At 67.8% G+C, this 111,032-nt stretch carries 108 protein-coding genes (2 of these 108 running past the window's edge); 53 read left to right on the plus strand and 55 right to left on the minus strand.

Annotated elements, in window-relative coordinates:
- Positions 1-190, minus strand: the 5' end (the start) of a protein-coding gene (locus tag IB258_RS22415) for a LysE family translocator (protein WP_054458153.1). The gene continues 434 nt to the left of window position 1, outside the view; only the first 190 of its 624 coding nucleotides appear in the window; the start codon lies at positions 188-190; its stop codon lies beyond the left edge, outside the window.
- A gap of 172 nt (positions 191-362) precedes the next feature.
- On the opposite strand from IB258_RS22415, the gene gorA reads away from it, so the two are divergent.
- Entirely contained in the window at positions 363-1,721 is a 1,359-nt protein-coding gene (gene gorA / locus IB258_RS22420) for a glutathione-disulfide reductase (RefSeq protein WP_054458152.1), read from the plus strand.
- 4 nt (positions 1,722-1,725) lie between these two features.
- Here gorA and IB258_RS22425 read toward each other — a convergent pair whose 3' ends face one another.
- The gene (locus IB258_RS22425) at positions 1,726-2,541 is read right to left on the minus strand and encodes a DUF72 domain-containing protein (protein WP_192353226.1); all 816 of its coding nucleotides are present in this window, start codon (positions 2,539-2,541) and stop codon (positions 1,726-1,728) included.
- 151 nt (positions 2,542-2,692) lie between these two features.
- Here IB258_RS22425 and IB258_RS22430 point away from each other — a divergent pair, with 151 nt between their 5' ends.
- Positions 2,693-3,325, plus strand: coding sequence for a LysE family translocator (locus tag IB258_RS22430; RefSeq protein WP_054458288.1), 633 nt, complete (start codon positions 2,693-2,695; stop codon positions 3,323-3,325).
- On the plus strand, positions 3,325-3,621 hold the full coding sequence (locus tag IB258_RS22435; protein WP_125473095.1) for a hypothetical protein: 297 nt from the start codon (positions 3,325-3,327) through the stop codon (positions 3,619-3,621). Before IB258_RS22430 ends, IB258_RS22435 begins: the two co-directional genes overlap by 1 nt.
- Here IB258_RS22435 and IB258_RS22440 read toward each other — a convergent pair.
- Complete coding sequence (locus IB258_RS22440) at positions 3,592-4,554, minus strand: LysR family transcriptional regulator (RefSeq protein ID WP_225589217.1); 963 nt, start codon at positions 4,552-4,554, stop codon at positions 3,592-3,594. The two genes, IB258_RS22435 and IB258_RS22440, sit on opposite strands and share 30 nt — an antisense overlap.
- Before the next feature lie 97 nt (positions 4,555-4,651).
- Here IB258_RS22440 and IB258_RS22445 point away from each other — a divergent pair, with 97 nt between their 5' ends.
- Genes IB258_RS22445 through IB258_RS22465 form a run of 5 tightly spaced genes read left to right on the plus strand, consistent with a single transcriptional unit; the run spans position 4,652 to position 9,488 of the window.
- Positions 4,652-5,629, plus strand: coding sequence for a tripartite tricarboxylate transporter substrate binding protein (locus IB258_RS22445; RefSeq protein WP_175162694.1), 978 nt, complete (start codon positions 4,652-4,654; stop codon positions 5,627-5,629).
- 14 nt (positions 5,630-5,643) lie between these two features.
- Positions 5,644-6,900 carry a CaiB/BaiF CoA-transferase family protein gene (locus IB258_RS22450; protein WP_175162692.1) on the plus strand — a complete coding sequence of 419 codons (1,257 nt, stop codon included), beginning with the start codon at positions 5,644-5,646 and terminating at the stop codon, positions 6,898-6,900.
- 23 nt (positions 6,901-6,923) lie between these two features.
- Positions 6,924-7,826: an SDR family NAD(P)-dependent oxidoreductase gene (locus tag IB258_RS22455; RefSeq protein WP_192353227.1), complete on the plus strand. Its 903-nt coding sequence runs from the start codon at positions 6,924-6,926 to the stop codon at positions 7,824-7,826.
- Positions 7,805-8,989: a beta-ketothiolase BktB gene (bktB, locus tag IB258_RS22460; protein ID WP_175162688.1), complete on the plus strand. Its 1,185-nt coding sequence runs from the start codon at positions 7,805-7,807 to the stop codon at positions 8,987-8,989. The genes IB258_RS22455 and bktB overlap by 22 nt, the downstream gene beginning before the upstream one ends.
- Positions 8,990-8,996: 7 nt before the next feature.
- Positions 8,997-9,488 carry a MaoC family dehydratase gene (locus tag IB258_RS22465; RefSeq protein WP_125473090.1) on the plus strand — a complete coding sequence of 164 codons (492 nt, stop codon included), beginning with the start codon at positions 8,997-8,999 and terminating at the stop codon, positions 9,486-9,488.
- On the opposite strand, the gene IB258_RS22470 is transcribed toward IB258_RS22465, so the two are convergent.
- Positions 9,463-10,941, minus strand: coding sequence for a PLP-dependent aminotransferase family protein (locus IB258_RS22470; RefSeq protein WP_192353228.1), 1,479 nt, complete (start codon positions 10,939-10,941; stop codon positions 9,463-9,465). The genes IB258_RS22465 and IB258_RS22470 overlap by 26 nt on opposite strands.
- Positions 10,942-11,063: 122 nt before the next feature.
- Between IB258_RS22470 and IB258_RS22475 the strand changes: the two genes are divergently transcribed.
- Together IB258_RS22475 and IB258_RS22480 are read left to right on the plus strand one after the other, a co-directional pair.
- Positions 11,064-11,792, plus strand: coding sequence for a GNAT family N-acetyltransferase (locus IB258_RS22475; RefSeq protein ID WP_192353229.1), 729 nt, complete (start codon positions 11,064-11,066; stop codon positions 11,790-11,792).
- On the plus strand, positions 11,783-12,682 hold the full coding sequence (locus IB258_RS22480) for a DMT family transporter (protein ID WP_054458147.1): 900 nt from the start codon (positions 11,783-11,785) through the stop codon (positions 12,680-12,682). The genes IB258_RS22475 and IB258_RS22480 overlap by 10 nt, the downstream gene beginning before the upstream one ends.
- Positions 12,683-12,693: 11 nt before the next feature.
- On the opposite strand, the gene IB258_RS22485 is transcribed toward IB258_RS22480, so the two are convergent.
- From IB258_RS22485 to IB258_RS22500, 4 genes are all read right to left on the minus strand, one after another.
- Positions 12,694-13,632 carry a DMT family transporter gene (locus tag IB258_RS22485; protein ID WP_192353230.1) on the minus strand — a complete coding sequence of 313 codons (939 nt, stop codon included), beginning with the start codon at positions 13,630-13,632 and terminating at the stop codon, positions 12,694-12,696.
- On the minus strand, positions 13,629-13,964 hold the full coding sequence (locus tag IB258_RS22490; protein ID WP_119452051.1) for a co-chaperone YbbN: 336 nt from the start codon (positions 13,962-13,964) through the stop codon (positions 13,629-13,631). Before IB258_RS22490 ends, IB258_RS22485 begins: the two co-directional genes overlap by 4 nt.
- A gap of 110 nt (positions 13,965-14,074) precedes the next feature.
- Positions 14,075-15,340, minus strand: a complete 1,266-nt coding sequence (locus tag IB258_RS22495; RefSeq protein ID WP_192353231.1) for a Zn-dependent hydrolase — start codon at positions 15,338-15,340, stop codon at positions 14,075-14,077.
- Between the two features lie 26 nt (positions 15,341-15,366).
- Entirely contained in the window at positions 15,367-16,824 is a 1,458-nt protein-coding gene (locus IB258_RS22500) for an MFS transporter (protein ID WP_225589219.1), read from the minus strand.
- A 161-nt stretch (positions 16,825-16,985) separates the two neighbouring features.
- On the opposite strand from IB258_RS22500, the gene IB258_RS22505 reads away from it, so the two are divergent.
- Complete coding sequence (locus IB258_RS22505) at positions 16,986-17,864, plus strand: LysR family transcriptional regulator (RefSeq protein ID WP_119449099.1); 879 nt, start codon at positions 16,986-16,988, stop codon at positions 17,862-17,864.
- On the opposite strand, the gene IB258_RS22510 is transcribed toward IB258_RS22505, so the two are convergent.
- Positions 17,861-18,655: an enoyl-CoA hydratase/isomerase family protein gene (locus IB258_RS22510; RefSeq protein WP_175182359.1), complete on the minus strand. Its 795-nt coding sequence runs from the start codon at positions 18,653-18,655 to the stop codon at positions 17,861-17,863. The genes IB258_RS22505 and IB258_RS22510 overlap by 4 nt on opposite strands.
- Positions 18,656-18,792: 137 nt before the next feature.
- Between IB258_RS22510 and IB258_RS22515 the strand changes: the two genes are divergently transcribed.
- On the plus strand, positions 18,793-19,704 hold the full coding sequence (locus tag IB258_RS22515) for an SDR family oxidoreductase (protein ID WP_054459133.1): 912 nt from the start codon (positions 18,793-18,795) through the stop codon (positions 19,702-19,704).
- On the opposite strand, the gene IB258_RS22520 is transcribed toward IB258_RS22515, so the two are convergent.
- Positions 19,668-20,393, minus strand: coding sequence for a TetR/AcrR family transcriptional regulator (locus tag IB258_RS22520; protein ID WP_125473651.1), 726 nt, complete (start codon positions 20,391-20,393; stop codon positions 19,668-19,670). The two genes, IB258_RS22515 and IB258_RS22520, sit on opposite strands and share 37 nt — an antisense overlap.
- A gap of 123 nt (positions 20,394-20,516) precedes the next feature.
- On the opposite strand from IB258_RS22520, the gene IB258_RS22525 reads away from it, so the two are divergent.
- The 3 genes from IB258_RS22525 to IB258_RS22535 all read left to right on the plus strand — a co-directional run bounded on the left by IB258_RS22525 (position 20,517) and on the right by IB258_RS22535 (position 24,932).
- Complete coding sequence (locus IB258_RS22525) at positions 20,517-22,139, plus strand: acyl-CoA synthetase (protein ID WP_192353232.1); 1,623 nt, start codon at positions 20,517-20,519, stop codon at positions 22,137-22,139.
- Positions 22,140-22,284: 145 nt separating this feature from the next.
- The gene (locus IB258_RS22530) at positions 22,285-24,141 is read left to right on the plus strand and encodes a phosphoenolpyruvate carboxykinase (GTP) (RefSeq protein WP_192353233.1); all 1,857 of its coding nucleotides are present in this window, start codon (positions 22,285-22,287) and stop codon (positions 24,139-24,141) included.
- Positions 24,142-24,302: 161 nt separating this feature from the next.
- Positions 24,303-24,932: a bifunctional 2-polyprenyl-6-hydroxyphenol methylase/3-demethylubiquinol 3-O-methyltransferase UbiG gene (locus IB258_RS22535; RefSeq protein WP_054459139.1), complete on the plus strand. Its 630-nt coding sequence runs from the start codon at positions 24,303-24,305 to the stop codon at positions 24,930-24,932.
- 1 nt (position 24,933) lies between these two features.
- Here the strand turns inward: IB258_RS22535 and IB258_RS22540 are convergent, their stop codons facing one another.
- The 7 genes from IB258_RS22540 to IB258_RS22570 all read right to left on the minus strand — a co-directional run bounded on the left by IB258_RS22540 (position 24,934) and on the right by IB258_RS22570 (position 31,820).
- Complete coding sequence (locus IB258_RS22540; RefSeq protein ID WP_192353234.1) at positions 24,934-25,431, minus strand: ureidoglycolate lyase; 498 nt, start codon at positions 25,429-25,431, stop codon at positions 24,934-24,936.
- A complete protein-coding gene (locus IB258_RS22545) occupies positions 25,431-26,165 on the minus strand; it encodes an ABC transporter ATP-binding protein (RefSeq protein ID WP_013393054.1) in 735 nt (244 codons plus the stop codon). Before IB258_RS22545 ends, IB258_RS22540 begins: the two co-directional genes overlap by 1 nt.
- Positions 26,158-26,895: an ABC transporter ATP-binding protein gene (locus IB258_RS22550; RefSeq protein WP_054459145.1), complete on the minus strand. Its 738-nt coding sequence runs from the start codon at positions 26,893-26,895 to the stop codon at positions 26,158-26,160. Before IB258_RS22550 ends, IB258_RS22545 begins: the two co-directional genes overlap by 8 nt.
- Entirely contained in the window at positions 26,895-27,875 is a 981-nt protein-coding gene (locus IB258_RS22555) for a branched-chain amino acid ABC transporter permease (RefSeq protein ID WP_054459151.1), read from the minus strand. The genes IB258_RS22550 and IB258_RS22555 overlap by 1 nt, the downstream gene beginning before the upstream one ends.
- Before the next feature lie 2 nt (positions 27,876-27,877).
- Positions 27,878-28,768 (minus strand): branched-chain amino acid ABC transporter permease, encoded by an 891-nt coding sequence (locus IB258_RS22560; RefSeq protein WP_054459153.1) that lies wholly within the window; start codon positions 28,766-28,768, stop codon positions 27,878-27,880.
- A 109-nt stretch (positions 28,769-28,877) separates the two neighbouring features.
- On the minus strand, positions 28,878-30,086 hold the full coding sequence (locus tag IB258_RS22565; protein ID WP_054459154.1) for an ABC transporter substrate-binding protein: 1,209 nt from the start codon (positions 30,084-30,086) through the stop codon (positions 28,878-28,880).
- Between the two features lie 162 nt (positions 30,087-30,248).
- Positions 30,249-31,820 carry an amidase gene (locus tag IB258_RS22570; RefSeq protein ID WP_119451833.1) on the minus strand — a complete coding sequence of 524 codons (1,572 nt, stop codon included), beginning with the start codon at positions 31,818-31,820 and terminating at the stop codon, positions 30,249-30,251.
- Between the two features lie 173 nt (positions 31,821-31,993).
- On the opposite strand from IB258_RS22570, the gene IB258_RS22575 reads away from it, so the two are divergent.
- The gene (locus tag IB258_RS22575) at positions 31,994-32,683 is read left to right on the plus strand and encodes a FadR/GntR family transcriptional regulator (RefSeq protein ID WP_054459156.1); all 690 of its coding nucleotides are present in this window, start codon (positions 31,994-31,996) and stop codon (positions 32,681-32,683) included.
- A gap of 6 nt (positions 32,684-32,689) precedes the next feature.
- Here the strand turns inward: IB258_RS22575 and IB258_RS22580 are convergent, their stop codons facing one another.
- The 3 genes from IB258_RS22580 to IB258_RS22590 are packed head-to-tail and all read right to left on the minus strand — an operon-like array spanning position 32,690 to position 35,224.
- Entirely contained in the window at positions 32,690-33,271 is a 582-nt protein-coding gene (locus IB258_RS22580; RefSeq protein ID WP_192353235.1) for an amino acid synthesis family protein, read from the minus strand.
- 36 nt (positions 33,272-33,307) lie between these two features.
- The gene (locus IB258_RS22585; RefSeq protein ID WP_192353236.1) at positions 33,308-34,273 is read right to left on the minus strand and encodes a tripartite tricarboxylate transporter substrate binding protein; all 966 of its coding nucleotides are present in this window, start codon (positions 34,271-34,273) and stop codon (positions 33,308-33,310) included.
- A 42-nt stretch (positions 34,274-34,315) separates the two neighbouring features.
- Positions 34,316-35,224, minus strand: coding sequence for an NAD(P)-dependent oxidoreductase (locus IB258_RS22590; RefSeq protein WP_192353237.1), 909 nt, complete (start codon positions 35,222-35,224; stop codon positions 34,316-34,318).
- Between the two features lie 125 nt (positions 35,225-35,349).
- Between IB258_RS22590 and IB258_RS22595 the strand changes: the two genes are divergently transcribed.
- The 8 genes from IB258_RS22595 (at position 35,350) to IB258_RS22630 (ending at position 42,855) form a co-directional block, all read left to right on the plus strand.
- Positions 35,350-36,270: a LysR family transcriptional regulator gene (locus IB258_RS22595; RefSeq protein WP_192353238.1), complete on the plus strand. Its 921-nt coding sequence runs from the start codon at positions 35,350-35,352 to the stop codon at positions 36,268-36,270.
- Positions 36,271-36,449: 179 nt separating this feature from the next.
- Complete coding sequence (locus IB258_RS22600) at positions 36,450-37,238, plus strand: SDR family oxidoreductase (protein ID WP_175214417.1); 789 nt, start codon at positions 36,450-36,452, stop codon at positions 37,236-37,238.
- 20 nt (positions 37,239-37,258) lie between these two features.
- The gene (locus tag IB258_RS22605) at positions 37,259-38,500 is read left to right on the plus strand and encodes a styrene monooxygenase/indole monooxygenase family protein (RefSeq protein WP_054459171.1); all 1,242 of its coding nucleotides are present in this window, start codon (positions 37,259-37,261) and stop codon (positions 38,498-38,500) included.
- Positions 38,497-39,024 (plus strand): flavin reductase family protein, encoded by a 528-nt coding sequence (locus IB258_RS22610; RefSeq protein WP_054459173.1) that lies wholly within the window; start codon positions 38,497-38,499, stop codon positions 39,022-39,024. The genes IB258_RS22605 and IB258_RS22610 overlap by 4 nt, the downstream gene beginning before the upstream one ends.
- A gap of 66 nt (positions 39,025-39,090) precedes the next feature.
- Complete coding sequence (locus IB258_RS22615; protein WP_192353239.1) at positions 39,091-40,701, plus strand: NAD(P)/FAD-dependent oxidoreductase; 1,611 nt, start codon at positions 39,091-39,093, stop codon at positions 40,699-40,701.
- Complete coding sequence (locus tag IB258_RS22620) at positions 40,698-41,594, plus strand: transporter (protein ID WP_054459177.1); 897 nt, start codon at positions 40,698-40,700, stop codon at positions 41,592-41,594. The genes IB258_RS22615 and IB258_RS22620 overlap by 4 nt, the downstream gene beginning before the upstream one ends.
- A gap of 92 nt (positions 41,595-41,686) precedes the next feature.
- Entirely contained in the window at positions 41,687-42,004 is a 318-nt protein-coding gene (locus IB258_RS22625) for a hypothetical protein (protein WP_054459217.1), read from the plus strand.
- A 335-nt stretch (positions 42,005-42,339) separates the two neighbouring features.
- Positions 42,340-42,855 carry a hypothetical protein gene (locus IB258_RS22630; protein WP_192353240.1) on the plus strand — a complete coding sequence of 172 codons (516 nt, stop codon included), beginning with the start codon at positions 42,340-42,342 and terminating at the stop codon, positions 42,853-42,855.
- A gap of 12 nt (positions 42,856-42,867) precedes the next feature.
- Here the strand turns inward: IB258_RS22630 and IB258_RS22635 are convergent, their stop codons facing one another.
- Positions 42,868-43,896, minus strand: coding sequence for an AraC family transcriptional regulator (locus tag IB258_RS22635; RefSeq protein WP_175182193.1), 1,029 nt, complete (start codon positions 43,894-43,896; stop codon positions 42,868-42,870).
- 216 nt (positions 43,897-44,112) lie between these two features.
- Here IB258_RS22635 and IB258_RS22640 point away from each other — a divergent pair, with 216 nt between their 5' ends.
- Positions 44,113-44,580, plus strand: a complete 468-nt coding sequence (locus tag IB258_RS22640) for a MarR family winged helix-turn-helix transcriptional regulator (protein WP_192353241.1) — start codon at positions 44,113-44,115, stop codon at positions 44,578-44,580.
- On the plus strand, positions 44,570-45,028 hold the full coding sequence (locus IB258_RS22645; RefSeq protein ID WP_166738438.1) for a hypothetical protein: 459 nt from the start codon (positions 44,570-44,572) through the stop codon (positions 45,026-45,028). The genes IB258_RS22640 and IB258_RS22645 overlap by 11 nt, the downstream gene beginning before the upstream one ends.
- 47 nt (positions 45,029-45,075) lie before the next feature.
- On the opposite strand, the gene IB258_RS22650 is transcribed toward IB258_RS22645, so the two are convergent.
- Entirely contained in the window at positions 45,076-45,939 is an 864-nt protein-coding gene (locus tag IB258_RS22650; RefSeq protein WP_119451825.1) for a pirin family protein, read from the minus strand.
- A 168-nt stretch (positions 45,940-46,107) separates the two neighbouring features.
- Here IB258_RS22650 and IB258_RS22655 point away from each other — a divergent pair, with 168 nt between their 5' ends.
- The 4 genes from IB258_RS22655 (at position 46,108) to IB258_RS22670 (ending at position 51,852) form a co-directional block, all read left to right on the plus strand.
- Positions 46,108-46,638 carry a DNA-deoxyinosine glycosylase gene (locus IB258_RS22655; RefSeq protein WP_156337486.1) on the plus strand — a complete coding sequence of 177 codons (531 nt, stop codon included), beginning with the start codon at positions 46,108-46,110 and terminating at the stop codon, positions 46,636-46,638.
- Positions 46,639-46,765: 127 nt separating this feature from the next.
- Positions 46,766-47,536, plus strand: a complete 771-nt coding sequence (dsrO, locus tag IB258_RS22660) for a sulfate reduction electron transfer complex DsrMKJOP subunit DsrO (protein ID WP_054459191.1) — start codon at positions 46,766-46,768, stop codon at positions 47,534-47,536.
- Positions 47,537-47,555: 19 nt separating this feature from the next.
- Entirely contained in the window at positions 47,556-48,590 is a 1,035-nt protein-coding gene (gene nrfD, locus IB258_RS22665; protein WP_192353242.1) for an NrfD/PsrC family molybdoenzyme membrane anchor subunit, read from the plus strand.
- Between the two features lie 61 nt (positions 48,591-48,651).
- Positions 48,652-51,852, plus strand: coding sequence for a tetrathionate reductase subunit A (locus IB258_RS22670; protein ID WP_192353243.1), 3,201 nt, complete (start codon positions 48,652-48,654; stop codon positions 51,850-51,852).
- 27 nt (positions 51,853-51,879) lie between these two features.
- Here the strand turns inward: IB258_RS22670 and ccmI are convergent, their stop codons facing one another.
- The 15 genes from ccmI to IB258_RS22745 form a co-directional block, all read right to left on the minus strand.
- The gene (gene ccmI, locus IB258_RS22675) at positions 51,880-53,196 is read right to left on the minus strand and encodes a c-type cytochrome biogenesis protein CcmI (protein ID WP_054459195.1); all 1,317 of its coding nucleotides are present in this window, start codon (positions 53,194-53,196) and stop codon (positions 51,880-51,882) included.
- On the minus strand, positions 53,193-53,687 hold the full coding sequence (locus IB258_RS22680; protein WP_175182198.1) for a cytochrome c-type biogenesis protein: 495 nt from the start codon (positions 53,685-53,687) through the stop codon (positions 53,193-53,195). Before IB258_RS22680 ends, ccmI begins: the two co-directional genes overlap by 4 nt.
- Positions 53,684-54,205 carry a DsbE family thiol:disulfide interchange protein gene (locus IB258_RS22685; protein WP_054459197.1) on the minus strand — a complete coding sequence of 174 codons (522 nt, stop codon included), beginning with the start codon at positions 54,203-54,205 and terminating at the stop codon, positions 53,684-53,686. The genes IB258_RS22680 and IB258_RS22685 overlap by 4 nt, the downstream gene beginning before the upstream one ends.
- Positions 54,205-56,211 carry a heme lyase CcmF/NrfE family subunit gene (locus IB258_RS22690; protein WP_192353244.1) on the minus strand — a complete coding sequence of 669 codons (2,007 nt, stop codon included), beginning with the start codon at positions 56,209-56,211 and terminating at the stop codon, positions 54,205-54,207. Before IB258_RS22690 ends, IB258_RS22685 begins: the two co-directional genes overlap by 1 nt.
- Positions 56,208-56,663, minus strand: coding sequence for a cytochrome c maturation protein CcmE (gene ccmE, locus IB258_RS22695; protein WP_054459201.1), 456 nt, complete (start codon positions 56,661-56,663; stop codon positions 56,208-56,210). The genes IB258_RS22690 and ccmE overlap by 4 nt, the downstream gene beginning before the upstream one ends.
- The gene (gene ccmD / locus IB258_RS22700; protein WP_054459202.1) at positions 56,660-56,827 is read right to left on the minus strand and encodes a heme exporter protein CcmD; all 168 of its coding nucleotides are present in this window, start codon (positions 56,825-56,827) and stop codon (positions 56,660-56,662) included. The genes ccmE and ccmD overlap by 4 nt, the downstream gene beginning before the upstream one ends.
- Positions 56,824-57,612, minus strand: a complete 789-nt coding sequence (ccmC, locus tag IB258_RS22705) for a heme ABC transporter permease CcmC (RefSeq protein WP_192353245.1) — start codon at positions 57,610-57,612, stop codon at positions 56,824-56,826. The genes ccmD and ccmC overlap by 4 nt, the downstream gene beginning before the upstream one ends.
- Before the next feature lie 7 nt (positions 57,613-57,619).
- Complete coding sequence (ccmB, locus tag IB258_RS22710) at positions 57,620-58,285, minus strand: heme exporter protein CcmB (protein ID WP_013393089.1); 666 nt, start codon at positions 58,283-58,285, stop codon at positions 57,620-57,622.
- Complete coding sequence (gene ccmA, locus IB258_RS22715; protein WP_192353246.1) at positions 58,251-58,925, minus strand: heme ABC exporter ATP-binding protein CcmA; 675 nt, start codon at positions 58,923-58,925, stop codon at positions 58,251-58,253. Before ccmA ends, ccmB begins: the two co-directional genes overlap by 35 nt.
- Complete coding sequence (locus IB258_RS22720; protein ID WP_054459208.1) at positions 58,912-59,550, minus strand: cytochrome c3 family protein; 639 nt, start codon at positions 59,548-59,550, stop codon at positions 58,912-58,914. Before IB258_RS22720 ends, ccmA begins: the two co-directional genes overlap by 14 nt.
- A gap of 16 nt (positions 59,551-59,566) precedes the next feature.
- Positions 59,567-60,043 carry a nitrate reductase cytochrome c-type subunit gene (locus tag IB258_RS22725; RefSeq protein WP_054459211.1) on the minus strand — a complete coding sequence of 159 codons (477 nt, stop codon included), beginning with the start codon at positions 60,041-60,043 and terminating at the stop codon, positions 59,567-59,569.
- Between the two features lie 20 nt (positions 60,044-60,063).
- Complete coding sequence (napA, locus tag IB258_RS22730) at positions 60,064-62,559, minus strand: periplasmic nitrate reductase subunit alpha (RefSeq protein ID WP_192353247.1); 2,496 nt, start codon at positions 62,557-62,559, stop codon at positions 60,064-60,066.
- The gene (locus IB258_RS22735) at positions 62,543-62,860 is read right to left on the minus strand and encodes a chaperone NapD (protein WP_054459214.1); all 318 of its coding nucleotides are present in this window, start codon (positions 62,858-62,860) and stop codon (positions 62,543-62,545) included. The genes napA and IB258_RS22735 overlap by 17 nt, the downstream gene beginning before the upstream one ends.
- 23 nt (positions 62,861-62,883) lie before the next feature.
- Positions 62,884-63,042 (minus strand): periplasmic nitrate reductase, NapE protein, encoded by a 159-nt coding sequence (gene napE / locus IB258_RS22740; protein WP_013393095.1) that lies wholly within the window; start codon positions 63,040-63,042, stop codon positions 62,884-62,886.
- 127 nt (positions 63,043-63,169) lie between these two features.
- Positions 63,170-64,078, minus strand: a complete 909-nt coding sequence (locus IB258_RS22745) for a LysR family transcriptional regulator (protein WP_192353265.1) — start codon at positions 64,076-64,078, stop codon at positions 63,170-63,172.
- Between the two features lie 450 nt (positions 64,079-64,528).
- Between IB258_RS22745 and IB258_RS22750 the strand changes: the two genes are divergently transcribed.
- On the plus strand, positions 64,529-69,004 hold the full coding sequence (locus IB258_RS22750) for a YadA-like family protein (protein WP_192353248.1): 4,476 nt from the start codon (positions 64,529-64,531) through the stop codon (positions 69,002-69,004).
- A 71-nt stretch (positions 69,005-69,075) separates the two neighbouring features.
- Entirely contained in the window at positions 69,076-69,600 is a 525-nt protein-coding gene (locus IB258_RS22755; protein ID WP_192353249.1) for a preprotein translocase subunit SecD, read from the plus strand.
- Positions 69,601-69,616: 16 nt separating this feature from the next.
- Here the strand turns inward: IB258_RS22755 and IB258_RS22760 are convergent, their stop codons facing one another.
- Together IB258_RS22760 and IB258_RS22765 are read right to left on the minus strand one after the other, a co-directional pair.
- Positions 69,617-70,471, minus strand: coding sequence for a 3-keto-5-aminohexanoate cleavage protein (locus tag IB258_RS22760; protein ID WP_175163835.1), 855 nt, complete (start codon positions 70,469-70,471; stop codon positions 69,617-69,619).
- The gene (locus tag IB258_RS22765) at positions 70,468-71,430 is read right to left on the minus strand and encodes a 3-hydroxyacyl-CoA dehydrogenase family protein (protein ID WP_192353250.1); all 963 of its coding nucleotides are present in this window, start codon (positions 71,428-71,430) and stop codon (positions 70,468-70,470) included. Before IB258_RS22765 ends, IB258_RS22760 begins: the two co-directional genes overlap by 4 nt.
- Before the next feature lie 122 nt (positions 71,431-71,552).
- On the opposite strand from IB258_RS22765, the gene IB258_RS22770 reads away from it, so the two are divergent.
- Positions 71,553-72,494 carry a LysR family transcriptional regulator gene (locus IB258_RS22770; protein ID WP_054459021.1) on the plus strand — a complete coding sequence of 314 codons (942 nt, stop codon included), beginning with the start codon at positions 71,553-71,555 and terminating at the stop codon, positions 72,492-72,494.
- A gap of 87 nt (positions 72,495-72,581) precedes the next feature.
- Positions 72,582-73,049 (plus strand): MarR family winged helix-turn-helix transcriptional regulator, encoded by a 468-nt coding sequence (locus IB258_RS22775; protein ID WP_370127811.1) that lies wholly within the window; start codon positions 72,582-72,584, stop codon positions 73,047-73,049.
- A 21-nt stretch (positions 73,050-73,070) separates the two neighbouring features.
- On the opposite strand, the gene IB258_RS22780 is transcribed toward IB258_RS22775, so the two are convergent.
- Entirely contained in the window at positions 73,071-74,060 is a 990-nt protein-coding gene (locus IB258_RS22780; RefSeq protein ID WP_119451814.1) for an XdhC family protein, read from the minus strand.
- A 61-nt stretch (positions 74,061-74,121) separates the two neighbouring features.
- On the opposite strand from IB258_RS22780, the gene IB258_RS22785 reads away from it, so the two are divergent.
- From IB258_RS22785 to IB258_RS22805, 5 genes are all read left to right on the plus strand, one after another.
- A complete protein-coding gene (locus IB258_RS22785) occupies positions 74,122-74,748 on the plus strand; it encodes an NTP transferase domain-containing protein (RefSeq protein WP_054459028.1) in 627 nt (208 codons plus the stop codon).
- Positions 74,749-74,996: 248 nt separating this feature from the next.
- Positions 74,997-75,959: an amidohydrolase family protein gene (locus IB258_RS22790; RefSeq protein WP_059378445.1), complete on the plus strand. Its 963-nt coding sequence runs from the start codon at positions 74,997-74,999 to the stop codon at positions 75,957-75,959.
- A 20-nt stretch (positions 75,960-75,979) separates the two neighbouring features.
- On the plus strand, positions 75,980-76,804 hold the full coding sequence (locus tag IB258_RS22795) for an alpha/beta fold hydrolase (RefSeq protein WP_192353251.1): 825 nt from the start codon (positions 75,980-75,982) through the stop codon (positions 76,802-76,804).
- Positions 76,805-76,834: 30 nt separating this feature from the next.
- Positions 76,835-77,884, plus strand: coding sequence for a 2,5-dihydroxypyridine 5,6-dioxygenase (locus IB258_RS22800; protein WP_054459034.1), 1,050 nt, complete (start codon positions 76,835-76,837; stop codon positions 77,882-77,884).
- 30 nt (positions 77,885-77,914) lie between these two features.
- Complete coding sequence (locus tag IB258_RS22805) at positions 77,915-78,535, plus strand: N-carbamoylsarcosine amidohydrolase (RefSeq protein WP_119451813.1); 621 nt, start codon at positions 77,915-77,917, stop codon at positions 78,533-78,535.
- 78 nt (positions 78,536-78,613) lie between these two features.
- On the opposite strand, the gene IB258_RS22810 is transcribed toward IB258_RS22805, so the two are convergent.
- From IB258_RS22810 to IB258_RS22825, 4 genes are read right to left on the minus strand one after another with little or no spacing between them, the layout of a single operon-like run.
- Positions 78,614-79,132 (minus strand): aromatic-ring-hydroxylating dioxygenase subunit beta, encoded by a 519-nt coding sequence (locus IB258_RS22810; protein WP_054459037.1) that lies wholly within the window; start codon positions 79,130-79,132, stop codon positions 78,614-78,616.
- A gap of 17 nt (positions 79,133-79,149) precedes the next feature.
- Positions 79,150-80,439, minus strand: coding sequence for an aromatic ring-hydroxylating dioxygenase subunit alpha (locus tag IB258_RS22815; protein WP_119451812.1), 1,290 nt, complete (start codon positions 80,437-80,439; stop codon positions 79,150-79,152).
- 38 nt (positions 80,440-80,477) lie between these two features.
- A complete protein-coding gene (locus IB258_RS22820; RefSeq protein ID WP_054459043.1) occupies positions 80,478-81,776 on the minus strand; it encodes an NAD(P)/FAD-dependent oxidoreductase in 1,299 nt (432 codons plus the stop codon).
- A 2-nt stretch (positions 81,777-81,778) separates the two neighbouring features.
- A complete protein-coding gene (locus IB258_RS22825) occupies positions 81,779-82,093 on the minus strand; it encodes a non-heme iron oxygenase ferredoxin subunit (RefSeq protein WP_054459045.1) in 315 nt (104 codons plus the stop codon).
- A gap of 403 nt (positions 82,094-82,496) precedes the next feature.
- Between IB258_RS22825 and IB258_RS22830 the strand changes: the two genes are divergently transcribed.
- From IB258_RS22830 to IB258_RS22870, 9 genes are all read left to right on the plus strand, one after another.
- Complete coding sequence (locus IB258_RS22830) at positions 82,497-83,600, plus strand: TRAP transporter substrate-binding protein (RefSeq protein ID WP_054459047.1); 1,104 nt, start codon at positions 82,497-82,499, stop codon at positions 83,598-83,600.
- A 185-nt stretch (positions 83,601-83,785) separates the two neighbouring features.
- Positions 83,786-86,188, plus strand: a complete 2,403-nt coding sequence (locus IB258_RS22835; RefSeq protein ID WP_175163642.1) for a xanthine dehydrogenase family protein molybdopterin-binding subunit — start codon at positions 83,786-83,788, stop codon at positions 86,186-86,188.
- Positions 86,185-87,012, plus strand: a complete 828-nt coding sequence (locus IB258_RS22840) for a xanthine dehydrogenase family protein subunit M (RefSeq protein WP_119451809.1) — start codon at positions 86,185-86,187, stop codon at positions 87,010-87,012. The genes IB258_RS22835 and IB258_RS22840 overlap by 4 nt, the downstream gene beginning before the upstream one ends.
- 5 nt (positions 87,013-87,017) lie before the next feature.
- Positions 87,018-88,238 (plus strand): 2Fe-2S iron-sulfur cluster-binding protein, encoded by a 1,221-nt coding sequence (locus IB258_RS22845; protein WP_119451808.1) that lies wholly within the window; start codon positions 87,018-87,020, stop codon positions 88,236-88,238.
- Positions 88,239-88,302: 64 nt separating this feature from the next.
- Entirely contained in the window at positions 88,303-89,328 is a 1,026-nt protein-coding gene (locus IB258_RS22850; RefSeq protein WP_192327210.1) for an ABC transporter substrate-binding protein, read from the plus strand.
- A complete protein-coding gene (locus tag IB258_RS22855) occupies positions 89,325-90,134 on the plus strand; it encodes an ABC transporter ATP-binding protein (protein WP_054459062.1) in 810 nt (269 codons plus the stop codon). The genes IB258_RS22850 and IB258_RS22855 overlap by 4 nt, the downstream gene beginning before the upstream one ends.
- Positions 90,131-90,907, plus strand: a complete 777-nt coding sequence (locus IB258_RS22860; protein ID WP_054459065.1) for an ABC transporter permease — start codon at positions 90,131-90,133, stop codon at positions 90,905-90,907. Before IB258_RS22855 ends, IB258_RS22860 begins: the two co-directional genes overlap by 4 nt.
- Before the next feature lie 74 nt (positions 90,908-90,981).
- Complete coding sequence (locus tag IB258_RS22865; RefSeq protein ID WP_054459069.1) at positions 90,982-91,608, plus strand: TRAP transporter small permease subunit; 627 nt, start codon at positions 90,982-90,984, stop codon at positions 91,606-91,608.
- Positions 91,609-91,610: 2 nt separating this feature from the next.
- Positions 91,611-93,269 carry a TRAP transporter large permease subunit gene (locus IB258_RS22870; protein ID WP_054459071.1) on the plus strand — a complete coding sequence of 553 codons (1,659 nt, stop codon included), beginning with the start codon at positions 91,611-91,613 and terminating at the stop codon, positions 93,267-93,269.
- Positions 93,270-93,304: 35 nt separating this feature from the next.
- Here the strand turns inward: IB258_RS22870 and IB258_RS22875 are convergent, their stop codons facing one another.
- The 4 genes from IB258_RS22875 to IB258_RS22890 form a co-directional block, all read right to left on the minus strand.
- A complete protein-coding gene (locus tag IB258_RS22875) occupies positions 93,305-94,102 on the minus strand; it encodes a class I SAM-dependent methyltransferase (RefSeq protein ID WP_192353252.1) in 798 nt (265 codons plus the stop codon).
- 301 nt (positions 94,103-94,403) lie between these two features.
- The gene (locus tag IB258_RS22880) at positions 94,404-95,228 is read right to left on the minus strand and encodes a class I SAM-dependent methyltransferase (RefSeq protein WP_119451805.1); all 825 of its coding nucleotides are present in this window, start codon (positions 95,226-95,228) and stop codon (positions 94,404-94,406) included.
- 122 nt (positions 95,229-95,350) lie between these two features.
- Positions 95,351-96,034, minus strand: coding sequence for a GntR family transcriptional regulator (locus IB258_RS22885; protein WP_125471616.1), 684 nt, complete (start codon positions 96,032-96,034; stop codon positions 95,351-95,353).
- 11 nt (positions 96,035-96,045) lie between these two features.
- A complete protein-coding gene (locus IB258_RS22890; protein ID WP_192353253.1) occupies positions 96,046-97,821 on the minus strand; it encodes an IlvD/Edd family dehydratase in 1,776 nt (591 codons plus the stop codon).
- A 220-nt stretch (positions 97,822-98,041) separates the two neighbouring features.
- On the opposite strand from IB258_RS22890, the gene IB258_RS22895 reads away from it, so the two are divergent.
- Positions 98,042-99,037 carry a tripartite tricarboxylate transporter substrate binding protein gene (locus IB258_RS22895; protein ID WP_054459082.1) on the plus strand — a complete coding sequence of 332 codons (996 nt, stop codon included), beginning with the start codon at positions 98,042-98,044 and terminating at the stop codon, positions 99,035-99,037.
- Between the two features lie 287 nt (positions 99,038-99,324).
- On the plus strand, positions 99,325-101,322 hold the full coding sequence (gene pdeR, locus IB258_RS22900) for a cyclic di-GMP phosphodiesterase (protein ID WP_192353254.1): 1,998 nt from the start codon (positions 99,325-99,327) through the stop codon (positions 101,320-101,322).
- Positions 101,323-101,346: 24 nt separating this feature from the next.
- Here the strand turns inward: pdeR and IB258_RS22905 are convergent, their stop codons facing one another.
- Both IB258_RS22905 and IB258_RS22910 read right to left on the minus strand, forming a co-directional pair.
- Positions 101,347-102,231 carry a crotonase/enoyl-CoA hydratase family protein gene (locus IB258_RS22905; RefSeq protein WP_054459094.1) on the minus strand — a complete coding sequence of 295 codons (885 nt, stop codon included), beginning with the start codon at positions 102,229-102,231 and terminating at the stop codon, positions 101,347-101,349.
- Between the two features lie 346 nt (positions 102,232-102,577).
- Positions 102,578-103,321, minus strand: a complete 744-nt coding sequence (locus IB258_RS22910; RefSeq protein ID WP_119451801.1) for an SDR family oxidoreductase — start codon at positions 103,319-103,321, stop codon at positions 102,578-102,580.
- Between the two features lie 114 nt (positions 103,322-103,435).
- Between IB258_RS22910 and IB258_RS22915 the strand changes: the two genes are divergently transcribed.
- Positions 103,436-104,347 (plus strand): LysR family transcriptional regulator, encoded by a 912-nt coding sequence (locus tag IB258_RS22915; protein ID WP_054459096.1) that lies wholly within the window; start codon positions 103,436-103,438, stop codon positions 104,345-104,347.
- On the opposite strand, the gene IB258_RS22920 is transcribed toward IB258_RS22915, so the two are convergent.
- From IB258_RS22920 to IB258_RS22935, 4 genes are all read right to left on the minus strand, one after another.
- Positions 104,326-105,720, minus strand: a complete 1,395-nt coding sequence (locus tag IB258_RS22920; protein WP_119451800.1) for a GntP family permease — start codon at positions 105,718-105,720, stop codon at positions 104,326-104,328. The genes IB258_RS22915 and IB258_RS22920 overlap by 22 nt on opposite strands.
- 86 nt (positions 105,721-105,806) lie before the next feature.
- Positions 105,807-106,616 (minus strand): aminoglycoside phosphotransferase family protein, encoded by an 810-nt coding sequence (locus IB258_RS22925; protein ID WP_175163624.1) that lies wholly within the window; start codon positions 106,614-106,616, stop codon positions 105,807-105,809.
- A gap of 28 nt (positions 106,617-106,644) precedes the next feature.
- Positions 106,645-107,910: an MFS transporter gene (locus tag IB258_RS22930; protein ID WP_175214438.1), complete on the minus strand. Its 1,266-nt coding sequence runs from the start codon at positions 107,908-107,910 to the stop codon at positions 106,645-106,647.
- 8 nt (positions 107,911-107,918) lie between these two features.
- Positions 107,919-109,343, minus strand: a complete 1,425-nt coding sequence (locus IB258_RS22935) for an amidase (protein ID WP_192353255.1) — start codon at positions 109,341-109,343, stop codon at positions 107,919-107,921.
- Between the two features lie 124 nt (positions 109,344-109,467).
- Here IB258_RS22935 and gcvA point away from each other — a divergent pair, with 124 nt between their 5' ends.
- Complete coding sequence (gene gcvA / locus IB258_RS22940) at positions 109,468-110,364, plus strand: transcriptional regulator GcvA (protein WP_192353256.1); 897 nt, start codon at positions 109,468-109,470, stop codon at positions 110,362-110,364.
- A gap of 4 nt (positions 110,365-110,368) precedes the next feature.
- Here the strand turns inward: gcvA and IB258_RS22945 are convergent, their stop codons facing one another.
- Entirely contained in the window at positions 110,369-110,812 is a 444-nt protein-coding gene (locus tag IB258_RS22945) for an NUDIX hydrolase (RefSeq protein ID WP_175182218.1), read from the minus strand.
- A gap of 149 nt (positions 110,813-110,961) precedes the next feature.
- On the opposite strand from IB258_RS22945, the gene IB258_RS22950 reads away from it, so the two are divergent.
- Positions 110,962-111,032, plus strand: the beginning of a protein-coding gene (locus IB258_RS22950; RefSeq protein ID WP_175163616.1) for a LysR family transcriptional regulator. Its footprint extends 805 nt past the window's final position; the window shows 71 of its 876 coding nt (coding positions 1-71); it begins with the start codon at positions 110,962-110,964; the stop codon falls past the right edge of the window.

The following is a 111,032-nucleotide window of genomic DNA, read 5'->3' on the forward strand; positions in this document are numbered from 1 at the left end:
GGGCGCCCAGGCCCAGCAGCGACAGCAGCAGGGCGGTGGAGTCGCCCAGCGCCACCGCCAGCACCAGCGGCAGGCGTGCGCGCCGGCCTTGCGCAATGGAGTAGCTGATGACGGTGAGTATCGTGGGGCCGGGCAGCATCACGAGGAGGGCGGACGCGCCCAGGAAGGCCAGCCAGGTTTCAAGCGACATGGGATCTGCTCCAGGGGTGGGGCTGCGCGCGGCGGCCAGCCTGCGGGCCACTGTATAGCAATCGCGGCCGCCTGCAAACCGGACGTGGCCGGGCGCGGGCGCCGGGTGGTGTTAAATACGGTTTTCCCCGGACAGTGAGCGCGGGCCTGCAAGGGCGCGCGAAGGAAACATCATGGCATTCGATTTTGATCTGTTTGTGATCGGCGCGGGCTCCGGCGGCGTGCGCGCGGCGCGTTTCGCGGCGGGCTTCGGCGCGCGCGTGGCGGTGGCGGAAAGCCGCTACCTGGGCGGCACCTGCGTGAACGTGGGCTGCGTGCCCAAGAAGCTGCTGGTCTATGGCGCGCACTACAGCGAGGACTTCGAGCAGGCCCGCGGCTTCGGCTGGAACGCCGGCGAGCCCAGCTTCGACTGGCCCACGCTGATCGCGAACAAGAACCGGGAAATCGAACGTCTTAACGGCATTTATCGCAATTTGCTGGTCAATAGCGGCGTCACCCTGCTGGAAGGCCACGCCCGCATCCTCGATCCGCACACGGTCGAGATCAACGGCAAATCCTACCGCGCCGCCAATATCCTGGTGGCGACCGGCGGCTGGCCCCAGGTGCCGGACATTCCGGGCAAGGAACACGCCACCACGTCGAACGAAGCCTTCTTCCTGAAGGAACTGCCGCGCCGCGTGCTGGTGGTGGGCGGCGGCTATATCGCCGTGGAATTCGCCTCCATTTTCAACGGCATGGGCGCGCAGACCACGCAGGTCTACCGTGGTCCGTTGTTCCTGCGCGGCTTTGACCAGGGCGTGCGCGAGCATCTGCGCGACGAACTGGTGAAAAAGGGCATCGACCTGCGCTTCAATTCGGAAGTGACGCGCATCGACAAGCAGGCCGACGGCACGCTGGCCGCCACGCTGAAGGACGGCTCCGTGGTCGAGGCCGATTGCGTGTTCTACGCCACTGGCCGCCGGCCCATGCTGGACAACCTGGGCCTGGAGAACACGGCGGTCAAGCTGGGCAAGGGCGGTTTCATCGAGGTGGACGACGAATACCGCACGGCCGAGCCCTCCATCCTGGCCATCGGCGACGTGATCGGCCGTGTGCCGCTGACGCCCGTGGCGCTGGCCGAAGGCATGGCGGTGGCGCGGCGCCTGTTCCGTCCCGAGGAATACCGCAAGGTCGACTACCAGCTGATTCCGACCGCCGTGTTCAGCCTGCCGAACATCGGCACGGTGGGCATGACGACGGAAGAGGCGCGCGCCGCCGGCCACGAGGTCAAGCTGTTCGAAAGCCGCTTCCGGCCCATGAAGCTGACGCTGACCGAGTCGCAGGAAAAGACGCTGATGAAGCTGATCGTGGACGCCAAGACCGACCGCGTGCTGGGCGTGCACATGGTCGGCCCGGACGCGGGCGAGATCGTGCAGGGCATCGCGATCGCGCTGAAGGCCGGCGCGACCAAGCAGGTGTTCGACGAGACCATCGGCATCCATCCCACGGCTGCCGAAGAGTTCGTGACCCTGCGCACGCCGGTCGCCCAATAAGGCGCTACAGCCGTTCGATCATGGCGCGCGCCGCCATCGGCGCGCGTTCCTTCGCGCCATTGATGAAGAACGCAAAGACGTCTCCCGGCCGCGCCTTTTTTTCCGGGGCGCCGGTGAGCGGCAGGTCGGCCGGGTGGCCGCCGCGGGCCCAGCTGCGCAGGCGGTCCGCCCAGGCGTCCAGCGCCTTGGGCGGGTAGCCCGCCTTGTAGGCCGTGCTGGCGCGCATCAGCCGCGCATAGACGAAAGCGGCGGTACGGTCGGCGATGGACGGGTAGTCCTCGCTGTCCGTGTAGACGGTGGCCGCGCCGTGGCGCCGCGCCAGCTCCAGGTATTCCTCGCAGGCGAAGCTGTCATGGCGCACGTCCAGTACGTGGCGCAGCGGCAAGCCGTCCACCTTGTCCGGCAGCAGCGCGAGGAAGGCGCCGAAATCGTCCGCATCGAATACCTTGGTCGGCGCGAACTGCCAGACGATGGGCCCCAGCTTGGGGCCCAGTTCGGCGATGCCGCTGTGCACGAAGCGGTGGATCGAATCCTTGGCGCCCGCCAGTTCGCGGCGGTCGGTCGCGTAGCGCGAGGCCTTCAGCGAAAACACGAAGCCTGCGGGCGTCTCATCGCGCCATTTGGCGAAGGTGGCCGGCTTCTGGGTACTGTAGTAGGTGCCGTTGATCTCGATGGCGGTGAGCTGGCTGCTGGCGTATTCCAGTTCGCGCGCATGCGGCAGGTTTTCGGGGTAGAAGACGCCGCGCCAGGGGGCGTAGGTCCAGCCGCCGATACCGATGCGGATGGCGCCGTCTTTCGGATGAGAATGCGCTTGCGGCATGGCCGGCCCTCCAGGCGTGGGAACCGGACAACTGTATCGCCGGCGCCACTGGTCCGCAAACCCCCGCCGGAAGTTCGCTGTTCCGATACAGTTTTGCGCTAAGGTGTGGATTCACGTTTCCACTTTCCGCGCTGCCCCGCGCCGGCCCATCATGCCCGACCTTACCCATCTGATGACGTTCGCCCTGGTTGCCCTGGGCATGGTGCTCACACCCGGGCCCAACATGATCTACCTGGTATCCCGTTCCATCTCGCAGGGCGCGCAGGCGGGCCTGATTTCGCTGGGGGGCGTGGCGGTCGGCTTCGTCTTCTACGTGCTCTGCGCGGCGTTCGGCATCACGGCGCTGCTGATGGCGGTGCCCTACGCCTACGACGCGCTGCGCATCGGCGGCGCGCTGTACCTGCTGTACATGGCCTGGCAGGCGCTGCGCCCGGGCGGGCGTTCGCCGTTCGAGGTGCGCGAACTGCCCAAGAGCAGCCCGCGCACGCTGTTCACGATGGGGCTGGTGACCAATCTGCTCAATCCCAAGATCGCGATCATGTACGTGTCGCTGCTGCCGCAGTTCATCCAGCCCGAGCGCGGCAGCGTGTTCACGCAGTCGCTGGCGCTGGGCATGACGCAGGTTGTGATCAGCCTGACGGTCAATGCGCTGATCGCCATCATGGCCGGTTCCATCGCCGGGTTCCTGGCGGGCCGCCCCTTGTGGATGGTGGTGCAGCGCTGGTTGATGGGCACGGTGCTGGCCGGGCTGGCGGTACGCATGCTGATGGATAACCGCCGCTGATGCAGGCCGAAGACGGTTTCTTTGCGTCCTTGGGCGGCATGCTGGGCGAGGCGCTGCGCAGCGTCGTCGCGGGCTTGAAGTGGCTGCTGGGCGGCCTGGGCCATGCCTTCGGCGATTTCTACTCGGGACTGGCCGGCGCAATGGGCATGAGCCCGTCGATCTTCAATTTCATCCTGCTGGTGCTGGGGCTGATGTGCCTGTGGGCCGCGGTCAAGGCGCTGCTGCGCCGTTCGATCATCGGATTCCTGTTCTGGGTGATCGTCGCGCTACTGCTGCTGGGCGGACTGGGCGCCTAGCGCTTCTCCAAGCGCTTCCCGCAAGAGGTCGACGCGGGGATTGGATGGTCCCTTCCGGGTTATCAAGGCCACCACGCTGGAAGGCGGTTCCGGGTGCGCGCGTATCTGCTTGACCGCGCCCGCGGGGGCCACAGTGTCGCGGATGAGGGCCATGTCCGGCACGATGCCGATGCCCAGGCCGCTGGCGACGAACTGCACGCCGGTGGTGGGGCTGGTGGATTCCACCACGGGCAGGGGCGCGGGCAGGCCGGCATGGGTGAAGCAGTCTTCAATCAGCTTGCGGCCCATGGATCCTTCGGCCGGCATTACCCAACGTTCCCGTGCCAGGCTGGCCCAGTCCACGCGCCGCGCACGGACCAGCGGATGGCTGGCGGCCGCAATCACCGCGAACTGCACTTCAAACAATTTGACGTACTGAAACGCGGCCGCCCCGGATTCCAGCATCTGCAGCGGGAAAGTGGAAATCAGCGCGTCGATTTCGCCCAGCTCCAGCGCGTGGAGCAGGGCGGGCACGCGTTCTTCGAGCAATTGCACGCGCATCGGCCTGGCATGGTTCACCAGTTTCTCGACCACGCCGCGCAAGTAGGTCTGCGCCAGGAAGGGCGGCGCGCCGATGCGGATCTTCGCCGCGTAGCGATCGGCGGTCTGGGCGTCGGCGCGCAGATGTCCAAGCTCTTCAAGCAACAGCGCGGCGCCGCGCAGCACCACCTCTCCTTGCGGTGTCGGTTTCAGGCCGCGCGCGGTGCGCAGGAACAAGGCAAAGCCAAACGCGCTTTCGACTTCCGTCAGCGCCTTGCTCAGCGCGGGTTGCGTCAAGTTGAGCGCCTGGCTCGCGGCGCGCAGGCTGCCCGTGCTCTGCACCACTTGCAGCATGCGCAGATGGCGAAAGCGCAGCTTGGATACCAGATGGTCGGGTTCGATGGCGCCGGTCATGGGTTGAGATAGAACTGAAAGTTATCGCTATATCAAAATATATCAATTTTTTGATTAGCTGCGATCGCCTATCCTGCCCGCATAACAAGGAGACAACATGCAACGTCGTACTTTTTGCCTGGGCGCCCTTGGCGCGGGCATGATGTTCCGTTCCATGGCGAACGCCGCAGAGAGCTATCCGTCGCGGGCCGTGCGCGTCGTCGTGCCCTATGCCGCTGGCGGGGGACCCGACATCATGGTGCGGCAATTCGGCCCGGTGCTCGGCGCCAGGATGGGTCAGACCATCGTGGTGGAGAACAAGGTGGGCGCGGGCGGCGTGCTGGCCGCCCAATACGTGGCCCAGGCTGCGCCCGACGGCTATACCGTGCTGCTGGGTTCCAACTCGCACCTGATCCAGAAAGCCCTGCAGCCGAGCCTGATGTTCGATCCCGAGCAGGACTTTCTGCCGGTCACGGTGATCGGCGCCTCGCCCAGCGTCCTGGTCGTGTCCGCCAAGTCACCCTACCGCACGGCGCAAGACCTGATCGCCGCCCTGAAGGCGCAACCGGGCAAGATGAACTACGCCTCGGGCGGCATCGGATCGGCCGCGCATCTGGGCGGCGCGACCTTCGTCACGCTGCTGGGGGCCGAAGCCACGCACGTTCCGTTCAAGGGGTCGGTGGAGATCCCAACCTCGCTGCTGCGCGGGGACACGGATTTCGCCTTCGCCATTGCCGGGACCGCCGTGCCGCAGGTGCAGGGCGGCCGGCTGCGCGCGCTGGCCGTGACCAGCCGCGAACCCATGGCTGAGCTTGCCGGCGTGCCCACGCTGCGGGAGATCCTGGGCAGCGATCTGGCGGTCCAGGAATTCTGGTTCGCCTTCTGGCTGCCGCGCAAATCGAGCGCCGAGGTGGCCGACAAGCTCTATGGCGCAACCACGGCGTCGCTCAAGGACCCGGGCGTCAAGAGCAACTTCGAGGCGGCAGGCGTCAGCGTGATCCAAAGCGACAGCCCGGAAGCCGCCGCGTCGTTCGTGCGCAGCGAGGCCCGCAAATGGGCTGAAATCATCAAACTGACCGGCATCACCGCCGGCTGACCCGCAGGAAATCCATGGCCAAGCCTCTTGAAGGCGTACGCGTGCTCGACTTGTCGCACGTGATCGCCGGTCCTCTCGCTTCGTTTTATCTGGCGCAACTGGGCGCTGAAGTCATCAAGGTCGAACCGCCCCTGGCGGGCGAAGTCCTGCGCTCGATGAAGAACGGCGTCGACACCGACACGCCCACCGGATTCGCGGCCATCAACGCCGGCAAGCAATCGCTGGCGCTGGACATCCGGACCCGCCAGGGCGCGGACCTGCTGCGCTCGCTGGCCGCCTCGGCCGATGTGTTCATCGAAAACTTCAGGCCGGGCGTGGTGGCGCGCTACGGGCTGGACTACGCCTCGATCAAGGCGGTCAAGCCCGACATCGTGTATTGCTCCATCTCGGGCTTTGGCCAGCAAGGGGCCTGGTCGCAGCGCGGCGCCTACGACCATGTGGTCCAGGCGATGACCGGCATGATGATGATGTCGGGCGAGGGCGACGACGCGCCGCCGCTGAAAGTGGGCTTTCCGGTGATCGACGTGGCCGTGGGCATGCTGGGCGCGCTGTCCATCGTGTCGGCGCTGCATCGCAGACTGCGCGAAGGCGCCGGGCAATACATCGACGCGTCCATGGTCCAGGCCTCGCTGGCGCTGATGTACACCAATACCTGCGCCTACCTGAGCGACGGCACGCCGACGCGCCGGGTCGGCAACCGGGGCTACACCGGCAGTCCCGCGGCCGATACCTACCGCTGTGCGGACGGCTGGCTGGCGGTGGCCGCGAACACGCCGGAACAATTCCGCAAGTTGACCGCCGCCATCGGAGTGGAGGCGCTGTGCAGCGACGCCAGGGCGCTGGATCTGGATGCCTTCAACCTGCCCAACGGATTCGTGGTGCCGAACGACCGCGAGTACGTGGTGCAACGGCTGAGAGCCGCGTTTTCGACCCGCAGCGCCGCGCAGCTCGAGGACCTGCTCAGCCAGGCCGGCGTGCCCGCGGCCAAAGTGAGAAAGCTCGAGGAGTTCCTCGACGAGGCGGACGCTACCGGTTGCGTGAGCCTGCCTGATCATCGTTTTCACCAGGGTGGACGCGAGCTGCGCACGCATGGGCTAGGCTTTGCCTTCGAGCAGGACGGCGGCCCGACTCAGGCAGGCGCTCCCGCGCTGGGCGAGGGCACGCGCGAGGTGCTCAGGCGCGTGGGCCTGGACGACGCCGCGATAGCCGAGCTCGAGCGCGCCGGCGTCCTGCGGACCCAGGCCGACACCGCGCTTCCCCTGATCCCCTGAACAACCATTCATCCGGAGACTCTATGACTCAACTTTTGCAAGGCCGCGTCGCCATCGTGACCGGAGCCGGGCGTGGATTGGGCCGCTCGCATGCGCTGGAGCTTGCGCAGCACGGCGCCAAGGTGCTGGTGAACGACCTGGGCGCCGACCGGCCGGACTCGCCGGCCCAGGCCGTGGTGGACGCGATCCGCGCGGCTGGCGGGGACGCCATGGCGCATGGCGCCGACGTGACCCAGCCGCAGCAGGCCGAGGCGATGGTGCAGGCGGCCATCGCAAATTGGGGGTGCGTCGACATCCTGGTCAACAACGCGGGCATCCTGCGCGACAAGACCTTCGCCAAGATGAGCCTGGAGGACTTCCGCCTCGTGATCGAGGTCCATCTGATGGGCGCGGTGCATTGCACCCAGGCGGTGTGGAACGCCATGCGCGAACAGAACTATGGCCGCATCGTCATGACCACCTCGTCCTCGGGACTCTATGGCAACTTCGGCCAGGCCAATTACGGCGCGGCGAAGATGGCGCTGGTCGGCCTGATGCAGACCCTTGCCCTCGAAGGCGAGCGCTACGGCGTGCGCGTGAATTGCCTGGCGCCGACGGCCGCCACGGCCATGACCGAAGGCCTGCTCGATGAGCAGGCGCTGGCCTTGTTGACGCCGGACTCGGTCAGTCCCGCCCTGGTTGCCCTGGTGGCCGAAAACGCGCCCACCCGGACCATTCTGATGGCGGGCGCGGGCAGTTTCGAGCAGGCCAATATCACCATGACCCGCGGTATCCATCTGAGTGGAGAGGAGTTGTCCGCGCAGGCCCTGATCGGCCGCCTGGACGAAGTGTCCGACCGCGCGCAGGAAACGGTTCCCGCCACCGGTTTCGACCAGTTGCGCCACGAGATCGCCAAGGCCCTGGCATGCGAAACCGAGAAGTTGTAGTCCTGTCTGGCGTGCGCACGCCCATCGGCAGTTTCGGCAAGAGCCTGAAGGACGTCCCGCCCACGGCGCTGGCCGCCGAGGTGTTGAAAGCCGCCGTGGCGCGCGCGGGCCTGGCGCCTGCGCAGATCGAGCACGTCTGCTTCGGCCAGGTCATCACGACCGAAGCGCGTGACCTGTACTTGTCGCGGGTGGCGGCGATCGAGGCCGGTTGCGCCGACGGCACGCCGGCATTCAACGTCAACCGCTTGTGCGGCTCGGGATTGCAGGCGGTCGTTTCGGCGGCGCAGTCCATCCTGCTGGGCGACTGCAAGGTCGCGGTGGCGGGCGGCGCCGAGAGCATGTCGCGCGCGCCGTACGCCACATCGGCGCTGCGCTTCGGCGCGCGCATGGGCGATGCGCCGATGACCGATATGCTGCTGGGCGCCTTGCATGATCCGTTCCACCGCATCCACATGGGCGTCACGGCGGAAAACGTCGCCAGGCGCTACGGCATTACGCGGGACGCGCAGGATGCGCTGGCGCTGGAGAGCCACCGCCGCGCCGCGCGCGCCGTGGCCGAAGGCCGCTTCGACGCGCAGCTCGTGGCCATCACGACGCCCGGCCGCAAGCCCATTGTGTTCGCGCAGGACGAGCACGTCCGCGCCGACATCGCGCCGTCGGACCTGGCCGCCCTGAGGCCCGTATTTTCTTCCGACGATGGCACGGTCACGGCGGGCAACTCCTCCGGCATCAATGACGGTGCGGCCGCGCTGGTACTGATGGAGCGTGCCGAGGCGCTGGCCCTGGGCGCGCGCCCCATGGCCCGCCTGCTTGCTTACGCCCATGCCGGCGTGGACCCGCGCTACATGGGCATGGGCCCGGTTCCCGCCGTGCGCGCCGCCCTGGCCAAGGCAGGCCTGTCCGCCGCCGATATGGATGTGATCGAGTCCAACGAGGCCTTTGCGGCGCAGGCCTGCGCGGTGGCGAGCGAACTGGATCTGGATCCGGCCAAGGTCAATCCCAATGGTTCGGGCATTGCGCTGGGGCATCCGGTGGGAGCCACGGGCGCGATCATCGCTGTCAAGGCCTTGCACGAACTCGAGCGCATCGGCGGACGGTACGCGCTGGTCACCATGTGCATAGGCGGCGGGCAGGGCATCGCCGCAATCTTTGAACGCATCTGAAGCCGCCATGACACGCAATCCTGTTGCATCTCCTCTGCCGTTCGACTCGATCCAGTCCTTGCTGAACGCCGTGGGGCAACCTCCCATTGTTTCCGACGCGCTGCTGATCGATCAGGACATGATCGACCGGTTCGCGCAGGTCACGCTCGATACGCAGTGGATCCATGTGGACCGGCTGCGCGCGCAAGCGGAATCCCCCTATGGCGACACCATCGCGCATGGCTTTCTGGCGCTGTCGCTGCTGACGCACTGGCAGAACAGCTGCATCGCCTTTCCGGGCGCAGCGATGTTGCTGAATTACGGATTCGACAGGGTCCGCTTCACCGCGCCCGTGGTTTCCGGCACGCGCGTGGCCGCCAGCTTTTCCTTGGCCGAGGTCGTGGAGACCGGCACGGGCATGGCCCGCTGCGCCTGGAAGGTCGCGATCCAGGCGGAGGGGACGCTCAGGCCGTCGGTGCATGCCGACTGGCTGATCATGGTGCGGTACGGGAGCCCGTGAGTCCTAACGTCACGTCGCGGAGCCTGCGCACCAGGCCCGCGAACCGCTCGGCTCCGGTATTGCCATATCCGATCACCAGGCCATTGTCCTCCGCCCGCGGCGCCACCGCGAACGAGGACAACGCGCCCGGATTCATCCCGATCTTGCGCGCCTGTTCCACGATCTCCCGGTCGGGATATGCAGCAGGCAGCCGCACCGTCAGATGCAGCCCGGAATGTCCGCCCAGGACTTCGTGTTCGATCCCCAGATGCGCCGCCAGCGCCTCGCGCAATGCTCCCTGGCGTTCTCGGTACAGGCGCCGCATGCGGCCCAGGTGGCGCGAGAACTGGCCGTTTTCCATGAAGGCCGCCATGGTCAGCTGTTCCAGCCGGTGGCCGCCGCGCAGCATCTCGATGATGGATGGCATCGCCTGCGCGGCGATGGCTTCGGGCAGCACCACGAAACCCAGGCGCAGCGCCGGGAACATGGTCTTGCTGAAGGTGCCCACGTAAAGCACCGGCGCGTCCTCGACCAGGCCCTGCATCGCGGCGATGGGTTCGCCCTGGTGGCGGAATTCGCTGTCGTAGTCGTCCTCGATGATCCAGGCGCCGGCCTGGCGGGCGCGTTCGATCAAGCCCAGGCGGCGCGGCAGGGACAGCACCGCGCCGGTCGGGTACTGGTGCGACGGCGTTGTCTGGATGAGGCGGGGCGGGCGTTCCTGCCAGGCGCTTTCGGGAATCACGATGCCGTCCGCGTCCACGCGCATGGCAACCACGTCCAGGTCGCCGCCATGGAAGGCGGACTTGGCGCCGCGGTAGCCGGGGTCTTCCAGCCAGGCGGTGTCGCCAGGGTTGGTCAACAGCTGCACGCAGAGCGCCAGCGCGCCCTGGGCGCCTTCGGTGATGACGATGCGCGAGGCGTCGCAGCGCACGCCGCGCGACACGCGCAGGTATTGGGCGATGGCTTCGCGTAGCGCCGGCTCGCCCACGGGATGGCCGTAGCCCAGGGCCGTGGCCGGGGCGGCTTGCAGCGCGCGGTCCTGCGCGCGGCGCCATGCGTTGATGGGAAACTGCGTCAGCGCAGGCGTGCCGGGCGTCATGGGCAGCGAACCGTCGTGGGCGTAGCGCGTGGAGACGATGCGCGTCAGCCGCTTGGCGGTGAGCGAGGGCTGGTCCGTGGGCGGCGTCGCGCGCTTGGCGGTGATGGCCGCGGCGGCCGACAGGGGAGCGACCCGCGTGCCCTGGCGGTCGGCGATCACGTAGCCTTCGGCCGTGAGCTGCTCGTAGGCGATCAGCACGGTGTTGCGCGAGATGGCGAGTTCCTCGGACAAGGCGCGCGACGAAGGCAGCTTGCCGCCCGCCGGCAGCTGTCCGGCCAGGATGGCTTGCTTGAGGCGCTGGATCAGCTGGCGCTGGCGCGGCAGGGCGCCGGGGCCGCGCGTCAGCGGGCTGGAAAGCAGGGCGGGGGTGTTCATCTTGGCCCTATTAAAATTCGGGATCGTGGTGCTTTTTATGATGCCACGATTCCGATATCGTGAGGGCATGCGTACTGCGTCCGTCCCTTCGGGCGGCGCGCCAACCTGAAGAGGCCCGTAGCATGCAACCCCGCGTCAACGCCTACCGGCAACCCATCGGCCCGGACATGACGGGCTGGACCACGCGTCCGCGTCCGCCCCTGACACCCATCGTCGGCCGCTATTGCCGGCTGGAGCCGCTGTCGGCCGAGCGTCACGCCGAGGATCTGTTCCACGCGTTCAGCGAGGCGCCGGACGACAGCGACTGGACCTACATGTCGGTGGGACCCTTCGCGGACCTGGCGGCCTACCGCCAGTTCGCCGAGAAGGCGCAGGCCGGCAATGACCCCTTGCATCACGCCATCATCGACCTGGAAACGGGGCGCGCCATCGGCACGCTGGCGCTGATGCGCATCGACCCGGCCAACGGCGCGATCGAGGTCGGCTTCGTGTCGTTCTCGCGCCAGCTCAAGCGCACCCGCATCGCCACCGAGGCCCAGTTCCTGCTGATGAGCCGCGCCTTCGACGAACTGGGCTACCGCCGCTATGAATGGAAGTGCGATAGCCTGAACGCGCCGTCGCGCGCGGCGGCTCTGCGGCTGGGTTTCCAGTTCGAGGGCATCTTCCGCCAGGCCACGGTGTACAAGGGCCGCAGCCGCGACACGGCCTGGTTCGCCATGGTCGACGGCGACTGGCCCGCGCTGCGTGCCGCCTATGAGCGCTGGTTGAGCCCCGACAATTTCGATGCCCAGGGCAAGCAGCGGCAGGGCCTGTCCGAACTGACGGCACAGGCGCGCGCCGCGTGCGCCTGATCCCGGTTGCGCTGGCCCTGTTCTGGGGCCTGAACTGGCCGGCGGTGAAGATCATCCTGTCGATCTTCCCGCCGTTCACGCTGCGCCTGCTCGGCCTGGGCAGCGGCGCGGTGCTGCTGTTGCTACTGGCGCGAGCCAAGCGGGTGCCCCTGCTGCCGCCGCGCGAGTCGTGGCGCGGCATCATCGTGGGCGGCCTGCTTGCCGTCGCGGCCTTCAACCTGCTGGTGGCCTGGGCGCAGCTCAGCACCAGCACCTCGCGCGCGGCGGTGCTGACCTTCACCATGCCCATGATGTCGGCCGTGCTGGCCTGGGCTGTGCTGGGCGAACGCCTGGACCGGCGCCGGGCGCTGGCGCTGCTGCTGGGCGCGGCCGGGGTTTCCATCCTGGCCTGGCCGGTGCTGCGCGCAGTCTTCGGCGAACACGATGCGGCCGCGGCCAAGGGTCTGGTGTTTCCGCTGGTGGCGGCTTTCGGCTGGGCCGCCGGCACGGTCTACCTGAAGGGCTGGCCAGTGGCCGGCGATCGCATCGTCGTCACGGCCTGGCAGTTGGCGGTGGGCGCGGCTTGCGCCTTGGGCGGCATGCTGATCGCGGGCGAATCGTTCCCCACGCAGGGCTGGAACGGCCGTGTGGTGGCGGCGCTGTCGTTCCACATCATCCTGGGCACCGCCGTCGCGTACTGGCTCTGGTTCGTGCTGAGCGAGCGCGTCAGCGCCACGGTGGCCGCGCTGACCACATTGATGGTGCCGGTGGTGGGAGTGCTGGGCGCGATGGCGCTGGTGGGCGACCGGCCCGCCGCCTTGGACTGGTGGGGATTCGCCCTGGTGCTGGGAGGCGCCGCGCTGATCGTGCTGAACCTGGGCGCGGCGCCCGCGCCGCGATCCAGGCCATAGGCGCGGGTGGATCAGCGCGCGCGCCGCAGCTTCTCGCGCAGCAGTTCGGCGCCGCTCACCAGGGTGATGCCGGTCAGCACCAGCAGCGCGCCCAGCACGAAACCGGCGTCCAGCGGTTCGTCCAGGATGAGCACGCCGAAGCTCACGCCGAACAGCGGCGTCATGAACGACAGGACGGACAAGCGCGAAGCCAGGTAGCGGCGCAGCAGCCAGAACCAGGCCAGATAGCTGGACAGGGCCACCACCACGGACTGGAAGGCGACGCTGAGCACTGCCGCCTGCGTATAGCGAAAGCCGGCGTTGCCGGTGGCCGCGGCGTAGGCCAGCAGGGTAATGGCCGCGACCGCCATCTGATAGAACAGCGTCTTGGCAGGCGCGGCTTCGGACAGCGAGGTCTTGCGGATCGCCACGGTGGTGGCGCCCCAGAACAGGCCGGTCAGGAGGCCCATCGCATCGCCCAGCAGCATGTTGGGCGCGCCGGCCGATCCCGCCGGCTGGCCCTTGCCGAGGAAGGCCACGGCGATGCCGCAGAACGCCACGGCCACGCCCACCCACTGCAGCGGCTTCAGGCGTTCTTCGGGCAGCAGCCAGTGCAGTCCCAGCGCGGTGAAGATGGGCGCGGTGTACAGGAACACCGACATGTGCGAGGCCGTGGTGTAGACCAGGCCCTGCGCCACGAACAGAAATTCCCCGGCGAACAGCAGGCCCACGATGAGACCGGGCAGCGCCGTGCCGTCCATGACGGCACGCAGGCCTTCGCGCCGCCACACGGCCACGGCCAGCACCAGCGCCGCGAACGCCGAGCGCAGTCCGATCTGCATGATGGGCGAAACATCCGCGGCCACCAGCTTGATGGCGATCTGCTGGAAGCCCCAGCAGACGCATAAGAGCAGCATGGCGCCGGTCGCCAGCCCGTCCAGCGGCTGGCGCAAGGGCTTGGCGGCGCTCACGGCAGTTCGGCGGGGTAGCTGTCCAGGGCCAGGCCGATCTGCTGGCGCAGATCCCATTCCGCCAGCGTCGATTGCACCGGGCCGAAGAAGGCGCCGTCGCGCGTCACGAACATGGCGGGCAGGTGGAAGACTTCGTAGCGCTCGACCAGGCCGCGGTTGTCGCCGGCGTCGACCCAGCACACGCGTTCCACGGGCAGCTCCAGCTGCGGCAGTTGTTCACGGGCGACGCGGCAGGTGCCACAGGTGCGGCTGTGGAAGACCAGCAGGGACAGCCCGGGCGCGTCCAGCAGGTAGCGGTCGGCGGTGCTGTCGTTGAGTTCTATCTGTTCCATGGGGCGGGCAAGGCGGGAGAGGGCGCCGGTCGCGGCGCGAGGCGCCCATTATGGCAGCGCCCCGCCCGCGGGCGGGAGATACCCGCGGGCCTGGCAGGGCCGTCCCGGCCTCAGGCGGCGCGCAGCTTGCGGTCCAGTTCCAGCACCGACTGGTACAGCACGCGGGTGCCATCCAGCAGCTGCGTGGGTTCGATCCACTCTTCCGGGCAATGGCTGCGGCCATTCAGGCAGGGGATGAAGATCATGCCGATGGGGCCGGTGGGCACCATGTAGACCGCGTCGTGGCCCGCGCCGCTGGGCAGGCGCATGGAGGCGTAGCCCAGCTGATCGGCGGCGGCCTGCACCGCGTCCATCACCAGCGGCGTGCAGTCCGTGGGCCGCGCGCGGCTCAGCTGCGTGAAGCTTGCGGACAGGCGCAACGCGGTCAGGTCGGTGGCCACGCCGGCCATCAGCGTTTCCGGGAAGGCGTCCAGCACGGCATCGCTGTCGCTGCGCATTTCCAGCGTCAGCTCGACCCGGCCTGGCACCGCGTTGGCGGCGTTCGGCGTCATGGACAACCGGCCCACGGTGGCGACCACGTAATGCGGATTGCCGCTGGCGGCGCTGGCCTGGCGGTGGGCGGCATCGATGATGCGGGCCGCGCCCACCAGGGCGTCGCGGCGGATGTCCATGGGCGTGGTGCCGGCATGATCCGGCTGGCCTTCCACCGTGATCAGCACGCGGCGGATGCCGACGATGTTGGTGACCACGCCGATAGGCAGGCCGCGGCTTTCCAGCACCGGGCCTTGTTCGATATGCAGTTCGACGAACGCCGCGGTGCCGTCAGGGCCGCGCAGCGGCGCGCCCAGCGCCGAGGGGTCGCCGCCGATGCGGGCGATGCCGGCCGCGAGCGTCTCGCCTTCGGGATTGCGGGCCGCCAGCATGTCGGGCGTCAGCTGGCCACAGAGCGCGCGGCTGCCGACGCAGGAAATGCCATAGTCGCTGGGTTCCTCGGACAGGAAGTCGATGACCTCGAAGGGATGTTCCAGCTGCACGCCTTGCTCGCGCAGGGTGTGGGCCACTTCGATGCCGGCCAGCACGCCGATGATGCCGTCGAAACGGCCCCCGGCCATCACGGTGTCGCAATGCGAGCCGGTGGCGATGGGCTTGCGCGCGGGATCGCGCCCGGCCAGCGTGCCTATCAGGTTGCCGCCGGCATCCAGGCGGGTCGCCAGGCCCGCGGCCTCGAACTCGCTGCGCAGCCAGGCGCGGGCCTCGTCGAACAGCGGCGAGAATGCGCGGCGCGTCCAGGGGACGTCGGGCAGGGTGAAACGGGAAAGGGTTTCGACGCGGGCCCAGAGGCGCTCGGCGTTCAGGGGAGGAAAAGCGTGTGGCATGAGACTTCCTGAAAATACGCCAGGAATTATGGCATGCGTGCCTGCAAGGTCTGGCTGCGTGGCGCATCCAGGAACAGCGCCACCACCGCAGCGCAGGCCAGGGTGATAGCGATCAGCGCGTGCAGCAGTTGGCGGAAGGCGTCGTCATAAGCCTGGCGCAACAGGGCCGGGGCCGCGCCGGGCTGATGGACCAGGGCTTGCGCCATGTCGCCGGCTGCGAGGTATTGCGCGGCGGCGCCTGGATCCGCGCCGAGCCGGTGGGCGATCAAGAAGGTCAGCAAGGCGTTGACGCTGGCCAGCGCGATGCCTTCACCGGCTACGCGGGTGGTGCTGAAGATGCCGGCGGCCATGCCGGCCCGCTCGGGCGGCGCGACGCTCATGGACAGGCCGTCCATCAGGCCCCAGGGCAGGCCGGTGCCTGCGCCGATCAGCAGCATGGGCCAGAGCGCGGCCTGGGGCGCGTGTTCCACCCCGATGCGGCTGAGCCAGTACAGGCCCAGGGCTGCGGCCAGCAGGCCCAGCGCGCAACTGCGGCCCGCGCTCATCCAGCGCATGGTCCAGACGGCGACCGCCGGCATGAAGAGCAGCGGCGCGGACAGGGCCGCCATCGCCAATCCTGCGCTGGCTTCGCTGCGCCCCTCGATGCCGATGAAGCGGATCGGCAGCAACACCAGCAGCACCACATAGCAATAGCAGGTGGCTACGGGCAGCATCTGCACGCCGACAAAGCGCGGATAGCGCAGCAGCGTCAGGTCCAGCATCGGGCGGCGCACGCGGCGCTCGATCGCGACGAAGGCCAGCAGGCACAGCGCCGCAGCGGCCAGCAGCCTCCAGGCAAGCGCGGACGCGCCGCGCGCGGCAGGCATTTCCAGGATGCCCCAGGTCAATAGCGCCAGCGCGCCGGTGAAGGTCAGGCTGCCCGCCCAGTCCAGCGGACCCGCTTGCGGATCCCGCGACTCCTGCATCCGGGGCAGGGCGACGGCCAGCGCCATCGCGCCGACCGCGGCGCTCGACAGAAAGACCGAGCGCCAGCCCAGGCTGTCGATCAGCAGGCCGGCCAGCATCGGCCCCAGCGCCAGGCCCGCGCCGAAACTGGCGCCGAGCAGGCCGAAGGCGCGGGTGCGCGCCGGACCAGGGCAGGCGTGCGCCAGGGACGCCGAGCCGCCGGCGAGGGCTGCGGCGGCGCCCGCGCCTTGCAGCGCGCGCAGGCCGTCCAGCCAGGCCACCGTGGGTGCGAACGCCAGCGCAACCGATACCAGCGCGAACAAGGCCACGCCAGCCACGAACAAACGCTTGCGGCCATAGGCGTCGGCCAGCGTGCCTGCCGCCATCAGCAGGCTGCCGAAGCTCAGCATGAAGGCGTTGGTGATCCAGCCGAGCGCCTGGGCGTGGCCGCCCAGATCGCGGCCGATGGCGGGGGTGGCGATGGCGCCGCCGGAAAAGCTCAAGGGCAGGATCAGGGCGGCCGTGCAGACGGCAAGCATGGTCCAGCCAGGGGAAACGGGAACTGAGGTAGAGGAAGGCATCGACGAATCAGGTTGGAATAGCCGGGATAGGCGTCGATAAAGGATAAAATCGCGTCAATAAAACAAAAATGCCGCGTATTTCCTATCTAAGCGGATAAATATTCCTTAATGGAGCGGAAATGGACAGCCTGAGCGGAATACATGCCTTCGTCCACGCCGCGCAGCGCGGCAGCTACGTCGCGGCCGCCGAGCATCTGGGCCTGTCGGCCTCGGCGGTGGGCAAGAGCGTGGCGCGGCTGGAGGACAGGCTGGGCGTGCGCCTGCTCAACCGCAGTACGCGGCGCATCAGCCTGACCGAAGCGGGCGCGCTCTATCTGGAGCGCTGCTTGCGCATCGTGCACGAGCTGGATGAGGCCGAAGCCGAGGTGACGCAGGGGCGCGAAGCGCCGCGCGGGCGCTTGCGGGTCAGCGTGCCGGCCATCGGCTACCGCTTGTTGCTGCCGCTGCTGCCTGAATTCACCCGCCTTTATCCGGAGATCGAACTCGACCTGGACTTCAACGACCGCATCGTCGACGTGATCGGCGAGGGGCTGGACGCAGTGATACGCAGCGGGGACTTCGCTGACTCGCGCCTCAGGGCGCGGCCGCTGGGGCCGTATCGATTCGTGGTGGCGGGCGCGCCCGCCTATCTGGCCGCGCATGGCGCGCCGCGCACGCCGGACGACCTGGATGGCCACGCCAGGCTGGCCTATCGCTATCCGGGCTCGGGCCAGGCGCAGCACTGGCAGTTCCGCGACGGGCCACTCGCGCCGCAGCCCGCGGCGTTGACCTTCAATAGTGTCGAGGCGCTGATCGGCGCGGCACAGGCCGGGCTGGGTCTGGCCTACCTGCCGGACTTCGCGCTGCGGGCGGCTTTGGACGAAGGCAGGCTCATCACTGTGTTGGACGAGCACCTCGACGCTGGCGGCCGCTTTTCCGTGTTGTGGCCCGACAGCAGGCACCCGCTGCCCAAGCTGCGCGCCTTCGTCGATTTCCTGGCCGAGCGGCTGGGCGCCTAGCGCCTGAGGCGCCAGGAAGGTTCGCGCTTTTCCAGGAACGCGCCGACGCCTTCGCGCGCTTCGTCCGTGCTGCGCACGGCCGCGATGCGTTCCACCGTGTCGGCGATGAGGGCCGCGTCGATCTCCCGGCCGGCGAAATCGCGCACCAGCCGCTTGCTGGCCTGCACCGCGCCGGGGCCGTTGTCGCACAGGGCAAGGCACAGCGCCTCGGCGCGTTGCGCCAGGTCGGCCAGGGGGGCGACGTCGTGCACCAGGCCCAGCCGGAACGCGGTCGCGGCGTCGAAGCGCTCGGCGGTCAGGAAGTAGCGGTTGGCCGCGCGCTCGCCCATGGCGCGCAGCACATAGGGGCTGATGGTGGCGGGCAGCAGCCCCAGCCGTGTTTCCGAAAGGCAGAAGTGCGCGCTGTCCGCGGCGATGGCGATGTCGCAGGCCGACACCAAGCCCATGCCGCCGGCATAAGCGTCGCCGTTGACGCAGGCCACCACCGGCTTGGGGCAGGACCAGATCGCGTGCAGCATGCGGGCCAGCTTGGCCGCGTCGGCGCGGTTTTCGGCGTCGGTCAGCGTGGCCATCTTGCGCATCCAGTTCAGGTCGCCGCCGGCGCAGAAGGCCTTGCCCGCGCCCGTCAGCAGCAGCACGCGCACGGCGGGGTCGTTCACCGCGGCCTGCACTGCGCCGGTCAGGGCGGCGATCAGCGTGTCGTCGAACGCGTTGCGCATGTCGGGGCGGTTCAGCGTCAGGCGGGCGATGGGTCCGTCGTGGGCGATGTCCAGCGGGGCGGGCGTGGTCATTCCGGGTCTCCAGTTTTCTTGATTCAGGCTCAACAAAGCGGCGGGACTAGCGGTCGATTCTAGGTTGAAATTTCTGTTCCGGCCATCGAATCGGAACAAATATTGAGTTATCCTCAAAAAAAATAATGGAGCGAGACATGAGCCAGAAAGCAGGCGGCGTGGCCGCCGGCCAACGCTACGCGTCGGTATTCCGGCCGGGGCTGTATCAGGGCAAGACCATCGTCGTGACCGGGGGCGGCAGCGGGCTGGGCCGCTGCACCGCGCACGAGCTGGCGTCGCTGGGCGCGGGCCTGGCGCTGGTAGGGCGCAAGCTCGACAAGCTGCAGGCGGCGCAGGACGAAATCTGCCGGATCTACCCCGAGGCCAGCGGCCGCATCAGTCTGCACGCCTGCGACATCCGCGACGAGGCCGGCGTGCGCGGCGCGGTTGCCGATGCGCTGGCGCGGCATGGCGCCATCGACGGCCTGTTCAATTGCGCGGGCGGCCAGTTCCCGGCGCCGCTGGACCGCATCAGCTACAACGGCTGGAACGCGGTGGTGCAGAACAATCTGCACGGCACCTTCCTGATGTCGCGCGAGGTCTACACCCAGCACATGCGCCAGCACGGCGGGGCCATCGTCAACATGCTGGCCGACATCTGGGGCGGCATGCCGGGCATGGGGCATTCGGGCGCGGCGCGCGCGGGCGTCTGGAACCTGACCGAAACCGCGGCCTGCGAATGGGCCCATGCAGGCGTGCGCGTCAACGCGGTGGCGCCGGGCTGGATCGCTTCCAGCGGCATGGACAGCTACGACGAGGACTACCGCGCCGTGCTGCGCGAATTGCGCACCAAGGTGCCGCTGCAGCGCTTCGGCACCGAGGCCGAGCTGGCGGCGGCGGTCGTGTTCCTGCTGTCGCCGGCCGCGGCCTTCATCAACGGCAGCGTCATCCGGGTGGATGGCGGCGTGCCCAATGCCCGCCATTCCTGGACCCTGGCGCCCGCCGAGCGGGGCGAAGCCTACAACGGTTTTCCTCAGTACGAGCCGCCGTCCTTGTTTTCCGACGATTGAAGCCGATGCAGGGCGTCCCGCACTTCGCCGCGGAATTGCGCCAGCGCCAGGGCGTCCTGCGCGGGCGGCTGCAGCGCCTGCCACAGGAAGCCGACCAACTGGTCGGCGGTGGCGGCCACGTTCACCCGTGCGCCGCGCAGGATGGCGTCCCACAGCACATGCTCCATCGGCCCGTAGACGGCCGAGCGCAAGAGCCGCAGCGGCATGTCGCGGCGGATGTCGCCGTCGGCCTGGCCCTGGGCCAGGATGCCCATCAGCGGCGCGGTGTAGCGGCGCTGCAGGCCCGCGTAGACATCGCCGAAATCGTCGTTGCGCGCGCGCCCTTCGGACAGGATGAAGGCGCACAGCCCGGTGCCTTCGGCCAGCAGGTGGCGCAGGTGCGCATGCACCAGGAAATGCAGCCGGGCCCGCGCGCCGTGCACGTGGGGCAGGCTGTCCTCGACCTTGGCGATGATCTCGTCGTACCAGTCGCTGATCACCCGCACGCACAGTTCGCGCTTGCCGCCGAAATAAGTGAACACCGTGGCTTCGGACACGCCCAGGCGCTGCGCGATCTCGGTGGTGGTGGCCGCCTGGAAGCCGGCTTCGGAGAAGACCTGGCGGGCGACGCGCAGGATGTCGCGGATGCGCTGTTCGGATTTGGCGCTGGCCGGCGGTCGGCGCATCGGGACGGTGGCGGCTTTTTCCATGCGGGGGGAGTGGGCTGCGGGGGGACGGGGGCTTATTATTGAGCCAGGGTCAAGTTTGAGGCAAGACGTTACATCGCTGGCGCCGGGCGCCGGCGCGTTCGACAACAACATCAGAGACAAACCATGCTGTCCAGAGCCGATTCCTACGCGCAGCTCGCGTCCCAATTCCAATGGCAGGTGCCTGCGGCCTACAACATCGGCGTCGACGCCTGCGACAAATGGGCCGACGGCAGCGGCCGGCTGGCGCTGATCTACGAGCAGAGCGACGGCGCGCAATCGCGCTGCACCTTTGATCAGATCAAGACGCTGTCCAACCGCCTGGCGCACAGCCTGGAGCGCCACGGCGTCAAGCGCGGCGACCGCGTTGCCGTCTACCTGCCGCAGGCGCCCGAAACGGCGGTGACCCATATCGCGGTCTACAAGATGGGCGCGGTGGCTGTGCCCTTGTTCACGCTGTTCGGCGTGGACGCGATCCAGTACCGCCTGGCCAACAGCGGCGCGGCCGCGCTGGTGACCGACGCCGACGGCTGCCGCAAGCTGCGCGAGATCCGCGCCGGCCTGCCCGACCTGAAGGTGGTCTATTGCATCGACCAGGACTGCCCGGACGACGCCGTGCCTTTTCACGCTGCGCTGGCCGCGGAATCCGAGGACTACACGCCGGTGGCGACGGCGGCCGACGACCCGGCCGTCATCATCTATACGTCGGGCACCACCGGCAAGCCCAAGGGCGCGCTGCACGCGCACCGGGTGCTGCTGGGCCATCTGCCGGGCGTGGAGATGTCGCACGAATTCTTCCCTGAGAATGCCGCGCTGATGTGGACGCCGGCCGACTGGGCCTGGATCGGCGGCCTGCTGGACGTGCTGCTGCCGTCCTGGCACCACGGCGTGCCGGTGCTGGCGCGCCGCTTCGAGAAGTTCGACGGCGCCAGCGCCTTCGAGCTGATGGCGCGCCATGGCGTGACCCACACCTTCCTGCCACCCACCGCGCTGAAGATGATGCGCGGCGCCGAGCTGCCGGCCGGCGCCGGCGCGCTGGCGCTGCGCTCGGTCGCCAGCGGCGGCGAGTCGCTGGGGGCGGAACTCATAGACTGGGGCCGGCGCGTGCTGGGCGTGACCATCAACGAGTTCTACGGCCAGACCGAATGCAACATGCTGGTGTCGTCCTGCTCGTCCCTGTTCGACCCCTGCATCGGCGCCATCGGCCGCGCTGCGCCGGGCCACCGCGTCGCTATTGTGGATGAGCGGGGCGTCGAAGTGGCCGATGGACAGGAGGGCAACATCGGCGTATTGCGCCCGGATCCCGTCATGTTCCTGGGCTACTGGAACAACCCCGAGGCCACCGCCGAAAAGTTCGCGGGCGACTACCTGCTGACCGGCGACCAGGGCGTGCGCGACGCGCAGGGCTTCATCCGCTTCGTCGGCCGTAACGACGACGTCATCACCAGCGCCGGCTACCGCATCGGCCCCGGCCCCATCGAGGACTGCCTGATCGGCCACCCCGCCGTGCGCATGGCAGCGGTGGTGGGCGTGCCGGACGCCCAGCGCACCGAGATCGTGATGGCCTATGTGGTGCTGAACGAAGGTTATGCAGGGGATGACGCGTTGGTGAAGGAACTGCAGGCCCACGTGCGCAAGCGCCTGGCGGCCCACGAGTATCCGCGCGCGATCCGTTTTGTAACCAGTTTGCCGACCACCGCCACCGGCAAGATCATCCGCCGCGAGCTGCGCGACGGCAGCTACGCCTGACCGGTCTCAACCGGTGACAATGTCGTCCAAGAGGATGGGTTGACGGGCAGCCAGCCGCTGCAAGTATGATGGCGCAAATTGATACGGCCCCATGCCAATTGGGGCCGTATCACCATTAGCCTTACTAGTATGGAGATAAACCCCGATGAATAAGCCTTTGGATGGGGGATTGGCAGCCTTGAACGTGCCTGCCTATGTGAAGCACCGCGGCCTGATCGACTGGGTCGCCAGCTTTGTGGCGCTGGCCAAGCCGGACCAGGTCGTGTGGTGTGACGGTTCCCAGGAAGAATATGACCGGCTGTGCGAACAGATGGTCCAGGCGGGCACCATGCGCAGGCTGAACCCCGCCAAGCGGCCTAATTCCTTCCTGGCGTGCTCGGATCCTTCCGACGTCGCCCGCGTGGAGGACCGCACCTTCATTTGTTCCGACCGCGCCGAGGATGCCGGCCCAACCAACAACTGGGCCGAACCCGCCGCCATGCGCGAGACGCTCAACGGCCTGTTCGACGGCGCCATGCGCGGCCGCACGCTGTATGTCGTGCCGTTCTCGATGGGCCCGCTGGGTTCGGACATCGCGCACATCGGCGTGGAACTGTCCGACAGCCCCTACGTAGCCGTGAACATGCGCATCATGACGCGCATGGGAAAGCAGGTCTATGACGTGCTGGGCGCCGACGGCGACTTCGTGCCCTGTGTGCATTCGGTGGGCAAGCCGCTGGCCGCAAGCGAGGCCGACGTGGCCTGGCCGTGCAACCCGACCAAGTACATCGTCCACTTCCCCAAGACCCGCGAAATCTGGAGCTTCGGCTCGGGCTACGGCGGCAACGCGCTGCTGGGCAAGAAGTGCTTCGCGCTGCGCATCGCGTCCACCATGGGCCGCGACCAGGGCTGGCTGGCCGAACACATGCTGATCCTTGGCGTGACCTCGCCCAAGGGCCGCAAGTACCACGTGGCGGCCGCCTTCCCGTCGGCCTGCGGCAAGACCAACTTCGCCATGCTGATCCCGCCCCAGGGCATGGACGGCTGGAAGGTCACCACCATCGGCGACGACATCGCCTGGATCAAACCCGGCAAGGACGGTCGCCTGCACGCCATCAACCCGGAAGCCGGCTACTTCGGCGTGGCCCCGGGCACCAGCGAGCAGACCAACTTCAACGCCATGGCCACGCTCAAGGCCAACGTCATCTTCACCAACGTGGCGCTCACCGATGACGGCGACGTCTGGTGGGAAGGCATGACGGACGAGCCGCCGGCGCACCTGATCGACTGGCAGGGCCAGGACTGGACGCCCGCCATTGCGCGCGAAACCGGCCGCAAGGCGGCGCACCCGAACGCGCGCTTCACCGCGCCGGCTGCGCAATGCCCGTCCATCGACCCCGAATGGGAGAACCCCGAAGGCGTGGTCATCGACGCCTTCATCTTCGGTGGCCGCCGCTCCACCACCGTGCCGCTGGTCACCGAAGCCCGCAACTGGGTCGAAGGCGTCTACATGGCCGCCACCATGGGCTCGGAAACCACCGCCGCCGCTGCCGGCCAGCAGGGCGTGGTGCGCCGCGATCCCTTCGCCATGCTGCCGTTCTGCGGCTACAACATGAGCGACTACTTCAGCCACTGGCTGAAGCTGGGCAAACAGCTGGAAGCCGCCGGCGCCACCTTGCCGCGCATCTACTGCGTCAACTGGTTCCGCAAGGGTCCGGACGGCAAGTTCGTCTGGCCGGGGTTCGGCGACAACATGCGCGTGCTGCGCTGGATGCTGGGCCGCATCGACGGCCAGTCCAAGGGCGTGGACCAGGTGTTCGGCATTTCGCCGAGCTACCAGGACATCGACTGGACGGGCCTGGAGTTCAGCCCGGACAAGTTCGAGCAGGTCATGTCGGTGGACGCCGCCGCCTGGCGCGACGAACTGGCATTGCACCAGGAGCTCTTCGCCCAGCTCAAGCAGGGCCTGCCCGAAGACCTGCCGGCCACCAAGGCCAGCATCGAAGGCCGCCTGGCGGCCTGAGGCAGGGCGTCGTGAGGGTGTCTGGCGCTGGCGCTCGTCAGGCGTCTGACACCCCATGGGAAGCTTGCGCAGGTTGAGACGGATCCGCCCGGTTGCCAGACGGCCGGACGGAGCCGGCTTCCGGCACGGCCGCGTGCTGTTTTTTGCGGCACAATCACCCCATGAAACTCGACGCTGAAGACCTCGCCAAGATCAGTTCGCTGACCGTCGCGCACTACCAAGAGAACGCGGACTCGTTCGAGGCCGGCACGCGCGACCACGACGTCAGCCAGAACATCGCGGCGCTCCTGCGTCACATCGAAGGCGAACCTCCTTACGACATCCTGGATTTCGGCTGCGGGCCGGGCCGCGACCTGAAAACGTTCGCGGCCCTGGGCCATCGCGCGGTCGGCCTGGACGGCACGCCGCGCTTCGTCGAGATGGCGCGGCAGGCTACTGGCTGCGAGGTCTGGCAGCAGGACTTTCTGCGCCTTGCCCTGCCGCCGGCGCGCTTCGACGGCATCTTTGCCAACGCCGCCTTGTTCCACGTGCCTGGCCAGGAGCTGCCGCAAGTGCTGCGCGCCTTGCATGGCGCGCTCAAGCCGCGCGGCGTGCTGTTCAGCTCCAACCCGCGCGGCGGCAACCAGGAAGGCTGGAACCGCGGGCGCTATGGCGCCTACCATGACCTGGAAGGCTGGAGCGCGCTGCTGACGGCGGCCGGCTTCGAGGAACTTGAACACTACTACCGGCCGCAGGGGCTGCCGCGCGAGCAGCAGCCCTGGCTGGCCAGCGTCTGGCGGCGCACGGCGTAGTTCAGGCGGCCTGGATGGTCCAGGGCGCGTCCGGCAGATCGATCACTTCGCAATCCTCCGTGGGGCCCGCGCGTTCCAGCACGGCGAATTCGCCGTCCGCCAGCGCCATCAAGGGGTGATGCCAGACATCCCGACGCAGCGTGATGCCCACGCCCGCGCCCGCCATGAAAGCGCGCAGCGTGGCCAGGTCCGGCGCCTCTGCGCCCAGCGCAACCAACACCACATAAGGCGTGCCCGCCAGCGGCAGGAAGGTCTGGCTGCCCAGCCTGTGGCGTTCCAGCATGCGGGCGGCAAAGGGCAGGGCGATCGCCTGCGCGCGGAATACCGACAGCGATGGCCGGCCGCCCGCGTCCAACAGATCGGGCTCGCCCATTTCCACGCGCAGCGAGGTGCCCGCATTGATCGAGCGGCCGGCGCGGCCGGCGCTGCTGACGACCTCGCCATAGGGTGCGAACGCCGCAGCGGCCAGAGGCTGCGCTATCAGGGTGTGGGCAGCCATCAGAAATTGATCCCCAGCCATTCGCGCACCTGTTCATGCAGGTCGCCGGCAAAATCCTCGGGCGAGCCGGAGGCGGTGATTTCGCCCAGGCTCAGCACGTAGATGTGGTTGGACATGGCCACCACGCGCCGCACGTTGTGGTCCACCAGCAGGATGCCCATGCCGGCGTCGGCGAAGGCGCGGATCCATTGGAAGACTTCGGCCGCCACGCGCGGCGCCAGCCCGATGCTGGGTTCGTCGATCAGGCAGACCTGCGGCTGCACCATATAGGCCTTGGCGAATTCCAGCGACTTCTGCTGGCCGCCGGACAGGTTGCCGGCCTGGTCCTTGAGCTTTTCCTTCAGCACCGGAAAGCGCTCCAGCGTTTCAGTAAAGCGCGGCTCCAGCACGTCGCCGTAGCGCTTGCGCCGGCCCTCCAGCGGCAGGCGCAGGTTCTCCTCCACCGTCAGGTAGGGGAACAGGCTGGATTCCTGCGGGATGTACCAGAGCCCGTCGTCGATCATGCGGTGCGGCGGCTGGCCCGAGATATCGCGTCCGGCGCGCGTGACGCGGCCGGACTTGGGTCGCAGGAAGCCGCAGATGGCTTTCATCAGCGTGGACTTGCCCGCGCCGTTCAGGCCGATCAGGCCGCTGATGCGGCCGGCCTGCACCGTGAGCGAGACGTTGCGCAGCACGTCGATGTCGCCCATGTAGCCCGCGGTCACGCCTTCCATGGCGAGCAGCGTGTCAGGCATGGTCCTGCTCCTCTTGTCCCGGTTCGCCCAGATAGGCTTCGATCACCGCGGGTTCGCGCAGCACCTGCTGCGTGGGGCCGTCGGCCAGCACGCGGCCGGCGTTCATGCACACCGAGCGCGCGCACAGGTCCACCACCACCGGCATGTCGTGGCTGACCAGGATGAAGGTCTGGCCGCTCTGGTTGCGGCGGCGGATGAATTCCGACATGGTTTCCTTCATGACCGGGTGCACCGCGGCGAAGGGTTCGTCCAGCAGCGCGATGCGCGGCGGCGCCATGAAGCAGGCGCCGAACTCCAGCAGCTTTTTTTGCCCGCCCGACAACTGCCCCGCGTCCAGATGCATGACGTGGGTCAGCTTGAGCTCATCCAGCAGTTCCAGCGCGCGGCGGCTGGCGGCCGCCTCGTCCAGGCCCATGGCCAGCCCGCATACGATCAGGTTGTCGTAGGCGCTTACCCGGTTGAAGACGCGGGTCATCTGGAACATGCGCAGCACGCCCAGCCGCGTCAGTCGCGTGGGGTTCAGCCCCATCACGCTGCGGCCGTCCAGCAGCACCTGGCCCGCGTCCGCCGCCAGGTGGCCGGACAGCACGTTGAGCAGGGTGGTCTTGCCGGAGCCGTTGGGGCCGATCAGCCCCAGCAGTTCGCCGTCGGCGACGTCCATGCCCGCGCCGTTCACGGCAAGCAGGCCGCCGAAACGCTTTTGTATTCCGGATATCTGCAGCAGTGGCATCAGGCCCCCCTGGCGCTGGCGCGGGCGTCGCCGGAGCGGCGCAGGATAGCGCGGCGCGCCAGGCCCCACAGCCCTTCACGGAAGAAGCGCGCGAAAATGATGACCAGCAGCGCGAACACGATCATCTGGATGTTGCCCGCGTCGCGCAGCAATTCCGACGCGACGTAGACCAGCACCGCGCCCAGGAGCGGCCCGACCAGCGTGCCCATTCCGCCGATCACCACCATGGCGATCACCATGCCGGTCTGCGTCACGATGCCGAGTTCCGGGCTGACCAGCTGCGCGAAGGTGCCGTACAGGCCGCCGGCAAAGCCGCAGATGGCGCAGCTGACCAGAAAGGCCAGCGTCTTGTAGCGCACCACGTCGATGCCGCGGCTGGCCGCGCCGATCTCGTCGTCGCGGATGGCCTGCAGGAAACGTCCCGGGCGCGCCCGCAGCAGCAGGAAGATCAGCAGCGTCACCGCCGCCAGCGCGGCCAGGAACAGGTAATAGTTGCCCACGCGGCTTTCCAGCAGCGCCGGCACGTGCAGCCCCTGGTCGCCCCGCGTGAAGTCAATGGAGTTGTAGATCACCAGGCGTACGATCTCGGCGAAGGACAGCGTGGTCAGCGCCAGGTAGGGGCCCGACAGCCGCAGCACGATGCGGCCCAGCACCAGGCCGATCAGCCCCGGCACCACCGCGGACAGCGGCAGGCCCAGCCACAGCGGCACCTTCCAGTGATAGGCCAGGAGACCGGTGGTGTAGCCGCCCAGCATGGCGAAGGCGGCCGGCGCCAGCGAGAACTGGCCGGCGTAGCCCGCCAGCAGGTTCCAGCCGCAAGCCAGCATGGCGAAGTACATGCTGACGATCAGCACGCCCAGCCAGTACGGCGAGGACACGCCCAGCGGCAGCAGCGCCAGCACGGCCAGGAACGCCAGCGACAGCCGCATTTCCTGGGTCAGCTTGTTGCGCAGCAGATTGGGATGGGCCAGCGGATCCATGTTCAGACCTCCCGCGCGCGTTCGCCGAACAGGCCCTTGGGCCGGAACAGCAGGATCAGGATCAGCAAGGCCAGGCCGAAGGTGTCGCGGTAGTCATAGGACAGGTAGACCGCGCCGAAGCTCTCCAGCACGCCCAGCGCCAGCGCCGCGACGATACTGCCGGGAATCGAGCCCATGCCGCCTATCACCACGATCACATAGGACTTGATGGCCGGAAACGCGCCCACGTCCGGCGCCGGATTGATGACCGGCGCCAGCAGCGCCCCGGCCAGCGCCGCCAGCACGCCGGAGGCCATGAAGATGATGCTGCTGGCGCGCGCGGTGTCGATGCCGGCAATAGAGGCGCCCAGCCGGTTCTGCGCTACCGCCTGCACCTGCCGGCCCCACAGCGAACGCTTGATGAAGAGCGCCAGCCCGATCAGCAGCACGATGGACAGGCCGGCAGTGATCAGCTTCTGCCCGCTCATCATGAAAGGACCGACCGCCATGCGCGTCACGTCCGACAGCGCCGGGCCGCGCATGGGGTAGGGGCCCACGACCTTGTCCACCAGGTTGATCAGCAGCAGCGACAGCCCGAAGGTGACCACCACCGCGTACTCGTCCTTCATCAGCCCCCAGGAGCCGTAGCCCGCGTACAGCGGACGCATCAGCCAGCGTTCCGTGGCCCAGCCCAGCAGCGCGCCGGCGGCGGCGGCCACGGGTAGCGCCAGCCACGGCGGCACGCCCAGGGCCAGCGAGACCAGGGTGTAGGTGTAGGCGCCTATCATGTAGAACTCGCCATGGGCGAAGTTCACGACCTTCAGGATGCCGAAGATCATGGTCAGGCCGACCGCCATCAGCGCGTAGTACAGGCCGATGATCAGGCCGTTGACGAACAGGTCCAATGCCAGCACTCGATTCTCCCTGGCGCCGGGGCGGGGCCCGGCGTGTTGCAGTCATGCTGTGGAGGCGATCCGGTACTTTTGCCGAGGGCGGCGCCCCCGCTTTGGGGGCGCATTCTCTTTATTTGGCCGGTTTGACCAGCTTTTCGACCTGCAGCGGCTGGCCCGTGGCCTGGATCAGCGTGGTCTTGCTCAGCGGCTGGTCGACTTCGGTCAACTGGTAGGTGACGTAGGGGATGTCGACCCACTGCTGGTAGGTGTAGCCCGGCTGCTGCGAGAAGCTGAACTTGCCGCGCACGCCTTCGAACTGCATGCCCTGCAGCGCCTTGATGATGGCGGCGCTGTCGGTGGACTTGGCCTCTTCGATCGCGCGGGCGATCAGGAGCACCGAGTCCGCGGCCTGGAAGATGAGGCGGTTGGGTTCGGTCTTGGCCTGCTTCTGGTAGGTGGCGGCCACGTCCATGCCTATCTGCGGCATGGGCATCTGCGGGTGGTACAGGCCGAAGGCCAGCATGTACTTGCCGGCTTCCTTTACGTTCTTCCAGAAGTCCGGATAGTCGGCGATGCCGGCGCCGTCGTAGAACCAGGTCTTGGCGCTGGGCGCCACGCCTTGTTCGTACAACTGGTTCATCAGGATGTAGGCGGCCGGCGGCAGCATGATGTTGACCACCAGGTCCGGCGGGCTTGCGCGCAACGGCAGCACGGCCGGCGTGAAGTCCTTGCCGGCGCGGTCCAGCGCCACGTACTTGTACTGGGTCTGCGGCGCGGCCTTCTTGAGGAATTCGCCCAGCAGCTTGGCCTGGCCGATGCCGTAGTCGGTGTTCTCGGCGAAGGCGACCACGCTTTTGACCTTCAGCGCCGCGATGGTGTCGGCCATGGCGCTTGAGACGCGGGTGTTGTAGTTGGCCGGATTGAAGACTTCCGGATAGCCCTTGGCGCGCACGTCGTCGGACCAGCAGTTGGTGTTGACGTAGGGCACCTTGTAGCGGTGCGCGACCTCGATTTCGGCCAGGCAGACCGAGCTCTGGTGACCGCCAGTGACGGCTACCACCTTGTCGCGCGAGATCAGTTTCTCGGCCGCCGCGCGGCCCTTTTCCGGAATGCCCTGGTTGTCTTCGTAGATGATCTTCAGCGGCCGGCCCAGCACGCCGCCCTTGTCGTTGATCATCTTGGCGATGATTTCCACGCCGTCCTTCACCTGGGTGCCTTGCACCACCGACCCGGGCGGGGACTGCGCGATGCTCACGCCGATGACGACGGGATCGGCGCCATGGGCGGCGGAGGCGAGTACGACCGCGGATACGGCTGCGGCTAAGCGGAGCAGTTTCATCGTGGTTTCCTTCTGGAAAGGAGGTGCGGCGATGCCGCCGCTCGCGCAGGCGAGGCGTCGGCGGGCGGGAACTCTGCTCGTTTGTAATCCTGTAGTACCGGTCTGACCAGTTAGGGCTTACCAGCATCGGGCCGGCCTTGGCGCCGGCCCGGCAGGGGGGCGTCAGGCCGCCAGCAGGTTTTCGATGCGGGCGGCGGTGTTCAGCACGCGCCAGTCGGCGCCGCGCGCGCCCGCGATCTGCAGCCCCAGCGGCAGGCCGTTGCGGCCGCTGCCGCAGGGCAGCGTCAGCGCCGGCATGCCGGTCAGGTTGAAGGGCATGGTGAGGCCGGTGACGGCCGTGTGCAGCGGCACTTCGCGGCCTGCGATGTTGACCGCGCCCGCACCGGAGCGCGGCGGCTCGATGCGCAGCGTGGGGGTGACCAGCACGTCCACCGACTGCATCGCCTGGTCGAACATATGCGCCAGCGCGGCGCGGCCGCGCTGCGCCCGCGTGTACCAGGTGGCGGGGAAGAACTGGCCGATCTCCAGGCGCACGCGCACGTCGTCGCCCAGCGTCTCGGGCTGGTCGATCAGCCGGCGCCAGTGGATGTCGGTGGCTTCGCTGCACAGGGTGGCGAATTGCAGCGCCGCGCTGTGCTCGACGCCCGGCAGGTCCAGCGGCACCAGCGTGGCGCCGTCGGCCTGCATCCGCGCCAGGGCATGGTTGACCGCCTGCGCCACGTCCTCGGCCAGCGGGTCGTAGAAGTAATTGCGCGGCACGCCCACGCGCAGGCCGGTCAGCGCGCCGGCGCTGACGGTGCGTTCGGCCTGGCCCGACATGATGGAATAGGCCAGGGCGGCGTCGGCCACGCTGGCGGCGATGGGCCCAAGGTGGTCCAGGCTTGCGCCCAGCGCCTGCGCACCGTCGCGCGAGATGGCGTCGAAGGTGGGCTTGAAGCCGACCACGCCGCAGCAGGCGGCGGGGATGCGGATGGAGCCCGCGGTGTCGGTGCCGACGGCCAGGCGGACGATGCCGGCGGCCACCGCCGCGGCCGATCCGCCGCTGGAGCCGCCCGCGGTGTAGCCCGCCCCGCGGGGATTGCCGACCCAGCCGTAATGGGGATTTTCGCTGGTGATGCCGTAGGCCAGTTCGTGCAGGTTGGTCGTGCCCACCACCAGCGCGCCGGCTTCGCGCAGCCGCGCCACGGCCAGCGCATCGTGCAGCGCGGGCGGCGGTTTCAGGCCGCCGCTGCCGTTGGTCTGGGGAAAGCCCGCGACCTGCATCAAGTCCTTGACGGCGATCGGCACGCCCATCAGCGGCATGGCCGCGCCTTCACGCAGCCGGCGCGCGGCGGCTGCCGCAGCGCCGTCCAGCGCCGGGGTGTCGGACAGGCTGATGAAGGCATTCAGGCCGGCCTGCTGCCGGGCCGCGGCCAGCGCGGCGCGGGCGGCGTCGGCGGCGCGCGCCGGGTCCTCGCGGCATTCACGGGCAATGGCGGCGATGCCGCGCGCATGGCGCGACACCGCGACGCCGCGGCCTGCCTGCGCGGCGGGCAGCCGTTCGGCGGGCGCAGCGGGCGGCGGCGCCAGGTAGCCCAGCTCGGCTTCCGGCGCCAGCGAGTCCAGCACGGTGAGTTCGGGCAGGTTGACGCGCAGCCGGTCCAGCCAGGCCTGGCGGCGTTCGGCATAGGGGTAGTCAGCCAGTCGGGCCATGGCGTCGACGGCGCGGGCGAATCGATCGTAGAGGTCGGTCATGAGCGGCGCTATGTACGAGAAAGTGCGTGGGGCCCGCGGCCATGCCGGGGCGCATTGCAGTACGGCTTTATCCTAACCGGTCAGACCAGTTGAATGTCATAATGCCCAGGCAGTATATGGCTGTCAACGCCAAACCGGGGGCGGCCGCGCACCCCTGCCTTGAGAATTCCGCGATGAACACCGTCGAACACATAGCCCAGCAGTTGCAGGCCCGCATCCGCCAGCGCGATTGGGCCGAGGCCGGCAAGCTGCCGGGGCAGCGCCAGCTGGCCGAGGAACTGGGCGTAAGCCGCGCCTCGCTACGCGAGGCCATTACCATGCTGGAAGGGCTGGGACTGCTGCGCAGCGAAGCCGGCCGCGGCGTGTTCATCGCCCGGCCCGGCGAAAAAGGCCTGGGCAGCGCCTACGGCCGCTGGCGTTTCCAGGGCCGCTATGCCTTGCGTGATGTCTATCTGGTGCGCAACCAGCTGGAGGAGCTGGCAGCCGGCCTGGCCGCGGGCGTCGTCACCCAGGCGGGGCTGGCCCGCCTGCGCGCCACCATCACGCACATGGAACAGGCCGCCGACGCCGGCGACCTGGTGGCCATGTCGGAAGGCGACCGCGCCTTCCACGCCTGCCTGTACGAGATCGCCGGCAGCCCGATGTTGCTGGACCTGGCCGAGAACATCGCGGAAGTGGTGGACGGCAGCCGGCAGGTCGCGTTCGCCGATCCGGCGCGCGTGCGCGAGCCCATCTACGAACACGCGGCCATCATCGACGCGCTGGCTACCGGTTCGGCCGACGCCGCGCGGCGCGCCATGCGCGCCCACATCTGCAACGTGGCCGACCGCGCGGGCCTGTCGCTGACGATCCCGGGCGCCTGAGTCTCCCTACCGCTGTCCGTCGTGCACGGACACGGCTTCCTTGGTCAGCCCGCCCAGCCGCGAATGCACCCGGCCGCCCGTGCCCATGACCAGGGCGAACAGGATCTCGTTGGCGCGCGGCGCATCCTGGATGCCGATCTCGATGCTGTTGAAGTGGCTGCGCACATACGAAGCGTGGATGTTGTGCACCGGCACCATCATGCGGTAGCCGGCTACGGCCACGGCCTTGACGGCGGGCACCATGGCGCGGGGTTCGCCCAGCACGCTGCGCATGGCCCAGCCGCCGGCCTCGTGCCAGACCGCGCCGTGCTCCATTTCACCGTCCAGGCCGACGATGGCGGCCTTGCTGTAGACCTCGATCTGGTCCTTGCCGCCCAGCGTCTCGACCAGCTCGGTCGCCAGCAGCGTGCCCAGGCTGCGCAGTTCGGCCATGAAGGGCATCAGATCCGGCTCGTAGCGGCCAGCGTAGGGATTTCGGATGACGGCGCAGGACGCCGCCAGCTTGAGTGGCCTCTCGGGCGCCGGGCCGTTCTCGTGGTAGGTGGTCTCGAGGATGAGGCAGCGTTTGCGGATATCGATCAGCGACATGGGGGGAATTCCTGGTAGCAGTTGAAAGAGGAGGTTCTATTGCGGCGGAATGCCGGTTTCCTTGACGATGGCCGCCCATTTGTCGATCTCGGCGCGTACGAAGCCGCCGAATTCGGCCGGGGTCTGCTGCTTGACGGTCAGGCCCTGGCGCTCATAGGTCTGCTTGAGTTCGCCGTTGGCCAGGGCCTTGCCCAGCGATTGCGACAGGCGTTCCACCACGGGCGCGGGCAGGCCGGCCGGACCCATCAAGCCGAACCACACGGTCAGATCGAAGCCGGCGGCGCCGGTTTCATTGAGCGTGGGGATGTCCGGCGCCAGCGGAAAGCGTTCGGGAGTGCTGACCCCGTAGGTCTTGACCTTGCCGGCGCGCGCCTGCTGCAGGCCGTTGGCCAGATCGGTGAAGGTGAGGTCGACGGTGCCGCCGATGACGTCGGTGAGCGCCTGCGGACCGCCGCGGTAGGGCACCGGCGTAACGTTGATCTTGCCCATGGACGCCAGCTTGGCGCCGAACACCTGCGCGCTGCCCGAGCCGTAGGCATAGGTCAGCTTGCCGGGATGCTGGGCGCCATAGGCAAACAGATCGGATACCTTGGTGCCCGGCATGCGCGGCGAACCCACCAGCAGATAGGGCGTTTCGGCGACGGCGCCGATGGGCGCGAGGTCGGTGGCGGGGTTGTAGGGCAGGTCCTTGAACAGGCTCACGCCGCTGGCCGCCGTGGACACGCCCACCACCACCAGGGTGTAGCCGTCGGGCTTGGCGCGGGCCACGTCATGGGTGCCGATGATGCCGTTGGCGCCGGGCTTGTTTTCCACCACTACCGGCTGGCCAAGATCGTCGGCCATGGCTTTGCCCAGGCTGCGGGCCACCACGTCGGTGATGCTGCCTGGCGGAAAGGGTACGACCATGCGGATGGGATGGTCGGGGTAGCCCGCGGCGCCGGCGGGCGCGAGCGGGGCGCCCAGCACCAGCGCCAGCGCAAGCGCGGCGGCGGATCGTTTCATGCTTGTCTCCTGTGGATCTCGTTATCGTTGGCGTCCGGCGCTTCAGGCGGGAGCCGGGGTTTCCAGGCGCTGCAGATAGCGGTGGATCTCGGTGTTGTCCACGCCGGCCGGCATGTCTGCAAGCGCGCGCTGCCATAGCGCCGTGCACAGCGACAGCTGCGAGGCCGGAACGCCGGCCAGGGCCTGCAGCGCATCGGCGGTGCGCAGGTCCTTGGCCATCAGCGCCAGGGCAAAGCCACCGTTGTAGGTGCCGGGCACGATGAACTGGCGCAGCTTGGTTTCGGTGGCGACGTTGCGGCCGCTGGAGGCGTTGAGCACATCGGTGAACACTTCCAGGTCCAGGTCCATGCGCTGCGCGATCAAGAGCGCTTCGCTGGCCGCCAGCAGGCCGGCCGCGTAGACGTAGTTGTTCAGCGCCTTCATCGCATGGGCGGAGCCCACGGCGCCGGTGTGGATGAGGGACGCACCCATGCGCGAGAGCAGGGGACGCACCCGCGCCAGGCCGTCGGCATCGGCGCCCACCATGATGGCCAGCGTGCCAGCGGCCGCCTTGGCCACCGCGCCCGACACCGGTGCGTCGATGAGCGTCACGCCCGCCGCGCGCAATAGCGGCGCCAGCCGCAGCGTTTCGGCCGGGTTGGACGAACCCATGTCCAGCAGCACGGAGCCGGGGCGCATCACGGCCGCCAGCCCGTCCTCGCCTTCGATCACCGCGTTGGTGATGGCGCTGTCGGGCAGCATGGTGATGACCACGTCGCAGGCGGCCAGCGCCGATAGGCCGGCGGCCGGCCTGAGCGTCTGGTTCCAGGCGGGGTGCCCGGCCAGGCGCTCCAGGCGCGCGGGATCGCGGTCATACGCCAGGATGTTGTAGCGCTCCTCGCCGCGGGCGAGGTTTTCCAGCATGGGCAGACCCATCATGCCCAGGCCCACGAATCCTACTGTGAGAGTCATGCATTCCCTTTATCGAATCGTCCTGGAAAGCGCGCCAGGAGCCATCTGGGATGCTAATGAAAGCGCCATTTCAGCGCTTATGCTAAGTTGGTCAGGGGTTATAACAAACGATTATCAGGTCAGCCATGCGATTCAAACTCAGGCAGATGGAAGCGTTCCGGGCGGTGATGCTGACCGGTTCCATGAATGGCGCGGCCAAGCTGCTGTTCGTGTCGCAGCCCGCGGTCAGCCGTCTCATCGCCCATACCGAGCAAAGCCTGGGCCTGCAGCTGTTCGAGCGCGACAAGGGCAAGCTTACGCCCACCCCTGAAGCGCAGCGCCTGTTCCAGGAAGTGGGACCGCTGTTCGACGAGGCCCTGCGCATCGACGAACTGGCGCGCGACCTGGCCGAGCGGCCGGAGGGCGCGTTGACCCTGTGTTCGAGCCCCAGCCTGGCGCTGAACTTCGTGCCGCCGGTGATCGCGCAGTACATGGAGCTATACCCCGACGTCAGGCTCAAGTTCCACACCACGCTGCTGTCCGACATGGCGCATGAGCTGTTGGGACGCAAGGCGGAACTGGCCGTGTCGGTGCTGCCGATAGACCATCCCAATCTGGTCGTGGAGCCGCTGGCCACGGGCGAGATGGTCTGCATCCTGCCGCAAGGCCATCCGCTGGCCGCAAGGCGGGCAGTCAGCCTGGCCGAGCTGGCCGAGTGCCGGCTGATCCTCTACAACCGCAACATCCCGTTCGGGCAGTTGGTGGCAGCGGCCTTCCAGCGCGCCGGCGTCAGCTGGAATCCGGCCGTGGAAATCGTGCGCGCCGAGCTGGCCTGCGCCCTGGTCCGGGTCGGCGCGGGCGTGGCCATCGTCGACGAGTTCTCGGTCGGGCAGCAGGGTTGGCCCGGCGTGGTGACGCGGCCGCTGCGCGAGTCCATCCCGCTGTCGCTGAGCCTGGTGCGTTCGCGCTTCGAGCGCCCCAGCCGCCAGGTGCAGCGCTTCGTGCGCCTGATCAAGGAGCACGCGCGGACCTCGCGCAAGACGGGCCGAGCCCGGCCAGCGGCGTAGCCGGCATCCGCAGGGAACGGACAGCCGGCGCATTTTCCGGACACGCCTGTTGGACCTGGCGCAAGCTTGCCTCGAATAAGCGCAGTTTGCGGATAGCGTCGGCCGGATCCGGCTAACGCGGGCCAGGCGCGCCACGCCAGTATTCGCCTCACTCAATCAGCCAACGGCGAGGTGATGCGATGAAGGGTCTGGACAATAAAGTGGCCATCGTGACCGGCGGCGCCACGCTGATCGGCGCGGGCGTGGTCGCCACGCTGCGCGCCTACGGCATGCGTGTGGCACTGTTCGATATCGACGCGGCCGGCGGCGAACGCGTGGCCGCGGCCGATCCGGCCGGCACGCGCTTCTGGCCGGTGGACATTGCCGACGACGCGCAACTGGAGCGCGGCGTGGCCGACGCCGCGGCGCATTTTGGCCGCATCGATTTCCTGGTCAACCTGGCCGCGACCTATCTGGACGACGGCGCCGCATCGGGCCGCGCCGATTGGCTGCGCGCGCTCGACGTGAACGTGGTCAGCGCCGTGATGGCCGCGCGCGCGGTCCATCCCCATCTGCTGGCCGCTGGCGGCGGGGCCATCGTCAATTTCACCAGCATTTCGTCGCGCGTCGCGCAGACCGGGCGCTGGCTCTATCCGGTGTCCAAGGCGGCGCTGCTGCAAGTCACCCGCAACATGGCGATGGACTATGCCGCCGACGGCATCCGCGTCAACTCCGTGTCGCCAGGCTGGACCTGGTCGCGCGTGATGGACGAGCTGACGCAGGGCGACCGCGCCAAGACCGACCGGGTGGCCGCGGACTACCACCTGCTGGGCCGCGCCGGCGATCCGGCCGAAGTGGCCGAGGTGGTCGCCTTCCTGCTTTCAGACCATGCCAGCTTCGTCACCGGCGCCGACTACGCGGTGGATGGCGGCTATTCCACCATGGGTCCCGAACAGGCCAAGCCCGCGATTCCGCGCCTGGCCGCCTAGCCAAACAAAGGAGAAAAAACATGCGTCGAATCGCGATCGTGGGTGGAGGGCAGGCCGGCCTGCCCCTGGCGTTGGGACTGCTGGAAAAAGGTTATGAGGTGACCGTCGTCACCAACCGCGAACCGGACGACATCCGCCGCGGCAAAGTGATGTCCAGCCAGTGCATGTTCGATGCTTCGCTGCAGGTCGAGCGTGACCTGGGCCTGAATCAGTGGGAGGCGGAATGCCCGACCGTCGACGGCATCGGCCTGGCGATCCCGCATCCGGAGCGGCCCGGCCACAAGCTGATCGATTGGGTGGCGCGCCTGGACCGGCCCGCGCAGGCGGTGGACCAGCGCATCAAGATGCCGGCCTGGATGGAGCTGTTCGCGGCACGCGGCGGCCGGCTGCTGATCCAGGACGGCGGCGTGGCCGAACTTGAACTGCTGGCCGCCTCGCATGACCTGGTGCTGCTGGCCGCGGGCAAGGGCGAGGTGGTCAAGCTGTTCGAGCGCGATGCGCTGCGGTCGCGCTTCGACCGGCCGCAGCGCGCGCTGGCGCTGACCTATGTGCACGGCATGCGCCCGGCGCCGGATCATTCTCGCGTCGCCTTCAACCTGATTCCGGGCGTGGGCGAGTACTTCGTGTTCCCGGCGCTGACCATCAGCGGTCCCTGCGAGATCATGGTGTTCGAGGGCGTGCCTGGCGGGCCGATGGATTGCTGGCGCGACATCAAGTCGCCGCAGGAGCATCTGGCGCAAAGCCTGCATATCCTGCACAGCTATCTGCCCTGGGAGGCCGAGCGCTGCAGCGCGGTGGAGCTGACCGACGCCAACGGCATCCTGGCCGGCAGCTTCGCGCCCACGGTGCGCAAGCCGGTGCTGACCCTGCCGTCGGGCCGGCTGGTGTTCGGCCTGGGCGATGCGGTGGTGACCAACGACCCTATCACGGGGCAGGGCTCGAACAACGCCACCAAGGCCTGCGCCGTGTACCTGGACGCCATTCTGGCGCATGGCGACGCTACGTTCACGGCCGAATGGATGCAGCGCACCTTCGAACGCTTCTGGGACTACGCAGGCGCGGTGGTGGAATGGACCAACTCCATGCTGCTGCCGCCGGCGCCGCACCTGCTCAAATTGCTGCAGGCCGCGGACCACACGCCGGCGATCGCCAGCACCATCGCCAACGGCTTCAACCATCCGCCGTCGCTGTACCCCTGGTGGGGCGACGCCACGGCCTGCGAGGCTTTCATCGCGGCGCAGCCGGCGCGGGCGGCGGCATGAAGCCCGATTGCGCAGCGGGCCTGCCCCTGGACTGGGGCTGCACCGATCTGCATCCCAAGGTCCTGCGCGGCGTGCTCGGCAGCTATCCGACCGGTGTGGCCATCGTCGCCACGCGCTGTCCGGACGGCCGCCGGGTCGGGCTCACCATCAACTCCTTCGCTTCGCTGTCGCTGGACCCGCCGCTGGTGTTGTGGAGCCTGGTGAACCATTCGCCCAACCTGGCGGCGTTCCGCGATTGCAGCCACTTCACCATCAGCGTGCTGGCCTGCGGCCAGGAAGAGTTGGCGCTGCGTTTTGCCAGTTCTTCTGTTCCGGACAAGTTCGCGGGAGCGCCCGTGCACGACGTGCCGGAAGGCGTGCCCGCCATCGAAGGGGCGGTGGCCACCCTGGTCTGCGCCAACGACCAGCAAAGCCCCGCGGGCGATCACCTGCTGCTGTTCGGCCGGGTGCTGCGCGTGGCCAGCGTGACGGCCACGCCGTTGGTGTTCCATGCAGGGCGCTTCACTGCGTTGAGCGCCGCATAGGGCTCGCACGCGATTCCTTTCAATGTCCACGGGCCCCGGCGGCCTGTTTTCCCATCGGAGCGCATCATGCCCCTGGAGTCAGAGGCGCAGGTCATCATCGTCGGCAGCGGCATGAATTCGCTGGTCTGCGCGGCCTTGCTGGCGCAGCGCGGGAAGTCCGTGCTGGTGCTGGAACGCAACGACAGGCTGGGTGGCTGCATCCGCACCGAGGAGCTGTTTCCCGGCTACCGCCACGACGTGCTGTCCTGCTGGTATCCGCTGTTTGTCGGCAGTCCCGCCTATGCGGCGCTCAAACCCGCGTTGCAGGAAGCCGGACTGGAATTCATGCAGGGCGAATACGCCACCGGGCTGGTGCTGCCCGACGGCTCGGGCCTGGCCTTGAAGCAGGATGTGGCGGACAGCGCGCGGCGGCTGGATGCCTGGGCGCCCGGCGATGGCGCAGCCTTCGGCGCCATGGCGCAGCGCCTGTTCGGCGAGGACGCGGCGCTGACCTTCGGCCTGCTGGGCCAGAATCCCTACGGCGCGGGCATGCTCAAGCTGCTATTCGGCGAATGGCGCAAGCGCGGCATGGACGGCCTGGCCGCCTTTGCCGCCGACTCGATGGAGAGCTTTCGCCGCTGGTCAGAACGCGCGTTGCAGTCTGATGCCGCGCGTGCACTGATCGCGCCCTGGGTACTGCACACCGGCCTGGGTCCGGACGACGCCTGTTCCGCGCTGATCGGCAAGCTGACCTTTGCCGCGGTCGTGGCCGGCGGCATGCCGGTGGTCAAGGGCGGCGGCAGCGGCGTGGTGGACGCGCTGGCCGCCGTCATCGAACGGCACGGCGGCCGCCTGCAGACCGGCGCCGAGGTCGAACGCATCATCACAAGCGGCCAGGGCAAGCGGCGCCGCGCGGTGGGCGTGCTGGCAGGCGGACGCGAATATCGCGCGACAGTAGCGGTGGTCTGCAATGTGACGCCCGGCCAGTTGTACGGCCAGTTGCTGCCCGACGCGCCGCCCGCCGTGCGAGAACGCGCCGCTGGCTATCGCTACGGCCGCGGCGGCATGCAGATCCATTTCGCGCTGAATGCGCCGCCGGATTGGCTGACGCCGGAATTGCGCCACGTGCCGCTGGTGCATCTGACCGAGAGCATGGAACAGGTCTGCGCTTCGGTGACCGAGGCCAACAACGGCCTGCTGCCCGCGCGCCCCACGCTGGCCATCGGCCAGCCCGTCGCGGTCGACCCGACGCGCGCGCCGCCGGGCGGCTGGATCCTGTGGGTGCAGATGCAGGAACTGCCGGCGCGGATCAAGGGCGATGCCGCGGGCGAGATCGCGGCGCCTGCCGACGGCCGCTGGAACGAGGCCGTGCGCGAGGCGATGGCCGACCGGGTGCAGGCGCGCATGGAACGGGTCATGCCGGGCCTGGCGCGGCGCATCGTCGGCCGGCGGGCGTACTCGCCGGCGGACCTGGAAGGCCTGAACCGCAACCTGGTGGGCGGCGACCCCTATTCGGGCGCGTGTTCGCCCGACCAGTTCTTCTGGCTGCGGCCCTTTGCCGGAAGCCAGGGTGCGCGCGGCCACCGCACGCCGCTGCGCAATCTCTTTCACATCGGCGCCGCCACCCACCCGGGCCCCGGCCTGGGGGGCGGTTCCGGCTATCTCGTCGCACAACAAATAGGCAGGAGGGGAACATGAACGGACACCTGAAAATCCGGCGGCTTGCTGGCGCCTTGGCATTGGCGCTGGCTGGCACGGGAGCCCAGGCCACGGAGGGCGGCGGCCTGGGCATCTATCCGGACGGACTGGAGAACTTCATGTCGGGCGCGCTGCCGCCGCCCGGCGTGCACATGCTGGTCTATGCCGGCGGGGCGCGCTACGACACGCTGCGCGGCAACGACGGCCAGCGCGTGCCGGTGCCCGGCTTCAAGGTGGACGTCAATGTGCTGGCGCCGCGCCTGATCTGGGTTACGCAGCAGCAGGTCATGGGCGGCCAGCTGGCCTTCCACGCCATCGCGCCGCTGCTGGACGTGACCGCCAAGGCTGCTGGGCAACGCAACCGCAGCACCGGCCTGGGCGACATGACGCTGGGCGTGGCGCTGGGCTATCACCCGTCCGAAAGCCTGCACTACGTGGTGGGGTTGGACATGTACGCGCCCACCGGCGAATACGACCGCAAGGACCCGTCCAGCCTGGGCAAGAACTACTGGACCGCGCAGCCGGTGTTCGCCCTGAGCCGCATCAGCCCGGACGGCTTCAACGCCGACCTGAAAGTCATGTACGACTTCAACTTCACCAATTCCGCCACCGATACGCGTTCAGGCCAGGCCCTGCACGCCGACTACGCGCTGGGCTGGGGCGTGGGCAAGGGCTGGGTGCTGGGGGTGGGCGGCTACGCCTTCCAGCAAGTCACCGACGACAGCGGCCCGAACAGCGCCGCCGGCCGCGCCCGCGCTTTCGGCTTCGGCCCCTCGGTGCGCTACATGAATGAAAAAGGCTGGCTGTTCACGGCCAAATGGCAGCAGGACTTCAAGGTCAAGAACCGGCCCGAGGGCGCGCAGCTGTATGTGAAGCTGGGGATACCGTTCTAGGTCTGGCGGCTGCACTGGAAGGCCCTGGCTGTCCGTCTCTGCGGGGCTGTCCTGCTGGTATCGTTGCGCTGTCGATGGGACGGGGCAGGGACATGAATCTGTACGAAGCGATACGCTGGGGCAACGAATCCGAGGACCCGTACACTGGCGGTCCGGATGGCGCGGATACCTGTTTCCTGGTGCGGGCGGAATCGGTCGAGGAGGCTGGACGGCTTGCGGATGCGGCATTGCGCGGCGCCCGGTGCGGGCTGGCGGACTGGACCCAGGTTCTGCACTTGCTCGGCACGGAACAGGCCACGGACAGTGAGCCTCGAATCTTGCGTGGACCCTATTTGCAGCACGCCTACCGGCATGGTTGGCGTCTCTGGAACCGGGCCGAGGCGGCGGCGCCATGGGTCGAACAGCCCTAGGCGACGGGCCGTTCGGCGGGCCGGCTGCTTGCCTTGCCCCTGGAGTCCTTGGACGGCAAACCGAACAAGCTGGGCCTCGTCGAGGGAGTCCTCGCGCTCGCGGAACAATGCAGGCGTTGTTGGGATGCAACTGCAGGCCCGCTCCCACGGGGGTTTTCGCGCCTCGCTCACCATTCCGGCTGACGGTGGAATAGCATCCCGCGTGGAGATATCCGCGCCGGCGAGCGCTTACGGGGAAAACGATGAAAAGAACAGTTTCGGCGTTGGCGCTTTGCTTGTGCGGCGGACTTGCCGTGGCACAGAACACGAGCAGCAGCTTTGAAGTGCAGGAGCCAATGCGTAACTCCTTGGGCTTTCCAATGGGTAGCGACGGCGGCCAGGAGTGGCTGGGCGACAAGGCGGTCGCGCACATGGGTTTCATTGCAGCCTGCAGGCTGTACCCGGCAGACGGGCCGGAGGTCCAGGGGATGGTGGCCATGGCCCTGGCCCAAGCGAGCCTGGGCATGGACCTGGCCCGCGCGCCGACAGACCCGGCCGCGCTGCGCGCCAGGCTCGCCCAGCGCTTGAATTCCCAGGAAGGGCGCAAGGACGCGGCGGAAAAAATCCAGGCCATGCGCAAGCGCGTCTTGGCCGAGCAGGCGCATGCCGGCAAGTTGATAGAGGCTTCCGTGGGCTTTACGGGCAAGAATCCGAACCCCTGCGAGCTCGAGCGGTACTACGCGCGTCAATTCCTGACACAGCACAAGGACGGCGCCATGAAGGCCGCTCCCAGGATCAATCAAATCGCGCGGGAGGTCATGGCGCAGGACTCCTCTGCCAAGGCCAAGCCGGCTGCGCCAGCCCGACCCTGAAGCGCCGCCGCCTCACCCGCGTCGCCGCAAACTCTGGCTGGGACTCACGCCGTAGCGTTCCTTATATCCGGCGCTGAAGCGCCCCATGTGCGCGAAGCCCCAGCGCAGCGCCACCCCGGCGATGTTGCGGGTCTCGCCCGAGATCAGTTCCGCATGCGCGCGTTCCATGCGCAGGTCGCGCAGGTAATGCATGGGGCTCACGCCCAGGAATTCCTTGAACCCCGCGTACAGGCTGCGCACGCTGACGCCGGCGATGCGCGCCAGCTGCTCGGCCGTGACCGGTTCGTGCGCATGCGCCTGCAAATAGTCCTGCACGCTGCGCACGTGGCGCGGCAGCACTGCGCCACGCCGGCCGGGCAGGGCGCCGGTGTAGTTGTGGGGCTGGGCCGCCAGCAAGGTGGCGGCGACCAGCTGTTCCATCTGATGCACGATGAGCTTGTGCTCGGCCAGGTTCGCGTGCTGGGTGGAGCAGTCCAGCAGATAGCTCATCAGGCAGCGCCAGGCCGGGCATTCGCGCCAGCGGAACCCCAGCTGGAAGCGCAGCGGCCGATCCAGCGCGCAGCCCAGATGGCCCACCAGGATGCGTTCCAGCAGCGAGCGGCCCACGCGCAGCATGAACTGGTCGTTGTCGTCGGCCCAGCGCATGGCCAGGTCGTCGTCCGGGCTGACGACCGACGCGACCTCGGGCGTCGAATCCACTTGCTGCGGGCCGCTGCTGATGCGGGCGCAGCCCGACAACGGCATCTGCACCAGGAAGAAGTCCTCGAGCGGACCGGGACGGATTTCGACGTTGGCACCATAGCGCAGGCGATTCAGCGAGACCTCGCCCAGCGGCTGGTGGTGCATGCGGGCGTCCAGGCGCTGCAGCGCGCCGACCACGCCCAGGTGGTGCGGACGCATCACGCGGCCGACCATGGAGCGGGCTTCGTCCAGATCGCCGGAGGCGAACAATTGCTGCGCCGGCAGGCCCAGGACCGACTCGATCCGCGGCGCGGCCGGCGGCCAAGTCGTGCTGGTGGCGGACTGCATCGTGTCGAGCATGGGGAAACTCCACTGCCGGGGCCTTGAAGGCTTTGATAGTAAAGCTGCGCCGGACAGGGCGGACTGGTGGAAAACCCGTCCAGAGGAGGCCGGACCTATCCGATTTTGGCGTCGGCTATCCGACATGCGCAGAAAACCTCTTGCAAGCGTATATTGACAACCGGTTTCCAATATTGGAAACTGGTTGTCAATTAGGCAATGCACAGGAGGCCAGAAATGAATCCAACCAAGGAAGAACGGCTCACCGGGGTGATCCTGACCTTGTTCCAGTTGAACGGCGCGCTGCTTGACTGGGGCGACGCCTTCGTCGCGCCCGAGGCGCTGACGAGCGCCCGCTGGCAGATGCTGGGCGCCCTGGCGCTGGCGGGACAGCCTCTGAGCGCGCCGCAGGTCGCCGCCGCGATGGGCGTGACGCGCCAGGGCGCGCAGAAGCAGCTGAACCTGCTGTCCGAGGCGCAACTGGTGGAGGTCCGCCCCAATCCGCAGCACAAACGCTCGCCGCTGTACCAGCTGACCGATGGGGGGCGGCGCGTCTATGGCGCCATCGACGCGCGCTGGAAGGAGCGCGCGCGCCAACTGGCCGGCGGCTTCAGCGCCGCTGAACTGGAAACGGCGGGGATGGTGCTGGCGGGCCTGCTGGCCGCGCACGTTCCCGCGCCACCGGAGCAAGATCATGAAACATAGAATCCATGCCGCTGCCGCCCTGTTGACGCTGCTGTTTCTGGCGGCGTTTTGGATCTCGACAGTGGCGTCCGAACTGTTCCTGGCCGCATCCGCGGTGGCCCAGGTCAAGCTTGCCATCGCTTATGCGCTGTTGGGTTTCGTGCCCGTCATGATGCTGACCGCCGCCAGCGGCTTCCTGATGGGCGGCAAGGGCAGGCATCCGCTGCTGTTGGCCAAGCGTAGACGCATGCCCTTCATCGCGGCCAATGGTTTGCTGATTCTGGTTCCCGCGGCGGTGTTCCTGGCGCTGCGCGCGCAGGCGGGCTTGCTGGACGGGGTGTTCTACGGGGTGCAGGTCTTGGAGCTGGCGGCAGGCGCGGCCAACCTGGCGCTGATCGGACTGAACATCCGCGACGGCCTCAGGCTGGGCCGCTTGCGGCGGGGCGCGCAAGAACAGGGCCGGTCCTAGCGTCCCGCCCCGCTGCGCGGGACGAGAGGCCAGCCGGCCCTGTTGCCTCAGTGCATCTTGCCGTAGCGTCCGGCGTTGAAGTCCTGGATCGCTTCGACGATTTCCGCCTGCGTGTTCATCACGAAGGGGCCGTAGCCGACCACCGGCTCGTCGATGGGCTCGCCGCTCAACACCAGGAACACCGCGTCGTTGTTGGCTTCGACGGTGATGTCCTCGCCCTCCAGGGAGAACAGCGCCAGCTGCGCATCACGCGCCACGGTTTCCCCGTTGACCAGCACCGTGCCGCGCAGAACGACCAGCATGCTGTTGCGGCCTTCGGCGACGGGGAAGGTCGCCGACTTGCCGGCGGCCAGCCTCACGTCCCACACGTCCATCGGCGTGAAGGTGCGCGCCGGTCCCGCGTGACCCGCGTAGTTGCCCGCGATCACGCGCAGCTTGCCCGCACCGTCCGGCAGGTCCACCGTCGGGATGTCCGCGTCGAGGATGCCCTGGTAGCCGGCCGGCGCCATCTTGTCCTTGGCGGGCAGGTTGACCCAGAGCTGCACCATTTCCAGCTCGCCGCCCTTGCGGGTGAAGGCGTGGGAATGGAACTCTTCATGCAGGATGCCGGAGGCCGCCGTCATCCATTGCACGTCGCCGGGACCGATGACGCCGCCGTTGCCGGTGGAATCGCGGTGCTCGACTTCGCCGCTGTAGACGATGGTCACGGTTTCAAAGCCGCGGTGCGGATGCTGCCCGACGCCGCGCGGATGTTCGGCCGGCTCGAACTGCGCCGGGCCGGCGTAGTCCAGCAGCAGGAACGGGCTGGTGTTCTTGCCTTTGTCGTTGTAGGAGAACATGGAGCGCACCGGGAAGCCGTCGCCCACCCAGTGGGGACGGGGGCTGGCATGCAATCCGAGGATCTTCTTCATGGTCGTATTTCCTGTTGCGCGGCCCCAGCGGGGCCGTCCGTCATGATTAATAAGATAAGGGCGCCACCTCTTCGGCGGTAGTCCCTGGCATTGATAAGCACTGTTCCATGGATCGGACAGTGGAGGCGGAACTCGCGGCTGGCGTATCCTTTGGGCATGGAAGACGGCATGCGCACGGCCCAGGCGGGCGGCAATAACGATCAGGTCCAGGGCTTCGCCCCGGTGGCGGGGGCTGGCGCGCGCGTGCTGGTGCTGGGTTCGATGCCCGGCGTGGCATCGCTCAGGCAGGGCCGTTATTACGCCCATCCGCGCAACGCCTTCTGGCCCATCGCGGCCAGCGTCTTCGGCTTCGATCCCGGCCTGGACTATGCACAGCGCCTGCTGGCCCTGCAGGCTGCCGGCATCGCCTTGTGGGACGTGCTGCAGGCCTGTGAACGTCCCGGCAGCCTGGACGCCGATATCCGTGGCGACACCCTGGTCGCCAATGACTTCGCCACCTTCCTTGAACGCCACCCTGGCATCGTCCGGGTCTGCTTCAACGGCGCCAAGGCCGCGGCGATGTACCGCCGCCACGTGCTGCCGGGGCTGGCCGTGCCGTTGGAATACATGGACTTGCCGTCGACCAGCCCGGCGCATGCGGCGGCCTCGTTCGAGCACAAGCTGGCCGCCTGGGGCCGGGCGCTCAAGGTCGATGATTGACGGGTTGGGTTGCGGACCGGCTCCGGGTTTACGCTTATCCGTCCCCGGTTTGATCCTTATCAAGTCTCTATATAACTCCAAGTGATAAGTTAATTCCCGTAACAGAATTAACGCTTGGAGAAGCACTATGAGTACCCCCGCCAGCCCCCCGGAACCGCCACTCCCGGGTAAACGTGGCTTCCTGAAGGGCTTATTGGGGTTGGGGGCCGCGGCCACCGTCATTCCCATCCGCGCCGAGGCCACCGGCATCAACGGCCAGCCGCCGCGCCGTCCGGGCATGCCGGGCAAGCGCTACGGAATGGTGGTCGACATGCGCAAGTGCATCGGTTGCCAGTCCTGTACGGTCAGCTGCTCCATGGAGAACCTGCCTCCCATCGGGCAGTTCCGCACCACCGTCCTGCAATACGAAGTCCTGCCCGACGCCGGCGGCCCCGCCTCCATGGTGATGCTGCCGCGCCTCTGCAACCATTGCGACAACCCGCCTTGCGTGCCCGTCTGTCCGGTGCAGGCCACCTTCCAGCGTGAAGACGGCATCGTGCTGGTCGATAACGAGCGCTGCGTGGGCTGCGCCTATTGCGTGCAGGCCTGTCCCTACGACGCCCGCTTCATCAACCACGAAACGCAGACCGCCGACAAATGCACGTTCTGCGAGCACCGTCTGGAAGCCGGGCTGCTGCCGGCCTGCGTGGAGAGCTGCGTGGGCGGCGCGCGCGTCATCGGCGACATGAATGATCCCGACAGCGCCATTTCCAAGCTGCTGGTCGAGCACAAGCAGGACATCAAGGTGCTCAAGCCCGAAATGAAGACCGATCCCCACGTCTATTACATCGGCCTGCCCGATGCGTTCGTCCACCAGGTCGACGGCCAGGCCGGCGTGCGGCTGGCTGGCGGTCATTGAGCCATCGAAGGGGATGACCATGCAGATCTCTGAATTGTTGACCCCGGTCTACGACGCCGCCTGGCTGCCGTGGGCCGTGCAGTACTTCTTCCTCATCGGCATCAGCGCCACCACTGCGCTGACCGCCGCTTTCGCGGCCTTTGGCAGCGCGGGTTCGCCCGCCCGCCGGTTGCTGCCCGCGGCCGTGACGGTGCTGCTGGTCAGCGCCATCGCCGCACCCGTGTCGCTGTTGGCGGACCTGCACCAGCCGGGCCGCTTCTGGCACTTCTACGCGCATTTCACGCCCTGGTCCTGGATGTGGCTGGGCGCCTTGCTGCTGCCGGTGTTCGTGACCTTGGCGCTGCTGTTCTGCGCCGCCTGGTGGTGGGGCCGCATCGGCTGGGTGCGCGCGCTGGGCATGGCGCTGGCGGTGTCGGCGCTGTCGATCCTGGTCTATACCGGCGCCGAGGTCATGGTGCTGCGTTCGCGGCCGCTGTGGCACACGGTGTTCCTGCCGGTGAACTTTGCGCTGACCGCCTGGCTGGGCGCGCTGGGAGCCATGTTCCTGGTGGGCCGCTGGCTGCGGGGCGGCACGCAGGCCATGCCGGTGGAACTGTTGCGCAGCCTGAGCGTGACGGCGGTGGTGATGATGGCGCTGGGCGCCGGCGCCTGGGCGCTGCTGGGCCTCTTGGGCATGGACCCTTCGTTCGACGCCGCGCTGCGCCTGTTCGCCGAGTTCCCGATCTGGCGCGTCAGCCTGGCGGGCGCGGTGGCGACCGGCTTCTGCATGATCGCGCTGTTGCAACGCCCGGCGCGCACGCTGGCCGCGCCGCTGCCTTCAGCGGCGCTGGCATTGACCATGTTGGCGGCTGCTTGGATCTTCCGCTGGGTGGTCTTCATGAGCGTGCAGGGCGTGCCGAAGTACGGCGCCGGCCTCTACCTGTACGACATGCCCTGGGGCAGCGATGGGTTGCTGGGCATGGTGGGCGTGCTGGGCCTGTGCGTGGCGCTGATCGCCGCCGTGACCTACGCCCTGGAACTGTTTCCGGCGCGCACGCGGGGCGTGGCGGCCTGAGCGCCGCCGCCCGGGCCTGTGTGTGCACAGGCCCTAGACGAAAGAACATGGAATGAAAGCAATGGACAAGCAACACGAAGACGACAAGCGCGACGCCCCGCCGGACGAGGCCGCCAATCAGCCGCGCGACGAGGCGCGGCGCAAGCTGATGGTGCGCGGCGGCGTGGTCGCCGGCGGCATGGCGGCGTTCGCGGCGGGCTACGGCGAGACCGTGGTCCGGGCCGTGAAGGGCCTGGCGCAAGGCACGGCGGGCGTGCCCACGGCGCATGCCGTGCGCGGCAATTCACTGACGCCGGAATTCCGCATCGATCCCTTGACCGGCGTGCTCAGCGCCCAGCCGGGCCAGACGGTCAGCCCCTCCAGCTGCCTGGGCTGCTGGACCCAGTGCGGCGTGCGCCTGCGCGTGGACACGAAGGAAAACCGCATCCTGCGCGTGGCCGGCAACCCCTACCATCCGCTGGCCACGACCCGACCGGCCGCGATGGAAGCGCCGGTGCGCGACGTCTATGCGCAACTGGGCGGCGACAACGGCCTGGAAGGACGCGCCACGTCCTGCGCGCGCGGCTCGGCCATGCTGGAGCAGATGAACAGCCCGTTCCGCGTGCTGCAGCCGCTCAAGCGCGTGGGCAAGCGCGGCGAGGGCAAGTGGCAGACCATCTCGTTCGAACAGCTGGTTCAGGAAGTCTGCGAAGGCGGCGATCTGTTTGGCGAAGGCCAGGTGGACGGCCTGCGCGCCATCTTTGACCGCGAAACGCCGCTGGATCCGCAGAATCCCGAGTATGGCGCCAAGGTCAACCAGTTCCTGTTCACCGACGCGTCCAACGAAGGCCGTACGCCGCTGATCCAGCGCTTTGCCGGGCAATCGTTCGGCACGGTGAATTTCAGCAACCACGGTTCCTATTGCGGCCAGAGCTTCCGCGTGGGCGCGGGGGCGGCGCTGGGCGATCTGAAGGGCATGCCCCACGGCAAGCCGGATTGGGACAACGCGCGCTTCGGCCTGTTCATCGGCGCGGCGCCGGCGCAGGCCGGCAACCCGTTCCAGCGCCAGGCCCGCCAGTTGGCCGAGGCCCGCGTGCGGCCGGAAGAGACTGGCTTTACGTACGTGGTCGTGTCGCCGATGCTGCCTGCCTCGTCCAGCCTGTCGGCGGGATCGGGCAATGAATGGGTGCCGGTCAATCCGGCCGGCGACCTGGGTCTGGCCATGGGCCTGATCCGCTGGATCCTGGACAACGAACGTTACGATGCCCGCGCGCTGGCGCAGCCCGGCCCTGCGGCCATGAAGGCCGCGGGCGAGGCGGCCTGGACCAACGCCACCCATCTGGTGGTGGCGGAACCTGGTCATCCCCGCCTGGGCAGTTTCCTGCGCGGCGCCGACCTGGGCTGGCCGCGTCCGGCCGATGCCGGCGAGAAGTGGGAAGACGTGTACGTCGTGCGCCTGGAAGACGGCACGCTGGCGCCGCACACCGCGGTCGCGCCCGCCACGCTGTTCGTGGACGACGCGGTCGCCGCGCCCGGCATGGATGGCGCGCCAGAAGCGCTGCGCGTGCGCAGTTCGCTGTCGCTGCTGCGCGAGGAAGCGCGCCGCAAGACGCTGGACGAATACGCGGAACTGAGCGGCGTGCCGGCCGCCAAGATCGCGTCGCTGGCCGAGCGTTTCACCAGCTACGGCAAGCGCGCCGTGGCCGATGCGCACGGTGGCACCATGAGCGGCTCGGGCTTCTATACGGCCTATGCCATCGCCATGCTGAACACGCTGGTGGGCAACCTCAACGTGGAAGGCGGCCTGGTGCTGGACGCGGGTCCGTTCCCGCCCTATGGGCAGGGGCCGCGCTACAACATCGCGGGCTTTGCCAACCGCGCCACGCCCAAGGGCGTGGGCCTGTCGCGCAACCGCTTCCCGTACGAGAAGTCCAGCGAGTTCAAGCGCAAAAAGGCCGCCGGCCAATCGGCCTATCCGGCCGCGGCGCCCTGGTATCCGGCCACCGGCGGGCTCAGCTCGGAAATGCTGGCGTCCGCGCTGGCGGGCTATCCGTACCATGCCAAGGTCTGGTTCAACCACATGAGCAACCCGATCTACGGCATCGCCGGCCTGAAGAACGTCATCATCGACAAGATGAAGGATCCGCGCCTCTTGCCGCTGTCGGTATCGATCAATCCCTTCATCAACGAGACCAACGCGCTGGCCGACTACATCGTGCCGGATACGGTGACCTACGAAAGCTGGGGCGTCTCCGCGCCCTGGGCGGACGTGGTGGCCAAGGCGTCCACCGTGCGCTGGCCGGCCGTGCAGCCGCGCGTGGCGCGTACCGCCACGGATGAGCCGGTCTGCCTGGAAACCTTCCTGATCGCTTGCGCCAAGCGGCTGGGCATGCCGGGCTTCGGCGCGGGCGCCATCTCCGACAAGGACGGCGCCAAGTACGCGCTGGACACGCCGGAGGACTTCTTCCTGCGCGGCATCGCCAACATTGCCTTCGCGGCCGGCAAGCCCGTGCCCGAGGCCAGCGACGACGACATGGCGCTCACCGGCGTGGACCGCTATGGCGCGCTATTGCAGCAGAAGCTCAAACCGGGCGAATGGCGTCAGGTGGCCATGGTGATGAGCCGCGGTGGGCGCTTCGACAAAGTGCAGGATGCCTGGGTGGAAGAGGGCGGAACGCGGCAGACGCGCATGGCCTATGCCAAGCCGCTGCAGGTCTGGAGCGAGGAACTGGCGGGCTTTCGCCATTCCATGACGGGCGAGCGCTACAGCGGCTGTCCGACCTGGTACCCGACGCGGCTGGCCGACGGCAGCGACATGCGCGCGCAATACACGCGGCAGGACTGGCCCTTCCTGCTCAGCTCGTTCAAGTCCAACCTGATGAGCTCCATGTCCATCGGCGTGAACCGCTTGCGCCAGGTGCATCCGCACAACCCGGTATCGATCAACCGGCAGGACGGCGAACGCCTGGGCATCCGTAACGGCGATGCGGTGCGCATCGTGACGCCAGGCGGCGCGGTGACCGGGCTGGCGCTGCTGCGCGACGGCATCCAGCCGGGCGCGGTGGGGATCGAGCACGGCTACGGCCACACTGAGTTGGGCGCCCGCGCGCACGTGGTGGATGGCAAGCCCATGGCGCACGATCCGGCGCTGGCCGCGGGCGTGAACCTGAACGACCTGGGATTCGGCGACGCCACGCGCGGCGAGCACGCCAACGTCTGGATCGATTGGGTGTCCGGCGCGGCGGTGCGCCAGGGGCTGCCGGCGCGGATCGAGCGGGTCTGAGGACGCAGGCGGCCGGTATCGTGCGCCTCAGGGCACGACGGTATCGGCCACTAGCGTCAGTCCATCCGCATGGATGCCGACGCCGGATAGCGCGCCGCCCAGGTCGCCCGGCCGCGCGGCTGCGGTGCCGGACCTGCTGACGCGGATCTCCACGCGCACCTTGCTGGCGCGCGACAAGGTCGCGTCCGGCGACATGGCGCTGCTGTCGTCCAGCACGAAATCCCGCGGCAGGTCCGAGACCTGCATGCGCAGGATTGCCAGCGGCATGCGCGACCCTTCCTCGGGACGCGCAAGGATGAACACGGTGTCGGAGGGCTGGACCCGCCCGCGCAGCGCGTCGGCGATGCTGGCGCGTCCGCTGATGCGGGCGGCGGTCGCGGAGGGCGCGGGCGCTGCGCCGGCGGACGCAGGAGCCGATGCCGAGACAGGGGCGGATCCGGGGGGCGAAGCCGCGGATGCCGCGGTCGATGCGCCGGCAGTTGTACTGGCAGGCGCGGCCGCCATGGCGCGCGCCTGCGCGATGTTGGACTGGATCTGCCGCGCGGCTTCCGAGTCCGGCGGCAACTGGGCCTGCAACCGTTCCCAATGCGCCAGCGCCTCGGCGGCGTCGCCGCGGCGCAACGCCATCATGCCGGCCAGGGCCAGGGCCTTGGGCTGGTCCGGTTGTGCGGCGAGGGCTTGCGCCACTGCCGCGATGGAGGCTTCGTCGGGGTTGCCCTGGTTGGCCGACAGCAGCGCGTCGGCCAGGTCGGCCAGTACCGCGGGCTGGCCCGGGACCAGGCGCAGCACCTGCTGGTAGGCCGCCACTGCATCGACATAGCGTCCCAGGGTTTCATACGAACGCGCCAGCATGTACCAGCCGTCGGCGTCATCGGGCGCAGTCCGCAGCCGCTGGGCCAGCGTATTGATGGCCAGCGTCATGTCGGTGCCGGTATCGGCCGCGTGGGGTTCGGCGGGCTGGCCCGCGCTGGCGCTGGCCGCCGCTCGCGGGTTGCCCAATTGGCCGTACAGCAGCACGGCCGCCACCGGGATCAGCACGGTCAGCAGGCAGGCGGCGGTGATGCCCGCGCGCTGCCCGGCCCAGGGCGCGCTGCGCCCGCGCCGCAAGTCCAGATCCTGCAGCAGGTCGCGCTGCAGCTCTTCTTCCGCACGCATGCCGGCGGCGGCAGTGAGGCTGCCGTTGTCCATGTCGCGGCGCAACTGCTCGCGCTGCGCCAGATAGAACGCGCGCACATTGGCCTCGGATTCGGGTTGCGCGGCGGGCGCGCGCCGCAGCAAGGGCGGGACCAGGCAGAGCAGGGTCGCCAGCAGCAGGAGCACCACGATGATCCAGAGTGTGGTCATGAGCCGGTATCCAGGAAGCGCGCCGCGCGCGCGCGTTCGTCGGCGGTCAGGGGGGCGCGCGCGCCGGCGCGGCGCTTCAAGGTGCGTACCAGCACCACGAAGCCCAGCGCCAGCAGGGCGAAGGGTCCCAGCCACAGCAGCCAGGTGATGGGTTTGAAGGGCGGGTCGTAGCGCACGAAGTCGCCATAGCGGTCTTCGAAGAACTGCATGATCTGCGTGTCGCTGCGGCCTTCCGCCAATTGATCGCGGATCAGCTTGCGCATGTCCTGGGCCAATGGCGCGTTCGACTCGGCCAGGGTCTGGTTCTGGCACACCAGGCAGCGCAGTCCATGGGCCAGCTTGTCGGCGCGTTGTTCCAGGACAGGCGGCAAGGGCTGCGCGGCGCCGGCGTGGACTTGCGCGCGCGCGGCGGCGGCCAAGGCCAGCGCCAGCAGCAGGGCGCGGAGGGCGGCCCGCAACAGGCTGCAAGACAGGGCAGCGGGCCGCTTCATCGCAGCGCCTCGATGGCGGGCTGGATGCGGTCGCGCCAGATCTCGGGCGTGATCAGGCCCAGCTGCTTGTAGCGGATGCGGCCGTCGCGGTCGATCACGAAGGTCTCGGGCACGCCGTACACGCCATATTCGATGCCGACGCGGCCGTCGATGTCGCTGGCGGATGCGATGTAGGGATTGCCGTTGCGCGCCAGCCAGGCTTCGGCTTCTTCCGGCTTGTCCTTGTAGTTCAAGCCGTACAGCGGAATACCGTGGCGCCGGGCGGCTTCGCGCAGCACCGGCAGTTCGTCCTTGCATGGCCCGCACCAGGATGCCCACACATTCAGCAGCCAGACCTGGCCGCGCAGCGATTGCACCTCCAGCTTTTTGCCGGGATCCAGCAGCACGGGCAGGCCGATGGCGGGGGCGGGCTTGTCGATCATGGCCGAGGGAACCGCCCGCGGATCGCGCGACAGGCCCATCGCCAGGAACACGGCCATGGCCAGGAAGGCGGCCAGCGGCACCAGGTAACGCAGCATCAGGCTCCCTCCCGCGTGGGTCGCGCGGCGCCGGGCATGGCCGATTGCGGCACGCGCGCAGGTTCCTGGGCGCGGCGGTAGCGCTTGTCGCCGGCCGCCAACAGACCACCCAGCGCCATCAGGATGCAGCCTGTCCAGATCCAGGTCATGAAGGGCTTGACCTGCAGGCGCACCGTCCAGGCCTTGTCGCCCACCGGTTCGCCCAGCGCCACGAACAGGTCGCGGGTGAAGCCGCTGTCGATGTCGGCCTGGCTCAGCGCCATGTCCTGCACCGTGTAGAGGCGCTTTTCCGGATACAGCGTCAGCACCGGCTTGCCGTCCCGGGTCACCGGGAATACGGCGCGCTGCGCGCTGTAGTTCGGCCCGGCAGCCGGGGCAATGCTGGCGAAGGTGAAGGCGTAGCCGCCCGCTTCCTGGGTGGAGCCGAGCTCCATCCGCAGCTCCTGCTTGACTTCATAGCCGTTGGCCAGGGTGACCCCGGCAATGAAGATGCCTACACCCGCGTGCGCCAGCAGCATGCCGTACCAGGAACGCGGCTGGCGGCCCAGCCGACGCAGCCATTGGCCGTCGCCGTCCGTCAGCCGCTGCCAGGCGTGCGCCGCGGCGCTGGCGACCGACCAGGCGGCCAGCCACAGCCCCAGCATCACCATGGGCGACCCCAGCCGCGCCGGGCCCGGCATGGCCAGCGGCAGCAGGACCGCGGTCGCGACGCTGACTGCGAAGGCCACGCGCAGGCGGCGGCCCAGGTCGGGCAGCTCTGCCTGCTTCCAGCGCGCCACCGGACCGACGCCCATCAGGAAAATGGCCGGCGTCATCAGCGGCACGAACACGGCTTCGAAATAGGGCGGACCGATGGAGATCTTGCCCCACTCCAGCACGTCCAGCACGACCGGATACAGCGTGCCCAGCAGCACCGAGCCCGCCGCCACCGTCAGCACCACATTGTTGGACAGCAGCAGGGATTCGCGCGACAGCAGCGAGAATCCGCCGCCCAGGCCTACCGTGGGGGCGCGCCAGGCATAGAGCGCCAGCGATCCACCCACGATCACCAGCATGAATCCCAGTATGTACAGGCCGCGTCCGGGATCCACGGCGAAGGCATGGACGGAGGTCAGCACGCCCGAGCGCACCAGGAACGTCCCCAGGATGCTGAGCGAAAACGTGCAGATCGCCAGCAGCACGGTCCAGCTGCGGAAAGCGCCGCGCCTCTCGGTCACGATGAGGGAATGGATCAGCGCGGTGCCCGCCAGCCAGGGCATGAAGGAGGCATTTTCCACGGGATCCCAGAACCACCATCCGCCCCAGCCCAACACGTAATAGGCCCAGGCGCTGCCCAGGAGTATGCCTATGGTCAGGAAGGTCCAGGCCGCCAGCGTCCAGGGGCGCACCCAGCGCGCCCACATGGCGTCCAGTTCGCCCGACAGCAGCGCCGCGATGGCGAAGGCGAAGGCCACGGAGAAACCGACGTAACCCATGTACAGCATGGGCGGATGCACGATCATTCCCGGATCCTGCAACAGCGGATTCAGGTCGCGTCCGGCCATGGCGGGCGGCATCAGGCGCTCGAAGGGGTTGGACAGGAACAGCAGGAACAGCAGAAAGCCCACGCTGATCCAGCCCATCACCGCCAGCACACGGCCGACGAAGGGCAGGGGCAGGCGGCGGCTGCACAGCGCCACGGCCAGGGTCCAGGCGGTCAGGAGGTACAGCCACAACAGCAGCGATCCTTCATGTCCGCCCCACACCGCCGCGAAGCGATAGGCGGCGGGCAGGTCCGCATGCGAATTCGCGGCCACGTACAGCACGGAAAAATCGTTGTCCACGAACGCCCAGGCCAGGCAGCCTATGGCCACGGTGGTCAGGCCGAACTGGCCGATGGCGGCGGGCCGCGCCACCCTCAGCCCCGCCTGCCAGCCGGTGGCTGCGCCCACCAGCGGCAGCACGCCTTGCGCCAGCGCCACCAGCAGCGCCAGGATCAGGCTGAACAGGCCGATCTCGGGAATCATTGCGCCTCCGCGCGCATGGCGTTGGGCCCGGCGCCCGCGCGCTTGAGCGCATCGGCGGCCTCGGGCGGCATGTAGTTCTCGTCGTGCTTGGCCAGCACCTCGGTGGCGCGGAACACGCCGTCCGGCCCCAGCTTGCCGGCCACCACCACGCCCTTACCCTCGCGGAACAGGTCGGGCAGCAGTCCCTGGTAGGTCACCGGTACGGTGTGCGCGGTGTCCGTCACCACGAAGCGCAGCGTCAGCCCGTCGGCCTCGCGGCGCAGCGACCCTTGCTCCACCAGGCCGCCGACGCGGAAGCTGCCGCTGGCGGGCGCTTCCTTGGCCACCACCTGCGTGGGGCTGAAGAAAAACACCAAGTTGGATTGCAGGGCATTGAGCACCAGCGCGGCGGCCGCGGCCAGAAGGCCCAGGCCGCCCAGGATGGCCAGCGCGCGGCGCTTGCGCGGGCTCATCGCGCCGTCCCGTCAGCGCGGGCGGTATTCTGCGCCGCGCGCCGGGCGCGGCTACGGCGCCATAACACCAACGCTTCCAGGCCGATCAGCGCCAGCGTCACGCCGTACGCGCCCAGCAGATAGGGGCTGTGGCCTTGCAGCGAGAACAGCGCTTGCCAGCTCATGCCGCCTCCCGCCGCGTCCGGTCCGCACGGACCGCACCCGGCTCGCGCTCGGCAATGATGCCGCGCACGCGCGCCAGCGCGGCCGCTGCGCTATAGAGCCAGAACGCCGCCACCATCAGCAGCATCGCGGTCACCATGATATGGGCCATGCTGGGCGCGGTGGTGAGATTGATCGATGCGCCCTGATGCAGCGTGCTCCACCAGCGCACCGAAAAATAGATGATGGGCACGTTGATCACGCCCGCCAGCACCAGGATGGCGCCGCCGCGGTCGGCGCGCTGCGCGTCGTCGGCAGCGGCTGCCTGCAAGGCCATGAAACCCAGGTACAGGAACAGCAGTATCAGTTCGGAGGTGAGCCGCGCGTCCCATACCCACCAGGCGCCCCAGGTCGGCTTGCCCCACAGCGCGCCGGTCCACAGGGTCAGGAAGGTGAACAGCGCGCCGGTGGGAGCCAGCGCCCGCATCATCATGAACGACAGGCGGGTATTGAAGATCAGTCCCAGCGTGGCGTACAGCGCCATGACCAGGTACAGGAACATCGATATCCAGGCCGCCCCGACATGGATGAAGAGGATGCGGTAGACCTCGCCCTGCTGGCTGTCGGTGGGGGCGACGGCCAGCCCCACATACAGGCCTGCGGCCGCGAACAGCGCGGCGCCCAGCGCCAGCCACGGAATCATGCGGCCGGCCAGCGGATAGAAGGCAGCGGGCGAGGCGTAGCGCAGCCAGCCCGCGCCGGCTGCCGCGGCGGGCGGATACGCATTCAGGGCAGGATGCTTGTGCATGGCGTCCTCAGTCCAGCGCCACGCGCAGCGCCGCCGAGGCGCTCCAGGGGCATAACAGGATGGCCAGGCACAGGCATGCGCCCAGCAATGACAATTGCGGTCCGGCGCCCATGCCGGCGTGCGAGGCCGACACCGCGCCAGCGCCGAAGATCAGCACCGGCACATACAGCGGCAGCACCAGCAGCGGCAGCAGGGCGCCGCCGCGCAGGCCCAGCGTCAGCGCCGCGCCCAGCCCGCCGACCAGCGCCAGCGTCGGCGTGCCCAGCAGCAGCGACAGGACCAGGATGCCGATGGCCTGCGGCGACAGGCCGAATTGCAGGGCCAGCACCGGGCTGGCCAGGATCAGAGGCAGGCAGCTGCTGAACCAGTGCGCCGCCAGTTTGGCGCCCACCAGCAGCGGCAGCGGATGCGGCGACACCAGCAGCTGTTCCAGCGCGCCGTTGTCGTAGTCCTGGGCGAAAGGCCGGTTCAGCGTCAGCAGGATGCCGAGCAGGGCGCAGACCCACAGCACGCCCGGCCCGATGGCCAGCAGCAGCGCGGGGTCGGGACCGACCGCCAGGGGGAACAGCGTGCCGGCCACGATGAAAAACAGGGTGGCGCCCAGCGTGTCCGCGGGCCGTCTCCAGGCCAGGCGGATTTCACGCAATGCCAACTGCGACAGCGTAGCCAGCATCCGCGTAGTCATCCATGTCCAGGGTTTGAGTATGCGCGGCGGCGGTGCCAGGTTCGCGGTGCGAGGCGAGCACGGCGGCGCCGCCAGCCGCGAGGTGGGCTTCCAGCGCCAGGCGCAATTGCTCCAGGCTGGCCGTGTCCAGCCCGGCGTCGGGTTCATCCAGCAGCCACAGGGGCTTGGCGCCGAGCACGACCGCCGCCAGCGCCAGCCGCCGGCCCTGTCCCTGGGACAGGCGCAGGGCGGGCATGTCGGCGCAGGATTCCAGGCGCCATGCGCGCAAGGTGTCCGATAAACGAGTTTCTGCCTGCGGCGTGCCGGCGACGTGCAGGGCGTAACGCAGGTTCTCGGCGGCGCTCAGTTCGCCGCACAGGCCGTTGCCATGCCCCAGGTAGGCCATGCAGGCACGGTAGCCGGCGGGGTCGTGGCGTGCGTCGCCGCCGCGCCACAGCACGCTGCCGGCCAGCGGGCGCAGCAAGCCCGCGAGCATGCGCAGAAGACTGGTCTTGCCGCTGCCGTTGGCGCCGCGCACATGCAGCAGTTGGCCGCCATGCAGCTCGAAATCCATGGGCGCGGAATAGCCGCGGCGGCTGGTCAGGCCGCGCGCGCAAAGCATGGGCGGCGGCGCATCAGCGGGCCGCATGCGCCACTTCCTTGCCCGGGCCCGTGGGCTCGGGCGCCATGGAGGTCGGGCCCGGTCCCATGTTCGGCAGTTTGTGGGCGATGCCCTTGTGGCAATCGATGCAGGTCTTGCTCTTGTCCGCCAGATAGGTGGAGTGCATGTTCTGCGCGCGCGGACTCTGGCGCGTGAAGTCCATGTACTCGTAATTGTGGCAGTTGCGGCATTCCAGCGAATCGTTGGCCTTGAAGCGCGCCCATTCGTGCTGGGCCAGCTCCAGGCGCTTCTCCACGAACTTTTCGCGCGTGTCGATGGTGCCGAAGATCTTGCCCCAGACTTCCTTGGACGCCTGCATCTTGCGCGCGATCTTGTCGGTCCAGTTGTGCGGCACGTGGCAGTCCGAGCACAGCGCGCGCACGCCGGAGCGGTTGGTGAAGTGGATGGTGCCTTTCAGCTCGGCGTACACGTTGTCGCGCATTTCGTGGCAGCCGGTGCAGAACTTCTCGGTGTTGGTGAGTTCCATGGCGGTGTTGAAGGCGCCCCAGAACAGGATGCCGCCGATGAAACCGCCGACCGTCAGGAAGCCCAGGCTGAAATGCACGCTGGGCCGTCGGATGATGTTCCAGTAGCGCTTGATGAGTCCGAGCATGGCTGCCTCCGGTCGCTTACTTCTTGGCGGGCGCCGGGGCGGACAGGCGCTTGAGGATCACATCGATGTCCTGATAAGTATTGGACACCAGAGGCTTGGCCTCGGTCTGCGGCACGTGGCACTGCACACAGAAGTAGCGGCGCGGCGAGACTTCCGCCAGCACGTTGCTGTCGCGGTCCATGTAGTGGGTCACGCTCAGGGGCGGGGCCTGGGTTTCCTCGGTGTTCACGCGGGCGTGACAGGCCAGGCAGCGATTGAAGTCCTTGTCGACCTGGTAGCCGTCGATCTTGTGCGGAATGGTGGGCGGCTGCATGGAATACGTGCGCATGCGGCGGATGTCCTTGTTTTCCACCGGACTGATGAGCGGCGGGTCGGTTTCCTGCGCGACCGGGGTGGGGCCGCGCATGGGGTCTTCGACCTCCAGCGGCGGCGCCGCCCAGGCGGCCGAACCAAGGATGACGCATGTCGCGAGAGTAAGGGCGCGTAGGTTCATGGCTGTCTCCGGTTCGCCTTTCAGACCTTGACGATCTTGACCGCGCACTTCTTGAAGTCGGTCTGGAACGAGATCGGATCGGTGGCGTCCAGCGTGACCTTGTTGATCAACTGGCCAGCGTCGAACCAGGGCACGAACACCAGGCCGCGCGGCGGCTTGTCGCGCCCGCGGGTTTCCAGGCGCGTGCGCATCTTGCCGCGCCGCGACACGACCTCCACCTCGACGCCGCGCCGCAGGCCCATTTCCTGGGCGTCATCGGGGTGCATGAAACAGACCGCGTTGGGGAAGGCCCGGTACAGCTCCGGCACCCGCCGCGTCATCGAGCCCGAATGCCAGTGTTCCAGGACGCGTCCGGTGGACAGCCAGAACGGGTATTCCTTGTCCGGCGATTCCGCGGGCGGTTCATAGGGCAGGGCGTAGATCACGGCGCGGCCGTCGGCGTTGCCGTAGAACTCGAAACCGGCTCCTGGTTTGACGTAGGGGTCGCTGCCTTCTCGGTAGCGCCACAGCGTTTCCTTGCCCTTGACCACGGGCCAGCGCAGGCCGCGCACTTCATGGTAGGTATCGAACGGCGCCAGGTCGTGGCCATGGCCGCGGCCAAATTCGGCGTATTCCTCGAACAGCCCCTTCTGCGCATAGAAGCCGAAAGCCTCGGCTTCCTGGTTGGCGTAGTCCTTGTCGCGCTCGGTGTTGGGATAGCGGTTGACCTTGCCGTTGGCGAACAGCACGTCGAACAGCGTCTTGCCGCGGTATTCGGGCTTCTTGGCCAGCAGATCCGCGGGCCAGACGTCCTCGACCTTGAAGCGCTTGGAAAACTCCATCAGTTGCCACAGGTCCGAGCGCGCCTCGCCCGGCGCGTTGACCAGCTGGTGCCAGAACTGGGTGCGGCGTTCCGCGTTGCCGTAGGCGCCTTCCTTTTCGACCCACATGGCTGCCGGCAGGATCAGGTCGGCCGAAATAGTGGTGACGGTGGGGTAGGCGTCCGATACCACGATGAAGTTGTCGGGGTTGCGGTAGCCGGGCAGGCCTTCATTCATCAGGTTGGCCGCGGCCTGCATGTTGTTGTTGACCATCACCCAATAGGCGTTGATCTTGCCGTCCTTGAGCATGCGGTTCTGCAGGACCGCATGCGCACCCACCTTGCTGGGGATCGTGCCGTCGGGCAGCTGCCAGATTTCCTCGGCGTGCGCGCGGTGCTTGGGATTGGTCACCACCAGGTCGGCCGGCAGGCGGTGCGAGAAGGTACCCACCTCGCGGGCGGTGCCACAGGCCGAGGGCTGGCCGGTCAACGAGAACGGGCTGTTGCCCGGCGTGGAGATCTTGCCGGTCAGCAGATGGATGTTGTAGACCATGTTATTGGCCCATACGCCGCGGGTGTGCTGGTTGAAACCCATGGTCCAGAAGGATGTGACGCGCACCTTCGGGTCGGCATAGAGTTCGGCCAGCTCTTCCAGCTGCTTCTTGGGCAGGCCGCTCAGCTTGGCGGTGTAGTCCAGGTCGTACTTGGCAACGAACTTGGCGAAATCGTCGAACGTGATGGGCTTGGAGCCGCCGGCGTCGCCCGCGTTCTTGGCGGCCTTCTGCAGCGGATGATCGGGCCGCAGGCCGTAGCCGATGTCGGCATTGCCTTCGCGGAAAGTCGTGTGCTTGTCCACGAAATCCCGGTTCACGCGCTTGGTCTGGATGATGTGGTTGGCGATGTAGTTCAGGATCGCCAGGTCCGTCTGCGGCGTGAAGGTCAGCGCGATGTCGGCCAGCTCGTAGGAACGGTGCTCGAAGGTGGACAGCACGACGACCTTGGTCTTGGGCGCGGACAGTCGGCGATCGGTCACGCGGGTCCACAGGATCGGGTGCATCTCCGCCATGTTGGAGCCCCACAGTACGAAGGCATCGGCGTTCTCGATGTCGTCGTAACAGCCCATGGGCTCGTCAGCGCCGAAGGTGCGCATGAAGCCCACCGCGGCCGAGGCCATGCAGTGGCGCGCGTTCGGGTCCAGGTTGTTGCTGCGAAAGCCCGCCTTCATCAGCTTGAGCGCGGCATACCCTTCCCAGACGGTCCATTGGCCCGAGCCGAACATGCCCACGGCCTCGGGACCCTTGTCCTTCAGTACGCGCTTGAACTGCTCGGCCATGACGTCGAAGGCCTGGTCCCAGGACACTGGGGCAAATTCACCGTCCTTGGCGTACTTGCCGTCCTTCATGCGCAAGAGCGGCGTGGTCAGCCGGTCGTTGCCGTACATGATCTTGGACAGGAAATAACCTTTGACGCAGTTCAGGCCCTTGTTCACCTCGGCGTTGAAATCGCCGTGCGTGGCCACGACCTGGTTGTCCTTCACGGCGACGTTCACGCCGCAGCCGGTCCCGCAGAACCTACAGGGCGCCTTGGACCACTTGAGCTTGGCGGCCTCGGATTCGGTGACGATGTTCTGCGTGTAGCCGACGATGGGTATGCCAGCCACAGTCGAGGCCGCGGCCGCGGCAGATTGCTTGATGAAGTCTCTACGAGCCATTGCCATCGTCAATCTCCTCGTTCATCGCGTCCAGCGAGTCGGCGTGCTGGTAGACCAGCGCCGAAGCCAGCACGCCATCCAGGCGCTGGATCTCTGAGATCCGGGCCATCATGTCGTCGGTGGAGGGGGCTTCCAGGGTGACCACCAGCTTTCCGGTGTCGGAAGCGCCATGGATTTCCGCTCCGGCAATTGCAAGAATCGCCTGGCGGACGTCGGGCAAGCGGCGCGGCGCGGCGTGCACCACCATGCTGGCGATGTGCAGCTCTGGCGGCGCCGCAGGCGGCGCGGAGTGGGGGAGCGCGGACATGGGAGGGGTTCCGTCGCGTCGCATCAGCTACCGGGAGGGCCGGCAATCAGCTGATAGAACCAGACGAGGAAACCGTAGCCTGCCACGATGATGACCGACAGGACGGGGGCCATGACAGCCGTCAGGAACAGGAAACTTCGTAGTTCCTGAGGCTTGGTGTAGCCATCGGACTCGTTTTGCACACAGCACCTCACTACGACAGTTGGGGCATTGCGTTTAACGTGCGGATACCGAAGTTTTTAGCAGATGGCTTTGAAGGGCGTCAATGTTGCACCACGGCGTAACAATGTGCTGGGACCGATGGGCGGTTCAAGCAGCTGGCGGGAGCAGCGCTGGAATGTCCCGCTTCAACAGGTCCAGGACCGCCCGCACGCGCTGCGGCATCGGACGCAGGGGCGGAATCAGCGCATTGAGCGGAAGCGGCGGAACGCGATAGCCGTCCAGCAGTTCGACGAGGCGTCCTTGCGCCAGTGCCTTGGCGCACGCGGGATGCTGCAGGATGCCGATGCCGCCGCCGGAGAGGATCAGATCGTACATGGGACGCCAGTGGCTGACCGTCATGGCGGTCTTGATGCGCGTCTGGACCACCGGCCCGTTTTCGCGCGAGAGCGGCACCTGGTCGTTCGCGAAAATGGCCTTCAAACGAATGAACGGATGGAAGGCCAAGTCCGCCGGCGTTTCTATGGGGCCGCGAGCCGCAAGGTAACAAGGCGCCGCGACCAGCTTGCGGGCCACCCAGCCAAGCGGGAAAGCTATATAGCCTCCGTTTTCATTGAGGCGGCCCAGGCGCAGCGAAATGTCGAGGCCCTCGGTGACCGGGTCGGCGATGGTGTCGTTCAGCATGAGATCCACGTGCAGATCGGGGTGTGCCGTGCGCACGTTCATCAGGGCCTTGGGAACCACGATCTCGCCCAGGCACTGCGGCGCGGCGAGTCTCAGGCTTCCTTGTATCTTGGTGTTACTTAACGATACGGAATTTATTGTCAATTCCGCCGCGTCCAGCAGCTGCTTGCCCTGTTCGTAGAACGTCCGGCCTTCAGCCGTGCAGCTCAGCTTGCGCGAACTGCGCACCAAGAGGCGGGCGCTTAGGAAACGCTCCAGCTTGTCGATGCGTTCGCTCACGGATGGTTGGCTCATGTCGAGATCGCGCGCCGCGCCCGAGATGGTTCCGCGTTCCACCACGCGGAGAAAAATGCGTATCGCTGCCAACAAATCCACGGAACGCTCCTCATGAAACCAATGCCCCGATTCTGAGACGGATGAGCGGTCCATTTGTTTAGTGGGTGGAATGGCGGAAATGTTGGTTTCCGCTGTTACCTACCTGCGGCCAGCCGGCATAGGAAGGCTGCGCCGATACGTCCCATAGGCCCAAGTGCAATGTGCGATTGCAATTGCGCGCCGTAGTCTTGGCCTCAATGCATCACCCGATGCAGTCGCTGCGGGACTCCTCCGCCGGCAAGCGAGGCGTCCCGCGTTGGTCCTGGCGCATTTCCTTTTCCATCTCCATCAATAGATCGACCGCTTGCGTGGCGCAGTTGGCGAGAGCCCGGCCGCTTGCATAGCGGGTGGCGTTAGTCGCCGCAGCGTGTTCCGGGTGCCGTTTGAGTCACACGTAATGGCTGCGTAGACGAGAACTTCCCTAGAGTTTTTGAACTGGAGCATCCATTCATGAACAAGATACTCAGGAACGTTTGGATCGATGCGGACGAAGACGCGGCGGGAGGCCGGCAGTCCATTCGGAAGCGCCTGAAGCTGAACATGCGGCTGGATATCGCAGCGGGGCTTGCGATACTTGCCGGTCTGGCGGGTACGGGTCCGCAGGTTCATGCATCAACGTACAACCCGAATGGTTGCGCCTCTCCCAAGGCGACGGGACCCGACGGCGTAGCCTATCCTGCGGGCAAGACTCCGAGCGATGGATCCGGCCTGTGGTCCAACGTTATCGGATGCGATGCTGATGGCGGCGGCTACACCGGCGTGCAGGTCCTGGGCTTTCAAGCGACGGCGACGGGCAACGCCGCGACCGCCCTGGGGTTTGCGGCTACGGCGGCAATTCGGAGCACCGCTGTAGGCATGCAGGCCGGAGCCCTTGCCCTGGGTTCGACCGCTCTTGGTCAATGGGCGCGTGCCACGGCCGTCGGCAGCGTCGCGATCGGCGGCAATAATTCGTCCAATTCGGCGGCGGCGGGTGCGCAGGCATCGGGGCTCAACGCCGTTGCGGTCGCAGGAGAATCGCGTGCCATGGGGGCGGATTCCGTTGCGATAGGCACGCGTGCGCAGGCACGGCGCGATGGCGATGTGGCCCTGGGCATTGGCAGCGTGGCTGATGGCGCAACAGGAAACTTCTCCGCGGTGGCTATCGGTCGCGGCAGCTCGGCGATCGGTGAAAACTCGGTGGCGTTGGGCAATGCCAATCGGGCCTCGGGACCAGGCGCCGTCGCGCTGGGCAATAGCTCGGCGGCTGCGGGCGCCGCGGCGTTGGCCGTAGGCAACGATGCCAACGCGCTGGCGGCGCGGAGCATGGCGTTGGGGTTCGATTCGGTCGCAACCAACTCGGACGACGTCGCGCTGGGGGCGGGCTCCGCGACTGCTGCCGCCGTCGGCACGTCTGGCGCCGCGATCGCGGGGCGGTCCTATTCGTTCGCCGGGTCGGCGCCCGCCAGCACGGTCAGCGTGGGCAGCACGGGTGCGGAGCGCTCCATCACGAACGTTGCGGCGGGGCGGCTTGGCGCCCTTAGCACGGATGCCGTCAACGGTTCGCAGCTCAATGCGACGAATCAGGCGGTGAATGCCCTGGGCGACCGGGCGGTGACGTATGACGGCAACGAAGGTGATCCCAAGAGCCTGATCACGCTGGCGGGATCGGCATCCACGGACGGCGGCATGACGGGCGGCACCAGGCTCACCAACCTGGCGCGCGGGGCCGTGTCGGCCACCAGCACCGATGCGGTGAACGGTGCGCAACTGCATGACACGAACCAGGAGGTGCAGCGCGTGGGCGACAGGGTGACGACCATGGGCGATACGGTGACCAGCATGGGCAACACCGTCACGACCCTGGGCGATACCGTGACGAATCTCGGCGATACGGTCACGGCCATCGGCGGTACGGTCACGACCTTGGGCGATACGCTCACCAGCCTCGGCGGCTCGCTGGCGAATCTCACCGGGGACACGAGCGCGACATACACCGACGCCAACGGCCTGGGCATCCGCTATGCACGGACCAACGAGCGCGGGTTGACGCCCAGCGATGCCTACGCGCAGAACGCCGGCAGTACGGCGCTGGGCTACAACGCGCGAGCCACGGCCGACAACGCGCTGGCGCTGGGCCGCGAGGCCCAGGCAAGCCACGCCGGTAGCGTGGCGTTGGGCGCGAACGCGGTCGCCAATGGCGCGACGCTGGGCGCGGCGGCGTACCGCTCAGGTACGGCGGCGGTGGCGGGCGCTGCGCCAGTCGGCGAAGTGAGCATAGGCTCGGCGGGCGCGGAACGCCGCCTCAGCCACCTGGCCGCGGGCGCGTCCGACACGGATGCGGTGAACGTAAGCCAGCTCAAGTCCGTGGCCGAGAACGTGGGCAGCCTGGGCGACCGGGCGGTGACCTATGACGGCAACGCGGGCGATCCCAAGAGCCTGGTCACGCTGGCGGGATCGGCATCCACGGACGGCGGCATGACGGGCGGCACCAGGCTCACCAACCTCGCGCGCGGGGCCGTGACGGCCACCAGCACCGATGCGGTGAACGGTGCGCAACTGCATGAGACGAACCAGGACGTACAGCGCGTGGGCGACAGGCTGACGGGCATGGGCGATACCTTGACGACCATGGGCGACACGTACACACACCTGACGGGGAACCCTAGCCTGATCAGCAAGGCCGACAATGGGCTGGGCTTGCGTTATGCGCGGACCAACGAGTTGGGGCTGGCGGAAGATGATGCCTACGCGCAGGGCGTGGGCAGCACGGCGCTGGGCTACAACGCGCGGACGTCGGCCGGCGACGCGCTGGCGTTGGGACGCGATGCCCAGGCGAGCCAGGAAGGGAGCGTGGCGCTGGGTTCAGGCTCCGTGTCCGCCCGGGCGCTGACGCCGACCTCGGGCAGCCTTGCGGTCGGCAGCGGTGGCGCCCTGGTGCCGTTCAACACGGCGGATCTCACCTTGCTGGGAGCGGTATCCGTGGGTCGCGATGGCGCGTACCGCCAGATTACCAACGTGGCGGACGGGACTGAGGAGCATGATGCGGTGACTTTGCGCCAACTGACCGGCGCGATCGGCTCCTTGACGACCACTGGGACCCAGTACGTCCATGTCAACTCGACGACTTCCGATTCGCTGGCGGTAGGGCTTGAGTCGATCGCGGTCGGCCCGCAGGCCGTGGTCAATGGGGACCGCGGCCTGGGGATCGGGGATCGGGCGGTAGTGGATCAGGGTGCGCCCGGCGGCATCGCCCTGGGACAGCAGGCGCGTACCACGTCGGCGGATAGCATTGCGGCGGGAACGCAGGCCCTGGCTGATGCCGTCCAGGGGGTGGCCCTGGGCGCGGGCAGCCAGGTTGTCGCGGGCGGTGGCGTAGCGCTGGGTGCGAGATCGGTCGCCAAGACGGTGGCCGGGGCTGCAGGGTATGTGCCCCTGGGCGCCAATGGCGCGTCCGTGAACGCCACGCGCAGCACCTTGGCCGCGTTGTCTGTGGGTGACGCCGATGCCGGCATGTATCGGCAGATCAACGGGGTGGCTGCGGGTACTGTGGATTCCGACGCCGTGAACGTCAGCCAGTTGAAGGCGCTGGCCTCGAATGTGAGCGGGCTCGACGCGGGAGGGGTGAAATACGACCTCAATGCGGACGGCACCAGCAACTACGGCATGGTGACCTTTAATCCCGGCGGGGCGGCCACCGTGCTGAGGAATGTGGCGCGGGGCGCGCTGTCGGCGGACAGCACGGATGCGGTCAATGGTTCGCAGTTGTTCGAGACCAACCAGTACGTGAAGGCTATAGGCGATACGGTTGACAACTTCACCAAGGGCGGCGCCGGAATCAAGTACTTCCATGCCAACGGCGGGGCGTCGGCGGCGCTGCCGGATTCACAGGCCAATGGTCCAGGCAGTATCGCGGTCGGACCGGGCGCGGCCGCCAATGGGGTGAACTCGGTGGCCTTGGGCAACGGCGCGGTCGCAGGGAAGGATGGCGACGTGGCGTTGGGCGGGGGCGCCGTGGCGGACCGGGGAGCGCAGAGCTATGCCGGCAAGTATTCGGAGGCGCAAAACAAGTCGGCCGGCACGGTGTCGGTGGGCTCGTCGGGCGCGGAACGCACGCTCAGCAATCTGGCCGACGGCCGCGAGGCCACGGACGCCGTGAATCTGCGGCAGCTGGACGGCGCGCTCAAGCAGGCCAACGACTATACCGACAAACGCTTGCAGGACGTGGCAGGCAATGTGCTCCAGGTCGGGGACCAACTCACCGCGCTGGACGAACGCATGACCGGCATCGAAGGCGATGTGACGAACATCGGCAATGGCGCCGCGGGCATGTTCCAGACCAGCCAGGAAGTAAAGGCGGCCAAGCCGCCCAAGGCCAGCGGCGGCAACTCGGCGGCGGGCGGCGCGGGCGCCGTGGCCTCGGGTAAGAACAGCACCGCGATCGGCAATGGCGCGCAGGCGTCCGGCGCGGGAGCCACGGCGTTGGGCAACGGCAGCAAGGCGTCGGGCAGTAATGCCGTGGCGCTGGGCGCGGGGTCTGTCGCCGACCGCGACGACACGGTTTCGGTCGGCGCGGCCGGAGCCGAACGCCAGATCACGAACGTGGCCCGCGGCGCTGCGGGAACCGACGCGGTGAACGTGAGCCAGTTGCGAGAAGTAGAAAGCGGCCTGAGCAACCAGGTGGCGGGCTTGCGCAAGAACGTGCAAGGGCTGGACAACCGGTTGAGCGCCGGCGTGGCTTCCGCCATGGCGATGTCGGCGCTGCCGCAGGCCTATCTGCCCGGCAGGAGCATGTTCAGCATGGGCGGCGGTACGTGGCGCGGTGAAAGCGGCTTCGCCATGGGGCTGTCCACGGTGTCCGACAGCGGAAGATGGGTGGTGAAGGGCCTGGCCAGCAGCAGTTCGCGCGGCGACTACGGCGCTAGCGTGGGAGTGGGATATCAATGGTGAGTACATGTGGCACGAACGCAGGCTCGCGGCCCGCAGCTGCGGCCTCAATGATTCATGAGAGGTATACAGCCATGACACGTCGCATCATTCTTCCGGCTTTGATTGCATCGAGCGCATTGCTGGCTGCTTGCCAGCCCATGGTGGCCCAGAAGGGCGCGAATGCCGCGCCCCGCGCCGCCCAGCCTGCGCCGCAAGACACCGCGGCGCGGGCGCGGACGGCCATCCCGGCGGTCGAGTTCCGCCTGACGCAGGACCAGCCGGGCGCCGATCTGCGCGAGCTGCGCATGTCCGACAAGACCTACTACTTCCTGCTGGCGCCCGCGCTTACCCGGGCGGACCTGAACACCGCCACGCCCATGAAGACCCGGGAGGGGCAGCCTTTTGTCAGCTTGCGATTCACGCCGCCAGGCGCGCGCAAGCTGGCGCAGATCGGCCGCCAGTACCCCGGGAAGTGGCTGGTGTTCACGATAGACGGCAGGCTGGTGGGCGTGCCGCGCATCGCAGGCCCCATGGAGGAGGGCATCCTGAACCTGACGATGAACTCGGAGGAGCAGGCAATCAGCGTTGCGCAAGCGATAGAAGGGGCGGCGCAGTAGCGCCGCCCAGGCGGAGTCAGCCGATCGCCCCGTAGATGCGGCGCGCGTCGGCGGCCGTGGCCAGCGGGCGGCCCAATGCCTGCGCGCCTTGCGCGGCCTGCAATACCAGCGCCGAGTTGCCCGGCGCGGTGCTGCCGTCGCGCAGCTTCAGGTTGTTCTCGAAACCCACGCGCATGTGCCCGCCGAACGCCGCGGCCGTGGTGACGCAGGCGTTTTCCTCGGGGCCGAAGGCGCATACCGCCCACGGCAGGGACTGGTCGTACGCGGCCAGGAAGGGCAGCAGGTCATAGGCCGAAGAGGTCTGGCCCGCGCTGTAGCGGCCCAGCACGAACAGCACCGACCACGCTCCTGGCGGCACCAGGCCGCGCGCGCGCAGGGACAGCCAGCGGCGCACGTCGCCTTCGTCGTACAGGATGATCTGGGTCATGATGCGGCGCTCGGCGATCCAGGCGAGGAAAGCCGCCAGCTCGCTTTCCGGGATCTCCGGCACGGCGATCTCGCGCAGCCCGATGGACACGGCCTCGGGTTGCAGCTCGCGCACCAGGGCGATCTGCTCGGCCGCCTTGTAGACGCCGGCGGCTTCGCTGGTCACCTGCACCAGCAGTTCGTCGCCCACGGCGCCGCGCACCGCGGCCAGGGCGTCACGGTAGGCCTGGGCGTCCAGCAAGTGGCTGCCGTCAGGCTTGCGCACGTGCATGTGCATCATGGCGGCGCCGGCGTCCAGGCAGGCGCGCGCTTCGCGCGCCAGAGCCTCGGCGGTAAGCGGCACGGCCGGATGGTCGGCGGCCTTTTTGTAGGCGCCATTGGGCGCCACGGTAATGATGACGGGCGAGTCGGCCAGCGCGGCGCGGGGCAGGGGGGTGTTGCTCACGGCTTGATCTCCGGCAGTTCGGGTGCAATCAGGTCCAGGCCGGCGCGCAACAGACGGTCGTAGCGCGCGCGCTCGGCAGCAATGGTTTCGGGCGTCCAGGCGTAAAAGCCCTCGCCCGTCTTCATGCCGTGGCGTCCGTCCTGGGCGCGTTCGGTCAGGCAGCGCGCCGGCTCGCTGGCGTTGCAGAAGGTGGGGTACATGGTGGCGCCGGCGGCGGCATGCACATCGATGCCGGCATGGTCGCGCTGCATCACGGGGCCGGCCGCCAGGAAGCGGAAACCGAAGCCGAAACGCACTGCCGCGTCCACGTCTTCCGGCGAGGCGATGCCGCGGTCGATCAGGTCGAAGGCTTCGCGCGACAGCGCGTGCTGCAGGCGGTTGGCCAGAAAGCCAGGCAGGTCCTGGCGCACCTTCACCGGCACGCTGCCGCAGCGCCGCATGAATTCGATCAGCGTGTCGGCGCAGGCGTTGTCGCTGGCTTCGCCCAGCACCACTTCCACCAGCGGCACCAGATGCGCGGGCATGAAGAAGTGCAGGCCCAGCATGCGGCCGCGGGTAGCCAGGCCCTGGCTGATGGCGCTGATCGGGAAGCTGGAGCTGTTGCTGGCCAGGATGGCATCGGGCCGGGCGCGTTGCGCCAGGTCCGCAAACAGCGCCTGCTTGATGTCCAGGCGTTCGGGTATGCACTCGATGACCAGGTCCACGCCGGACCAGTCCACCTCGTCCAGGCTGGCGGCGGTGGACAGCAGGGCGGCGTTCGCTTCCCGGCCTATGGTCTTGAGGTTTTCCGCGACACGGGCGGGCACGCCCGCCGCGCGCTCGGCATTCGATTCGATCACCGTGGTCCGGCAGGCCGCGCGGGTCAATACCACGGCCACGTCGGCGCCCATGGTGCCGCCGCCCACCACCACCGCATGCGCCGCGCCCGGATTGGGCAGCGCGATCGCGTCCGTCTGCATGGTTTGCTCCTTCATCTAAAACTACGCTGCGGGCGAGTGTAGAGAACCTGTTTTGATTGATGAATCAGATTTTTTGGATAGAATGATCTTATATTTAGATCAATAGAGGGGCCGCGCCAGGCATGCAGATCAATCTTTCGATGCGCGATATCGATACCACGCTGGTGCTGGGCCGCACGCTCAACTTCCGCCAGGCCGCCGCGCAGTTGCACCTGTCGCAATCGGCTCTGTCCACGCAGATCCAGCGCATCGAAGAGGCGCTGGGTGTGCGCCTGTTCGACCGCACCACGCGCACCGTCCGCCTCACCGCCGCCGGCGAGGTCTTCATGCAGCAGGCTGCTGCGCTGCAAGTGGCCTTCCGCGACGCCATTGCCGCGGTCAGCGGCATCGTCAACGCGGAACAGGGGCAGGTGTCGGTGGCGGCCTTGCCCTCGATCGCGGCCCGCCTGCTGCCGCGGGTGCTCATGACCTATCGCCAGGCCCATCCGCTGGTCGCCCTGAAAGTACGCGATACCTTGTCCGGGCCGGCTTTCGATCTGGTGCGCGCGGGCGAAGTCGACTTCGCCCTGACCGCGGCGGACCCGCAGCATGCGGATCTGCACTACGTGCCGCTGATGTCCGACAGTTTCCTGCTGTTGATCCCCGAAGCCCATCCACTGGCGCGCGCCCGCGGTCCGCTGCGTTGGGCCGATACGGCGGATGCGGGGCACGTGTCCATGGTGCAGCCCAGCAGCGTGCGGCAGTACACGGAATGGGCTTTCCTGCAGAACCGGATACGCTTTACGCCGGCCTTCGAGGCCGAGCATCTGACCACCATCGTCGCCATGGTCGAATGCGGATTCGGCGTTGCCGCGCTGCCCGAAATCGCCGCCGCGGCGGTAGCGCAAAATGGCATCGTCCAGCGTCCGCTGATCGGACCGGTGGCCGAGCGTTCGATCGGGCTGGTCACGGCCCGCAACCGCAGCCTGTCGCCCGCCGCGGCGGCGTTGGTGCAGACCTTGAAGGAGTATCTGGCGCAGCAGGCGCGCCAGGCCGGGCCGGTGGTATTATCCTCAGTACACTAACTAAACTGGAGCTGCCTCAACGTGCCGGATGTACAGAAAAAGACGACGTCCCAGAAGCGCGTCGCAACTCATAAGACAGACACCAAGATCTTCGATCCGGCCAAGCAGGTGCTTTGGTCGCGTCCGGGATATCTGGTGCGGCGCCTGAACCAGATCCACTACGCCATGTTCTACGAGGAGTGCAAGACGCAGAACGTGACGCCGGTGCAGTATGGCGTGCTGACCGCGCTGTCGCTCAGTCCCTGGCTGGACCAGACCGCCATCGGCATGGAGCTGGGGCTGGATCGCACCACCACCGCAGACGTGGTCAAGCGCCTGCAGGAGCGCGGCCTGGTGGAACGGCGCATCAATCCCAACGACAAGCGCTCGCGCCAGGCCGTCATCACCCAGGAAGGCCTGCGCATCATGGGCATCCTGCAGGAAGGCATGGCGCGCGCCCAGCAGCGCCTGCTGGAGCCGCTGTCCACGCGCAATCAGGAAATCTTCATGAAGCTGCTTTCCACCCTGGTGGAAGCCAATAACCAGTACAGCCGCACCACGCTCAAACCCATGTAGGGCCGAGGCCGGCTGCCTGACTCAGCCTTGCAGCGCGCTGGTCTGCGGCGCGCTGCGGGCGGCTTCGCCGTCGCCCAGCGTGTTGCGCACCCAGATCAGTTCGGCCGCGATCGCCACGGCGATCTCGGCCGGCGTCTTGCTGGCGATGCGCAGGCCCACCGGGCCGTGCAGGCGGGCGATCTGGCTGTCGTCCAGGTCGAACAGCCGCAGCCGCTCGCGGCGCTTCTGCTGGTTGGCGCGCGAACCCAGCGCGCCCACATAGAAGGCCCGCGATTTCAATGCTTCCAGCAAAGCCATGTCGTCGAGCTTGGGATCGTGGGTGACCGCCACGATGGCGGTCCGCTCGTCGGTGCCGATTTCCAGCACGGCGTCGTCGGGCATGCTGGTGAGCAAGGTAGCCTGGGACTGGTTCCAGTCGCCGTAGAACTCCTCGCGGGGGTCGCAGACCGTGACGTGGAAATCCAGCGTGGCGGCGATGTTGGCCAGCACCTGGGCGGTCTGGTTGGCGCCGATGATGAGCAGCCGCCAGCGCGGGCCGTACACGCTGCGGAAGATGCGGCCGTCGAAGTCCGGGCCGTCGGCCGGACCGGCGGGAGACACCGAGCTGCTGCCGTCCTGCAGGTCCACCGTGCGTTGGATCAGGCCATGGCCGCGTATGGCTTGCAGCACCAGGTCCAGCCATTGCGTGTCGCGCAGCGGTTCGCTGATCAGGCGCAACGTGCCGCCGCAAGGCAGGCCGAAGCGCGCGGCCTCGTCGCGGGTGACGCCGTAGGTCAGGCGCGCCGGGGCATCCTCGAGCGTGCCTTCGCGGGCGCGCAGCATCAGGTCGTCTTCGATGCAGCCGCCGGAAACCGACCCGACCATGCGGCCGTCCTCGCGCAGCGCCAGCATGGCCCCGGCCTGGCGCGGGGCCGATCCCCAGGTCTGCACCACGGTCACCAGGTGCACGCGGCTGCCCGCGGCTACCCAGTCCCGCGCATGTTGCAATACGTCCAGATCCAGAGCGTTCATCGGCTTCTCACAGTGAAAGGCCGCGGCGCTGCCACGGCTTATATTCACTATACTGATCATCATGGCGACTGTCTCTAGTGTCTATCCCTACCCGATCCCCGCGCGCGTCGGCATCCTGTTGGCTGCGGGGCGGGGCTCGCGCTACGCCGCGCGGCGGCCCGGCGCCGACAAGCTGCTGGCGCCGCTGCCGCAGGGCGCGCGGGTGGCGGCGGCCAGCGCGCGCACGCTGCGCGCGGCGGTGGAGATGGTCGTCGCCGTGGTGCGGCCCGGCAGCGCCGCGTTGGCCGGATTGCTGCGGGCCGAAGACTGCGTGGTGTTGGAGACCGACCGGGCAGAGGAGGGCATGGGCGCCAGTCTGGCCGCGGCGGCGCAGTATTTGCAGGGCCTGCCCGGCACGCCTGCCACGGTGCTGGTCGCGCTGGCCGACATGCCCTGGATCCAGCGCGCCAGCCTGGCGAGCGTGCTGGAGGCGCTGCGCGATGCGCCCATGGCCGCGCCCTCGTACCAGGGGCAGCGCGGCCACCCGGTGGGATTCCGCGGAGACCTGCTGGCGCAACTCGCCGCGCTGAGCGGGGACGAAGGCGCGCGGCGGCTGCTCAAAGGGCCAGGCCTGCAATTGGTCCCCGTCGATGATCCCGGGGTGTTGCGCGATGTCGACACGCCTGCCGACCTGGACGAAGACGGCTGAACGCCGCCTGCGGGCAAGGCCGCCGCGGCGGCCTTTTTTTGCGCTTCGGGATTTCCCTAATTTGTCAGTACGCTGACTATAAAGTCAGTATACTGACGTAAATTCGGAAGCCCTCGCAGGGCTTTTCCCAATGGGAAAGCGGCTGCGCGCGATTCCGGTTGTTCCGATGTAATAGTCAGTGTACTGATAAACAATGCTGACGCGCCGTGGCAGGACAGGGTCCGCGCCATCAAACTGGGAGTAGGGGAATGAGCAAAGTACGCAAGATCGCGTTTGAGGAGCACTACACCGCGGTCGGATTCAAGGACTATTCGAAGAGCTTCGCGCAGCACATCGATCCCGCCGTGCTGGCCGACCTGGCCGCGCGCCTGGTGGATTTCGACGAAGTCCGGCTGGGCGAAATGGACCGCGGCGGCATCGACTATGTCATCCTGTCGCAGACCGGGCCGGGCGTGCAGGCCGAAGCCGACGCCGCCGTCGCGCTGCGCCGCGCCAAGGAGAACAACGATTTCCTGGTCGAGCAGGTGGCCCGCCACCCGACGCGCTACGGCGCCTTCGCCACCGTGCCCATGCACGATCCTCTGGTCGCCGCCGCAGAACTGGAGCGCTGCGTCAAACAGCTGGGCTTCAAGGGCGCGCTGATTAACGGCCACACCAATGGCGTGTACTACGACGGCCGCGCCTATGACCCGTTCTGGGAAAAGGTGCAGGAGCTGGACGTGCCCGTCTACCTGCACCCGTCCGATCCCTACGTCATTCCGCAGGCCTACTCGGGCCACCCCGAGCTGGTGGGGGCATGCTGGGGCTGGGGCGTCGAAACCGCCACCCATGCGCTGCGTTTGCTGTTCGGCGGCGTGTTCGACCGGTTCCCCGCCGTCAAGCTGATCCTGGGCCACATGGGCGAAGGCCTGCCGTTCCTGCGCTGGCGCTTCGACAGCCGCTTCGCGGTCTATTCGCACGGCATCAAGCTGGCGCGCGCGCCGTCCGAATACCTGGGCAGCAACATCCTCATCACCACGTCCGGGGTCTGTTCGCCTCCCACGCTGATGGCCGCCATCGCCGAAATGGGCCGCGAGGCGGTGATGTTCTCGGTCGACTATCCCTACGAATCGACCGCGCTGGCCGTGGAATTCATCGAGCAGACGCCGATGGACGACGCGACCCGCGAACTGATCTGCAACGGCAACGCGCGACGCCTGTTCAAACTCTGAGTCCAGCCCGGGAGACCGACATGAGCAACTTCCTGTACGGCGGCAACGTCCATGCCAACGGCATCCGCCAGCATTACCTGCGCTACGGCGGCGAACGTGGGGCGGGGCGCGATCCGGTCATCATCGTGCCGGGCATCACCAGCCCGGCGGTCACCTGGGGCTTCGTCGGCGAGCGCTTCGGCGCGGCCTTCGACACCTATGTGCTGGACGTGCGGGGCCGCGGCCTGTCCGCAGCCGGCGCGACGCTGGACTACAGCCTGGACGCGCAAGCCGCCGACGTGCTGGCCTTCGCAGAGGCGCTGGGCCTGGCGCGCTACAGCGTGGTCGGCCATTCGATGGGCGGACGCATCGGCGTGCGCGCCGGGCGCGGCAAGCCGGCAGGACTGAGCCGCCTGGTCCTGGTGGACCCGCCGGTGTCCGGTCCCGGCCGCCGGCCGTATCCCGCCAAACTGCCCTGGTACGTCGATTCCATGGCGCAGGCGCGGCACGGCATGGACGCCGAGGCCATGCGCGCGTTCTGCCCGACCTGGACCGAGGAGCAGCGCCAGCTGCGCGCCGAATGGCTGCACACCTGCGACGAGCGCGCCATCATCCAGAGCTTCGAGGCCTTCCAGAGCGACGACATCCATGCCGACCTGCCGCGCCTGGACGTGCCGGTGCTGCTGATCACGGCGGAGCGGGGCGACGTGGTGCTGGACGCCGACGTGGCCGAGATCCAACGGCTGGCGCCCGGCACGCAACACCACCGCGTGCCCACCGCCGGCCACATGATTCCGTGGGACAACGAGGAAGGCTTCTATGCCGCCTTTGGCGATTTCCTGGGCGCGCCGCTGGCGCGCGGCTGAAGCGCGCGACCGTCAAGCAAGGAGGGCATCATGCCTATAAGCGACTATGAAATGGTGAAGGCCTGGCAGCAGGTGCTGACCCTGTCCAAGCTGCAAGCGGGGCAGACCGTCACGGTGCTGACCAGCGCGGCCACCCATCCGCAAACCCTGGCGACGGCGCTGATCGCGACGCAGGCCATGGGCGCCATCGTGAACCGCCTGGACCTGCCGCCCGTCAATGGCGAGCGGGCGCTGAGCCGGGACTCGCTGGCCTACCTGGGCACCACGCCGCTGACCGGCAACAAGGCCGCCATTGCGGCCTTGAAGGAAAGCGACCTGGTACTGGACCTGATGACGCTGCTGTTCTCTCCGGAACAGCACGAGATCCTGGCGACTGGCACCAAGATCCTGCTGGCGGTGGAGCCGCCGGAAGTGCTGGCGCGGCTGGTGCCGACCGAGGCCGACCGTGCGCGGGTCAAGGCGGCCGCCGCGCGCATCGGCGCGGCGCGCGAGATGAGCGTGGTATCCGAGGCGGGCACGGACCTGCGCTGCCCGCTGGGCGAGTTCCCGGCCATCAGCGAATACGGCTTCGTCGACGAACCCGGGCGCTGGGACCATTGGCCCAGCGGCTTCGTGCTGACCTGGCCGAACGAAGGCGGCGCCAACGGCAAGATCGTGATCGACGTCGGCGACATCCTGCTGCCGCAGAAGCTCTACGTGCGCTCGGCCATCGAGCTGACGGTCGAGAACGGCTACGCCACGCGCATCGACGGCGGCGTGGACGCGGAACTGCTGCGCGAGTACGTGGCCTCGTTCAAGGACCCGGAAGCCTACGCGATTTCGCACATAGGCTGGGGCCTGCAACCGCGCGCGCACTGGACCACGCTGGGGCTGTACGACCGCGAGGCCACCATAGGCATGGACGCGCGCGCCTACGAGGGCAATTTCCTGTTCTCGCTGGGTCCCAACAACGAGGCCGGCGGCAACCGGACCACCACCTGCCACATCGACATCCCCCTGCGCGCCTGCACGGTGCGGCTGGACGGGGAGGACGTGGTGCGCCAGGGCAAGGTGCTGGACGGTGCCGGCCTCCAGGCTTAGCACGCAATCACCGTACTAGGAGTTCCCTACATGAATGACGATATCTCGGCCTACGCGCGCCAGGGTTTCGGCACGGCGATGGCGCCCAAGGCGCCCTATGGCCTGCTGATCGTGGACCTGGTCAACGGCTTTGCCGATCCGGCGGTATTCGGCGGCGGCAACATCCCCCAGGCCATCGAGCAGACCGTAGGCCTGCTGGCGCATGCGCGCAAGCAGGGCTGGCCGGTGGCGCACAGCCGCATCGTGTTCGCCGACGACGACGCGGACCACAACATCTTCACCTTGAAGGTGCCGGGCATGCTGACCCTGAAGGAAGCGGACCATAACAGCGCCATCGTGCCGCAGCTTGCGCCCGCGGCCGGCGAACTGGTGGTGCGCAAGACGGTGCCTTCGGCGTTCTTCGGCACCAGCCTGGCGGCCTGGCTGTCGCAACGCGGCGTGCAGACGCTGCTGGTGGCGGGCGCGGTCACCAGCGGCTGCGTGCGGGCCAGCGTGGTGGACGCCATGCAGTACGGCTTCCGGCCGCTGGTGGTGTCGGATTGCGTGGGCGACCGCGCCATCGGCCCGCATGACGCCAACCTCTTCGACATGCAGCAGAAGTACGCCACCGTGTTGACGCGGGACGAAGCCATGCGCGCTACGCAGGCCTGAGCTGGCGCCGCAGACCGGCACAAAAAAAGGGTTGCGCCCCGTGGCGCAACCCTTTTTTTTGCATTGCCCTTCCGCGTTCTAGACGGGATAGACCAGGTCGTTGGCCAGGATGGTGGTGTCATACACCACCTGCCGTTCCTTCAGCTTGAGCACGCCGTCCTGCCGCGTGTAGCGGTCGTAGTAGGTGCCGGCCAGGTGCAGGGTGGTGGGACCTTCCACCAGCGTCTGCATCAGCATGAATGCCGCCTGGGACTCGATCTCGCCATCCGCGGATTCGCTGATGACGCGGGTGTTGCTGACCAGATGCAGCATGTAGCGCGGGGCGAACATCTGGGTGCGAGAAATGGCCACGGCGCGGTCATGCATCATGGCGCGGCCTTCGGAGTACACCAGGCCGACGGGCAGGCCCAGTTCGGCGTTCTCGCGCGCGGTGACGCGGTACAGGCCGTCCTCGGTGAAGAAGTCCGGCCAGGCCTCGACCTGGCCCGCGTCCAGGGCGGCGCAGTAGTCGGCGTGGAATTCCTCGATCTCCAGTCGCAGCGCGATGGCGCGCGCGGGATCGATCTTGCGGGGGGAGTATTCGAATCGGGTTCTCATGTTTCCTGGTTCCTGCCTCAGAAGCCCATCACGCTGCGGTAATAGCTGTACATGGAGCGGATCGCGGCTTCCGAGATCAGCGTGTTGGAGGTGCCTTGCTTGCCGGACTCCAGCTTCAGCACGTTGACGTCGGTGCTGGCGCGGCGCACGCCTTCCTGCACGAACTTCATGGCTTCGTTGTCTTCCAGGCCGAGGAAACCCGCCGGCCCCATCAGGTTGCCCTGGCGCAGACGGTGGCGCTCCATCTCGGGCGTGTCGTCCTCGTAGCCGAACATGGTCCATTGCATGATCATGCTGTCGGGCCCGTTGGGCACGATCTGGCGCACGCCCAGCGTGTTCATTTCACGTTGCACGATCAGGTTGGGCCAGACGGTCTGCATGGTGACCGACCAGGGCGAGTCGAATTCCTTGACGAACTCCAGGAAGCGGTCGTCCTGCAGGTGCAGGCCGTCGTGGAAGGAGCGCATTTCCTTCTTGTTCTCTTCGCTGACGTTGGCGTACTTGTCCTCGCTCTTGGCCGAGGCCATGGTGCCATGGCGGCCATGCACCGGATCGACCAGCATGGCGGACTTGTTGCCCGCCACCAGCAGCCCGAACACCACCAGGAACGAATGCAGCAGGGTTGCGTGGTACGGATCCTTCAGGTTCTCGTGGTACATCTTCCAGTTGCACGGCAGCTCGTTGCGGTAGTAACCGTGGATCTTGAGCTTCTTGCCCGGGAAGACGGTGTCGAAATCGGCCAGGATTTCGGGTGTCAGGTATTCCTCGATGGGTTCGACCTCATCGCTGTAGGACGCGAAGATGACGCCGTTGCGCGTGGTGACGCGCAGCTTGCGCAGGCCGTGGTCTTCGTTCTTGAAGTCCTTGGGCATGCCGCCCTCGCGGTTCACGCCGCGCTTGAAGGGGATGCCCTGCAGATTGCCCTTCAGGTCGTAGGACCACTGGTGGTAGGGGCAGACGAATTCCTTGGCGTTGCCCTGGCTGTGGCGGCAGAACTCCGCGCCGCGGTGGGCGCAGCGGTTCTCGAACACATTGACCGAGCCGTCTTCGGCGCGCGACACCACCACCGGGGTCGGCCCCACGTAGGACCGCTTGTAGTCGCCCGGGTTCGGCAGCTCGGCTTCCAGGGCCACGTAGTTCCAGGTCTTGCCGTGGAAGATCTTTTCCACTTCCTGGTCGTAGACGGCGCGGCTGGTGTAGACCCAGTCGGGGATGTAGTGCAGCGCGTCTTCCGGCCAGACACAGTCGGCCAGGGCGGTGTCCTTGGACGCCATCGTAAGGCCGATGACGGTTTGCGATTGATACATGAAAAGCTCCTGTCGATGCGGGGGCGGTAATGGTGGGGTCAGGACGCGGCGGCGTTCTGCTGGCAGGCTTTCACCAGCGGCTTGAGCGCCACGGTCTCGTCGGCATAGCGCTCGGGATCGATGGCGATGCCTTGTTCGAACAGCACGCGCAGCTGGCGCAGGTCGCCGCCGGCGTTGATGGCGATGGCATGCACCGGCACGCCGTCGCGGTGGCCAAGCCAGATGAACTTGGGCGCCTCGGCCTGCGCCTGGGGCACGCCGCGGCAGGCATAGACGAGGTCCGGCTGGGGCAGGCCCAGCATCTGTACGTTGCAGCCATATTGGTCCGTCCAGAACCACGGATAGGGCTCGGCCGGCGCGGGCTGGTCCAGCATGCCGGCCGCGGCCGCGCGCGCCTGTTCGTTGGCGTTCTGCCAGGATTCCAGCCGCAGCGCCATGTTCAGGTGACGCCGGTGCTGGCTGGCGCAATCGCCGGCCGCATATATATTTGGGTCGCTGCTACGGCAGGCGGCGTCCACCGCGATGCCGCCATTGGCGGGATCCAGCGCCAGACCGGCTTGTGCGGCCAGCGATACGTCGGGCACCAGGCCGATGGCCACCACCACGACGTCGGCCTCGATAGAGGAAGCGTCTTGCAGTTCTATATTGAAGCGCGCCTGATGCCGCACAGCGGCATCAGCATGGGGCTGCCAGTCGGTGCGCGCGATGCGCGCGTCCAGGCGCAGGTCCACGCCGGCGTGGCGGGCGCGTTCGGCCAGCCAATCCGACAGGGCCGCGGGCAGCACGCGTTCCAGCAAGCGGGGCGCGCTTTCCAGCACGGTGACTGCGGCGCCCAGGGCGCGCGCAGTGGACGCCACCTCCAGGCCCAGGAAGCCGCCGCCGATGACGGCCACGCGCGACTGCGGCGTGAGGGCGGCGCGCAGCGCCGCGGCATCGTCCAGCGTCCTGATGTAATGCACGCCCGGCGTGCCGCGCGGCAGGCTGGGCAGTTCGCGCGCCCGCCCGCCGGTGGCGAGCAGGCAGCGGCTATAGGGGAGGCTGCGGCCGTCGGCCAGTTCGACCAGACGGTTGGCAGCGTCGATCCGCAAGGCCTGCATGCCGGTCAGCAGGGTGACGCCTTGCTGCGCATAGAAGTCTTGGGGGTGCACAGCGGTCTGGCCATGCGCGCCGGGGCTTTGCAGCACGTCCTTGGACAGGGGCGGGCGCTCATAGGGCGCGTGCGCTTCCTGGCCGATCAGCGTGATGGGGCCGGCATGGCCCAGGCCGCGCAGCGTGGCCGCCGCCACCGCGCCGGTCTGGCCGGCGCCGATGATGAGGATCGGATCTGCGTCAGCCATGGTCAGCCTTGCAGGTTGGCATAGATGTCCTGGCCTTCGACCTTGACCGGATAGATGCGGATGCCAGTGGTGGCGGGTGCGCACATGGCCTGGCCGGTGCGGATGTCGAATTTGGCCTGGTGGAGCGGGCATTCGATGCAGCCGTCTTCCAGATAGCCGTCGGACAGCAGCGCGTAGGCGTGGGTACAGACATTGTCGGAGGCGTGGAACTCGCCTTCGATGCGATACAGCGCAAGCTGCTTTTCGCCGGCGGCGACGGGGATCACCTCGTCGTCTTCGGTCAGTTGGTCGGTAGAGGCAATGCGGATCCAGTTCATATCAACTCGCTCGTCAGTATGCTGAGTAATTGTCGTCAGTGTACTGCCTAAAAAAACAAGTCAGGAGCTAGGGATTTCCCCGACAGGCGGCGGGTCGAAGGGCGGCGGCGCGGGCCTATTATGCACGGCGTTCGCGGTGCGCAATCGCGACCGTCCGCTATATGTAAGGAGTACCCGCAAATAGCCCTCGGACCCGTGAAAAAAAACCGCCGGAATGAGTGGAAACCCAGGCGTTTCGCGGGCGTCGGCAGTGGGGATTTACCTTGTTGACACTCAAAATTACTGTCAGTATGCTGATCAACAATTCAGTGTGCTAACGTTTTTTTCGGATGTACGCGAGTGGCGTTGGCATGAGTTGAGGCGGGTCCAAGGGGACTCAATCGAACCAGATCGGGAGCAATGAATGCAACGACGCCGTTTCCTCGCACAAGCCGCCGGCGCAGCCGGCGCGGGCCTCGCCACCGTGGGCATGCCCGCCGTCGCGCAATCCGCGCCGTCGGTGCGCTGGCGCATGTCCACCAGCTGGCCCAAGAGCCTGGACACTATCTACGGCTCGGCCGAAGAACTCTGCAAGCGCGTGGCGCAGCTGACCGACGGCAAGTTCGAGATCCGCGCCTTTCCCGGCGGCGAACTGGTGCCCGCGGCGCAGAACATGGACGCGGTCAGCAATGGCACGGTGGAATGCAACCACGTGCTGAGCACGGCCTACATCGGCAAGAACACCGCCCTGACCTTCGACACCGGCCTGTCCTTCGGCCTGAGCGCGCGCCAGCATAACGCCTGGATCGCCTACGGCGGCGGCTTGAAGATGCTGCGCGCGCTCTATAAGAAGTACAACATCGTCAACCACGTCTGTGGCAACGTCGGCGTGCAGATGGGCGGCTGGTATCGCAAGGAGATCAAGTCGGTCGCCGACCTGAAGGGCCTGAACATGCGCATCGGCGGCATCGGCGGCATGGTGCTGTCCAAGCTGGGCGCGGTGCCGCAGCAGATCCCGCCGGGCGACATCTATCCCGCGCTGGAAAAGGGCACCATCGACGCGGCCGAATGGATCGGCCCCTACGACGACGAGAAGCTGGGCTTCAACAAGGTGGCGCCGTACTACTACTCGCCGGGCTGGTTCGAAGGCAGCGCCTCGATCACCAGCATGGTGCACGACAAGGCATGGGAAGCCCTGCCGCCGGCCTACCAGGCAGCGTTCGAGGCGGCGGCCGGCGAGCAGACCATGCGCATGCTGGCCAACTACGATGCGCGCAATCCGCTGGCGCTGCGCAAGCTGATCGCCGGCGGCGCCAAGGTCAGCTTCTTCCCCAAGGAAGTGATGGACGCGGCGTACAACGCCTCGCAGGAACTGTGGGCCGAACTCTCGGCCAAGAACCCGGACTTCGCCGCCATCTTCCCCGATTGGAAGAAATTCCAGGCCGAGCAGGCGGCTTGGTTCCGTGTGGCTGAAAGCCCGCTGGACAACTACACCTTCGCCGCCGTGGCGAAGGCCCAGGCCAAGTAACCAGTGTCCTGCCCCGCAGATACGCCCGCACGAAATCCCCCCATGAACGTTAGGGCGTCGTTGCAAATCCTCGCGATACCTTCGGGTATCGCTGCGGTTTGCGCCTAGCCCCGACGCTCGTGGAGGAATTTCGCCAGGCGGACGCATCTACGGGACAGGACACTAACAGGAGATAAAGGGTAGTCATGACGACAGCAAACGCCGATACGCACGGCCGGCCAGGCAAGCCGCAGGGAGTGGGCGCGCGGGTGCCGCGCAAGGAGGACGCGCGCCATCTGCACGGCAAGGGCAATTTCGTGGCCGACATGGCCATGCCCGGTCTCTGCGAGGTGGCCTTCCTGCGCAGTCCGCTGGCGCATGCGCGCATCGCTTCGGTGCGCGTGGCCGAGCAGATCGCGGACAAGGCGTTTGTGCGTCAGGCCATGGCCGATGCGCGCGACATCGTGGCGGATTCCACCTTGCCCAGCTACCAGGTGTCGGCCCAGCCGCCGCTGGCCTCGGGCAAGGTGCGCTTCGTGGGCGAGCCCGTGGCCATGGTGTTCGCGCCGACCCGCGCCGAAGCCGAGGACTACGCCGAGATGATCGAGGTCGACTACGACGACCTGCCTGTGTATGCGGACGTCGTCAGCGCCCAGGCGGCCCAGGGCGATTTCGTGCACGAGCAGTGGCGCGACAACGTCTTCGTCACCCTCAATGTCGACAAGCAGTTCGATGAGCTGGCAGCGCAGGCGGACGTGGTCGTGCGCCGCAAGATCGACCTGTCGCGGCAATGCATGGTGCCGATGGAAGGCAAGGCGGTGCTGGCCTACTGGGACCACCAGGCCGACCAGCTGGTGGTGGTCAGCGCGACCCAGGTGCCTCATATGATCCGCAGCGTGCTGGCCCAGTGCCTGGACCTGGAGCAGGGCCGGGTGCGGGTGGTGTCGCCGGACGTGGGCGGCGCCTTCGGCTACAAGTGCGTGCTGCAGCAGGAAGAGCTGTGCGTGGCCTGGCTGGCCAAGACCTTCAAGAAGCCGTTCCGCTTCATCGAAGACCGCCGCGAACACCTGACCGCGGGCGCCAATTCGCGCGAGCACCATTATGAAATGGTGGCCTACGCGGATCGCCGCGGCAAGCTGCTGGCGTTGGACGCCAAGATCACCATCGACGGCGGGGCCTATTCGGTCTGGCCGTTCACCATCGGCCTGGAACCGGGCCAGGCCATCGGCAACCTGCCGGGACCGTATGCATTCAAGGGCTATCGCTGCGTGACGCGGGCGGTGGCCACCAACAAGCCGGGCTTCGTGCCGTATCGCGGCGTGGCGCGCACGGGCGTTTGCTTCGCCATGGAATTGACGATGGACGCGATCGCCCGCGAGGTCGGACGCGAGCCTTGGGAAATCCGCCAGGAAAACCTGGTGCAGGGCGAGCAGATGCCCTACGTCAACGTCACCGGCAAGCACCTGGACAGCGGCGATTATCCCGCCAGCCTGCAACAGGCCATGGACATGATAGGGGTGGACGCGATCCGCGAACGCCAGCGCCAGGGCGAGGCCGACGGCCGCCTCATCGGCGTCGGGCTGGCGACGTACACCGAACAGGCCGCGCACGGCACCTCGGTGTTCGCGGCCTGGGGCACGCCCGTGATACCGGGCTTTGACCAAGCCACCGCGCGGGTCACGCCGGACGGCGGGCTGGAACTGCGGGTCGGCGTGCATTCGCACGGGCAGGGCATGGAAACCACCTTCGCCCAGATCGCCAATGAAATCCTGGGCGTGGACGTGGCCAGCATCAAGCTGCTGCATGGCGACACCGGTCAGACGCCGTTCTCCACCGGCACCTACGCCTCGCGTTCGCTGGTGATGTCCGGCGGCGCCGTGTCGCAGGCCTGCAAACGCCTGCTGCCGCGGCTCACGCATATCGGCGCGCATCTGCTGCAGGCCGATCCCGCCAGCGTGACCTGGAACGGCGACCGGCTGGAAGCCGGCGGCAAGTCGGTGTCGGTCAAGGACGTGGCCGACGCCTGGTACTTGCGGCCGCAATTGCTGCCGCCCGACGTGGACGCCGCTGGCCTGGAAGTCACCGTGGGCTACAAGCCCAAGGTCGACACCGGCTGTTTCACCTATGCGACCCATGCGGCGGTGGTGGCGGTGGACCCGGGCACGGGCGGCGTGGAGATTCTGGATTATGTGGTGGTGGAGGACTGCGGGACCATGATCAATCCCATGGTGGTCGAAGGCCAGACCATAGGCGGCGTGGCCCAGGGCATAGGCACCGCGTTCTACGAGGAAACACCTTACGACGACAACGGCCAGCCGCTGGCCTCGACCCTGGCGGACTACATGCTGCCAGGCGCCACCGAGGTTCCGAACATGCGCCTGCACCACTTCGAGACGCCGTCGCCGCATACGGAGTTCGGCGCCAAGGGCATGGGCGAGGGCGGCGCCATCGCGCCGCCGGCGGTGCTGTTCAACGCGGTCAACGACGCGCTGCGGCCATTGGGCGCAGTCGAACTGCTGCGCACGCCGCTGTCTCCAACCCGGGTGCTGGCCGCCATCGCTCAGGGCAGCCGCAAGACCGCCACCGTTGCCACGGAGGTGACGGCATGAAGGCTGCTGCATTCGAATACTCCCGCCCGGACACCCTGCAGGACGCCTTGCGGGCGCTGCGCGGGCACGAGGGCCGCGCCAAGCTCATGGCTGGCGGCCAATCGCTGGGCCCCATGTTGAATCTGCGCCTGGCGCGTCCGCCCGTCGTCATCGACATTTCCGGCCTGTCCGAACTGCGCACGGTGTCGCGCCAGAATGGCAAGCTGCGCGTCGGCGCGGCCGTGACCCATGCCGAGATCGAGGACGGCGTGCACGAACTGCTGCGCGGCACGCCCATGCAGCAGGTGGCGCCGGGCATCGCCTATCGCGCCATCCGCAACCGCGGCACGCTGGGCGGCAGCCTGGCGCATGCCGATCCGGCGGCCGACTGGGTGCTGACCGTGGTCGGCCTGGGCGCGACGCTGGAGATCGCGGGGCCGGACGGCGTGCGCATGCTGCCGGCGGAAGACTACATGCAGGGCGCCTATACCACCGGGCTGCGCGAAGACGAGCTGATCGCCGCCGTGCACATCCCGGAAGCCGGGCCGCAGGCGCGCTGGGGCTACTACAAGTTCTGCCGCAAGACCGGCGAGTTCGCCGAGGCCAGCTGCGCCGCGTGGTTCGATCCGTCCTCGAAGACGGCGCGCATCGCGGTGGGGGCCCTGGACGGCGCGCCCAGATTGCTGCCCCAACTGGCCGCGCGCATCGCGCAGCAGGGGCTGGCGGGCCTGGATGAAGCGCTGCTGGCCAGCGAGCTGGCCGGGGTCATGCAGGACAAGGATGAACACCATCGCAAGCTGCACGGGACCGCGGTGACGCGCTGCCTGGCGCAGGCCTTGGGTTGACAGGAATGAGCATGGTTCAGGTGACATTGGAAGTAAACGGCAAGCGCGTATCGCACGAGGCGCCCGCGCGCATGCATCTGGGGGATTTCCTGCGGGATCAGGCACGCCTGACCGGCACCCATCTTGGCTGCGAGCACGGCGTCTGCGGCGCCTGCACGGTGCTGGTGGATGGCGCACCGGTGCGCTCCTGTATCTCGTTCGCGGTGGCCTGCGAAGGCCGGCAGGTGACCACCATCGAAGGCTATGACGCCGATCCGGTGATGCAGCGGCTGCGCGCCGCCTTTACCAAACACCACGCCCTGCAATGCGGCTATTGCACCCCGGGCATGCTGGCGACCTCGCGCGATATCGTGCTGCGCCTGCCGGATGCGGACGAAGGCCGGGTGCGTGTGGAGCTGTCCGGCAATCTGTGCCGCTGCACCGGATACATGGGCATCGTCGCCGCCGTCATGTCGGTGCTGGCCGAACTCAGGGAACAGCCCGACCCCGCGGTAGAGACGCTGCGCGCCGCTCAGGCGCAGGGCCGGGGCGCCGCGCCAGCAGCGGAAAAACCGGTGGCGTTCGCGGGGTTCACGCCAGCGTCGGCCAGCCAGCCGGCCGCAAGCGCCGCTGCGGCGCCGGCGCCGGCCGCAGCCCCGGCCGGTAAGAAGGAAGGCAAGAAAGAGGGCCGTGGCAGCCAGATCGACGGCGGCTTCAAGGTGCCTTTCCCGGCTGCGGACGTCTGGGCCTTCATGGTGGACCTGCCAGCCCTGGCCAGCTGCCTGCCGGGCGCGTCGATCGAGGAACACGAAGGCGACCGGGTCAAGGGCAAGATCGCGATCAAGTTCGGCCCCATGTCCGCCGCCTTCAATGGCGCGGCCCGCCTGGAACGCGACGACGCGGCCATGCAGGCGGTGTTTCGCGGCGCGGGGCAGGACTCGCTCAGCCAGTCGCGCGCCAACGGCGACATCACGTATCGCCTGGAGGCGCTGTCGGCCAACGAGACGCAGGTCCACGTGAACCTGCTGTATTCGCTGCAGGGGCCGCTGGCGCAGTTTTCGCGTTCGGGCCTGGTGCAGGACTTCGTGCGCCGCATGATCGCGGACTTCGGCAACAACGTCACGGCCAGACTGCGCCGACCCGCTGCCGCGGGTGAGGCGCCGGTCCAGGCCAGCTTCAATCCCACAGCCATGTTCTTCAGCGTGCTGTGGGCGCGCATCAAGCGGTGGTTCGGCCGCGGCGGCTGAACACGCGGGGTACCAGCGGCCGCGGGGCGCGGCCGCGCTGTGTCGGCACATAACGGGGAAAATCATGCTCGCGGTATTCGCAAGAAACTGGCGCAACGCGTTGTTGGGCCTGGCTGCTGTCGCGCTCAGCGCGCCCGCCTGGTCCCAGGCTTTGGAGCCTTTGAAGGTGCGGCTGGACTGGACGCCCTGGGGCGTGCACGGCGCATTCCATCTGGCGCAGCAGAAGGGCTGGTACAAGCAGGCCGGCCTGGACGTGACGCTGGAGGACGGCAATGGATCCGTGACGACGGTGCAGATCGTTGGCGCCGGCGACAGCTTCGATCTGGGGCATGCCGCCCTGGCCTCGGCCATGATCGCCCGCGAGAAAGGCATGCCGGTCAAGGCCGTGGCTGTGTTCGCCAGGCAGAGCGACATCGGGCTGCTGGTGCCGTCCGATGCCGGCATCACCGGCCCGGCGCAGCTCAAGGGCAAGAAGGTGGCCTATACGGCGGGCTCCTTGGAAGCGCCGTTCATCGATGCCTTCCTGGCCGCGGGCAAGCTCAAGAAGAGCGACCTGGAACTGATCAACGTGGACGCCGCCAGCAAGGCGTCGACCTATGCCGTGGGGCGGGCCGACGCGGCATTCTCCACCATTCCGTTCTTCCTGCCCGTGGTGTCGCAGAATCGCCCGTCCAGCGCGGTGCGCTTCGCCGATTTCGGCCTGAACATGCCCAGTTTCGGCCTGTTCGCCAATGAGTCCAAGCTGGCGCAGCGGCGCGACGCCATCGCGCGCTTTGCGAGCGTCAGCGCGCGGGCCTGGGAGTACATCTACGCCGGTCACCAGGACGAGGCGGTCGCCGCCATCCTGGCGCAGCGGCCGCAGGCCCGGTTGGACAAGAAGGTGCTGCGCGGGCAGATCGACGCCTTGCAGCCGTATTTCGGCCAGCCGGCGGCGGGCGCGCGGCTGGGCGCCATCGTGCCGCAGGACTGGACGCAGGCCGTCGCCACCTTGTCGACGGTCGGGCTGATCAGCGCCAGCGCGCAGCCCGCCACGTTCTATGCGCCCGACCTGGTGCATCCGGAACGCTACGACAGCCTGGTGCAACCATGACGCAGTGGGCCGTGTCCGCAACGGACGTGCGCAAGCGCTACCCCGGCGCGGCGGGGGTGGAAGCGCTGGCGTCGGTGTCGGTCGACGTGCCGCGCGGCCGCTTCGTCAGCATCCTGGGACCCAGCGGCTGCGGCAAGAGCACCTTTCTGCGTTGCGTGGCCGGGCTGGAGACCGTTTCCAGCGGCGAGCTGCGGGTGGAGGGCGTGCCCGTGCAGGGGCCGCCGGACGGCATGGGCATGGTGTTCCAGCGCGACGCGCTGCTGGAGTGGCGCAACGTGCGCCGCAACATCCTGCTGCCGGTGGAGTTTGCGCACAAGCCGGTGGCCGCCTATGCCGACAAGGTGCGCGCGCTGCTGGCCCTGACCGGGCTGGAAAAGTTTGCCGAAAGCTATCCGCGCGAACTGTCCGGCGGCATGCGGCAGCGCGCCGCCATCTGCCGGGCGCTGGTGGACGATCCGAAGCTGCTGCTCATGGACGAACCGTTCGGCGCGCTGGACGCGCTGACGCGCGACCAGATGAACGTCGAGCTGCAGCGGATCTGGATGGAAACTCGCAACACGGTGTTGTTCGTGACGCACGGCATCGCCGAGGCGGTATTCCTGGGCGACGTGGTGATGGTGTTCTCGCCGCGCCCGGGCCGGATCCTCGAAACCATAGAAATCGACCTGCCGCGGCCCCGGCCGCTGGCGTTGCGCGAGACGCCGCAATTCGGCGAATACGTGCGGCACATCCGCGGCATGTTCCAGAGCATGGGCCTGATAGATGAGGGCGCGCGCGCCGCGTCCGGACTGGAGTCCGTCCAATGAGCGCGCTCTTGAAAGGGGCGGGCCGGCGCATGGCCGGATTGGTGTCGGTGCTGGTCTTCCTGCTGCTGTGGGAAGCCGCCGCGCGGATCTTCCATGTACGCGCCATCATGCTGCCGCTGCCCGGCCAGGTGGCGCTGGAGCTGGCCGCGGAATGGAGCTGGTATGCCGGCCACGCCGCCTACACACTGATGACCACGCTGGCGGGCTTTGCGCTGGCAGTGGTGGCCGGGGTGGCGATTGCCGTCATGCTGGTGGGGTCGCGCTGGTTCGAACGCTTCATCTATCCCCTGATCGTGGCGCTGAACAGCGTGCCCAAGGTCGCCATCGCGCCGCTGTTCGTGATCTGGATGGGCACGGGCGCGGAACCCAAGATCGCCATCGCCTTCCTGATCGCCGTGTTCGCGATGATCGTGGACACCGTCCATGGCCTGCGCTCGGTGCCGCAGGACGTGCTGGACCTGGGGCGCGTGCTGAAGGGTTCGCGGCGCGATTTCTTCTTCAAGGTGCGGCTGCCCAGCGCGTTGCCTTCGATCCTGGCGGGCATGAAGGTCTCGATTTCGCTGGCGCTGGTGGGCGCCATCGTGGGCGAGTTCGTGTCCTCGCAGCGCGGTTTGGGCTACGTGATCATGAGTGCCCAGGGCACCTTCGACACGGTGCGGGTGTTCGCCGCGATCTTCGTGCTGGCCCTGATGGGCATGCTGCTGTTTGCCTTGCTGGTGTGGCTGGAACGGCGCCTGACGCCCTGGCTGCGCCACCACCGCGAAGACGATTGATGGGTTCAAGCCCGGGGCACCACGGGCTGAATGTGGGGCAGGTGCGTGATTAGAAACGATTCTGGGGAAAACAGATGCAAGCACTACTCGCCTTGTCGCGTGGCATAGACGCGATCAATCTACGCATGGGCCGGGCCGTGTCCTGGGTCACGCTGCTGGTTGTGCTGGTCAGCGCCGGCAACGCCATCATGCGCAAGATATTCCACGACAGCTCCAACGCCTGGCTGGAGCTGCAGTGGTACATGTTCGGCGCCATGTTCCTGCTGACCGCAGGCTACACCCTGCTGAAAAACGACCACGTCAGGGTGGACATCATTGCGTCGCGGCTGTCGCGCCGCGCGCAGATCGGGATCGAGATCTTCGGCGTGCTGTTCTTCCTGATGCCGGCCTGCCTGCTGATCATGTACCTGTCCTGGCCGGTGTTCATGGATTCGTACCTCAGCAACGAATATTCCTCCAATTCGGGCGGACTGATCCGCTGGCCGGTGAAGCTGCTGATTCCGGTGGGCTTCGCGCTGCTGGTGCTGGCCGGGCTGTCGCATCTGATCAAGTGCGTGGGCTTCCTGATGGGACGTTGCCGCGATCCGCGCGAACGCGAGGGAGCCAAGAGCGCGGAAGAAGAACTGGCCGAGGAAATCGCCCGCGAAGCGCAGGCGCGCGAGGCGGCCGCGCAGAACGAACTGAACAACAAGGGTCGCTGATCATGGAGTTTCTCATTGCCAATCTGGCGCCGATCATGTTCGCGACGCTGATCATCTTTCTACTGTTGGGCTTTCCGGTGGCGTTCGCGCTGGCGGCCAACGGCATCCTGTTCGGCCTGGTCGGCATGGAGCTGGGCCTGCTCAACTCCTCGCTGTTCCAGGCGCTGCCGCAGCGGGTGTTCGGCATCATTTCCAACGACACGCTGCTGGCGGTGCCGTTCTTCACGCTGATGGGCCTGGTACTGGAGCGATCCGGCATGGCCGAGGACCTGTTGGAGACCATAGGCCAGCTGTTCGGCTCGATCCGCGGCGGCCTGGCCATCGCGGTGGTGTTCGTGGGCGCGATGCTGGCCGCGACCACGGGCGTGGTGTCGGCGTCGGTCATTTCCATGGGCTTGATATCGCTGCCGATCATGTTGCGCAACGGCTATGACCGCAAGCTGGCCAGCGGCGTGATCGCCGCGTCCGGCACCTTGTCGCAGATCATTCCGCCTTCGCTCGTGCTCATCATCCTGGCGGACCAGCTTGGACGTTCCATCGGCGACATCTACCGCGCCGCCATGGTGCCGGGCTTCATCCTGGCCGGCCTGTACATCGTCTATGTCGTCATCATGAGCCTGCTGAAGCCGGATTCGGCGCCCGCGCTGCCGGAAGAGGCTCGCCGCTTCCAGGAGCCGAATGGTGGCCGCGGCGGACGTTCGCTGCTGGTGCTGATGACGATTTCCGCCGTGTCGGCATACTTTCTGGGCCGCTGGGTCGAGAACCACACCGCGCCGATGGATGAGCGCATCGTGGTGGCGCTGCTGTTCTGGGGCGCGACCGCCTTCGTCATCGCGCTGGTGAACAAGGCGCTGGGCCTGGGCCTGCTGTCGGCCCTGGCCGAGCGCGTGACCTTCGTGATGATCCCGCCGCTGGCGCTGATCTTCCTGGTGCTGGGCACCATCTTCATCGGCGTGGCCACGCCGACCGAGGGCGGCGCCATGGGCGCGGTGGGCGCCATCCTGATGGCGGTGGCGCGCCGCCGCCTGTCGCTGGACCTGCTCAAGCAGGCGATGGATACGACTACCAAGCTGTCTTGCTTCGTCGTGTTCATCCTGGTGGGTTCCACCGTGTTCGGCCTGACCTTCCGCGCCGTCAACGGCGACCTGTGGGTCGAGCATCTGCTGACCGGCTTGCCGGGCGGACAGTGGGGCTTCCTGATCGTGGTCAGCATCCTGACCTTCGTGCTGGCATTCTTCCTGGACTTCTTCGAACTGGCGTTCATCATCGTGCCGCTGCTGGGGCCGGTGGCCGACAAGCTGGGCATCGACCTGATCTGGTTCGGCGTGATCCTGGCCGTCAACATGCAGACCTCGTTCATGCATCCGCCGTTCGGATTCGCGCTGTTCTACCTGCGGTCGGTGGCGCCACGGGACCGCTACAAGGACCGGGTCACGGGCAAGATGATCGAGCCGGTCACGACGGGGCAGATCTACTGGGGCTCGGTGCCGTTCATCGTGATCCAGCTGCTGATGGTGGCCGCGGTGATGGCCTTCCCGGGCATGGTGATGCACTACAAGGGGACGGCTGCGGTGGTCGACCCGAGTTCGGTCTCGCTGGAGGTCGGGGGCAGCGGCTACGGGGGCAGCGCCTACGGCGCGGACGCCAATCCGTTCAAGTGAGGTGGCAGGGGCGTCCAGGGGACGCCCCTTGATCTTTAGGGCTTGACTGCGTATGTGGCCAGGAACGTCGGCAGGAAGCGGTCGATCAGGAAGCGCGGCTGGGGCTGTTCATCTTCATAAAACCCCTTCAGCAGGAACCCGGCTTCCAGCTGGCCGCCGATCTGTTCGCCCAGGCTGTGCCCGAACACCAGCGCGTCGCCCCGGCCTTGCTTTTCCGCCAGTTCCGATGCGCTCAGGTCGCGCAGGTCCGAGTAGGGCAGCCGGAAGCGCGGCCGGATCAGGCCCTGCTCGGTCAGTTCCGGCGCGCGGTCGCCGACGAACACGACCGGGTTGTAGAAGCTGCTGAGCAGCCTGCCGCCATGCTTCAGCACCCTGAAGCACTCCCGCCAAACAGGCCGCACGTCGGGCACGTACAGGTTGGAGATCGGATGCACGATGCAGTCGAAGGACGCGTCGGCGAACGCCGAGAGATCCCGCATGTCTCCCTGCACGGTTGCGAGCGCCAGGCTGTCGCGGCGCGCGACCATGTCGTCCTGGGCCAGTTGCAGCGGCGAAGCGTCGAACACGGTCACGTCCGCGCCGGCCGCGGCCAGCACGGGCGCCTGTTGGCCGCCGGCGGAGGCCAGGCACAGGATGCGCGGAACCGGATACATCGCCGGCAGCCAATCCGCGGGCAGGGCGCGCGGCGTGATGTGCACCTGCCAGTCTCCGCGGCGCGCGGCGTCGATCGTTTCGGGGCCGACCGGTTGCGACCAGGCGCATTGCTGCGCGGCCTGGCGGTCCCAGGCGGCGCGGTTGTGTTCATAGATATCGATGGTGTCAGTCGCAGGCATTGCGTTTTCCTTCTGTCAAAAGGGGAAAACTGCCGATGGACACGCGATCCGCGAGCCTGTGCCTGAAGGGAGCAGGACGCGGCGCGCCGATAGGGGCCAGGTCCTGCAAGACATCAGAATCGAACAAGCAATGCGGCTCGCGCGCCAGGCAGCGAGGGGGGCAAGATGCGTGGGCATCCCGGCATTTACTTGTTCACTCTGAGTGCTCCGGTGGAAGGGGAGAAGGTTGCAAGCTTAACCGGGACGGCGCGGCGGGACAAACGGCCGCCCGCCGCCGGTTCATCGCGCGGCCGTCGCGCAGCTATGCGCCGCGCGGCGCCGTGATCACATGCGCCTGGATCTTTCCTGCGATGGGCCCCGCGCCGTAGCGCGCACGCAGCGCATCGGTCGCGGCATGGACCGCCTGCCCCAGCATGTCCGCGCCGCGGGCCTCGATCTCGTTGCGCAGCGGCGTGCCCTGGCAATAGGCGATTGCAGCCGTCTGCGGCGTGTCGGCGCGGCTTTCGAATGCAATGGTTTCCAGCGTCTGGCGGCCGGTGAATCCGGCGCGGGCCAGGTCGGCTCTGATGACGGCCGCGTCGTAATAACCATGCGGAATCCGGCTCATGAACCTGGGAGGATCACCGGGGAACAGCCGCGCCAGGGCCTGTTCCACCGTATCGGCAAACGCGTTGTCCTCGATGCGGTCCCAGACGTTGAACAGGAAGGCGCCGCCCGGCCGCAAGACCCGGCGCGCTTCGGCGTAGGCCGCAGCCTTGTCCGGCAGGAACATGTAGCCGAACTGGCACACCACGGCATCGAAGGCCTGATCCTCAAAAGGCAGTTGCAGGGCGTCGGCCTGGCGCCAGGTGATGGCGCGGCTTGCGCCCAGCGTCTGGGCTTGTTCCAGCATGGCCGGGTTCAGATCGGTGGCGACGATGGCCGCGCCGGCGGGCAACTGCTCCGCGAGTTGGCGCGTCACTACGCCTGTGCCTGCGGCGATCTCCAGCACGGCCGCAGGATGCAGCGCCGCCGTTCGTGCGGCGATGTCTGCGGCATAGGGCTGGAAGACGAGAGGAACCATGTACCGCTGGTAGAACTGCGGGATGGATCCGGAGAAAACACGATCACTAGGAGCAGTGTTCATGATGTTCGACTCCAAAGCGGCCGCGCGGGGCGGTCTTCAGATTCAACGCAGCCGCGTCCTGTGGCTGGGAACACCATTTTAGGCGCGGCGCGGTCGCCTGGCGACCGGCGCCGGGTGTGGGCTCATGCCCCCAGCCGCGCCTGTTCCGCCGCCAGATAAGCGTCCCGCGACGGCAGCAGGTGCTCCCGGCACAGCGCCATCAATCCCTCCCGGTCGCCATCCCGCAGTGCGTGGATCATGGCCCAGTGTTCCTGGCGGGCGCGTTCGCGGTAGCCGGCCGCGGCCAGCGAACCGAAGCGGATGGGGTGGGTGCGCCGGGCGTATTCCTCGATGGCCTGGCCCAGCACCGCGTTGTCCAGCAAACCGAAGAACTCGCGATGAAAGCGCTGGTTGCTGCGGAACACGCGGCGCGCGTCGCCATCGGCTACCGCCGCATCGTGTTCGCGCTGCACGGCCACCAGCGCCGCCAGCCGCGCCTGCGGCACGGGCAGCGGGATCTGGCTGGCGGCATGCACTTCCAGCATTTGGCGCAGCGCATACAGCTCCATGACTTCGCGCACCGCGTATGCGCGCACGACCGCGCCGATGTTGCGCTTTTTTTCCACTACGCCCAGCGCCTCGAGGTCGGCCAGGACCTGGCGCACCACATGGCGCTTGAGCGAAAAGCGCGCCATGAGTTCATCTTCGGTCAGGCGCTGGCGGGGGTGCAGCCGGCCGAAGACAATGTCTTCTTCCAGGATGGCGACCGCGGCCTGCGCGGCGTCCGGGGCCGGCATCGGCATGGAGTCGGGTGCGATGGCGTCCATGGGCTTGCCGCCTACTTTTTCGGCACGGTGTCGCGCGTGACGGCGGCGCGCAGGAAGTCGAAGTCGACGCCCTGGTCGGCCTGGGTCACGGTCTGCAGGAACAGCTTGCGGTAGCCGCGTTCGGCGACGGGGCGGACGATGGGCTGGGCCGCGGCGCGGCGCGCCAGTTCGGCGTCGTCCACCAGCAGCGCGATCTCGCGGTTGGCCACCGACAGGCGGATGCGGTCGCCGTTCTGCACGTAGGCCAACGGGCCGCCGATGGCGGCTTCGGGCGTGACGTGCAGCACGATGGTGCCGGCGGCGGTGCCGCTCATGCGGCCGTCGGAGATGCGCACCATGTCCTTCACGCCGGCGCGCGCCAGCTTCCTGGGGATGGGCATGTAGCCGGCTTCGGGCATGCCGGGCGCGCCGGTCGGGCCGATGCGCTTGAGCACCAGGATGTCTTCGGCGGTGACATCCAGCGCCTCGTCGTCGATGCGCCGCGCCATGTCCTCGGCGTCCTCGAACACGACGGCGCGGCCCTCGTGCTCCATCAGCTTGGGATTGGCGGCGGATTGCTTGATGATGGCGCCGCCCGGCGCCAGATTGCCGCGCAGCACGGCCAGGCCGCCCACCGGGTAGATGGGCGAGGCCGCGGTGCGGATCACGTCCTGCGCGAAGGCGGGCGGGGCGTCGTCGAGTTCCTCGCCCAGCGTGCGGCCCGACACGGTCAGCGCGTCCAGGTGCAGGTAGGGGCGCAGCTCGCGCAACAGGGCCGGCATGCCGCCGGCGTGGTGGAAGTCTTCCATGTAGTGCTGGCCGGAGGGCTTCAGGTCGACCAGCACGGGCGTTTCGCGGCTGATGCGGTCCAGGCCGGCCAGGTCGATGTCTATGCCCAGGCGGCCGGCGATCGCCGTCAGGTGCACGATGCCGTTGGTGGAGCCGCCGATGGCCAGCAGCACGCGCAGGGCGTTCTCGATGGATTTGCCGGTAAGGATGCGGTCGGGCGTCAGGCGCGAGGCGGCCATGGCGACCGCCGTGGCGCCGGTCTTCTCGGCGACGCGCACGCGGTCGGCGGTGACGGCCGGGGCCGACGCACCGCCGGCCACCATCATGCCCAGGGCTTCGGTGATGCAGGCCATGGTGCTGGCCGTGCCCATCACGGAACAGGTGCCCACGCTGGCGACCAGCTGGTTGTTCACGTCCGCGATCTCGGCCGTGTCGATCTCTTCGGCGCGGTAGCGGCCCCAGTAGCGGCGGCAGTCGGTGCAGGCGCCCACGCGCTCGCCGCGGTGCGAGCCGGTCAGCATGGACCCCGTGACCAGCTGGATGGCGGGCACGCCGGCAGACGCCGCGCCCATCAGTTGGGCCGGCACGGTCTTGTCGCAGCCGCCGATCAATACCACCGCGTCCATGGGCTGGGCCCGGATCATTTCCTCGGTGTCCATGGACATGAGGTTGCGCAGGTACATGCTGGTGGGCTGGGAGAAGCTCTCGTGCACCGAAATGGTGGGAAAGTCCATGGGCAGGCCGCCGGCCAGCATGACGCCGCGCTTGACTGCTTCGACCAGTTGCGGCGCGTTGCCATGGCAGGGGTTGTAGCTGCTGCCCGTATTGACGATGCCTATGATGGGGCGCGACAAGGCGTCGTCGGTCAAGCCCGCGCCCTTGATGAAGGCCTTGCGCAGGAACAGCGAAAAGCCGGTGTCGCCGTAGTTGGTGAGCCCGCGGGCCACGCCTCGAGCGGTGGCGCCGTCACTGCTGAAAGGGCCCGGCGCGGCTGCGTCCTTCTTGATCTCGTCCTTCATTATTTATCTCGATAATATTATTGATAATCTGATGGCGGCATCATATCCAGCCTTTGAAAGTGGCTGCAAGCGATTTATCGGCGCCTTTTGATTGATCCTGTATGTAGATCAGTCGATAGAAAAATTCTGATTCTTCAATCAAGAAGGTGAACCTACACTGGCGCGGTTGACGAGCCGGGCGTCCGTTTCATTCCTATACTCATCCCGGCAGGAGACCTACATGTCAGACCTGCGTCTGCGGCCGCGCCGCGCCGTGTTGTTTTCCCTGCTGGCCTTGTGCGCCGGCGTGTCCGCTCCCGCCCTGGCCGCCGACGCCTACCCCGACAAGCCCATCCGCATGATCGTGCCGTACCCGCCCGGAGGCGCGACCGACGTGATCGGCCGCGTGCTGGCGCAGGAGCTGACCGGCGCGCTGGGCCAGTCGGTGATCGTGGAGAACCGCGCGGGCGCCGCCGGCAACATCGGCGCCGACCAGGTCGCCAAGGCGCAGCCCGATGGCTACACGCTGCTGATGGGCGCGCTGACCAGCCATTCCATCAACGCCGCCTTGTACCGCGGCCGCGTCACCTATGACGTGGAGAAGAGCTTCGCGCCGGTGTCCATCGTGGGCACGGTGCCGCTGGTGTTCGTGGTGAATCCGTCGGTGCAGGCGAAAACGCTGGCCGAGTTCATCGCGCTGGCCAAGTCCAAGCCCGGGTACATCACCATGGGTTCGGCCGGCAACGGCTCGCCGCAGCATCTGGCCGCCGAAATGTTCAAGCGCACCGCCGGCGTGGACGTACTGCACGTACCCTACAAGGGCAGCGGCCCGGCGATGACCGACCTGATGGGCGGGCAGGTGCTCAGCATGATCGAGACCGTGCCCGCGGCACAGGGCAACATCAAGGCCGGCAAGCTGCGCGCGCTGGCGGTGACGTCGGCGCAACGCGTGGACGCGCTGCCGGACGTGCCGACCGCGGCCGAAGCCGGCCTGAAGGATTTCGAGGTCAGTTCGATGTTCGGCATCGTGGCGCCCGCCAATACTCCGGCGCCCGTGATCCAGCGCTTGAATGGCGAACTGAAGAAGATCCTGGCCAAGCCTGAGGTCCAGGCCTCGCTGCTGAACCAGGGCGCCATCGCCACCTGGACTACGCCGGCCGACGCCGGCGCCCGCGTGTCGGCCGAACTGGCGCGTTGGACCAAAGTCATCGACGACGCGGGCGTGAAGGGGGATTAATACCCCTAAAGTTGTGGCTATACGTCACCCGCCGGAAGTTCCGCCCGGAACCTCCGGCGATTTTGTTTGCGCGCGCGCTCGTGAAAGACGCAACAAGGCTTGCGCGCAAACTGGGGAATACGCACTGAAAAAAGGGTGGATGCAAACTTTTGCGCTATGAACCGCCAAAGGGGACGCAATAAATCGCAATAAAACCCTCGCGAGATTGTATACAGTGGTTGACCCCGAATAGACTAGGCCGTAATGTAGTTTGCGGGCCTTCCCGGGACGGCAGAAGGGGGATAACAATGACAGACGACCAGGACGAAAAGTCGATTCTGTACACGCATTTCGGAACGCACAGTCCGTATTGGCGTCTGTCCGCCGATAGCGACGCGTTCGAACTTGCAGCAGTCAAGGGCGCAGCCAATATCGCAATGGCATTGCGCCCGGAACAAGCCGAGACGATACGCAGCCTGACGGGCATCACTTCCAGCGTGCGCATCGACATCTCGTTGTACGGCGACATGCTCCGGCTCCATCTGGTGGGCCGCAAGATCAATCCCAACGAATGGGCCGGCACCGCGTCCGCCCATTCCGATACCGAATCCGTGGCCAAGGATCTGGTCGAAGGCCTGTCCTTCGCCGAGACCGTCGTGTCCGAGGCCAACTCGGTCATCGTCATCGTGGACCAGAACGGCCGGGTGCAACGCTTCAACAAGCTCAGCGAGGAATACACCGGCAAGCGCGAGCAGGACATCATCGGCCGCAGCGTGTTCGAGATGTTCATGACGCGCGAAGAGGCAATCGCCTCGCGCCGCAATATCGCCGAGTTCTACAAGCGCGGGCAATCCTACGAGGCCGAGCGCCTCATCAATACGGTCAAGGGACCGCGCCTCTTCCTGTTCCGCAACAAGTTCGTCACCAGCGGCAGCGGCGAAAAGCGCGTCTACCTGATCTGCTCGGGCACCGACATCACCGAGGAACGCCAGGCGCAGGAGCGCCTGCGGGTGCTGGCCAACACCGACATGCTGACCAACCTGCCCAACCGTCACGCGATCACCACGCGGCTGAAGACGGCGTTGGCGGCGGGGCAGGATGGACGGGGCGGCGTGCTGTTCCTGGACCTGGACAATTTCAAGCGCATCAACGACCACTACGGCCACGGCTTCGGCGACCGTCTGCTCAAGTCGGTGGCGGTCGCGATCTCGTCCTGCTTGGCAGAAGGCCAGACGCTGGCGCGGTTGGGCGGCGACGAATTCATCGTGCTGCACGAGGCCGCGCAGACCTGGGAACTGGAGGCGACCGCCCAGCGCATCATCGAACGGCTGCGCGAGCCTTTCCGTCAGGGGCTGATCGAGGTCTACACCAGTTGCTCCATCGGCATCGCCATGTATCCCGACCACGGCGCCGACCTGGACAGCGTGGTGCGCAGCGCCGACATCGCCATGTATGTGGCCAAGGAAGCGGGACGCCATACCTACCGCGTATTCCAACCCGAGATGGACCGCCGCAACGCGGACTACGTCTGGCTGGACACCAATCTGCGCAAGGCGCTGGCCGAAGACCATCTGATGCTGTATTACCAGCCCAAGCTGGCCGGCCGCAACGGCGAGGTCGATGGGGTCGAAGCCCTGGTGCGCTGGCGCTCGCCGGAGCGCGGCATGGTCGGCCCCAGCGTCTTCATTCCCTATGCCGAGGAATCCGGCCTGATCTCGCCGCTGGGCGTGTGGGTCATGCGTGAAGCGGCCAGGCAGGCCGCGGCCTGGAAGCGCGACGGCCTGAACATCCGCATCGCCATCAACGTGTCGGCGCGGCAGTTGAACGACAAGGGCGTGGTCAGCGACTTCATGCGCGCCATCGGCGACGCCAGTCTGGATCCCTGCCTGCTGGACATCGAACTGACCGAAAGCTGCCTGATCGACGACGAAGGCGCCGCCATCGAACTGATCAAGCAGTTCCGGCAACTGGGCGCGCGCGTTCATCTGGACGACTTCGGCACGGGCTATTCCTCGCTGTCGCAGCTTGCCCGCATTCCGCTGGACGCGATCAAGCTGGACGCGAGCTTCGTGCGCGGCGTCAACGAGAACCCGGTGTCGCAGGCGCTGGCGCGCGCCATCGTCGCGGTGGCGCGCACGCTGGAGCTGAAGGTGATCGCCGAGGGCGTGGAAACGACCGAAGAGGCCGTGTTCGTCGACACCCTGGGCGTGGACGCCAAACAGGGCTACCTGTACGCCAAGCCCATGCCGGCGGCGGAGTTCACCGCCTGGCTAGCCCAGCGCCGCCGGCTGCATCTCATTGCCTGACGCAGCCGGCAGCGCCTTACCGCATCAATGCATGGTGGCTTCCAGCGCGGACTCCGCGCTGGAAGAACTGCGGCGGTTCTGCGCCATCACCAGGCGCTCCATGTAGGCGCGGTCCTTCGGGTCGATCGAGAACGCGGCTTCGACCCAATCTTCCGTGATGTCCATCAGCTCCGAGCGCGACAGGCTCAGCACGCGCTGGCGCGCGCGCAGCATGGCGCGCATGCCGTTGAGCTTGGGCCGCATCACGTCGATGAAGGTGCGCGTGGCCTTGTAGGCGTCGCCCGGCTCGAACAGCACGTCGACCAGGCCGCGGCCATGGAACCATTCGGCGGTATGGGATTCGCCCGTGCCGATCAGCTCTTCGGCCAGCTTCATGCCCGAACGCCGTGCCACCAGCGAGTAGCCGCCCATGCCAGGGAAGAGGTTGAACGCCATTTCAGGAAAGCCCATGCGGGCGGTGTTCTGCGCCAGCACGAAGTGGTGGGCCAACGCGGCCTCGAAGCCGCCGCCCAGGGCGGTGCCTTCGATCATCGCCAGCGAGATCGCGCCGGTGTCGAAGCCGCGGGTGGCGGCATGCACGCAATCCACGCAAGCCCGGGCGTACGCCCGCAGCGCTTCGCGCTTGCCGGTGCGTATGGCTTCCGCGAAGAAATTCAGATCGCCGCCCACGTTGTAGATCTGAGGAACGAGCGAGCCGGTGACCCAGAAATCGATGGGCAGGCCGGAGTCTTTGGCGGCGCGCGCCAGGGTCATGATCTCGTCGATCAATTCATGGTTGAAGCACGGACGCGGTTGAGCGCGCAGCATCATCCACATGACCCGACGTCCCTCCTCGTAGAACGCCGAGAGCTGCTTCAGGTTGCCTGCGGCGGTGAAGGGGTGGCAATCCGGATGAATGAGTTGATTCATTTACTTTCGTCCAATTGATCAAGGTGAGTCGGAGTACTACGGGATCAGCCTAATACAGACCTTCCGGCTCTCGTCTCATGCAAACCTCGTCCAGCTGGCCAGACTTGTCCGTAAGTCAAAGGCCCGAGTGATCAACGGAGAAACGCGATGAGCGGACGCAACCGCTCAACCCATCAGGCGATGGGGGCATGGGTAAAACGGATGAGGGATACACGCAAATTCGCGGCTATCGGGGCGATGCGCCGCGCGCGCGCCAAAGGCTGCGCGCTCATGCGTAGGGATGAGGGATGGCGCGGCCGAGCGGCCGCGCGCGGACTTGCGTTTTGCGGTTCTGGGATGGGCCGGGTCAGGCGACGCCGCCGTTGGCGCGCAGGATCTGGCCGTTGACCCAGCCTGCCTCGGGGCCTGCCAGGAACGACACCACGTTGGCAATGTCATCGGGCTGGCCCAGGCGTTCGAGGGGCGGCATCTTGGCGTAGTGCTCGATCAGCTCGGGACTCTTGCCGTTCAGGAAGAGGTCGGTGGCGACGGGGCCGGGCGCCACCGCGTTGACCGTGATGCGGCGGCCGCGCAATTCCTTGGCGAACACCTGTGTCAGGCTTTCCACCGCTGCCTTGCTGGCGATGTAGACGGAGTAGTTCGGCAGGTTGAGCGCGATGGTGGTGCTGGACACGTTGACGATGCTGCCTCCGTCGGCCAAGCGCGTGGCAGCTTCGCGCAGCGTGTTGAAGGTGCCGCGGGTGTTGATGCCGAAGGTCTGCTCGTAGAGCTCGTCGCTGGTCTCGGCCAGCGGCACCATCTTCAGGATGCCGGCGCTGTTGACCAGGACGTCGATGCGGCCCAGTCCCGCTTCCACCTGGTCGAACATGGCGCGCACCTGGTCCGCCCGGGACACGTCGGCGCGCACTGCCAGGGCGCGGCCGCCCGCGGCGCGGATTTCGTCGGCAAGCGCCTCGGCCTCGGCGGCGCTGGAGGCGTAGTTGATGGCGACGGCGTGGCCGTCGCGCGCCAGGCGGCGGACGATGGCGGCGCCTATGCCGCGCGATCCGCCGGTGACGAGCGCGATGCGTTGCGTGGCCTGGGTGTTCATGTCGTATCTCCGGTTGGATGGGGGTGAGGCGTATCTTGAACTATTCCAGAAAAAAGATAATTACTCTATATTCGCTAACATAATTTCATCTGCATTAATAATGGGCGAGTGACAATGGACCGGTTCCAGGAAATGCAGGTGTTCGTGCGCATCGCCGAAAGGCGTAGCTTTTCCAAGGCGGCAGAGGACCTGCAGATTCCGCGGCCCACGGTCACCAATCTGGTCAAGCGGATGGAAGCGCGCCTCGGGGCGCGGCTGCTTGAACGCACCACGCGCCAGGTGCGGCTGACCCATGATGGCGAGGCCCACTACCAGCGCTGCGTGCGGCTCCTGGCGGATCTGGAAGAGGCCGACGGCGCCTTCCTGGACACCTCGCCCAAGGGCCTGTTGCGCGTCAATGCGCAGGGCACGCTGGCCAGGTTCTTCGTCATGCCCGGCCTGCCGGCCTTTCTGGAACGCTATCCCGACATCGTGCTGCAACTGGGCGAGGACGACCGGCTGGTGGACCTGGTGCGCGAAGGCGTGGACTGCGTGCTGCGCACCGGCACGCTGCAGGATTCCTCGCTGGTGGGACGCCAGATCGCGCTGATGCCGCAAGTCACGGTGGCCAGCCCCGCCTATCTGGCGCGCCACGGCGAGCCGCGGCGGCTGGAAGATCTGGAAGGCCATCGGGCGGTGGACTATCTGTCCAGCGCCACTGGGCGCAGCCTGCCGCTCGATTTCATGGTCGACGGCAAGAACGTGCAGGTACGCCCCAGGGCCGTGGTCAGCGTGACTGGCGCGGAGCTCTACACCGGTGCGGCGCTGGCCGGCCTGGGATTGGTGCAGGTGCCGCGCTACCGCGTCGAGCGCGAGCTGGCGGCGGGCGAGTTGAAGATCGTGCTGCCCGGCGCGCCGCCCGCGCCCATGCCTGTGTCGGTGCTGTATCCGCAGAACCGCCAGGTGTCGGCGCGGGTGCGCGTCTTCACGCAATGGTTGGCGGAGGTCATCGCCGCCGGCCTGGCTCAGACGATGCCGGTCAGGTAGTACACCGCGATCGCCAGGAAGACCGAAGTGGTCGATATCAGCGTGATGGCGAAGATGTCGCCGTAGGACTGCCGGTGCGTCAGGCCCGTGACCGCCAGCAACGTGATCACCGCGCCGTTGTGGGGCAGCGTGTCCATGCCGCCGCTGGCCATGGCGGCGATCCGGTGCAGCACTTCCATCGGGATGCCCGCCGCGTGGGCGCTGTCGATGAAGGTCTGCGCCATGGCCGCCAACGCGATGCTCATGCCGCCCGAGGCGGAACCCGTGATGCCGGCCAGCGAGGTCACGGCCACCGCCTCGCCCACCAACGGGTCGGGGATGGCCTTGAGCGCGTCGGCCACCAGCAGGAAGCCGGGCAGGGCGGCGATGACGCCGCCAAAGCCGTATTCCGCTGCGGTGTTCATCGAGGCCAGCAACGCGCCCGACACCGCGCTCTTGCTGCCTTCGGCGAAATGCGCCTTGATGCCGCGGAACGAGAACAGCAGGATGGTGACGATGCCCGCGATCAGCGCGCCCATCACCGCCCACAGCGCCACCTGGTCCTCGGCGTTGACGGGCATGGGCTTGGGCAGGCCCGGCAGCGCGACTTCGGAGCCGGCCGGATACCAGCCCGGTATCCAGCGCGTCAGCAGGTAGTTGGCGACGCCCACCACCACCAGCGGCAGCAGCGCGATCAGCGGATGGTGCTCGCGTTCATTGGGCGGCGTGACCGGTTCGTTGCGCAGGTCGGTGCCGTAGGTCTCGCCCGCGGCTGCCGCGCGCTTGCGCCGCCACTCCAGGTAGGCGATGCCGGCGGTCAGCGTGAAGCAGGCGCCGATCAGGCCCAGCCACGGCGCGGCCCAGGTGGTGGTTTCGAAGAAAGTGGTGGGGATGATGTTCTGGATCTGCGGCGTGCCGGGCAGCGCGGTCATGGTGAACGTGAACGCGCCCAGCGCGATCGCGCCCGGCATCAGCCGTTTCGGGATGCCGCCCTGGCGGAACATCTCGGCCGCGAACGGATACACCGCGAACACCACCACGAATAGCGACACGCCGCCGTAGGTCAGCACCGCGCAGACCAGCACGATGGCCATGATGGCGCGTTCGGCGCCGATCAGGCGCAGCACTGCCTGCACGATGGCGCGCGAGAAGCCCGACAGCTCGATCAGCTTGCCGAACACTGCGCCCAGCAAAAACACGGGGAAGTAGAGCTTGGCGAAGCCCGCCATGCGCTCCATGAAGATGCCCGAGAACACGGGCGCCAGCGCCGACGGGTCGGTCAGCAGCACCGCGCCCATGGCCGCGATGGGCGCGCACAGGATCACGCTATAGCCTCGATACGCCGCCAGCATCAGGAACGCCAGCGCCGCCACCACGATGAACAATCCGGTCATTCGGTACTCCGGGAATGAAGAGATAAGGGGTGTGGGGCTACACCTTACCGCATCGAGCCGGATGCCTTGTTTACAGCGGCCGCGATTCAGCGTTCCAGCAGCGCGTGCGCCTGGCGGGCGATGTCCAGGTCGATCGCGGCGTCTTCGCCGCCGCCCATGAACCAGGCGGCGGAAAGTCCGCACCAGGCCAGGATCCATTGCAGCAGCCTGCGGCGCTCCAGGCCCGACTGCGCGACGATGAGCTCCAGCCGCCGTTCGAAGCGCCCAGGCACGATGGCGACGGGCGGAACCGGATCCGCCAGGTCCGGGTTGCAGAAGATGTTGGCGTAGTCGAAGGCGCGCTCGCCATGCAGGCGCTTGGGGTCGATGACCAGCCAGCCGCGTTCGCCGAAGTCCAGGATATTGTCGTGGTGTACGTCGCCGTGCAGCACCGTCAGGTCGCGCGGACTGTCGAGCAGGGCGCGGGCGTGGCGCGCGCTGTGCGCCAGGATGCCGCCTTGCGCCTGCGCCATGGGCCACAGTTCCTCGAACCATTCTTCCAGCGGACGCAGCGCGGGCAGCGGCTGGGCACGTGGGGCATGCAGGTCCCGCAGCACGCTGCAGATGATGCGGGTGGCCTCGTCGTCGCGCCCGTTGCGGGCGTAGTCCGCCAGCGAGCGCGTGCCGGTGGCCCGCTCCAGCAGGATGGCTGCGTCGTCGTGAGCCAGCACGCGCGCCGCGCCCTGGCCGTCCCACCAGCGCATCAGCACGCCGCCTTGCTTTTCGTCTTCCTCGTGCGAGACCTTGAGCATGGCGGGCAGGCCGCGATGGCGCACGGGCAGCAACTGGGCGGCGTGCGTGATGACGGGAGCGCCGTCGGGAGTGAGTTGCCAGCGGGAAAGGTAGGTGTCGAACATGGGGCGCCGGGAGTGCCTGGATGGACCCCTATAGTAGAGCTGGGCGCGGCGCGGCCTGCGTCGCGCCTTGCCGCGGCAGCAACGCCGTGATCGCCGCCGCCAAAGCGTTGCCCGCCGCACTGGCGACGATGGGCAGCAGATAGGAGCCGCTGAGGTCGTACGCATGGCCTGCCGCCACCGGGCCGATCAGCGTTCCGAACGCCACGCTGGTGTAGAGCGCGCCGATGATGCCGCTGACGTGGCGGCCGCCGAAGTAATCCATGACCACCGCCGGCATCAGCGCCACCCAGCCGCCGTAGAACGCGCCGAACACCAGGGCGAACAAAGCCAGCGTCCAGAACTGGCCGCAAGCGCCCCATAGCGCCAGCGACGCCGCCATGCCGCCATACATCGTGGCGAGCGAGGCCCGCCGGCCCAGGCGGTCGGCCAGCGTGCCCAGCAGGAATCGGCCGGCCGTGCTGCCCACGCCGACCAAGCCCAGCAGCAGCACGGCCAGCCCCGGCGCGATCCCATGATCCAGGGCGTACGGGATGAGATGCACGAAAGGCACGAAGACGCCAAAGGCGCCGGCCATGGCTGCCAGGTACAGCAGCAGGAAGACCCTGCTGCGGATGGCGGTGAGCACCGGCACGCCGGCGGGCGGGGAGGCCGGCGCTGCGCGGACGGCGGAGGCTGCGTCGCCATCGGGTTGCAGTCCGCGGTCTTGCGGCGAATTTTCAACCCAGCGCGCCGCGGCGCAGCCCAGGACAGCCACCGCCGCGGCCAGCGCCAGATACGCGGCGCGCCAGCCCCACAGTTCGATCAGCGCCGACGCCAGCGGCGGCACCAGCAGCGTGCCCACGCCGATGCCGCTGACGGCCAGCCCCGAGGCCAGCCCGCGGCGGCGCAGGAACCAACGCTGCACCGCGCCCACCACCGGCACATAGGCGCAGCCCACGCCCAACCCGACGCCCAGGCCGTAGGCCAGGTAGATCTGCATCATGCTCTGCGCGGCGCTGGCAAGCGCCAGGCCCAGCGCCACCAGCAGCATGCCTATCCAGGCCATGCGACGCGAGCCGTAGCGGTCCGCCAGCGGACCGCTGACCACACCGAAACCGAAGTAGAGAAAGCCCGCCAGCGAGAACACCAGCGACACCGCGCCGCGCGTGGCGGAAAAGTCGCGTTGCAAGGCGTCGACGAAGGCGCTGAAGGAATAGGCGCTGCCAAAGCCGAGCAAGGTGATGGCGAAGGCCGCGGCCACCACCCGCCAGCCGTGGAAGATCCGGCTGGCGCCGTGCCGCGCATGCGTGTTCATCTTCGGCCTCACAGTGCCGGCCGGCGCAGATGCCAGCTTGTCGCCGCCTGGAAAGCGGCGCCCAAGCGGAACAGCACGGGCTCGCCCAGATGGGCCGCCACCAGTTGCAGGCCCATGGGCATGCCGGCTTCGCACTGCCCGGCGGGCAGCGTCAGGCAGGGATGCCCGGTCATGTCGAACACGCAGGTATAGCGTTGCAGCGCTTCGACCAGCCCGGGCTGTAGTCCCAGGACGCTGATGGCTTCGAGCGTGAGCGGCGCCATGGGCTGCACTGGCGTCAGCAGCGCATCGACGCGGCCGAACAAGGCGTCGACCTTGCCTCGCATGGCCATGCGACGCAACAGGATGCGCTGGTAGTCGAGGCCGGATAGCGAGCGTCCCGCTTCGATCACGCCGGCCAGCACCGGTCCGTACTCCGCCTTGCGGGATGGATAGGTGCTGGCGTGCGCCACCGCCGCTTCGACCGCGCAGAGCGGCGCCCAGTCGCGCACGGCCTGCGCCGCGTCTTCGATGGGGAACTGCAGCGGCACCAGGGTTGCGCCCAGCTGTTCGAAGGCCTGCATTGCCGATTCCATCATGCGTTGAGTCTGCGCATCGACGTTGCGGTGGTTCCAGTTCATATCCACGCCGATCCGCAGGCCGGCAGCGGGAACGGCGGCCTCCAAGGCGTAGCGCGGCACGGGCGCTTGCAACGCGGTCGGATCCTTCGCGTCGGGTCCGGCAATCGCTTCCAGCAGCGCCGCGGCGTCGGCCGCGCTGCGCGCGATGACGCCGGCGTGATCCAGCGAGGCCGCCAGTTCGAACATGCCGTGGCGGCTGACACGGCCCCAGGTCGGCTTGATGCCGGTCAGCCCCGCGGCCGCGCAAGGCCAGCGGATGGATCCGCCGGTGTCCGAGGCGGTCGCGCCGAAGCACAAGCCCGCGGCCGTCGCCGCCGCCGATCCGCTGGATGAGATGCCGATCCAGTAATCCGCGTGCCAGGGGTTGCGCGGCGGCGCGACGTCGGGGTGATGGTCGGAGTACGCGCCTTCGGTCATTTGCAGCTGCCCCAGCAGCACGGCGCCCGCGTCGCGCAGGCGGCTGGCTACCGTGGCGTCATGGTCGGCGGGCACGCCCCGGTGGATCGCGGCGCCGGCAGCCGTCGGCACGCCCTTGCGCCGGAACAGGTCCTTCAGCGCGAGGGGGACGCCATGCAGGGGGCCGCGGTAGCGCCCCTGGCGTATTTCGATTTCGGCGGCCTGGGCTTCCTGCAGCGCAGAGGCCGCGGTCACATGGGCATAGCTGCGCAGGCCGCCGTCCAGGGCTTCGATGCGCCGTAGTTGCGCGCGCGTGATCTCTACCGGCGAGACCGCGCCCGCCCGGATCAGGGCGGCGAGCGCCAGCAGATCGAGTTGGTGCAGGTCGGCGGCCTTGATGTCTTCCGTATAGTTCATCTATTCTTTATCCATCTTTTATTCATCACAGACCCGATCAAGTTAATGTCTGTTGGACCAGCGTACAAACCATGATTTCTATTCGGTTTGAATTAGAAAAACTAAATTATTTAATTCTTCGGAAATGACCTCTTCGCGACTGCCTCCGCTCAACGCGTTGCGCGCCTTTGAAGCCGCGGCCCGCCATCTGTCGGTGAAGGACGCGGCGCAGGAGCTATGCGTGACGCCCGGCGCGGTCAGCCAGATGATCAAGTCGCTGGAGCAGCATCTGGGCGTGGCGCTGTTTCTGCGCGTGAACCGCGGCATTCAGTTGACGGATGCCGGCCACGGTTACCTGCCGCCGGTGCGCAATGCCTTCCGCCAGATCCTGGCCGCGTCCGCCCGTGTCGCCCAGCCGCCCGAGAGCCGCGTGCTCACCCTCAGCACCACCGCGTTCTTCGCGTCGGCCTGGCTGATCCCCCGACTGCATGACTTCCATGCCCGCCATCCGGAGATCGACCTGCAGCTCGTCACCAGCAATGCGCTGGCGGCCTTCGGCCGGGACGGCGCGGACATCGCGATCCGCCACGGACTGGGCCGCTATGCGGGACTGCAAAGCGAACACCTGCTGACCGTGGAAGTCGTGCCGGTGGCATCGGCCGGCTTGGTGGCGAAGCTGGGGATGCCGGCTGGCGCGCGGGAACTGCTGCGCTGGCCGCGCGTGCATGACGAAGCGCGCAACGGCTGGCAACTGTGGTTTGCGGCGCAGGGCGTGGAGGACGCGGGCATGCCGCGTGGGCCCGCGTTCGATGATGGCAGCCTGCTGTTGCAGGCCGTGGCCGCTGGCCAGGGCGCAGGACTGCTGCCCGTGGCGATGGTGCAGGATGACGTGGCTGCTGGACGCCTGGTCCGGCTGGCCGGCGACGCCTGGCTGGAGGAGTTTGGCTACTACCTCGTGTGGCCGGGCAGGGGCGCCATGCCGGAAAAGGCGCGGGTGTTTCGCGATTGGCTGCTGGAAAGCGGCCTGGGGGAGCCAGCCTGAAACGCTACGGCGCGGCCGATGATAGCGCCGCCGCCTTGCGCGCCAGTTCGGCCACGCCGAAGCTGGTCGCGAGCGAATGATCGTCCAATGCTTCCAGCGGCACCCAGCGGGCGTCGGCGGCATCGTCGCCCGCCACCGGCTCGCCGGATTGCCAGCGGCACAGCACCGCGATCAGGATGAAGTGGCGGCGCAGCGCGCCCGCGTCGTCGCGGTCGTAGACGTCCACCGCGTCGAACACGTGCAGCGGTTGCGCACGCACGCCGGTTTCTTCCAGCAGTTCACGCGCGGCGGCGGCAAGCACGCCTTCGCCCGCGTCGATCTTGCCGCCGGGGAAGGCCCAGCGGCCCTGGTCAGGCGGGTTGGCGCGTTGCACCAGCAGCACGCGGCCGTCGCGCACGACTGCTGCGATGGTGGCGGCGATGGGACGCTGGGGCGGGGACGCGGTCATGCGAGGTTCCTTTTCGTGGCGGAGGCCTGGGTATGCCAGGGTACGCCAACCCGGCCTTAGCGCAAATCCCCGTAGTGCCGGACCGGTCGCTGGTGCACACTGTCAACCGCGCCAGCATGAGCGCATCAAAAAGGGGGCGGGAGGGCAGCATGGATACACCGGACCGGCAGTTGCGCTATTTCTTGCGCATCGCGGAACTCAAATCGCTATCGCGTGCTGC

It is taken from the genome of Achromobacter sp. ACM02, assembly GCF_014851605.1.
Lineage (GTDB): Bacteria > Pseudomonadota > Gammaproteobacteria > Burkholderiales > Burkholderiaceae_B > Achromobacter > Achromobacter aegrifaciens.

What these genes read in the sequence shown, in the direction of transcription:
- gorA (WP_054458152.1), top strand. Translation starts at nt 363, where the DNA reads ATGGCATTCGATTTTGATCTGTTTGTGATCGGCGCGGGCTCCGGCGGC.
- IB258_RS22585 (WP_192353236.1), bottom strand. Translation starts at nt 34,273, where the DNA reads ATGAAACGATCCGCCGCCGCGCTTGCGCTGGCGCTGGTGCTGGGCGCC.
- IB258_RS22895 (WP_054459082.1), top strand. Translation starts at nt 98,042, where the DNA reads ATGTCAGACCTGCGTCTGCGGCCGCGCCGCGCCGTGTTGTTTTCCCTG.
- IB258_RS22750 (WP_192353248.1), top strand. Translation starts at nt 64,529, where the DNA reads ATGAACAAGATACTCAGGAACGTTTGGATCGATGCGGACGAAGACGCG.
- ccmA (WP_192353246.1), bottom strand. Translation starts at nt 58,925, where the DNA reads ATGCGGCCCGCTGATGCGCCGCCGCCCATGCTTTGCGCGCGCGGCCTG.
- napA (WP_192353247.1), bottom strand. Translation starts at nt 62,559, where the DNA reads ATGGCAATGGCTCGTAGAGACTTCATCAAGCAATCTGCCGCGGCCGCG.
- ccmC (WP_192353245.1), bottom strand. Translation starts at nt 57,612, where the DNA reads ATGCACAAGCATCCTGCCCTGAATGCGTATCCGCCCGCCGCGGCAGCC.
- IB258_RS22905 (WP_054459094.1), bottom strand. Translation starts at nt 102,231, where the DNA reads ATGAATCAACTCATTCATCCGGATTGCCACCCCTTCACCGCCGCAGGC.
- IB258_RS22575 (WP_054459156.1), top strand. Translation starts at nt 31,994, where the DNA reads ATGAACACCGTCGAACACATAGCCCAGCAGTTGCAGGCCCGCATCCGC.
- IB258_RS22540 (WP_192353234.1), bottom strand. Translation starts at nt 25,431, where the DNA reads ATGGCTGCCCACACCCTGATAGCGCAGCCTCTGGCCGCTGCGGCGTTC.
- IB258_RS22825 (WP_054459045.1), bottom strand. Translation starts at nt 82,093, where the DNA reads ATGAACTGGATCCGCATTGCCTCTACCGACCAACTGACCGAAGACGAC.
- IB258_RS22890 (WP_192353253.1), bottom strand. Translation starts at nt 97,821, where the DNA reads ATGAAGGACGAGATCAAGAAGGACGCAGCCGCGCCGGGCCCTTTCAGC.
- IB258_RS22840 (WP_119451809.1), top strand. Translation starts at nt 86,185, where the DNA reads ATGAAGGCTGCTGCATTCGAATACTCCCGCCCGGACACCCTGCAGGAC.
- IB258_RS22470 (WP_192353228.1), bottom strand. Translation starts at nt 10,941, where the DNA reads ATGAACACCCCCGCCCTGCTTTCCAGCCCGCTGACGCGCGGCCCCGGC.
- IB258_RS22765 (WP_192353250.1), bottom strand. Translation starts at nt 71,430, where the DNA reads ATGCAGACGGACGCGATCGCGCTGCCCAATCCGGGCGCGGCGCATGCG.
- IB258_RS22435 (WP_125473095.1), top strand. Translation starts at nt 3,325, where the DNA reads ATGCAGGCCGAAGACGGTTTCTTTGCGTCCTTGGGCGGCATGCTGGGC.
- IB258_RS22655 (WP_156337486.1), top strand. Translation starts at nt 46,108, where the DNA reads ATGCGCACGGCCCAGGCGGGCGGCAATAACGATCAGGTCCAGGGCTTC.
- IB258_RS22725 (WP_054459211.1), bottom strand. Translation starts at nt 60,043, where the DNA reads ATGAACCTACGCGCCCTTACTCTCGCGACATGCGTCATCCTTGGTTCG.
- IB258_RS22610 (WP_054459173.1), top strand. Translation starts at nt 38,497, where the DNA reads ATGAAGCCCGATTGCGCAGCGGGCCTGCCCCTGGACTGGGGCTGCACC.
- dsrO (WP_054459191.1), top strand. Translation starts at nt 46,766, where the DNA reads ATGAGTACCCCCGCCAGCCCCCCGGAACCGCCACTCCCGGGTAAACGT.
- IB258_RS22520 (WP_125473651.1), bottom strand. Translation starts at nt 20,393, where the DNA reads ATGGAAAAAGCCGCCACCGTCCCGATGCGCCGACCGCCGGCCAGCGCC.
- IB258_RS22735 (WP_054459214.1), bottom strand. Translation starts at nt 62,860, where the DNA reads ATGTCCGCGCTCCCCCACTCCGCGCCGCCTGCGGCGCCGCCAGAGCTG.
- IB258_RS22535 (WP_054459139.1), top strand. Translation starts at nt 24,303, where the DNA reads ATGAAACTCGACGCTGAAGACCTCGCCAAGATCAGTTCGCTGACCGTC.
- IB258_RS22590 (WP_192353237.1), bottom strand. Translation starts at nt 35,224, where the DNA reads ATGACTCTCACAGTAGGATTCGTGGGCCTGGGCATGATGGGTCTGCCC.
- IB258_RS22530 (WP_192353233.1), top strand. Translation starts at nt 22,285, where the DNA reads ATGAATAAGCCTTTGGATGGGGGATTGGCAGCCTTGAACGTGCCTGCC.
- IB258_RS22580 (WP_192353235.1), bottom strand. Translation starts at nt 33,271, where the DNA reads ATGTCGCTGATCGATATCCGCAAACGCTGCCTCATCCTCGAGACCACC.
- IB258_RS22500 (WP_225589219.1), bottom strand. Translation starts at nt 16,824, where the DNA reads ATGCTTGCCGTCTGCACGGCCGCCCTGATCCTGCCCTTGAGCTTTTCC.
- IB258_RS22880 (WP_119451805.1), bottom strand. Translation starts at nt 95,228, where the DNA reads ATGAACACTGCTCCTAGTGATCGTGTTTTCTCCGGATCCATCCCGCAG.
- IB258_RS22935 (WP_192353255.1), bottom strand. Translation starts at nt 109,343, where the DNA reads ATGAACTATACGGAAGACATCAAGGCCGCCGACCTGCACCAACTCGAT.
- IB258_RS22920 (WP_119451800.1), bottom strand. Translation starts at nt 105,720, where the DNA reads ATGACCGGATTGTTCATCGTGGTGGCGGCGCTGGCGTTCCTGATGCTG.
- IB258_RS22865 (WP_054459069.1), top strand. Translation starts at nt 90,982, where the DNA reads ATGCAAGCACTACTCGCCTTGTCGCGTGGCATAGACGCGATCAATCTA.
- IB258_RS22490 (WP_119452051.1), bottom strand. Translation starts at nt 13,964, where the DNA reads ATGGAACAGATAGAACTCAACGACAGCACCGCCGACCGCTACCTGCTG.
- IB258_RS22680 (WP_175182198.1), bottom strand. Translation starts at nt 53,687, where the DNA reads ATGAAGCGGCCCGCTGCCCTGTCTTGCAGCCTGTTGCGGGCCGCCCTC.
- IB258_RS22830 (WP_054459047.1), top strand. Translation starts at nt 82,497, where the DNA reads ATGCAACGACGCCGTTTCCTCGCACAAGCCGCCGGCGCAGCCGGCGCG.
- IB258_RS22495 (WP_192353231.1), bottom strand. Translation starts at nt 15,340, where the DNA reads ATGCCACACGCTTTTCCTCCCCTGAACGCCGAGCGCCTCTGGGCCCGC.
- IB258_RS22625 (WP_054459217.1), top strand. Translation starts at nt 41,687, where the DNA reads ATGAATCTGTACGAAGCGATACGCTGGGGCAACGAATCCGAGGACCCG.
- IB258_RS22925 (WP_175163624.1), bottom strand. Translation starts at nt 106,616, where the DNA reads ATGTTCGACACCTACCTTTCCCGCTGGCAACTCACTCCCGACGGCGCT.
- IB258_RS22425 (WP_192353226.1), bottom strand. Translation starts at nt 2,541, where the DNA reads ATGCCGCAAGCGCATTCTCATCCGAAAGACGGCGCCATCCGCATCGGT.
- IB258_RS22555 (WP_054459151.1), bottom strand. Translation starts at nt 27,875, where the DNA reads ATGGATCCGCTGGCCCATCCCAATCTGCTGCGCAACAAGCTGACCCAG.
- IB258_RS22945 (WP_175182218.1), bottom strand. Translation starts at nt 110,812, where the DNA reads ATGACCGCGTCCCCGCCCCAGCGTCCCATCGCCGCCACCATCGCAGCA.
- IB258_RS22465 (WP_125473090.1), top strand. Translation starts at nt 8,997, where the DNA reads ATGACACGCAATCCTGTTGCATCTCCTCTGCCGTTCGACTCGATCCAG.
- IB258_RS22670 (WP_192353243.1), top strand. Translation starts at nt 48,652, where the DNA reads ATGGACAAGCAACACGAAGACGACAAGCGCGACGCCCCGCCGGACGAG.
- IB258_RS22885 (WP_125471616.1), bottom strand. Translation starts at nt 96,034, where the DNA reads ATGGACGCCATCGCACCCGACTCCATGCCGATGCCGGCCCCGGACGCC.
- IB258_RS22640 (WP_192353241.1), top strand. Translation starts at nt 44,113, where the DNA reads ATGAATCCAACCAAGGAAGAACGGCTCACCGGGGTGATCCTGACCTTG.
- IB258_RS22845 (WP_119451808.1), top strand. Translation starts at nt 87,018, where the DNA reads ATGAGCATGGTTCAGGTGACATTGGAAGTAAACGGCAAGCGCGTATCG.
- IB258_RS22550 (WP_054459145.1), bottom strand. Translation starts at nt 26,895, where the DNA reads ATGCCACTGCTGCAGATATCCGGAATACAAAAGCGTTTCGGCGGCCTG.
- IB258_RS22875 (WP_192353252.1), bottom strand. Translation starts at nt 94,102, where the DNA reads ATGCCTGCGACTGACACCATCGATATCTATGAACACAACCGCGCCGCC.
- IB258_RS22455 (WP_192353227.1), top strand. Translation starts at nt 6,924, where the DNA reads ATGACTCAACTTTTGCAAGGCCGCGTCGCCATCGTGACCGGAGCCGGG.
- IB258_RS22450 (WP_175162692.1), top strand. Translation starts at nt 5,644, where the DNA reads ATGGCCAAGCCTCTTGAAGGCGTACGCGTGCTCGACTTGTCGCACGTG.
- IB258_RS22860 (WP_054459065.1), top strand. Translation starts at nt 90,131, where the DNA reads ATGAGCGCGCTCTTGAAAGGGGCGGGCCGGCGCATGGCCGGATTGGTG.
- IB258_RS22755 (WP_192353249.1), top strand. Translation starts at nt 69,076, where the DNA reads ATGACACGTCGCATCATTCTTCCGGCTTTGATTGCATCGAGCGCATTG.
- IB258_RS22820 (WP_054459043.1), bottom strand. Translation starts at nt 81,776, where the DNA reads ATGGCTGACGCAGATCCGATCCTCATCATCGGCGCCGGCCAGACCGGC.
- IB258_RS22855 (WP_054459062.1), top strand. Translation starts at nt 89,325, where the DNA reads ATGACGCAGTGGGCCGTGTCCGCAACGGACGTGCGCAAGCGCTACCCC.
- IB258_RS22620 (WP_054459177.1), top strand. Translation starts at nt 40,698, where the DNA reads ATGAACGGACACCTGAAAATCCGGCGGCTTGCTGGCGCCTTGGCATTG.
- IB258_RS22690 (WP_192353244.1), bottom strand. Translation starts at nt 56,211, where the DNA reads ATGATTCCCGAGATCGGCCTGTTCAGCCTGATCCTGGCGCTGCTGGTG.
- IB258_RS22910 (WP_119451801.1), bottom strand. Translation starts at nt 103,321, where the DNA reads ATGAACACCCAGGCCACGCAACGCATCGCGCTCGTCACCGGCGGATCG.
- IB258_RS22615 (WP_192353239.1), top strand. Translation starts at nt 39,091, where the DNA reads ATGCCCCTGGAGTCAGAGGCGCAGGTCATCATCGTCGGCAGCGGCATG.
- ccmI (WP_054459195.1), bottom strand. Translation starts at nt 53,196, where the DNA reads ATGACCACACTCTGGATCATCGTGGTGCTCCTGCTGCTGGCGACCCTG.
- IB258_RS22810 (WP_054459037.1), bottom strand. Translation starts at nt 79,132, where the DNA reads ATGAGAACCCGATTCGAATACTCCCCCCGCAAGATCGATCCCGCGCGC.
- IB258_RS22790 (WP_059378445.1), top strand. Translation starts at nt 74,997, where the DNA reads ATGAGCAAAGTACGCAAGATCGCGTTTGAGGAGCACTACACCGCGGTC.
- IB258_RS22650 (WP_119451825.1), bottom strand. Translation starts at nt 45,939, where the DNA reads ATGAAGAAGATCCTCGGATTGCATGCCAGCCCCCGTCCCCACTGGGTG.
- IB258_RS22685 (WP_054459197.1), bottom strand. Translation starts at nt 54,205, where the DNA reads ATGCTGCGTTACCTGGTGCCGCTGGCCGCCTTCCTGGCCATGGCCGTG.
- IB258_RS22515 (WP_054459133.1), top strand. Translation starts at nt 18,793, where the DNA reads ATGAGCCAGAAAGCAGGCGGCGTGGCCGCCGGCCAACGCTACGCGTCG.
- IB258_RS22720 (WP_054459208.1), bottom strand. Translation starts at nt 59,550, where the DNA reads ATGCTCGGACTCATCAAGCGCTACTGGAACATCATCCGACGGCCCAGC.
- IB258_RS22800 (WP_054459034.1), top strand. Translation starts at nt 76,835, where the DNA reads ATGCCTATAAGCGACTATGAAATGGTGAAGGCCTGGCAGCAGGTGCTG.
- IB258_RS22510 (WP_175182359.1), bottom strand. Translation starts at nt 18,655, where the DNA reads ATGACCACGCCCGCCCCGCTGGACATCGCCCACGACGGACCCATCGCC.
- IB258_RS22815 (WP_119451812.1), bottom strand. Translation starts at nt 80,439, where the DNA reads ATGTATCAATCGCAAACCGTCATCGGCCTTACGATGGCGTCCAAGGAC.
- nrfD (WP_192353242.1), top strand. Translation starts at nt 47,556, where the DNA reads ATGCAGATCTCTGAATTGTTGACCCCGGTCTACGACGCCGCCTGGCTG.
- IB258_RS22870 (WP_054459071.1), top strand. Translation starts at nt 91,611, where the DNA reads ATGGAGTTTCTCATTGCCAATCTGGCGCCGATCATGTTCGCGACGCTG.
- IB258_RS22605 (WP_054459171.1), top strand. Translation starts at nt 37,259, where the DNA reads ATGCGTCGAATCGCGATCGTGGGTGGAGGGCAGGCCGGCCTGCCCCTG.
- IB258_RS22475 (WP_192353229.1), top strand. Translation starts at nt 11,064, where the DNA reads ATGCAACCCCGCGTCAACGCCTACCGGCAACCCATCGGCCCGGACATG.
- IB258_RS22795 (WP_192353251.1), top strand. Translation starts at nt 75,980, where the DNA reads ATGAGCAACTTCCTGTACGGCGGCAACGTCCATGCCAACGGCATCCGC.
- IB258_RS22600 (WP_175214417.1), top strand. Translation starts at nt 36,450, where the DNA reads ATGAAGGGTCTGGACAATAAAGTGGCCATCGTGACCGGCGGCGCCACG.
- IB258_RS22635 (WP_175182193.1), bottom strand. Translation starts at nt 43,896, where the DNA reads ATGCTCGACACGATGCAGTCCGCCACCAGCACGACTTGGCCGCCGGCC.
- IB258_RS22545 (WP_013393054.1), bottom strand. Translation starts at nt 26,165, where the DNA reads ATGCCTGACACGCTGCTCGCCATGGAAGGCGTGACCGCGGGCTACATG.
- IB258_RS22780 (WP_119451814.1), bottom strand. Translation starts at nt 74,060, where the DNA reads ATGAACGCTCTGGATCTGGACGTATTGCAACATGCGCGGGACTGGGTA.
- IB258_RS22430 (WP_054458288.1), top strand. Translation starts at nt 2,693, where the DNA reads ATGCCCGACCTTACCCATCTGATGACGTTCGCCCTGGTTGCCCTGGGC.
- bktB (WP_175162688.1), top strand. Translation starts at nt 7,805, where the DNA reads ATGCGAAACCGAGAAGTTGTAGTCCTGTCTGGCGTGCGCACGCCCATC.
- IB258_RS22570 (WP_119451833.1), bottom strand. Translation starts at nt 31,820, where the DNA reads ATGACCGACCTCTACGATCGATTCGCCCGCGCCGTCGACGCCATGGCC.
- IB258_RS22505 (WP_119449099.1), top strand. Translation starts at nt 16,986, where the DNA reads ATGGACAGCCTGAGCGGAATACATGCCTTCGTCCACGCCGCGCAGCGC.
- IB258_RS22525 (WP_192353232.1), top strand. Translation starts at nt 20,517, where the DNA reads ATGCTGTCCAGAGCCGATTCCTACGCGCAGCTCGCGTCCCAATTCCAA.
- ccmB (WP_013393089.1), bottom strand. Translation starts at nt 58,285, where the DNA reads ATGCTGGCTACGCTGTCGCAGTTGGCATTGCGTGAAATCCGCCTGGCC.
- IB258_RS22440 (WP_225589217.1), bottom strand. Translation starts at nt 4,554, where the DNA reads ATGACCGGCGCCATCGAACCCGACCATCTGGTATCCAAGCTGCGCTTT.
- IB258_RS22785 (WP_054459028.1), top strand. Translation starts at nt 74,122, where the DNA reads ATGGCGACTGTCTCTAGTGTCTATCCCTACCCGATCCCCGCGCGCGTC.
- IB258_RS22805 (WP_119451813.1), top strand. Translation starts at nt 77,915, where the DNA reads ATGAATGACGATATCTCGGCCTACGCGCGCCAGGGTTTCGGCACGGCG.
- IB258_RS22915 (WP_054459096.1), top strand. Translation starts at nt 103,436, where the DNA reads ATGGACCGGTTCCAGGAAATGCAGGTGTTCGTGCGCATCGCCGAAAGG.
- IB258_RS22645 (WP_166738438.1), top strand. Translation starts at nt 44,570, where the DNA reads ATGAAACATAGAATCCATGCCGCTGCCGCCCTGTTGACGCTGCTGTTT.
- ccmD (WP_054459202.1), bottom strand. Translation starts at nt 56,827, where the DNA reads ATGAGCTGGCAAGCGCTGTTCTCGCTGCAAGGCCACAGCCCCTATCTG.
- IB258_RS22850 (WP_192327210.1), top strand. Translation starts at nt 88,303, where the DNA reads ATGCTCGCGGTATTCGCAAGAAACTGGCGCAACGCGTTGTTGGGCCTG.
- gcvA (WP_192353256.1), top strand. Translation starts at nt 109,468, where the DNA reads ATGACCTCTTCGCGACTGCCTCCGCTCAACGCGTTGCGCGCCTTTGAA.
- pdeR (WP_192353254.1), top strand. Translation starts at nt 99,325, where the DNA reads ATGACAGACGACCAGGACGAAAAGTCGATTCTGTACACGCATTTCGGA.
- IB258_RS22595 (WP_192353238.1), top strand. Translation starts at nt 35,350, where the DNA reads ATGCGATTCAAACTCAGGCAGATGGAAGCGTTCCGGGCGGTGATGCTG.
- IB258_RS22835 (WP_175163642.1), top strand. Translation starts at nt 83,786, where the DNA reads ATGACGACAGCAAACGCCGATACGCACGGCCGGCCAGGCAAGCCGCAG.
- IB258_RS22565 (WP_054459154.1), bottom strand. Translation starts at nt 30,086, where the DNA reads ATGAAACTGCTCCGCTTAGCCGCAGCCGTATCCGCGGTCGTACTCGCC.
- IB258_RS22630 (WP_192353240.1), top strand. Translation starts at nt 42,340, where the DNA reads ATGCGTAACTCCTTGGGCTTTCCAATGGGTAGCGACGGCGGCCAGGAG.
- IB258_RS22930 (WP_175214438.1), bottom strand. Translation starts at nt 107,910, where the DNA reads ATGAACACGCATGCGCGGCACGGCGCCAGCCGGATCTTCCACGGCTGG.
- IB258_RS22445 (WP_175162694.1), top strand. Translation starts at nt 4,652, where the DNA reads ATGCAACGTCGTACTTTTTGCCTGGGCGCCCTTGGCGCGGGCATGATG.
- IB258_RS22770 (WP_054459021.1), top strand. Translation starts at nt 71,553, where the DNA reads ATGCAGATCAATCTTTCGATGCGCGATATCGATACCACGCTGGTGCTG.
- ccmE (WP_054459201.1), bottom strand. Translation starts at nt 56,663, where the DNA reads ATGAGCCCGCGCAAGCGCCGCGCGCTGGCCATCCTGGGCGGCCTGGGC.